This is a genomic window from Streptomyces sp. NPDC015532 (genome assembly GCF_043078065.1).
Taxonomy (GTDB): domain Bacteria; phylum Actinomycetota; class Actinomycetes; order Streptomycetales; family Streptomycetaceae; genus Streptomyces.
This window is the reverse complement of record NZ_JBIBSY010000005.1, coordinates 466,292-581,634: the sequence shown is the minus strand read 5'-3', so window position 1 is coordinate 581,634 and position 115,343 is coordinate 466,292. Positions and strand designations below refer to the sequence as shown.

Sequence of the window (115,343 nt, the reverse complement as noted above, 5' to 3'; positions counted from 1 at the left end):
CCTTGGCGATGTCCTGCCGGATCTCGTCCGCGGTGAGCGCGTAACCGGTCTCGGCGTCGTCGAGCGACTTCGCGAAGACCACGCCGTACACCTTGCCCTCGGGTGTCAGCAGCGGTCCCCCGGAGTTGCCCTGACGGACCGTCGCGTAGAGCGAGTAGACGTCGCGGCGCACCGTCTTGCGGTGGTAGATGTCCGGGCCGGTGGCCGTGATGCGGCCCCGCACGCGCGCGGGCTGGACGTTGTACGAGCCGTTCTGCGGGAACCCGGCGACGATCGCGCTGTCGCCGCTGGTCGCGTCCTGGGTGCTGAACCGCAGCGCGGGCGCCTTCAGATTCGGTACGTCCAGTACGGCGATGTCGCGCTCCCAGTCGTACAGGACGACCGTGGCGTCGTACTTCTTGCCCTGGCCGCCTATCTGGACGGTGGGTTCGTCGACTCCGCCGACCACGTGCGCGTTGGTCATCACGCGGCGGTCGCCGAAGACGAAACCGGTGCCTTCGAGGACCTTGCCGCAACTCTGGGCGGTGCCCATGACCTTGACGATGGAGTTCTGCGAGCGGATGGCGACGGGGCCGGCGGCGAGCTGGGGGTCGGGCGGCCGGACCTCGGTGATGGGTTCGTTGGCGAACGGGCTGAAGACCTGCGGGAAGCCGTTCTGCGCGAGGACCGAGGAGAAGTCGGCGAACCAGGTGTTGGCCTGGGCGGGCAGCGCGCGGGAGACCCCGAGCAGCACCTTGGAGCTGCGGACCTCCTTGCCGAGCGTCGGCAGCGTCGTGCCGGCGAGCGCGGAGCCGATCAGCCAGGCGACGAGCAGCATCGCCACGACGTTCACCAGGGCGCCGCCGGTCGCGTCCAGGGCTCTGGCGGGGGACCAGGTGATGTGCCGGCGGAGCTTGTTGCCGAGGTGGGTGGTGAGGGCCTGGCCGACGGAGGCACAGACGATCACGACGACCACGGCGACGACGGCGGCGGTCGTACTCACCTTGCTGTCGTCGGTCGTCCAGCTCCAGACGACCGGGAGCAGGTAGACGGCGACGAGACCGCCGCCCAGGAAGCCGATCACCGACAGGATGCCGACGACGAAGCCCTGGCGATAGCCCACGATCGCGAACCACACGGCAGCGACCAGCAACAGGATGTCCAGCACATTCACGAAGGTCACCTTGTCACGCGCGCCAGTCGAGCGGGACCTGCTTCTCGCGGTCCCACGGACGCTCCCAGCCCGCGAAGTGCAGGATCTTGTCGATCACTCCGGCGGTAAAACCCCAGACCAGTGCCGATTCGACCAGAAATGCCGGGCCCCGGTGACCACTGGGGTGGACGGTGGTCGCGCGATTGGCGGGATCCGTGAGATCCACCACGGGAACGGTGAAGACCCGGGCCGTCTCGCCCGGGTCGACGACGCCGACCGGCGTCGGGCGGTGCCACCAGCCGAGGACGGGAGCGACCACGAATCGGCTGACCGGGATGTACAGCTTGGGCAGGACCCCGAAGAGCTGGACGCCGCTCGGATCGAGGCCGGTCTCCTCCTCGGCCTCGCGCAGGGCGGCGTTCAGCGGCCCGTCGGTCCTCGGGTCGCCGTCCTCGGGATCGAGGGCGCCACCGGGGAAGGACGGCTGCCCGGCGTGCGACCTGAGGGTGCCCGCCCGTTCCATGAGCAACAGCTCGGGACCACGCGGGCCCTCGCCGAAGAGGATGAGCACCGCGGACTGGCGGCCCGCGCCGTTCGCCGGCGGCAGGAAACGGCTCAGCTGGAGCGGCTCCACGGTCTCCGCGACCCGCACGACCGGGTCCAGCCAGCCGGGCAGGCCGTCCTTGCTGAGCACCGGCCCGCCCTGCGCGTCGCTCGTGTTCCGCGTGTTGCCCGCGCGCTTCATCGCCACCCCCGTTCTGCTGTTCCCAACGCCCGCCGGGACCGTGTTCGTTCCGTCATCCGGCGCCCAGCGGGGGTGCGGGCCGGCCGCCCGCGTCCAAGTAGGCCTGCGGGGGGTTGAGCCGCTGTCCGGGGAAGCCGCCCTTCTCGTACTTCAGGAGCTTCTTCGCCTTCTCGGGGTCCGTCTCGCCCTCCCCGTACGCCGGGCAGAGGGGGGCGATGGGGCAGGCGCCACAGGCGGGCTTGCGGGCGTGGCAGATGCGGCGGCCGTGGAAGATCACGTGGTGCGACAGCATCGTCCACTCGCTCTTCGGGAAGAGCCCGCCGACGGCCTTCTCGATCTTGTCCGGGTCGGTCTCCTCGGTCCACCGCCAGCGCCGCACGAGTCGCTGGAAATGGGTGTCGACGGTGATCCCGGGCCGCCCGAAGGCGTTGCCGAGCACGACGAAGGCGGTCTTGCGGCCCACTCCGGGCAGTTTCACGAGGTCTTCGAGGCGTCCGGGCACCTCGCCCCCGAAGTCGTCCCTCAGGGCCCTGGAGAGCCCTATGACGGATTTGGTCTTGGCCCGGAAGAACCCGGTCGGGCGCAGGATCTCCTCGACCTCCTCCGGGTTGGCCTCGGCGAGGTCCTCGGGGGTGGGGTACCTGGCGAACAGCGCCGGCGTCGTCTGGTTCACCCGAAGGTCGGTGGTCTGAGCGGACAGGACCGTGGCGACGACGAGCTGGAAGGGGTTCTCGAAGTCCAGCTCCGGGTGGGCGTACGGGTACACCTCGGCGAGTTCGCGGTTGATACGGCGGGCCCGGCGGACGAGGGCGGTGCGCGACTCGTTCCGCGTCGGCACGGGGGCGGCAATCGCCGCCTTCTTGGACGCGGCCTCACTGGGCGACGCCTTCTTGGACACGCCCTCGCCGGGCGACGCCTTCTTGGAGACGGTCTCGCCGGACGACGTCTTCTTGGACGCGGCGCTCACCCGAACGGCCTTCTTCGAGGCAGCCCTCACCGGAACGGCCTTCTTCGAGGCGGATTTCCCGGGGGCCGTCCCTCCGGAGGCCGCCTCGGCCGGTGTCGCCTTCCTGTCGGGCGTTCTCGCGGCTGTCACCTTCTTGGCGGTCCGAGGCGCCGCCTTCTTCGCGCTCTTCCCGCCGGCGGTCGTTGATGCCGCCTTCGACGCCGCCCTCGGCACCGCCTTCACCGGCGCCGACTTTGTCGCTTTCGCCTGTTCTTCGGTTCCGTCGGGGCCCTGTTCGCCCACAGCGGAATCGCGACGTACACCCACCCGTCCAGCCCCCTTGGCCTGTGCTCTCACCGGCGATTTGGACACCCGGCCAGCCTAAAGCCCGGCACCGACATCCGCCCCGGACCTCGAAGATCGGCCCCCAATTGGCCCCCTGCCGCACTCGCCGGGACGCCGGTGCGGCAGACTTGTGACTGATCACACTGTTTGGACCGTCCGGCAAGATGGGGAACACGGTCCCCTGGTACCAAGGGGGAGCAAGGTTCCCCTGAGCAGGTCGACAAGGAGAGAACTCGTGGACGACGTTCTGCGGCGCGCCCCGCTCTTCGCGGCGCTCGATGACGAGCAGGCCGCGGAGCTCCGCGCCTCCATGAGTGAGGTGACCCTCGCGCGAGGCGACGCCCTCTTCCATGAAGGCGACCCCGGCGACCGCCTCTATGTGGTCACCGAGGGCAAGGTGAAGCTCCACCGCACCTCCCCCGACGGGCGCGAGAACATGCTCGCCGTCCTCGGCCCCGGGGAGCTGATCGGCGAACTGTCGCTGTTCGACCCGGGCCCGCGCACGGCGACCGCCACCGCGCTCACCGAGGTCAAGCTGCTCGGCCTCGGCCACGGCGACCTCCAGCCCTGGCTGAACGCCCGCCCCGAGGTGGCCGCCGCCCTGCTGCGCGCCGTCGCCCGGCGCCTGCGCAAGACCAACGACCAGATGTCCGACCTGGTCTTCTCCGACGTGCCCGGCCGTGTCGCGCGCGCCCTGCTCGACCTGTCGCGCCGCTTCGGTGTGCAGTCCGAAGAGGGCATCCACGTGGTGCACGACCTCACGCAGGAGGAACTGGCCCAGCTGGTCGGCGCCTCCCGCGAGACCGTCAACAAGGCGCTCGCGGACTTCGCGGGCCGCGGCTGGCTCCGCCTGGAGGCCCGCGCGGTGATCCTCCTGGACGTGGAGCGGCTCGCCAAGCGTTCACGCTGACGCTTTTGGCCGTACGTCGACGGGGTCCCGCCTTCTTCCGAGGCGGGACCCCGTCTTCGTCCTTCCGAGGCGGGACCCCGTCTTCGTCCCCCGTAAATGACCTGCGCCGCGGCAGCCCCTCCCCGCACAGTGGGCTCATGGCCGCACAAGAGCAGCGCAGAGGGCTCGACGCCCAGGGGTTCATCGAGCGCGAGGGATCACTCGCGCGCGTCCCGTACGCCTTCAGGGCCGTCGTCGCCGCGGCCCGTGACCGGATCCAGGACACCTTCGGGGCCCGGCTGGACAGCGCGTACCTCTACGGCTCGATCCCCCGCGGCACCGCGCGCGTGGGACGCTCCGATCTCGACCTGCTGCTGTCGCTGCGCGATGAGCCGGCCGACACCGACCACTCCGACGCCCGCGCTCTCGAAGGGGCGCTCGACAAGGAGTTCGCCGAGATCGACGGCGTGGGAACGCTGCTGTTCAGCCGTACACGGCTGCTGAGCGACCTGGAGACCCACGACCTCGGCTGGTTCGTCGCCTGCCTGTGCACCCCCCTCCTGGGCGAGGACCTGGCCGGGCACCTGCCGCGCTACCGCCCCGACACGCTGCTGGCCCGTGAGACGAACGGCGACCTCGCCCTGCTGCTGCCGCGCTGGCGCGAGCGGATCGCCGCGGCCGCGGACACCGACGACGCCAGGCGCCCGCTGGTCCGCTCGATGTCCCGGCACCTCGTGCGCACCGGCTTCACGCTCGTCATGCCGCGCTGGAACGGCTGGACCAGCGACCTCGGGGAGATGGCCGAGGCGTTCGGCGCGTACTACCCGGAGCGGGCCGCCGACATGCGCGACGCGGCCGTACGCGGATACGAGCCGACCGGCGGCCCTGCCGTGCTCCGCTCGTACGCGGACGATCTGGGGCCCTGGCTGGCCGCGGAGTACGCGCGCGTGCACGGCGTCAAGGCGCCCCGCCCCTGAAGGCTTCCCCAGAACCGCGGAAAACGGCTCCAGGGACACACAGGCCGCCAGGGACACACAGCGCCTAGATGAGCCCGTGCTCCCGCAGGTAGTCCATCTGGGCCCGCACCGACAGCTCGGCCGCGGGCCACAACGACCGGTCCACGTCCACGTAGACGTGGGCGACGACCTCCTCGGGCGACCGGAGGCCGTTCTCGACGGCGGTCTCGACCTGGGCGAGCCGGTGGGCGCGGTGGGCCAGATAGAACTCGACCGCGCCCTGCGCGTCGTCGAGGACCGGTCCGTGACCGGGCAGGACGGTGTGGACGCCGTCGTCGACCGTCAGCGAGCGGAGGCGGCGCAGGGAGTCGAGATAGTCGCCCAGACGGCCGTCCGGGTGGGCCACCACGGTCGTCCCGCGCCCCAGGACGGTGTCCCCGGTCAGGACGGCCCGATCGGCCGGGAGATGGAAGCACAGCGAGTCGGCGGTGTGCCCGGGGGTCGGCACGACACGCAGTTCGAGTCCGCCGAGGCTGATCACGTCTCCCGCGGCCAGCCCTTCGTCCCCGAGCCGCAGCGCGGGGTCCAGGGCGCGGACGGCGGTCCCCGACAGCGCGGCGAAGCGCGACGCTCCCTCCGCGTGGTCGGGATGCCCGTGCGTGAGCAGGGTCAGCGCGACGCGCTTTCCCGCCTTCTCGGCCGTGTCCAGCACCGTGCGCAGATGTACGTCGTCCAGAGGGCCCGGGTCGATGACGACCGCGAGCTCGGAGTCCGGCTCGGACACGATCCACGTGTTCGTGCCGTCCAGGGTCATCGCGGAGGCGTTGGGGGCGAGGACGTTCACCGCGCGCGCGGTGGCGGGGCCGGAGAGGACCGTTCCTCGTGGCTGGCCGGGGAGCGCCGCCGCGTCGGTCATGCGGACGCTCCGCCGGTCGAGATGTGCTTGGTGAACTCGTCGTGTCCGGGCCAGGAGAGGACGACCTCGCCGTCCTCCAGGCGCGCCTCGGCCAGGACCGGGGTCAGATCACGGGCGGCCGCGCCGGCGAGGGCGTCGGCGGACCTCTCGTACTCCACGATCCCGCGCAGGGTCGCGATGGTGGGCGGCATCATCAGCAGTTCGCCCTTGTCGTAGCCCGCCGCCGCGTCGGCGGGACGGATCCACACGGTGCGGTCGGCCTCGGTGGAGGCGTTCCGCGTGCGCTGGCCCTCCGGGAGGACGGCCACGAAGAACCACGTGTCGTAGCGGCGGGACTCGAACTCCGGAGTGATCCAGCGGGCCCAGGCCCCGAGCAGGTCCGAGCGGAGCACGAGCCCTCTGCGGTCGAGGAACTCCGCGAAGGACAGCTCCCTGGCGACCAGAGCCGCCCGGTCCGCCTCCCAGTCGTCCCCCGTGGTGTCACCGACCACGGTGTCCGGGCTTGGTCCGGCGAGCAGGACGCCCGCCTCCTCGTACGTCTCCCGTACGGCCGCGCACACGATGGCCTGGGCGGAGGTCTCGTCCACGCCGAGCCGCCGCGCCCACCACGCGCGCGTGGGACCCGCCCAGCGGATCTGCTGCTCGTCGTCGCGCGGGTCCACGCCGCCGCCCGGATACGCGTACGCGCCTCCGGCGAAGGCCATGGAGGCGCGTCGGCGCAGCATGTGGACCACGGGGCCGGCCTCACTGTCCTTGACCAGCATCACCGTGGCGGCGCGCCGCGGCGTGACCGGTGTCAGCGTGCCCTCGGCGAGCGCCCGAATCCGCTCCGGCCACTCCGCCGGAAACCATTGCCCATTCCCCATGGCCGGAGGCTATCCCGAGCCGGGCGGATGTTCGAGGCCTCACCGCCCCACAGGCGTTCTTTCGCCCCCTCCGCCCCTGCCCGACCCACCCTGGGGCTTCCGCCCCGAACCCCGCTCCTCAAACGCCGGAGGGGCTGGTTCTTGCCCCCGGGGCCAAAAAAGCGGCCCGGCCGGACCGGATCTCGCAGCCGCACCCGCACCCGCACCCGGGAACGCAGGAAGAGGAAGGGGCCGTGCCGGTACATCAGATGCCCGTCGCTCAGGTTCGGATCGAGCAGCGGTTCCCCAGGAAACCGGCGTCTGATCCAACGGCGACGGGCGGATGCACCGGCACGGCCCCGACCCACCCACCGGAGCGACACCGCACCCGGTGACACCCCGGAGGGCTACGCGTGTGTGAGCTCCACCTGGATCTCGACCTCGACCGGCGCGTCCAGCGGCAGGACGGCCACGCCGACCGCGCTCCGCGCGTGCACGCCCTTGTCGCCCAGTACGGCGCCCAGCAGCTCACTCGCGCCGTTCAGCACACCCGGCTGCCCGGTGAAGTCCGACGCCGAGGCCACGAATCCCACGACCTTGACGACACGCGCGATGCGATCGAGGTCGCCCACGACCGACTTCACGGCCGCCAGAGCGTTCAGCGCGCACGTACGGGCGAGTTCCTTGGCCTCCTCGGCCGTGACCTCCGCCCCCACCTTCCCGGTGACCGGAAGCTTCCCGTCCACCATCGGAAGCTGCCCCGCGGTGTACACGTACACGCCCGACTGCACCGCGGGCTGATACGCGGCCAGCGGCGGAACGACGCCCGGAAGGCTCAGTCCGAGTTCGGCGAGCTTCGCCTCGACAGCCCCGCTCACGCGGACTTCTCGCGCTTCAGGTAGGCCACGAGCTGCTCGGGGTTGTTGGGGCCGGGCACGACCTGGACCAGCTCCCAGCCGTCCTCGCCCCAGGTGTCCAGAATCTGCTTCGTGGCGTGGACGAGCAGCGGCACAGTGGAGTATTCCCATTTGGTCATGTGGCCGACTGTAGCCGTTGGCGACCACCCGTTCCCGCCCGAGCCACCCGCCGCCGGCACCACTTGTCCACAGCCTCCTGCTTACTCCGGCGGCGGACTGGTTAGGCTCGAATACGTGAGCAGGCTCCAGGTCGTCAGCGGCAAGGGCGGTACCGGCAAGACCACGGTGGCCGCGGCCCTCGCGCTCGCCCTCGCGACAGAGGGCAAGCGCGCCCTCCTCGTCGAGGTCGAGGGCAGACAGGGCATCGCGCAGCTCTTCGAGACAGAAGCGCTGCCCTACGAGGAGCGGAAGATCGCCGTCGCTCCAGGTGGCGGGGAGGTGTACGCCCTTGCCATCGACCCCGAACTGGCGCTGCTGGACTACCTCCAGATGTTCTACAAACTGGGCGGAGCCGGCCGGGCCCTCAAGAAACTGGGCGCGATCGACTTCGCGACCACCATCGCGCCCGGCCTGCGGGACGTCCTCCTGACCGGCAAGGCCTGCGAGGCGGTGCGGCGCAAGGAGAAGAGCGGCCGCTTCACGTACGACTATGTGGTGATGGACGCGCCGCCCACCGGCCGCATCACCCGCTTTCTGAACGTCAACGACGAGGTCGCCGGCCTCGCGAAGATCGGCCCGATACACAATCAGGCCCAGGCCGTCATGCGTGTCCTCAAGTCGCCGGAGACGGCGGTCCACTTGGTGACGCTGCTGGAGGAGATGCCCGTACAGGAGACCGCGGACGGGATCGCTGAGCTGCGCGCGGCGAAGCTTCCCGTGGGCCGGATCATCGTGACCATGGTGCGCCCGGCACTCCTCGACGGCGTCGACCTGGAGCTGGCGAAGGCGGCTCCCCGGTCGGCGATCGCCAAGTCGCTCTCCTCGGCCGGCCTCGGCGGCGCGCGTCGCGGCGGGCTCGCCGAGCGGCTGGTGGACCCGCTTCTCCAGCAGGCCGGGGAGTACGCGGAGCGGTACACGCTGGAGACCGAGCAGCGGAGCGTGCTGGTCGAGCAGGACCTGCCGTTGCACGAACTCCCGCTGCTCGCCGAGGGCCTGGACCTGGCGGGCCTGTACGAACTGGCCGCACTGCTGCGTAAGCAAGGGATGTCATGAGTCTGGACCCCGCCCGCGTCCTCGATCTCGACCCGCTGCTCGACGACCCGGAGACGCGCATCGTGGTGTGCTGCGGCTCCGGCGGCGTCGGCAAGACGACCACGGCGGCGGCTCTCGGGCTGCGGGCCGCGGAGCGCGGCCGCAAGGTGGTCGTGCTCACCATCGACCCCGCGCGCAGGCTGGCGCAGTCGATGGGCATCGACTCCCTGGACAACACTCCGCGCCGGGTGAAGGGCGTCGAGGGGAGCGGCGAGCTGCACGCCATGATGCTCGACATGAAGCGCACGTTCGACGAGATCGTCGAGGCGCACGCGGACGGAGACCGAGCGGCGGCCATCCTCGGCAACCCCTTCTACCAGTCGCTTTCGGCGGGCTTCGCGGGCACGCAGGAATACATGGCGATGGAGAAGCTGGGGCAGTTGCGGGCACGCGACGAGTGGGACCTGATCGTGGTCGACACGCCCCCGTCGCGCTCGGCGCTGGACTTCCTGGACGCCCCGAAGCGGCTCGGCTCGTTCCTCGACGGGCGGCTGATCCGGCTGCTGACGGCACCGGCGAAGCTGGGCGGCCGGGCGGGCATGAAGTTCCTGAACGTCGGGATGTCGATGATGACGGGCACCCTGGGCAAGCTGCTCGGGGGCCAGCTCCTCAAGGACGTGCAGACGTTCGTCGCGGCCATGGACACCACGTTCGGCGGTTTCCGTACCCGGGCCGACGCCACGTACAAGCTGCTCCAGGCGCCCGGCACCGCGTTCCTGGTGGTGGCGGCGCCCGAGCGGGACGCGCTGCGCGAGGCCGCGTACTTCGTGCAGCGGCTGGCCGCGGAGGAGATGCCGTTCGCCGGGCTGGTGCTCAACCGGGTGCACGGCAGCGGGGCCACCCAGCTGTCCGCCGAGCGGGCGCTCGCCGCCGCGGAGGATCTTGATTCCGGCGACGACCCCGCCGACGACTCCGCCGACTCCCCTGACCCGGAGAACCCGGAATCCACCGGGGAGCCCTCTGAGGCCGCTGCCGCGGAAAACCCTGAAGCCGGCACCGCGGAAAATCTTGCCGCGGCCCGCATTGTGGATCAGGCGGACGGGAAGGCTGGACTTCGTAACTCTCCCGGCACGTACGGCAGTTCAGAATCACCGGCTTCCGGCGCAGCAGCTCCCGACGAAGGCTCCCCCGCCATCACCGACAGGACGGCCGGCACGGACCACACCACCGCTACGGACAGGGCCGCTGCCACGGACCCCGAGCGATCCATCGACCAGCTCACCGCGGGCCTGTTGAGGCTGCACGCCGAGCGCATGCAGCTGCTCTCCCGCGAGCAGCGCACGCGTGACCGCTTCGCCTCGCGCCACCCGGAGGTGCCGGTGGCCGAAGTGGCCGCGCTGCCCGGCGACGTGCACGATCTCGCGGGGCTGCGGGACATCGGGAACCGGCTCGCGGCCCACCGGCCGGAGCTCCCCGAAAGCTGAGCGCGGCCCACCGGCCGAAACTCCCCCCGAAAGCCGAGTACGGAGACGCCGTAGGGGGCGTTTCAGCCCCTGCCCGGCCCCCACGACCACCGAGCGGGCCCGGGAAGGGCCCGCGCGGGCCTGAGGGGCCCGTGAGCGGCGTCCCGGCCGTGCCGGGCGGCTCCCCTCACCCCACCGCCGCGTAGCGCTCGTACACCTCTTCCTCGTCGAGAGGCAGCAGGCCCGCTCCGCGCTCGTACTCCGTACGCGCGGTCTCGAGCAGGCGACGCCACGAGGTGACGGTCGGCCGGCGGCGCAGCAATGCGCGGCGCTCACGCTCGGTCATGCCACCCCACACGCCGAATTCGACGCGGTTGTCGAGCGCGTCGGCGAGGCACTCCGTGCGAACCGGACATCCGGTACACACTGCCTTGGCCCTGTTCTGCGCTGCTCCTTGAACGAACAGTTCATCTGGATCGGTAGTGCGGCAGGCCGCCTGCGCACTCCAGTCGGTTACCCAGCCCATACCGGCGCCGTCCTCTCCCGAATCGAGGCTCCCCCACGGCGGCAGCGGCATATTCACCGCCGCCAGTTGAGGACGTTACGGAAGGTGGGCACAGCGCAACACCCCCTTCGGGCCCAATCTTGAATGGCCCGAACGGACTATGCGTAAGCGGCAGATCACCCGGGGGAGTGAGCCGAGGACATGCGCGACCATCCCGGCAAACCGGGACAGTTGGGTCGAGTCACAACGGACGCCACGTGACACACAAGGTTGATTCGGACACGCGCTCCACAAGAACGCGGAACCTCCGGAACGATTCGGGGTCGCCGGACGTATTGATACGTGGCCGCACTGCTGTGACAGTTGAGAGCAGCTTAGGCCAAGGCATATACGCGTGTCCGGCGAATGAGAACGTAGGCGCCTCACGTTGCCATGCCGTCAAGCCGACCGCTCTGGAGCGGTCAGCCGGCAGCGAAGGCGGACAACAGGGTGTCGGCCCGCAGCCTGAGTTCAGGGGCCTCCGCTCCCGCGACGCGGATGGACATCTCCTCGCCGCCGACGGCTCGGGCGAGACTCACCTCCAGCGTGGCGTCGGCGCCGACCAGGGGATACGCGTACCAGAGGTCGGGGTTCTCGTCGTCGGTGTCCTGGACCGCGGCTTCGACGGTGCGCCAGTCGGTGTCGTCGAACTCGTACCCGGCGAAGTGTGACAACACCTCCAAGAAAGCGCGCAGGTTGCGGCCCCAGATCCACCCGTCGATCGACTCGCTCATGTCTCCCCCATCCGTGACGTGGCCAGGATGGCAGGCCGTGATCGAGTCAGGCGGCGGCCGCGAAGACTCCGGCCGGGAAGGCGACTCGCTCGTCGAAGGGGTCGCGCTTCCGGAGGCAGGGGCGGGAGACGGCCACCCAGAGGTGGCCGACGCGGTTGGGCCGGTCGTTCTTCACCCAGCGTCTGTCGATGGCGGACTCCTTGCCGGAGGCACGGGTGACGGGTGGCGCCTGGGTCCGACTTCTCGCGCGAGACGGAGTGCCGGTCGCGACAGCGGGCGGCGGCCATCGGCTTGATCGCGAACACCTTGCGCGTGCCGCCCGCAGCACGACGGAGGCGGCCACGGAGGCGGCCGACGGCGCATCGTCCAGCGTCCGCTCGACGCCCGCGTGACCGCCGTCACTCACACCAGGCCGTGCACGATCTACGGTGAGGCCTCCACGGCCCGGCTGCGCTCGGATGTCACGGTCTGGTACTCGAACGCTCCGAGAAGCACCCGCTCCTGCGGATCGCTCATAACTACGGATTAGGCTGCCCTCATGCCAAAGAAGCGCTCGGGCGGTGGTCTGTCCCCTACGCAGCAGGCCGCCAAGTTCCTCGGTGTCAGCGTGCTCGCGGGCGCCGTCATGGCCGGAATCGCGCTGCCCGCCGCGGGCGCGCTCGGTCTGGCGGCCAAGGGCTCGGTCCAGGGGTTCGATGACATTCCGGACAATCTGAAGAGTCCGTCGCTGAGTCAGCGGACCACGATCCTGGACAGCAAGGGCGGGCAGATCGCGACGGTCTACTCGCGCGACCGCACCGTGCTCGACCTCAAGAACATCTCGCCCTACATGCAGAAGGCGATCGTCGCGATCGAGGACTCGCGCTTCTACCAGCACGGCGCGATCGACCTGAAGGGCATCCTGCGCGCGGTCAACCAGAACGCGCAGAACGGCGGGGTGTCCCAGGGCGCCTCCACCCTGACCCAGCAGCTGGTGAAGAACTACTTCGTCGAAGAGGCCGGCGACGACCCGACGAAGGTCGCCGAGGCCACCCAGCAGACCATCGGCCGCAAGATCCGCGAGCTCAAGTACGCGATCCAGCTGGAAGAGAAGCTGGGCAAGAAGAAGATCCTCGAGAACTACCTGAACATCACGTTCTTCGGGGAGCAGGCGTACGGCGTCGAGGCCGCCTCCCAGCGCTACTTCTCCAAGCCCGCCAAGAAACTGAACCTCCAGGAGTCCGCGCTGCTCGCGGGCATCGTCCAGTCGCCGAGCCGGTACGACCCGGTCAACGACGAGGAGGAGGCCGTCAAGCGCCGCAACACCGTGCTGCAGCGCATGGCCGAGGTGCACGACATCTCCCAGGAGCAGGCCGACGCCGCCAAGGCGACGAAGCTCGGGCTGCACGTCAGCCGGCCGAAGAACGGCTGCATCACGGCCATCAAGGGCGCCGGCTTCTTCTGCAAGTACGTGGAGAAGGTCTTCCTGAGCGACCCGGTCTTCGGCAAGACCAGGGAGGACCGGGCGAAGGTCTGGAACCAGGGCGGCCTGACGATCCGTACGACGCTCGACCCGCAGTCCCAGGCGGCGATCCGGGCGTCGCTGAAGGACCACGTCTACAAGTCCGACAAGGTCGCGGCGGCGGCCACCCTGGTCGAGCCCGGCACCGGGAAGATCCTCGGGATGGGCCAGTCGAAGCCGTTCGGCACCGGAAAGAACGAGACCGAGTACAACTACTCGGTCAACTACGACATGGGCGGCTCGAACTACGGCTTCCCGACCGGTTCGACGTTCAAGCCGTTCGTGGCCGCGGCCGCGCTGGAACAGGGCCGGCCGGCGACGCAGGAGTACTCCTCGCCGAACTCGATGCCCTACCCCAGCCCGGTGCAGACCTGCGGCAGCAAGCCGTGGACGAACCAGGCGAACGAGAAGGTCCCGAACGAGAGCGAGTCCGAGCAGGGCCCGTATCAGCTGAAGGAGGCGATGGCGAAGTCGGTCAACACCTACTTCGTGCAGATGATCTCCGACATCGGCCTGTGCCCGGTCATGAACCAGATCGGCAAGCTCGGCGTGGTCCAGGGCAACGGCGACAAGCTCCCCCAGGTGCCCTCCATCGCCCTGGGCGCCAAGGGCATCTCGCCGCTCACCATGGCCACGGCCTACGCCGCCTTCGCCTCGCGCGGCATGTACTGCACCCCCGTCGCCATCGAGTCGATCAGCCAGCAGATCGGCGGCCGTGAGAAGTCCCTGGACGTGCCCAAGTCGACCTGCTCGCGGGCCATGTCCGAGACGACCGCGGACACCGTGAACAGCCTGCTGAGCGGCGTGATCGACTCCGGTACGGGCCAGCAGGCCGGTCTCACCGACCGCGCCAACGCCGGCAAGACCGGTACCACCGACGAGCGCAAGAACGCCTGGTTCGTCGGCTACACGCCGAACCTGTCCGGCGCCGTCTGGGTCGGCAGCGCCACCCAGCAGGTCCAGATGAGGAGCATCACGATCGGCGGCGTCTGGCACGACAAGGTGTACGGCGGTCAGGTCCCCGGCCCGATCTGGCGGGACCTGATGACGGGCGCCCTCACGGGCAAGGAAGCCCCGTCCTTCAACCTGATCAACATTCCGGATCCGGACAGGCACAAGGACAAGGGCCAGGACGACGACAACCGCGGCCGCGGCCGGCACGGGGGCAACGGCAACGGCAACACCACCCTCGGCAACACCGTCAACGGCCAGAGCGACGGCGGAGTGGTGTTCCCGACGCCTTCCTTCTCCCTCCCCGACGGATGGATCCAGGGCAACACGAACAGCGGCAACGGAACCGACGGCGGCCAACGCTGACCCGTAGGCCGTAAGACGCGTGAACGCCCCGTGGGCCAGGAGTCGATCCTGGCCCACGGGGCGTTCGGCGTAAGGCGTGTTCGGCGTGACGCGTGTTCGGCGTGACGCGTGCTGGGTGTCGCGTGGCGGGCGCGACCGGACCCGCACAGGCCCCGGTCCGGCGAAGGGCGTCAGCCCGCGAGCAGCTGCTTCACGACGGCGGCGACGCGGCCGCCCTCGGCCTGCCCGGCCACCTTCGGGTTCACGATCTTCATGACGGCGCCCATCGCGCGCGGACCCTCGGCACCGGCCGCCTTGGCCTCTTCGACGGCCTGGGCGACGATCCGCTGAAGCTCCTCGTCGGAAAGCTGCTTGGGCAGATACACGGCGAGGATCTCGCCCTCCGCGCGCTCCCGCTCGGCCGACTCGGGGCGCCCGCCCTGCGTGAAGGCCTCGGCGGCCTCACGACGCTTCTTCGCCTCGCGGGCGATCACCTTCTGCACCTCGTCGTCGGAGAGTTCGCGCTTGGTCTTGCCCGCGACCTCCTCATTGGTGATCGCGGAGAGGGTCAGCCGGATCGTCGAGGAGCGGAGCTCGTCGCGCCCCTTGATCGCGGCGTTGAGGTCTTCCTGCAACTTCGACTTGAGCGTGGTCATGCCGTCAAGTGTCGCAGGTGCGGTGACGCGGACGCCTGTTGATTTCGCGGCGCCGTCCGGCCGAGGTCCGGCGGCCGTCCACAACCGCCTTCCCCCGCCGTCCCGGACGGGGTTGCCGGCTGTCCACAGGCGGTCAGGAGCTCGCGCCGGAGTCTGACACGATGGGAGTATGCGCGCGCGATACGGAGTACCCCTGGGAATCACGGCGGTGGGCGCCGCCGGACTGCTGTACTCGGCGGGGTTCGAGGCCCGTTCCTTCCGCCTGCGACGGGTGACCGTCCCGGTTTTGCCGCCGGGCATGCGGCCGCTGCGCGTTCTTCAGGTCTCGGACATCCACATGGTCAGCGGACAGCGCAAGAAGCAGCGCTGGCTGCGCTCCCTGGCCGGGCTGCGCCCCGACTTCGTGATCAACACCGGGGACAACCTCTCGGACCCGGAGGGCGTGCCCGAGGTGCTGGACGCGCTCGGCCCCCTGATGGAGCTCCCCGGCGCCTACGTCTTCGGTTCGAACGACTACTACGGCCCCACACTCCGCAACCCCGCCCGCTACTTGTTCGAGAAGACGGCGGGCCGTCACGGGCTGAACGGCAACAAGCCGGTCGTGGGCGCCGTCCACAACCCGTGGGAGGACCTGCGCGACGGTTTCGACACCGCGGGCTGGCTGAACCTGACGAACACGCGGGGGACGCTGAAGACGGAGGGCGCGGAGATCGAGCTGACGGGCCTCGACGACCCGCACATCAAGCGCGACCGCTACGCGCGTGTGGCCGGCGGTCCGTCCGCGTCCGCCGACTTCTCGATGGGCATCGTGCACGCCCCGTACCTGCGCAGCCTGGACGCCTTCACGGCCGACGGCTACCCCCTGATCCTGGCCGGCCACACCCACGGCGGCCAGATCTGCCTCCCCTTCTACGGCGCCTTCGTCACCAACTGCGACCTGGACACGGACCGCGTCAAGGGGCTCTCCAGGCACACGGCGGAGGGCCGGACCTCGTACATGCACGTCTCGGCGGGCTGCGGAGCGAGCCGCTACACCCCGGTCCGCTTCGCCTGCCCACCGGAGGCATCACTGCTGACGCTGGTGGAGCGGGCGTAGCGGGCTCGACCGCCACGGACCGAGGACGCCGCAGAGCCCCGTCGACACGAACCGTCACCGCGGGACGTCACCGAACGAGGCCACCACATGAGGCCGCTGGACGAGGCCGCCGGGTGTCCCACACGACCGGCCGCCCGGACGCCGCGTGCTGCTCCTCGGCGGTCGCAGGACGTCACCGAACGACGCCCCCGGACGACATCACCACTGGACGACACCTCAAGGCCGCGTAACCCGCCCGGTCGACCCATATCGCCCAAATGCCACGATCCGCTTAGCGTGAGGGCATGATCACCCCTATGCCCAGGGACATACCCGATCTCCCCGCGATACCGGGCATGCTCCCGTCGACCCACTCCTTCGTCCCCGCGACAGCGGTCGTGGCTCCCTCCCACCGCCCGGCCACGGCGGCCTACCGCGCCCTGGTGGCCCTCGCGGCGGCGACAGGCGTGGCCATCGAGATGAAGCTGGGCACCCCGGCCCGGGTGCTGAGCTACTTCACGATCCAGACCAATCTGCTCGTCGCCGTGGTCTTCGCGGCATCCGCCCGCCGGGCCTGGTCGGCGTGCAGGCCCCTGCCCGGGGTACTGACCGGCGGCACATTGATCTACATCTCGATCACGGGCCTGGTCTACCACCTGATCCTGGCGAACCAGTCGGCCCCGTTCTCCATGACCGGAGGCAACGACACGCTCTCCGGCTGGCAGGCGGTCGCCAATCAGCTCCTCCACACGGTCACGCCGATCGCCGTGGCCCTCGACTGGCTGCTGCTGACCCGCCCGACCCCGCTGGCGCTGCGCAACGCGGCGACGTGGCTGGTCTACCCCCTCGCCTACCTGGCCTTCTGCCTCGCCCGCGGCGCGATGCTGACGCCGGGAACCCCGGCGCGCTACCTCTACCCGTTCGTCGACGTGGACCGACACGGCTACGGAGGCGTCCTCGGCAACGCCGCCATCCTCGGCGTCGCCTTCTACGCCCTGGCCCTCCTCATCGTCGTCCTCGACCACGTGCGCCCCGACCCGGTCCGACGCCGCCTCCGACGCCCAGAAAACCGGATTTCGTCTCAGGCCAGCCGTGGGCTAAAGTAAACGACGTCGCCGCGAGAGCAGCGACAATCGGGGTGTAGCGCAGCTTGGCAGCGCGCTTCGTTCGGGACGAAGAGGTCGTGGGTTCAAATCCCGCCACCCCGACAGCTGGATAGCAGTTCAGAGGGCCCTTACCGGATCGGTAAGGGCCCTCTGGCGTTGCTGCGTGTCTAACTGCGTGACTATCGATTCCCGAGTGCCTACGAGCCGCGTCAGTCGGAGCCGAAGATGCCGTCCATGGCCACGGCACCGGTCTGGATCACGGGCCTGATCTGCTTCCGGTAGACCTCCTCCGTCACGGCCGTACCGGAGTGCCCGACGAGCCGGGAGATCTCCTCCAGCGGGACGCCCCGGTCGGAGAGCAGGGACACGAAGCTGTGCCGGAGCTCCCGGGGCGTCCACTCCGCTGCGTCGATTCCGTCGATGCCCTTGAGCGCCTGGCGGAAGGCACGGCGAACGTTGGCAGCGTCGAGCGGCTTGCCGACGGCCGAGGAGAAGACGAGCCCGTGTTCCTCCCATTCCTCGTCGGCGGCGAGCCGATCCCAGCCCTGATCTTCGAATTGCCGCCAGAGGGCTTCGACGCAGCGCGCCGGCAGGGCGAGCGTGCGCCGGGACTTGCGGGTCTTGGTGTCCCCGCTCCGCCGGACCGAACGCCACACAGCGATGTGCGGAGGCTGCGGCGGTTCGAAGTCCGGTCGCCCCTTGAGGAAGACGTGGTCCCAGGTGAGGGCCCGCAGTTCCTCGGTCCGGGCACCGGTCAACGGGGCTAGGACGATGTACGCGTACATCGAGGTCCCTTCGGCCCCCTTCAGCACTGCCTCAGCCTGAGCGAAGGTGAGCGCCTTGGACGGCCGCCCCGTCTGCCCCTGCGGCACCGAGCACAGCTCGACGACGTTCCGCTTCACCTTGTCCCGCGCCATGGCCCGCTTGACGGCGCGGTTCAGACACGAGTGAAGCGACTGGAGAGTGCGGGTGCTGAGGGTCTTGGCTTTGGTGGAGAGCCAGCGATCCACATCCTCCGCGCTGAGGTCGCGAAGCTTCCGAGCGCCGAGCGACGGGATGACGTGCTTGTCGCTCAGGAACGTCACGGTCTCAACCGTGCTGGGGTCGAGGCCCGCCAGGCCATACGTCAGCCAGTCCGTCACCGCGTCCTTGACCGTGTAGTTGGTCGGCGCGATGGCGAGGCCGTCTTCGTGGTCCCGCAACACCTCCTTGAGCTTCTGCTTCGCCTCGGTCTTGGTCTTGCCACTCCCCCGCTTGACGATCCGCTTCCCGCTCGGGTCGAACCCAAGGTTGGCCGTGGCGATCCAACGCTGCCTCTTCTCGTCCCAGTGCAGGCCACCGTCACCACGGCTGCGACGCATAGCCATCAGGCGGCACGCTCCATCTCTTCCGCGATGAAGTGGCCCAGGGCGGAAGCCGGAATGCGCCGACACCGGCCGATCGTGACCGAGGGCAGCCGCCGCGTACGGATCAGGTCATAGACGGTGGACCGGCCGAGCCGAAGACGTGTCATCACCTCGGCGACAGTGAGCAGTTCGTCATCACGCATTGTCGTTCTCTCCTTCTACGTCGACTGAGGCCGGTTGTCGTGATGCGGCGAACAAGGCTTCTGCGGCGGTCAGGCCGGTGCCGGCGAACCGCCAGTGGGAGAGGACGAGGACGGTGTCCGGGTCGGGCAGCGGGTGTCCCGCCTCGGCGGCGCGTTCGCGGGTGCGTGCTTCGTTGTGGTCGGCGCGTTCCTGGCGGAGGGCGCCGAGGGTGACGGAGTAGGCGCGGGACTTGGTGGAGAAGTGGCCGCGGAAGCCGAGCATGTGAGCCCACTTGCGAAGGCGCAGTTCCTCGAGCTCGGGGAGGCCACCGAGGCGCCAGCAGGTGAGGATCATCTGCCGTGCGTGGTCGGTGACTTCGGCGCCGATGAGGTCGGTGACGGGGTTGCGGATCGGGCGGTCGAGCGTGCCTGTCGCGCTTTCGGCACCCTTGGTCGCGTACTTGGCGATGTAGGCGGCGACGGCACGGCTGCTCAGGTTGGTGGGGCCGGTGAAGTCGGCGGACTGGATGGGGCGGACGTCGAGCTGTTCACCGAAGCGGAAGGCGTAGGCCCGGCCGTCGAGGACCGGGCCGGGAGTCTCGGCGAGCGCGGTGGCCGAGCGGATGGCGTCGGTGAGGAGTTCGGTGGTGGCCCAGGCCGGCGGGGTGTCCTCGGCTCCGTCCGGGCCGTCGAGACGGATCACGGCATGGAAGTGGACGGCGCCCCGTCGCTGGTACTCGGCGACCTTGGCGTACGACACCTTGAGGCAGTTGCGCAGCTCCGAACGGCCGATGCCCGCGCGAGACGCGAGCTGCTGGCGGAGGTACGTGACGAAGCGGGCCCATAAGGCACCGGCGTGGGCGTTCCACAGGACGGCGGCGCTGTAGTCGTAGCGGTCCGCATCCAGCGGGGTGCCGAGAACGGCGTCTCCATCCGCGTGCAGGCGCCCACAGCGGCAGCGACCGCCACCGGGCCGGTTGTGGACAGGGCCGAAGGACGGTGCGGTGAAGGTGGCGAAGACGCGAGGGTGTTCGGCGACCGCGGGACCAATGCCCTTGCCACCGCTCAGGCCCGCTGTGACGAGGTGGAAGGTGTCCCGGCGATAGACCTCGGCACAGGCGGCACAGCGGGTTGCGCGGCGGTTATTGCAGCGGATGAGGAGTTGCCCGGCGGGAAGGTCGCGGTCGGCGATCTCTCGGACGATTTCGCCGGTGGCGGCGAGGACGTCTAGGCGGCGGCCCTCCATCCGTACAGGCCGCTCGCAGCCACCGAGTCGTTGGATCTGGTGCGCGTAGGTGCTGAGGTCGCCGTACTGGGCGAGGGTCGCCAGTTGGCGGACGGCTCCGGTCGGAGCCTCGGGGCGCATGTGCGGGTTCCTCCTTGAGGGAACGGGATTCGAGACGGACTGGCTTGTCCAGGGGGCTAGACACCATGGGCAAGCCAGTGCACGGAAGAAGTGAAGTCAGCGGCGGTCGCTCTTGAGGATCGAGCGGACGGTGACCGCGCAGACGGCCACGGAGGCGGCGGTGATCGCGACGGCGAGGAGCAGGGAGACCAGGACGGCGCCCACGACCAGGACGGCGGCGGAGCCGCCCACCACGAGGGTCAGCGCGCTCCCCGGGGTGAGCTGCACGGCAGGACGGTTCGAAGCCAGCCGCGCTGTGGGAGCAGGGGCCGAAGCACTCTGGAAGGGAACCGGACTGTGGACGGTCGAGGGCGGCGCTGCGGGTACCGGGGCGGTGTCCTGTGGCGGGTACTTGGGCTTGAACATGGGGTGGATTCCCTTCTGTGCAGTTGCGTTACTTGAGGACGGGGTCAACGGCGGGGGCGAGGAAGCTCCCGGCGGCGAGGTAGCCGCCGAGGAGGAGCACGATGACGAGCCACCACGGCGGGCGGGCGAGTCGGACTCCGAGGGCCCCAACGGCGAGGAGGGCGAGCCAGAGCGGGACGTGCACGTCTGTCGTCTCCTGTCAGGCGCGGCAGCGGTGGATGCGGGCAGCGAGTTCGGCGGCGGCGCGGCTGTCGTACTCCGCGGAGAAGTCGCAGTGCGGGGCGGTGCAGGCGGCCACGTGTCGGTTACGGCCTCGGGAGAGGTACGAGGCAACCTGGACGGGGCCGATACGGCGGACGTCGCGGAAGCGCGGGGTCATGGCGGGCGTCTCCCTGGTCAGAGGTGTGCGGCGACGGCCGGCGTCATGGACGCGGGCAGTCCGAGCCGAGCGCGGATGGTGTCGGGGTCGGCGGGTTCACCGGTCCTGGAGTGGAGCTCTCGGGCGAGCGCTTGGGCACGATCGACGAGGGCGGGCGGAAGGTGGACGGCCGAGGTGGACACCGGCGCCGGGCCCGGGTCGGCCACGGGCTCCAAGGCCGGAATGGGTTCCGGGTCGGCCGTGCCGCTTGCTGTCGGTTCGGAGAGTGCGGGAGTCGGGGCCGACACCACCGCTCCGCCCGCCTCGGATACAGCCGACGCGCCACGGTCGGCGGAATCCGAGGTACGGGGTGTGTGGGCCAGCAGGGTGCCGCCGAAGAAGGCGACGGCTGGCCAACCCGCGACGACCACACGGAGCAGCGCGGGAACGTGGGCCAGGTCAAGGAGTCCGGCGGTGGCGATGTTGGCGCCGAGGGATGCGGCGAGGGCGACGAGGAACCACAGCCGCGACCCGCCGGATGGGAGCCCCGAACACTGCTGTTCGCGCATTCGACGCCAGGCAGCGACGAGGAGCAGGTCGACGGAGACCGGATAGGCCCACGCCTTCCAGCCGCCCTGTCCAGCCGCTTCGGCCAGGTCGTGCAGGTGCGAGAAGGACAGGGCGCCCGCGATGACGGCTTGGATGATCACGGCGTCCACACGGGTCGGGAGGGCGCGCATCGGTACGGACTCCTTCCGGTTCGAGGCATGGGAGGGGTAGGGACACGGCGCGAGGCGGTCACGCCGACCGGGGTGGGAAGGGCTGCTACTCGGTCACCGGGTGCGCGGCCGACACGGCAGCGATCGAGGGCGACGGTTTGTCGGTGGCCAGGGCGGCGTGCGGCCGGAAGGTGGCGAGGCGGGGCAGGGCCGGGACCAGGTCGACGGTGGCGCGGCAGACGGCTGCGGCGTCGTCCAGGGTGAGGTGCGGTGAGCGGGCGCGGGACCAGCCGCCCGAGGAGTCACCGACGACGGCCACACCGGGGCGGTCAGCGGGAATGCCGGTCGCGGCGAGCGCGGCTTCCGGGGAGATGTCGGCGAGGGCCATGTTCGCGGAGGACTCGTCGTTGACGCGGTGGCAGACGCGGCCGGTGAGCTGGGCCCGCAGCATGGTGGCGCCCTTGCCGAGTTCGGAGCCGAAGCGCTGTCCGCACACCTCCAGGTAGATGCCCGCGGCGCGGCCGAGCTGGGCGATGCGGATCAGCTTGGTGACCATGGCGTCCCGGCGCTTCTCGTCATCGCGGCTCGCGGCGAGGAAGAGTTCCGCCACCTCGTCGACGACGACCACGATCGGTACGGGCCGCACCGCATCGGGCAGTCCCCAGACGTCAGACGTGAGCACGGCGTCCGGGCCCGCTCCAGAGGTGACACCGATCAATCGGAACCGCTCCTCCATCTCCTCCAGGAGGACGTCCAGGAGTTCGTTCGCACGGTCCGAAGTATCAGCGAGCGCGGACAACCGGGGCGCGAACGGCGCTAGTTCGACGCCCCACTTGCAGTCGATGCCGACGAGGACGACCCGTTGCCGGGCCAGGCCGCACAGCAGGTTGCGCAGGTAGACGGACTTGCCGGACTGGGTAGCACCGAGGATCAGTTCGTGCGGCACGGTGCGGAAGTCCCGTACGTGCCAGCTCCCGTCGTCCCGCAGGGCGAGAGGCAGGGTCAGCGGTCCGCCAGAGAGCCGGCGCCGGGCGGGACGCACGTTGGCAAGTACGTCCCAGCCGATGAGCCGCAGTTCGAGGCGCCCCGGCTTGGTCGGGCGGATATGGACGGCGTGCGCCGCCCAGGCGTGGCGCAGCCGGTCAGCGGAGGCCATGAAATCCTCCGGCGCCTGCCCGGTCGCCATCCGCAGCCGCATCACGAGCCCCGAGCCGGTGGGCAGAGGAAGCGACCGGCGCGGCGGAACGGGTGACGCCTCCCGCCCCATCATCCGGGCCGTTGCCCGCCGTACGGCCGAGGCCGGGACTGTCAGGCCGCACGCGTCCATGGTGGCGCGGTACGTGGTGAGCACGCGCAGCGCGACGACCGGATAGCCGATGAGCCACCAGAAGACGACCGGTAACCGGCGCCGCAGTACCTGCAAGATCACGGCCAGGGCCACTAGCGCCAGGAGCAGCGTCCACACGGAGTCGGTCATGGCGCTCAGCCCTGCACCGCAGCAGGGACGTTGGCCATAACGGCATCGGCCCGGTAGGCGATCCCGTGCCGGGCCCGGCCGCCGAACTCGCTCTCCCACGGCCGTGCAACCAGGCCGGAAAGGATCACCGGCGTACCCATGACCAGACCCTCGCCGACGCCCTTGGCGGGCACGGTCACCTTGACCATGTCCGAGCCGCCCTGGGCAATGAACACCACCTCCAGCACCATCAACCGGTCGTTGGTCACCGGGTCCACGGCGATCTCGCCCGTCTGGCGGTCCTTCACCTTCACCTCGGGCAGCTTGGTGACGAGCAGCGTCGCGGCCGAAGTGTCCACGGGGATGACACGCATTCTGTTGACCTCACTGAGTCTGTGACGCCGCTCCCGGCGTCATCTTGATTGGATACCCCCCTAGACAGCCCAGGGAGGGAGCCACCCCGACTGTCTAGGGGGGTTGACGTCAACAGTAAGCCGACGACTCATCAACTGTCTAGGGGGGTAAACAAAAAGCTTCGCGAGCCGGAGCGGCTACGGCAGCGTCCAATGCAGCACAGTGGCGTCGTCCCGAGCCTTGCCCCTCGGCCACCGCCGGCCGCCAGGGTCGTCAGCTTCAGCGTCGCGCACCCGGCGAATCACCTCAGCAGGACCGGACGCAGTCACGAGCGCGAACAGCTCATCCCAGGTAGCGAGTTCGAACCGGTCGACGAGGCGAGTGGCCCCGTCGCTCATCAGCACCAGGGACGCCAACGACTCCAGTGGGACGGAACCAGTGAGCGCATGTTGGGCCGCTTCCGGGTCAGGCCCCGCAATCCAGAAACCCTCGGGCCGGTTGCGCAGCCGAGTTAGGACACTCCTGTACTCAGCAAGAGCGGCGGCATGTTCGGGCGAACCCGTGGACAACGCGTCGACGGGCCCACGCAGTTGCTTGCCTACCACGTCCAACCGCCGGTCCGTGACGACGTCGAGCGTGCCGTCACTACCGGCCAGGAGTAGCGCCGAGTCTCCGAGGACCGCGTATTCCAGGGTGCCCGCCAAGGCCCTCGCGGCAACCACCGTGCTGGTTGGGCTGGCCGGATGGTGCAGGTCGCAGTCACCCTCATGCAGCGACCGGACGGTACGGATCGCATGACTCAGACACTCGGCCACCGGGAGGCCCGGCCGCCCGACGAGCGTGCCCAGCAGGACCCCGCCCAGCGTCGAGGAGAACCAGGCGACACCGTGCTCGCAGCCAGTCTCACCCCCGGCCACTCCCGCACCATCGAGGAGTACCGCGGCCCCGAATGAGGCAGCGGCGAAATCCTCGTTCGGCATGTCGGGCAACGCAGGGAGCGAGACCAGCGCGATCGTCACGCCGCCGGCTCCTCGTCGTGACGGTAGAGCGGGCAAAGCAGTTCGACGCTGCGGGGTTCGCCGGTCTCGGGGTCGTACTCGACTCCCACGAGAGTGGAGAAGCAGTGCTCACCGACCTGCCCCCACAAGGTGTTCAGGTCGGAGGAGAGCAACTGGACGACGCCGAGGGAGCCCTGCGTATGAATTCCGGCGATAGCCAACAGCGAGCCCGCCCCATCCGGCCGACGCAGTCTGCCGAGGTACCCGACGTCGTACGGACGGGAAGGGTCGCTGTCCTGACCGGACCGGTACGCAGCGCCCGTGCGCCTGTCGACAACCGTCCAGGGCCCGTCGTCCGCCTGCTCCCAGCTCAGCACCGGGTCTTGGCCATACGTGTCCCACATCTGCTGGGACATCCGGGGGCCGCAGACCACGACCAGGCCGTCACGGTTGAGGTCGATCTCGCCGCTCACCGACACGTGTTCCGAGAGGACGTCGAGCCCGTAAGACCGCGCCAGGTCCTCCAGCCGCTTCCCCGAACTGACGTCGCCTACGGCGACTACGGTGCGTCCACGCTCATCATCGCGGCGCAGAGGAGTGGCCACGGTGACGGCGCCTCGCCCGAGGAAGGCCCCTTCCGGAGCCGGACCGGTGTGCCGGATCTGATGGATGCGCCCGCGGCTCAGGCCGGCCTTTGCCGCGATCTGTGCGTACGACAGCCCCTGCGCATGCAGGTCCTGCACTACGCGCCGGCGCAGCCGGGCGAGTTCCGTAACTTCCTGCTGAGCGTCGGCCAACCTGGTCGTGACCTCACGCAGCAGCAAGTACGGATCATCGATGGCCGCGATCCGTTGCATCTCGTCCGACATACCCACACCTCCTAGACGCACCCAGGAGTCTAGGGCCCTAGACGATTCAGGCGGGAGACGGCGTCCCGTACGGACATCAACCACATAGAAGCCGGACCGATATCCAGGGACCCCGCGAGGGCTCACCCCCCGCCGCCGTCAGGGTATGCAACGCGGCCGGCCAGAACGGCGGGGATCATGCGCCAGCTCGCGCGAGCTCGGCCCAAACGGACCGGCCGTGCATCCGCTCCTTCACTCCCCAGTCCTTGGCGCAGGTCGCCATGAGCAACAGCCCGCGCCCACCCTCTTCCTCCCAGTCATTGGCGGCGAGCAGTTGCGGTCTGGCGTCGCCTCCCTCGTCGGTCACCTCGATACGCACCCGGTCATCGTCGAGTACGACGATCACGAGAAACCAGCCGCCCTTACGACCGCTCCGGGAGTGCCGGACAGCGTTGGAGGCCAGCTCACTGACGATGAGGACGGCGCTCTCCACCATGCGGGGCCCCTCGGCCTCCATCAGGGCGGCGACGAAGTATCGGGCTTCTGCGACCTGTTGCGGCAGGCCAGGGAACGGACGGCGCCACTTCGCAAGCAAGAGGAACACTCCTCGTCTAGAGGGCTAGACAGCACGCAGGCAGCGTATTCCTCGACACGCCAAGCTTCTAGGCATTCAGAGGAATTATTCCTCTATGGAGTGACGTCCTCAGGCAGGACTCGCAGATCACCCATGATCCGCATCAACAGTTCCCGCACCTCATCACCGAACACCGCCGCACGCTCGAACTGGGCGAACGACTCCTCGTACGACGCGAACACGTCCGGATCCTTCTCCGCCCGCTCATCCCGGAAGGTCTCCACGACCACCGTCTCTTGGTCGCACAAGGTGAAGCCGTGTCGCGGCATGACCGGCACCGGTCGATCCCACGGGAGCACCCCGAACCGAACAGTGGTCAGGCTCTCCACCGCGAGCAGTCGGTCGAGCTGAGCAAGCATGAGCGCCGGACTGCCGGGCCACGTCCGCAGCACGCCCTCCGTCACCACGAAGACCGACTCTCGCCCGGGTTCGTACAAGACGCTCTGACGATCCACCCGAGCCGCAACAGCCTCTCCGACCTCTGCCGCATCCGCGCCCGGCGTGCTCGCGAAGACGTGCCGCGCGTACTCCGCACTCTGAAGGATGGCCGGCAGGACCACGCACTGAAAGGAGCGAACGAGCCGGGCCCCACGCACCGCTAGGTCGACGACGGCATCCGCGGAGACACTCAAGCCCGGCAGAGTCTCGCCTGCACTCGCGGAAGGAGCTGACTCGACTTCGGCGAGAGCCACCCGCAACTCCGCGACGGCAGAAGCATCCAGGCCGAGAGCTCCGGACAGGCGATGGAGGACATCACGGCTGGGAACCATTCGCCCGTTCTCCACCTTGGAAACCGTCGGCTGACCCACTCCAGCCCGCTGCGCCAACACGGCACCCGTCAGGCCGACATCCACCCGCAGGGCCCGAAGAAGTGCCCCCAGCGCCCGCATTCGTTCCTGCCGCTCACTCCCCATACCCAGCGTTCTACACCAAGGCTCGGCAAGCACCCACCTCAGAAGTCACACGGCCCCGCGCGCACAGGCCTCAAGCGTGGGAGCACCATCCAGTTCACGCCGATCAACCGAGGCCCTACCAGCCCATGTCCTTGGCAACCTCCGCTTGCGCAGCAGAGATCTCCTCGGAGGTGGACTCCGTGACATCGACATCAGTCGCCCACTCAAGACGGCCTAGAAGGTCTGCCAACGCCTGCTTCTGTGCGGGGTGCGTGATCGGCACCGTGTCCAAATCGGTGCTCATCAGCCAGTCGTACAGAACGATGGCATCCGCGTGCCACAGGCGGACATTTACCGTGGGCACAGATTCCCACGAGTCATCGGCTTCCATGAAGGTCATCGTCCCAGGTCAAACGCTCGGCCCGAGCTGGTCAACCTGCGATAGCACCCTCTGCAGGACAGGCCCCGCGATCACGACGTGATTCAAACTTTCTCTACTGGTTCAAGTGCCCGCGCGAGCGCGGGCTGGCCCTTGGGCTTCGGCCCCTCTGCGCCTTCGGCGCCGGGGCCAAGCCCCGGGCCGCAGCGAGTGCGGGCCCGAGTCGAGAACGGTAACCGCTCTGTGGGCCGGTCGGCCGCAGGCCGGCGGGCACCGGTGACGAGTGGCCTCACCTGGGCGTATACGATCCCCGGCCATGAAGCGTTCGATGATCGCGCTGGTCAGCGCGGGAGCAATCACAGTCGCCCTGGGCGGCTATGCCGTCGGGGCGACGCAGCACGACGGCGCATCCGAGCAGTCGACCAGGTGCGAGCAGACGAGCCAGGACTTCGATGCGCGGGCCGGCCAGTTCCGAAAGCAGCAGCAGCGGATCGCCCGAGGGGGAGACACCCTAAGGCAGTACGAGATCGCCACGGCACGGTTGAAGATCCTCAGCATGATCGTGGGACAGAATCCGACCTGCTTCGACGCCGGGACCCGCGCGACAGCGGCGTATCTCCAGCAACACCCATCCCAGAGCCAGGAAGACGCGGCCGCATGTGACCTCGCTGGCATCCCTTCCAAAGACTGCACGATCTCCGTTGACTGACATGAGCGTCTGCCGTTCGAAGGCTCCTGGAGGCGCCCAATGAACACCCTCGTTTTCTTGCTGCGGAGCGCGCTGGACCTAGCCAGCAGCGTGAAGCGGCCGCGCATTTCGCTGCTGGTCGCGCTCGGCATCGTTGCCGTCTCCGTTACGGGGTGCGGCAGTTCCACCGATGAAGGACTGCCGGTGCGAGTAGTCAACGAGTCGGTCTGGGATGCCCACGTATTCGGTTGTCCGCAGTGCGGAAAGCTCGGCCTTGTGGTCGAAGGGGATCCAGACCGAGAGCCCGGCGAGGGCGGCGGTGCCTCCTTTGGGTGGACCGAGGGACGCCCGTGGCCTACGACCTACAAGGTCGTTGCCCACGGAGTGGAGTCCGTCTGCCCATTCATCGACCCCGAGCCCGGCAAGGTCGAGGGCGCAGTGGGGACCCGTGACGTCATCTACGTAGTGGACGAGAGCGGGAAATGCGTCGTCGGCCCAGCGAGCATGGACGAGATCTGACATCAGCGGCTGACACCAACAAGCGCGAACAGCGGCGGTCAGCACCAGATCTCAGCGAACTCTCGCCCGAAGCACCAGACTTGTCGACCGGGGCCGACGGCTACCTGTGATCGACCTGATAAGGATGAGGCCACAGGTTCAAATCCTGCCGTCGACCAGGGGCTCTCCTTGACGGAAGAGGGCCTCTGGATTGCCTCTGACTCCACCGACCTTCGCATCAGCGCGGCCGCGTGTCAGACTGCCGTTCATGACTCACATCCGAAAGGTCCATGCCGCGTAGGCGCCCCTCACGCTTGCGGGCGGACAACAGGCGCTTTGCTGCGCATCGCTGCTACTCGAAGCTCGGTCGGCTCTCTGGCCCGGCTCAGGCACAGATAATTCAGTTGGAGCGGACGCGTCTCCAACCCGGCCTGGTTGAGCAGGCTCTCACTCGATGGGCTGCCATCGCACGTGCACCGTGGGATCAGCTCGGTTCGCCGTACAGCGACTGGTGTGGAGTTCCGGACTGTTGCCCGGGACCGGCGGAGGAGCGAGATCTGCTGGAACTAGCGATCCGCGCTCTCCCCAAGAAGACCGCGCGGGAGCTCCGCAACATCGTGGAGCCTCTCGATCTAAAGATCCTCAAACGTCCCGACGCGGTGCCGTATGGCGACCCACCTCATTGTTGGTGGCGAGACGCCTTCTGACGACCGTGCCCCATCGCTGAACCGGTGCTGTACCGGTGCTGTACCGCAGCGAAGTACAGCAACCATCGCGACCGCAACCGACCACTACCAGCTCCAGACGACCAACTGACGTGCTCGGCAGACCTCAGCGTCCCTCACGCCCATAGTTCGCATCGAGGGGGCACGAGCTGGCGTGGTCGCCAAAGCGGCTCTAGGCCAAAGTCACTCCGCCGAGCTTGTGTTGCAGGTCTCCGGCCGTCTTGGGATAGAGCTCTTGACCCCCGGACCTCGGCGAACATAGGGTCTGAAAGTCTTGTGTTACCTGCATGCCGCGCGATGCTTCTCAGTTCGTGATCCGAATCGCTTGGGGTGATCGCGTGACCGGAAGATCACCAATGCTCGTACCTCCCGATCTCGCAGCTCATTACACGGGGCGTCCCGCCAGTACGTTGCGACGCTGGGCCCACGAGGGGCGCATCACTACCTATGGTTCCGGGCGGGGCCAAGTCCGGTACGACCTGTGGGAGTTGCACAGCCAGACCCGCGACGAGTGGACCGGCGAGACGACCCCTGGGGAAACCCCCGCCATGCCAGAACCCCCGCGAGGATCAGCCCCCGTACCGGAAACGTAGGACTCACCACATCGCGGGCCGATCATTCGCCACGCGGCCTGCGCTGCACGTGCCGCACCACCAGCTTGAGCCGTTCCGAGTCGTCGGAGCGGCTTTTTTCGTGCCGTGACAGCCGACGCCCCCTCAGAGCACCCGCACCACCAAGGACTTCTACAGGCAGCCCGAGCGACCAGCTCGGGCCTTTTTCATGCCCGGATCCACCCTCACCTACCACCTACCACCGGCCTCCGGCCACACAGCGCCACGCGTCAACGCGGGGTGCGAAAGGGAGCAAGCATGCGTTCTTCAGTCATCACTCCAGTTCTCGGCGCGACCAGCTCAGCCGCATCAGCACTTGGCGGAGCCCCCTGGTGGGCAGCCCTTTCCATGACTGCGTTCGCACTGCTCGCACCCTCCATCCTGACTGAGTGGCGAAGCTGGCGACAGGATCGCCACAGGACGATCGTTGATCAGTGGAATGAAGCGCGCAGCCTGCGCCTGGAATCCGACAAGCGTGAACTACATCACCTCATCAAGCAGGAGATTAGGGGCCTACCGGACCCCGCCTCAGCCAACCGAGTCCAGGCCTACCTAGAACTTGTCGACAGAACATCACCGCCCAGCCCGTCTGCGGATCCACCATCACCAGGAGAAGGCGCGGCAAACTCCCCGTGAGGAACGGGCGAGCAGAGACCTGCTGCGGACGCCGCCGGACAGCACATCATCGCCCCGTCAGGCACATTTGCTCGAACTGGAGCACACTGTATTCAAGGGATGACTACACGTTCGCTCGGCGAATTTATCTGTCTGCTCGATCGAAGCGGAAGCCGGGCCAGTGGGGAGCGGACTGCATCTAGGAGCAATCGTGACATGCGACGAAATCGCGCATACGCGTCCGAGCCTAACGCTCACAATCACCGGTCTAATTCTGTTGGCGATAGCCGCCTCGGCAAATTTCCTTAAGGAAAGCACCGGCTCAGTGGCCTTGTTTTTGTTCGGCGGCATTTGTGTCCTCCTCATGGCCTACTTTCACGCGAAACTGCAGAAAATTAAGCTTGGGCTTGGCGGGGTCGAGATGGAGACGCACCGATCGGAGCTTCCCACGCGAGACGTCGCGACGGGCATCGCCAACGCCGAGCACGACGCGGCGACCGGGGACGTGGTAAGTGACGAGGAATTGATGTCATGAGTAAGCCAAAGCTCATATTCTCAAACGCCGCAGCGATTAAGTTGCGCAATCTGCCAAAGGATAAGCGAGTCAAAATAATCGAAAACCTTTCGACCGAGCTGTCCGAATGGAAAAAAGGCATGGGCCTGCAAGACGCCATCGGACTCAAGGGAACAAAATACGTCGCAGTTCCCTCCGGTGCGGGCTTCGCAGTACTGCGCCCAATGACAAAGAATGAGTCGTCGAAGTACAGCCCCGACGCAAAAGAAGCCTTTTTTGTCGCCGAATTGGCAGACAGCGCAGACCGTGTTGTGCGACCGGTGGAAGAGCCCGGGTAGCACAACCCCAAAGTGCTATGACGCCGGGCGGTGGGCCTGCCTGGCGCCCCCGGTCGGCGACTTGATGGAAGCTCGGCCCTGGCGTGAGGGGGACGGGCAGAAGTCTGTGGTGCGGACATGGCCGGCGACGGATCAGCCTGCGCTGCGGGTGCGTTTGGAGGCAGGCGTCTGTGGCGGAACCCCGCGGCTGTGACCGACCGCTCCTGACCCCAGAACGACGACTGACCAGCCCGGCAGACCTCAGCAACCGTCGCGCCCATAGTTCGGGATGAAGAGGTCGTGCCAGACCCGTGCCAGATTGGGTGGGGAACCACGGGGAACCAGCCAACCGCCCGCTAGGCGCCTACATCACTCCACCACAGGTCAGCTAGACAGCGAACCCTAGATCACCTCAGCTTCCCAAGCTGAGAGCGCTGGCGCACGGCCGACTTGCGTCCTCACCTAAGCTAACGTGCAACTAGCCAGGGGCCGCGAATTCCCGCAAGTCGCCGTGCTCGTTGAGTCGCCACCGGATGCCAGCGTTGTCTTTGAAAAGAAGGGCAGGACGGTGGCGATTAATCTCGACAAGCAACGGATCAGACGTGAAGAGGTAGATGCGCCCAGCCCCGACTAGTGGGACGGGAACGTTCAGCCGCGGCCCGTCTGGGACGATGGTCAAGCCCCTGCGAAGCAACTCGGTCTCTACGGCTGCCGAGGCCTCCTGTGCTTCGTGCTCCCCGAATCGGACCGTGACCTCGTGAATCGGTTCGACGCTCAGATTGCGCACCTCGAGTCTGAAGGTATCGGGGATGGGCTCACCATTCGCGTCTGCCGGGGCTCCGCTCTGCAGCCATAGATTGACTGTCATCTCCACTTGGCGAGCTTGAGCAATCTTGCGGTTGTGAGCAGCAGCTCGAAGCTCGGCACGTTCAAGTGCCAGCGTGGCCGACTGCTCAGCAATGAAGTGACGCTGCTCGTCGATCTGGTCGCGCTGGCTCTTCAACGTCCAGATCGTGGCCCCAGCCGCTATGGCGGCGAAGGAGGAACCCACCCAAGTAGCGAGGTCGCCAGCATCCACGAAGCCTCCTCAGCCGTAGTTCCAAAGGATCATCCCTCACACTGAGCCTCAGATGTGACGACGGCCGTACAGCAGCGAAATACTGCAGCCTCAGCGACCTTCCGCGCCCGATAGTGCCCGTCCGGAGTCCTCGTGCGACCGGTATGACCGCCAGCGATCGATCCGCAAAGAGCTACGGATCAGAAGGTCTCTGACATCCACAGCTGACATCAACGACGCCGGACGGGGGCATACACCAGCGTCTCTGTCCGACCGTCGCACCAATCGACTACGGCAGCCGGCGCAGTCTCGGATCGAACTTACAAGGCGGTGCTCACCAAGCCTCGGGGGCGATGGGCCAAGTAGGGTCCCCCGGGTGACTGTTTCTCCTGAGCACGTCGACAGCAGAGAGGCCCTGGCCGCCTTCGTTCGCTCGTTGCAGCGCAGCCGCGCCGAGGACGGAAGCTCATGGGAGAACGCGGACCTCCCGAGCTTCTTGGAGGCTCTGGCGGCATGGGTCGATGACGCCGATGGCTGGTACGGCAATGCCGGCCGCGAGCTGCCGGTCAGTGGCGACTGGACCTTCTTCGCACGAGCTCTGCAGGCCGCGACCATCTACGAGTAGTCCGCGCTGTGGCGAACGAACCAGGGCGACGGCAAGCTCTCTTGCTACGCCGGCGGCCCCTCGACATCCCTGCGGCTGGACACGACATGCCGCGCGATCGTGGACAAGGCCAGCTCACGATCCTCGTCAACCACAAGCCAACCCTTGCCCAGGAGCGCTTGCAGCACTGGGCGAACCTCTTCACCCAGTTCCTTCGCCAAGTCGTCATCCGTGGGGGAGAGGCCATCCTGGACGAGGCTCGCCACGCGGAACACGACGGCTTCCTCCCCCGCGGTGATGTTGAAGTCCATGACGTGAAGGTATGCGAGCCCCTTGGCCGCGACACGCCGAGGGCCCTGTCGTCACGGGCCAGCCGTCACGGCTTGCTCTGGTCGACGGCAGCGACAGCGTGGCTGAGACTCGTGGGGGCGGAGCGAGGCATACGCGTGCGTGGTCGGTCGGCGCACCCGCCGTCGTGGCTGACTTTCGTCGGCTGAGGTTCAGACGGGGCGTGTCGAAGGTGCCGGCTGTCGGTCGAGGGGGCTGAAGCTGGGCCGTCTCTGGGCCGTACGACGTTGGTCAACAGCGGCCAATGATGACCAACGACGACCGCCAGGCGCCCGAGCCCACCGTCCCTGAGCAGCGAAAACCCAGGTCCCCGAGATCTCCGACAAGACCCAGGGCAAGAAGACAGGTTATTCCGCAGCCAGCGAGAGTCCACCGGCCTTCCAGGTCCAGCGCAGCCCGATCGCTAGGGTGAGAAGGATGCGAAGCAAGAGGCCAGGGAATCATTGCCCGGTTTGCGGGTTGGACGTCGGGTACCCGCCGTGGGGCGAAAGTGGAGACGTCGCGACTTTCGACATCTGTGGGTGCTGCGGCATCGAGTTTGGGTACGAGGATTCGACGGACCTGGGCGTGGCCAGGGCCCGAAACGACTGGATTGCCCAGGGCTACCCCTGGAAGGGGGATGCCAAGAACAGGCCGGCTGACTGGGACCCGGAGGCGCAGACCCGCGAGTCGCTGCCGGTCACGCTGCCCATGAGTGACGATGGCTCCAAACTCGCGCAGGACCCGAAGTCGTCTCACTGAGTTTCCAACTGTGCGACAACGGCCCCGTACCGAGGTGCGCAATCGGATGCCTGCGGACGGTCTGCTCAGGTCCCGCGGGTCGCAGAGTCGTTCTCGTTGCTTCGGGTGCGTGCCACAGTCGTGCCACATCGTGCGGTCAACCACGGTCAACGACGGTTCGCCACAGTCGAGATGCGCCGTTCACCTGGGCAGCGACTGCAGTCGGAGCGACCTGGGGAACTGCGCCGCCGAGCACGTCCGCCCTTACAAAGCGGCGGTGTTCGGTATGCGGCTAGGGTCCACGCAGTCATCCAGTAGCCTCCCATCAACGGCCGTTGCTGACCTTGGAGGCTCCGTGGCCCATGCCGCTCTCACCGAACCGGATCGGCTGTGGTCCGCGCAGGAGGTCCTGTTGCGTCCCCACCCGGTGCCGGCGGCAGTCGGAGTTACGGATGCCACTTCGAACAGACTCCCTGTGCAGACCTCGATGCCGGACACCTGCTCTACGTCGGCATAGCTCCGCGGTACATGGCGAACCGGACCAGCACGCAGAACCTGCGCAAGCGCGTGCGGTATCACTACCAGGGCAACGCGGCCAGATCGACGCTTCGCCTCACGCTCGGTTGTCTGCTCGGGATCGAGCTGCGGCGAGTGGGCCGCAGCGGGACGCGCATGACCTTCGGCAAGACCGGGGAAGCCGCACTCAGTCAGTGGATGGCGGAGAAGGCCCGCGTGTGCTGGATCGAGCACGACGAACCGTGGACCCTGGAGTCGGAACTCATCTCTCAACTCGACCTGCCGCTGAACCTCGACCAGAACCGCCACAACCCGTTCCACGGCCGTCTCAAGGAACTGAGATCCCAAGTACGGCAGCGTGCGCGAGAGTTGGCCGTCAGCGCCTAGACCGCCTGTCGGTCTGACATCACCAGCTGACATCAACGACTGCGAACCATGGCGCACGGCGGCGGCTGGAGTCGGATGCGCGAGCGACCAACAGGCCCTGTTCCGGCAGGCTGCACCGAGTTGTGAGCGAACTTACAAGGCCGCGGTCGGCCCTCCTCTGGTGCAGTCGTGCTCGGGTCGGTATCCGGCGAGGTGTTCGCGGAGCCGCTTCAGCTGATTCGGGCGTTTTGGCCTCACGGTCAGGGCCTTGTTTCTACGCTGAGTTCATGGTTACGGGGCTGGTTGTGGATGCCAACGGGTTTGAGCTGGTTGTTGATGGCCGGCGGGTCGGTCCCCGTCGGGTGTTGCAGACCTCTGACGTCGAGCTGCTCACTGCCGTTGCTGGCCAGTATGTGGATGCTGTGCGTAACGGTTCCAAGGATCAGGCGTTGCTCGCGGTGGGGCGCGAGTTGTATCGGTGGCTCGACGGTGACCTCGGTCAGTTGACAGGCCTGCTCGATGAGGCGTCGGCGCCGTTGGTGTTCGAGGTCCGGGCGCCGGTGAGACCGTCCGCAGCTGCGTGGGCGTTGCTGCGGGCCCCGTACGAGCTGCTGGCCGCTCCTGGGGGCGGGTTCCTCGCCGAGGCACCGAAGTTGTTCGCCGTGGTGCGTCGGCTCGGTCACCCGAGTCCGGCGCAGGTTCTGGACGGGTATCGGCTGGGGGTGGCGTTCATGGCTTCGGCACCCCGGGGTCAAAACGAGTTGGACTTCGAGGCCGAGGAGTTGGCCATCCTCAACGCTGTCGGGGAGACGAGTCTTGATCTCGTCGTCGAGGATTCCGGTAATCCCGAGCATCTTGGCCTGCGTCTGTCCGAGCTCGGCGGGATGCCGGTGGTTCATCTGTCGTGTCACGGGCTGCACAACTGGCGCCCGGAGCCTGACAAGCCCGCCACCCCCGTCCTGCTGATGGAAGACGATCTCGGGGACGGGGCTCCGACGAGTGCGGACGCGCTGGTGGGCCTGTTGACGCCTCGGCCGCGGTTGGCGTTCGTGTCGGCTTGCCTGACCGCCACCGGTGCCGATGTGGCCGGGCATGTTCCTGCCGGTGCCGGCCACCGTGGTGGTCAGATAGCCGAGCCCGGGGTGTCGGTGGCGCACTCGATGGCCACCGGGCTGGTGGCCGCCGGGATTCCCGCGGTCATCGGCTGGGACGGCTCGGTCAGCGACCAGGCCGCCACCCGTTTCGCCGAACGCCTGTACCGGCAGCTCGGCCGCCGTGTCGAGGTGGCCGTGGCCGTCGCCGAAGCCCGCCGCCACCTGCTGGCCTGTCCCGATGAGCGCCAGCGCGCCGAATGGCACCTGGCGCGGCTGTGGCTGGGGCCGGCCGGTGGCGGCCCGCTGGTCGCAGGAAACCGCAAACGCCAGATGGTGCCCCCGCACCATGTGACCAAGACGTTCCTGGACCGCAAGCACCAGCTGCCGGTCGCGGCCGCGGAAATGTTCGTCGGCCGCCGCCCCGAAATGCAACACACACTGCGGGCCCTGCGCGGCGGGCAGAAGGCCGGGGTCCTGCTCCACGGGCAGGGCCGGCTGGGCAAGTCGAGCCTGGCCGCCCGGATCGCCGACCGTCACCCCAACCGGGCCGTCGCGGTCGTGTTCGGCGACTACACCCCGACAGCGATCCTCGACGCCATCGCCGGCGCCGTCGACGCCAACCCCGACGCCCGCACCCTCATCGAAGCCAGACGCGCCGAGGTCCGCCAGCAGCCGGACCGCCTCAAACCGCTACTGGTCGACCTGCTGGCCGGACCATGCGCGCAGGAACTCGACAACGTCCGCAAACCTCTCCTGCTGATCATCGACGATCTCGAACAGATCCTGACCGCCAACCCCGATGGCCCGCACCGGCTCGACCCCGAGCACGCCACCGTGCTCGCCGACGTACTCTCCGCCTTCGACCCGGCCATCACCGACAGCCGACTCCTGGTCACCAGCCGCTACACGTTCACTCTCGGCGGACTGGAGAGCCGGCTGGAACCGGTCCAGTTGCAGCCCCTGTCGTCGGCGGCCCAACGCAAACTCCAACGCCGTCAGCAAGACCTCGCCCCGGCCGAGTACCGGACCGAGCGCGCCGACCTGGCCCAGCGGGCCCTGGACGTCAGTCGCGGCAACCCCGGACTGCAGGACCTCATCGGACTGCGCCTGGTCTACAGCGACCAGGTCGACCAGGCCCGCGCAGAGGCCGCCGTCGCCGGCATGGAGACCTACCTCCACCAGGGCGACCTCCCCGCCGACAACACCGACATCGGCGAGTTCCTGGAGAACCTGGCTCTCGACACCCTCCTCGACCAGGCCGGGCCCACCCACCGCGACCTGTTGCGGGCCTGCACCCTGTTCACCGTCCCGGTCCCGCACCCCGTCATCGACGTCCTCGCCGCCGCTGTCGGCGGATCGGCGTCCCGCCTGTGCGGCCTCGGGCTGCTTGACGCCTTTCCCGACCAGCACCGCCCCGACCTCCCGGCCTTGGCCGTCAACGCCCTCGCGGCCGGACGCCTGGCCCCCCTCACCCCCGACGAGCAGGCCGCCCTCGCCACCCTGGCCGCCGAACCGCTGTACGCCCAGTGGGGCGGTGCCACACCCCGACCCGCCCGCAGCCTCGACCTGGACCTGCAGCTGACCCAACTGGCCCTGGCCGCCGACAACCCGACCATCACCGCCGACTGCGCCGCCGAGGCCGTGTCCGCCCTGCGGCAAGGCCCGGCCTCCACCGCCGCCGAGCTCGGCCACCACGCGATCACCCTCCTCGACCGCCACAACCACGAGGTTCCCCTCACCCTGCTACGGGCCGTCGCCGACGCGGCCGTCACCAGCGGCGACGGCGACCGGGCCGACACCCTGTTGCACCGCGCCGTCCAGCAGACCCAGACCAGCGACCGGCAGGCCAACCCGGCCGGCCACGCCGCAGCCCTCTACGACCACGCCAACCGCCTGATCACCCGCGGCGAGGTCGGCCAAGCCGAGGACCTACTCCACCAGGCCCGCCAACTGTTCACCGACGCCGACGACACCCACTCGGTCGCGATCACCTGGGGCCAGATCGCCGACATCTTCGAGCAGCGGGGCGAGGTCGAGGAGGCCTTGCGGATCCACCGCGAGGTCGAACTACCGGTGTACGAGCGGATCGGTGACACCCGCTCGACCGCGATCACCTGGGGAAAGATTGCCGACATCCTCCAGCGGCGGGGCGAGGTCGACGAGGCGCTGCGGATCCGTCGCGAGGTCGAACTGCCGGTGTACGAGCGGATCGGTGACACCCGCTCGACCGCAGTCACCTGGAGCCAGATCGCCGACATCCTCCAGCAGCGGGGCGAGGTCGATGAAGCGCTGCGGATCCGCCGCGAGGTCGCCCTGCCGACGTTCGAACGGATCGGTGACACCAGCGCGGCCGCGGTCACCTGGGGCCAGATCGCCGACATCCTCCAGCGGCGGGGCGAGGTCGACGAGGCGCTGCGGATCCGCCGCGAGGTCACCCTGCCGGTGTACGAGCGGATCGGTGACACCCGCTCGGCCGCGGTCACCTGGGGAAAGGTTGCCGACATCCTCCAGCAGCAGGGCGAGGTCGACGAAGCGCTGCGGATCCGCCGCGAGGTCGAACTGCCGGTGTACGAGCGGATCGGTGACACCCGCGAGGCCGCGATCACCTGGAGCCAGATCGCCGACATCCTCCAGCAGCAGGGCGAGGTCGACGAAGCGCTGCGGATCCGCCGCGAGGTCACCCTGCCGACGTTCGAACGGATCGGTGAGATCCGCGCGGCCGCGGTCACCTGGGGCCAGATCGCCGACATCCTCCAGCAGCAGGGCGAGGTCGACGAAGCACTCGAACTGCAGCTCAAGCGCTTGGAAGTCAATGAGCAACTCGGCGACATGGACGGCATCGCGGCAGCCAACTGGGACCTTGCACAAATCGATCTGATTCGCCAGGATCTCGACGCGGCGGTGCCGAGGCTGGTCACCTCGTTTCAGCTCTTTCTGCAGCTCCAACGGCCGGATGGCATCGCGGTCGTCGGGAGTATCTTGGGACAACTTCTGCTGGCCGCAGGGGAACGCGGGCAGGCCCGGCAGGTGTTTCAGACGAGCCGAGCCGCTGCCGCCAAGATCGGTTTCGCGGGCGCTGTCGACCAGCTTGATGAGCTACTGAAGGCCACTGACGACGGAAACGAGGAATCATGATCATCGAGTTTGTCGGAGCGGACGTCGAAGCCGCCGGGAAGAGCATCGCCGCGTTGACCTCGAGCTGGGGCCACCAACCCGAACCAGCTCTGACAGCGGAACCGGCGAACGATCCGGACGTCAAGGGCGTCGATCCTGTCGCGGTGGCGTCCCTGGTCGTGTCCATTCCATCAGCCATGCTCGCGGTCGCGGACATCGCCGACCGTATCCACAAACGGCGCCGCGCCAGCGAGCTCATCGAACTCGCCCAACAGCTCAGGGCGCAGCAGGCGGCGGCACGACTCGTGCGCGAAGACCGCTCCGTCGACCTTGCCACTCTCACCCCCGACCAACTTCTGGACCTCATCGCCGACGAGCCTTCAACGACCTGACCCCAGAGAGCGCCGCCGACGGCCCGGACCCGCATCGAATCGCAATCGCCCGTGCCACTGTTCAGAGCTGACAGCAACGACGGCGCACAGAGACCGTCGATGAGGAGTTGGCGCATCAGATCCCTGGTGCAGTAACCGAGCCAGGAGGCGCGACGAGGTGAGTGTCTAACTGCGTGACAACGCCGACGGACAGCGGCGGACAAGCGTGGACGCCTGCGGACCATCGGAGCAGGTGGGAGACGCAGCGACCCAAGGCCAGGCAGTCACCCAACTTGCTTCGGGACGAAGAGGTCGTGGGTTCAAATCCCGCCACCCCGACACTGGTCAGAGGCCCATTCGCTTGATCGCGAATGGGCCTCTGTCGTGCTTGGGGGCCAAACGGGGGGCCAGACGAAGTTGATCAGGCTACGACGTCGCCTCCTCTCACCATCCGTAGGCGCACCCTGTACGCACTCAGGCCGCTCTAAGCAGTCAGGGCGAAATCGGCTGCTGGCCCCTTCGTCGTCCGGAGCCGGGGACGAGTGCCGGGGCCGGCGAAGCTCACGAGTCCGCATAGCGCGGGAGCACGGACCGCTACGAGGCCGGAAACAGGTGAAGAATCGGGGGCAGCACGGAGCGGGGTGCGCCGCCTCCCAGGATTAGCACCGCGTACGGACTGCCTTGGCTGACGCCGCCATGGTGGGAGCACGCCCCCTGCCTGCCGATCGACGGAGACCACCAGCCATCTGCGCATGTTGTGGGCGATGGCATGGAAACGGCCAGAGCCTCCGTAGGGAGCGCCTCGATGTCCTGCGCTCGGCGGACGACTTCGTAGGCGAAGCAGTCCCTGTGCCCCGCCACTACCCTCGCTGCCTTCCCTGCCTGGACCCGTTTGGCGGCGTAGGAATCCAGGACGTCCTGTTCGGTGTACGACCGGTCAGCGTCAGTAGGCGCAGAGCCGAGGATCAAGGGAATCTGAAGCTGTTCTGCTTTGGCTCGTTCCACTTCGTACGAGGCCACCGTCGGCCGGCACTCCTGGTCTTTGCTCTGCGCCGCCCAGTCGTTGACGGCGGGAACCCCGAACTTCACACCCACGGCAACGATGGCCAACATCACCAGACATCCCACCCGTTCCTGGATGGTCTGCTTGGTCGAATAGCGTCTGGCAGCTAGTCGATCTGGCGTGTGGCTGAGGCAATGCTCACCGATGACCGCTACCGACTTGCACGGAGTTGGTTTGGGTCCCCAGTCGTTGACTCCGGTGCAGACCGGCAAGGGTCTCCTCCTCTCGCGTATGCCCACTCCCCACCCTCCAGTGACCCTTCGATTCACCACCGATACAGCCGCACGGATCATATGGCTGAGGGGTCTGATGCAGGGTTGGGAGTCAGGCCAGATGCCGAACGACTTCTACCAACCGATCATCGCGGCCACGTTCGGCACCGTGACGCACGCACTCTTCCCAGCGCCCACGCGGCGCGACGGAGACCGAGAAATCTTGGCGGCGAGCGGCATGGAGACGCTGGAGATCGTGAGCCGTCTCAACCGGTCGGATGTCGACGACGCCACTCTCGATGCTCTACGGATCACGACCGACCGACTGTGCTCGGAATACCCATACATGCCGAGCGGGCAGCTCATCATCGAGGGGCGTCAGTGGCTGCGCTGCGTCGTCGAACTCCACACAAAGAGCCTCACGCTTGCCCAGCACCGCGAGGTACTCGCGCTGTCCGGCTGGCTTGCCCTCTTGGTCGGCTGCGTCGAGTACGACATGGGAGACCGTCACGCCGCCGAGTCGACACGGCGCGCGGCCCTCTCGATCGCGACCGAAGCCGACCATCCAGAGATTGCCGGGTGGGCGCACGAGATGCGCGCATGGTTCGCGCTCACTACCGGCGACTACCGCGGCGTGATCTCGGCAGCGCAGGCTGGAGGGGAGGCGGCGCCGCACCACAGCGTGGCCGTTCAACTCGCGGGCCAAGAAGCCAAGACATGGGCTCGGCTTGGAGACCGCCGACAGGTCGAGGTGGCCCTCGACAAGGGGCGGCGCCTACTTGAGGGGATGCCGCATCCCGATAATCTGGACAATCACTCCGTGGTGGACCCCGCCAAGTTCGACTTCTACTCGATGGACTGTTACCGCCTGGTCGGTGAGGACAAGCTTGCGCGCACGCTCGCGGAGGAAGTACTCCGGGCCGGAACGGATTTCGACGGACGTGAGCGCTCACCGATGCGCAACGCGGAAGCACGCGTCACGCTGGGCGTGACGGCAGCGCGTGAGGCCGACTTGGAGGAAGCACTCACGATGGGGGCCCGCGCACTAGAAGGCGACCGGCAATCAGTTCCCTCTCTGATTATGACCAGTCGGGAGCTTGCTGCCGAAATGAAACAGCGCTATCTCTCTGAGCCTGCCGCACAGGACTACCTTGCGCGACTGCAATCACTGGGCCAGGAGAAGCCTGGGTTTCTGCCACAGTGAACTGCCCCATTCTTCACGCACTAGCTATTCAACTGCTCGCGAAACAGCCGCCCTAGGATGAAGCTCTCGCGTCGAGAATAAGGGCCCAATACTCCGACGCCCTCAGGATCCTTTCATCATCAGCCAGCAAAAAAGCCTGGGCGGCAGCAGTCTTTCAGTCCTTATGACGCCCCCCGGTGGCTAGTTCTTGGCGAATAACGGTGAGACTGTAGTGGTATGCCCTGGTGTCGGGGTGATCATAGCCAAGAAATTCACAAGCTTGGGCTAGCGTCTTCTCGAGGAGCGCAACCGCCCGTTCCGACTGCCCTGCCGCACTGTAGCCCGTGGCAAGGTTATGTCGAGTCATAAGCGTATCCGGGTGATTCACCCCGTTTACTTGCTCGCGCTGCACAAGCACCGTCTCCATCATAGGGAGCGCATTATCCAAATCGCCAGACATTATGTAGGTGATGGCGAGATTATTGCGACTTTGCAGGGTGTCCGGATGGACATCACCGAGAAGTTTTTCACGTTGAGCGAGCGCGGTCTCTAGGATGGGCGTAGCGCGGTCTACATCCTTCATATTCGCGTAAGCTATTCCGAGATTATTGCGGACAGTCATGGTTTGCGGGTGAGTTTTACCAAGAGAATTCTCGGCTTGAGTAAGGACCTTCTCCAGCATGAGAGCGGCCCGCTCCACACGGCCAGCCGCTTGATATGCAGCAGCGAGGTTGCTGTAGCCATTTAGCGTACTAGCATGTGCATTTCCAAGCGATTGCTCTCGGTGAGATAGATTTGTCTCATACAGCCGAATGGCGCGGTTTAGGTTTCCTGAAACTCGGTAAGCGTAGGCGAGATTATTTCGCATCGTCAAGGTCTCAGGATCGGCCTCGCCAAGAATTTGCACCGACTGTTTATAAACCTTTTTATGCATGGCGAGCGAACGCCTAAAATCGCCTGCCGACTCGTAGGCCCCGGCGAGGTTTCCACGAGTGATCAGGGTAGTGCGATGCTGGTATCCAAGGGTTTCCTCGAAGTGCTTCAGAGCCTCTTGATACAGAGAGATGGCCTGGGCTGCATTACCGGCCGACTCGTATGCGTTGGCGAGGTGGCAGCGGGCAATCGTTGCGTCAAGGTGAGTTTCTCCATCAGAATTTTCGTGATGCCTAAGAACAGCTACTCTCAGCGGGATGGTGCTCGCTCTATGTCCCCGTGCATTGAGTTGGTGCGCAGCGATGGTGTATGCCGCGATGATCGCCTCGGCTTGGGGGCCTGGCGGCGAACTGGCGGCGAGGGCCACTAGGTGAGGCGTCAACGCCATCCACTCCGGTGGAAGTTCGGCGTCGGGGCCCGGAAAGGACGGGAGAGCTCGGAGAACTGCCTCTTCGGCATCACATCGACCTGCTGTTTGACTGCCTAGGCTTGATGCTTCGCCGCGACGGAGTACGGCTTGTACGAGCCGATGGATGCTGACGCTCGTTCGATCCGGAGAGAAACTGATCATGCTGTAGGCCCGGAGGATGCCGAGGGCCTCCGCGATCTCGTCTGGGTCGTTCGCAAGACCCTGGACAAGGTTGACAGGGATATTGTCGGGTGCGAGGCAGGCCAGCGTGTGCAGAATCCTGACAGCAAGCAAATTGCTCGAACTGATGGCTTGAAGAGTGTAGGTCCAGATGCGCGCGATCGTGCGCTCCGCATCGATGCCGTCGGCGACCTTATCGAGTTTGGTGGCCAAGCGCCGACGGTACGCGTCGATGCTGACGGTTGGATTCTGATGTAGGTAGGCACCGGCCTGTTCCAACGCCAGCGGAAGGCAGCCAAGGTCTGCGGCGAGCGCGCGGGCCTCCTGTCGGTGCTGCACTGTTGTCACCGCGCCATCCAAAACCCAAGCGCACAGTAGTTCCGCAGCCTCGTCAGGAGCCAGGGTGCTCAGAGAGCGCGTGGGGGTGGTTCGTGGCCATCCAGTGGCACGGCGGCTAGTGGCCAGGCTTCGCCCGCGGTTGAGGGAACCGGTGTAGGGCGCGAGGTCACTGGGATTCTCAACGTTGTCGAAGATCAGGAGCCAGCCCGGGTGCCACTGCAGCCAGCTCAGTGCCCACTGGAACCGTTCGTCATCAGTTGCTCTTCCGGCCCAGGCTGGGAACAGCCGGAGGGTCAGGCCAGCGAGAGACTGCTGAATGCGGGCGGGAGAGTCGGCAGTGACCCACCAGATGAGCGAATAGTCGGAACGGTGGCGGTGTGCGTAAGCCAAGGCGAGGGTGCTCTTGCCGATCCCGCCCAGACCATGTACCGCGGGCGTCTGCGTGATCGCGGTCTCGTTGCCATCCGTGAGTGTGTCCCGTAGCCAGACAAGGTCGTCTTTGCGTCCCAGACATAGGCCAAGAGGGGGAAGGTTGCCGCTACCGGGAGGCGCTTGGATATCACGAGCGGCGTTCAGCACCTCGGCCGGTAGGACAACATCCCCCGTGACGGCAGTGCCGATGATATTTGCAGCGATCGACTGAGGGCCCGAGGCTTCAATAGTTCCTGGAAATGGTCTTTCGGTCGTCACTTCCCGATCCGAGTGTTGTCACCAGTGACGGCAGTGCCGATGCTGTGGGCCGCGATAGCGCGGTCCCCCGATGCGGTGATTGTGATCGTCCCGGATGGCTCGGGCATCAGAGCGGCCAACTCCCGGCGCAATTCCTCGTCATCGCGCAGCGCACGCTTGAGCTGTTGCCGCAGCGCGGCCGCAGCGTCCGTGTCCTCAGCGTCCGCAGATGCGTCCTGCACAGCGTGTTCCAATGCAGTTTGCTCATCCTCGTTACGACGGGACCAAACCGCTTGCAGGATTCGGCGGCCCAGATTGGCAGTGGCGTCCACGGCCGCGTCCTCCGCCCGAGTCAGCACGGCGCCTCCGTAGGCTCCCAATGCCGCTGACATGTAGGGGCTGGCCTGTGCCACCAACTGCACTATCTCCGCACTCATTTTGCGACTCTCCTCTGGGCACGCCGCCGCTGGCGGCCGGTATGAGGCAGCGTATCGGCGCTACCGCAGACGAACCAGGCAATCGGGCACAGTCGTATCCGACGATCCGAGTGGGGTAGGCGTGGTATATCACATCAGCCGGGCCAGATGGCTGCACCCTGGTCGTCCGACTGCTGGGGGGAACTTGTAGGGCGAGGTTCATCGATGGACTCGCTGACTGATCCGGTCCCTATACGGGAATCGGTACGCCGAGGGACGGGACGCCGGGGGGGCTGATGATTGATCAAGTGCTGATCTGGTTACTGCTAGCGGTTGCGGGCGCTGCAGTCCAGCGACTCAGCGACGTCGTCTTTGGTGAGTCGATTGAGAAGCTCGTGTACTCGCTGCTCGTCAGGCGCCGCACCACCGAGGTGTCTCTCGCCGGCCAGTGGCACACTCCTTCGAGTGGATCTCCGATGACGACGGAAGAGCGCTCATCGACCGCCAGACTCTTCGTGCATCGCAGCCCGGCCGACGAGTAACGATGAAAGATCCGGGCGGTCCCGACCGATCACGCCTGCATCTCCAGGGGACAGTTACGGCTGGAGGCATCTTCTCTGGAGAGTGGGAGGAGTGGACTCTATCGGGACGTCACTATCACGGAGTCTTTCAGTTTCTCCTGGCCCGGACCGGGAGTGAGATGCGCGGCAGTGGGTCGCGTTCAATCGATACGACGCTGTACAGAACGGAAGTTGGGTCCTCAGCAAGGCCTGACAGCATGTCCACGGGAACTTCGGCAGGGGGCCAAACGCGGCAACCACGTCAGGATCATCCCGGACAGTGATGGACAGTGCCGGAGCCAAACAGCCAGGTCAGTGCCTCCGGGTCAAGGTCATGGGGACCTCAATCGCGTTCGGGACGAAGAGGTCGTGCCAGAGCCGTGCCAGATCGTGCGGGGAACACCGGGGAACCAGTCGGCCCACCCACCAAGCATCGTCATCACTCTGCCGCAGGTCAGTAGGGCTCCCGCCCCTAGATCACCTCAGCTTCCCAAGCTAAGCGTCAGACCCAGCGCTCACTCCCCTCCCGCGATGGGACTCTCTTCACCCCGTTAGCCATCTCGCATTCGCCGCGGAAGCCACTGCCAGTCGTCCATCGCACCCTGTACCAGTTGCTTTAGGCGCTCCTTGCCCTCAGCCCTGAGTACATCCCGCAGGCAGGCGCAGTCGGCCAGGTCCCGGTTGCCGACAATGCAGACGTAGATACCAGCGATCTGCAAGCCCCGCGCGGCTGCCGAGAGTTGTGCATCGACTGGCAACGGAATTCTCCGGGCCAACTCCTGCGCGAAGACCCGTTCGATCTTGGGGCGTCCCAACAACCCGAAGAGGCCGCCGGCAGCGCGGCCAACGACGTCATGCAACCGATCTTTGCCCGTGAGAATGCTCCGAGCCAGCTGAGCGAGATCGTCACAGCCCCCCTTACGGTGACGCTTCACGAGCGTCTTCCATGTCTCGTCCGAGACGTAGGCGGACGCACGCTCAGCAATGACGGCGGTGCCACCCCGTTCTATGACGTCCAGACATACCTTTGCGGCCTCCTCTGCGCTCAGACGCTCCCGGGTAGCTGGCGTCGGGAGCTGAGGACGCTGTGCAGGCCGGTTGGCGACCCTAGGCCTAGATGTCGCCGATTGCCGTGGTACTCGTCTTGGGGCTTGAGCACGCTTCGCGGGTTGCTTGCGAGGGGTGGGAACTCGTCCAGCGGGCCTGCCCTGATGGAGATGACACCGTACGTCCGGGCCGGTCACACGGTTCTTGCATAACGTCCTGTCGTCTGTCTGTGCACGGCACCGATACACCATGCTGGAAGTGTGAGGACGTGCATTGATGACGGACAAGGAAGCCTATTTAGCCAATAGGACCCGCGATCGCCTCGAATCGGTCGTGCACACCCTGCCCATGACGAGCGCACGAGATCATTCATGGAGACCTGTCGGACTTCCCGTGCTGGTGAGACTGGGCCCGAAGAGCGGACGCCCGTCTCAGTTTCCGTCTCATTCAGCCCCGTTCACGGCCGTTCAGCCGGGACTCAGAGACGTCCCCGCGCCAGCAGCCGGCCGCCCATGAACCCAGTGAACGCCCCTGCACACCGCCCCGCACCCCACCAACACAGTTGGAAAGCGTGTTGGTGCGGGAGTGCCCGATAAGACGACCTTTAGCAGCCGCGTCAGGCTCTGTGGAGTTGTCGCCAATGTCGGCAAAGAAGCTCACCACAGCCCGTTGCTGCGCTAGAAGTCTTCCGTGCGTAGTCTCCTGCAAAGGCTCGTCGAGAGCCGCGCGTGGCGGGTTGCTCGGGCGGTGGTCTACTCCCTGGCAGGCCTTATCGGCGTGGGGATCTTCGTCGTCCTCCCGGTCACAGCCCAACTCAGTGGGTGGAACGATGATGACGAGGATCCGCCCGTCGGTTCTGGTACACCATCCGCCACGTACACGCCAGTTCATTGGACGTCTCAGGGCTACGAGTGCGCAGACGGGTGGCCGTCAGACTCCATCGGCCAGCAAGGAGCTTGTAGTCATCACGGAGGCGTTGTCTCCGTATTTGAAGGAGACAACGGAACAGTCCTCAGGTGTGGAGACGACGAGCGCGCGCCTCGCCCAGACGAACAACAGCAGCAGATCGAAGACTATGGGCGCGTGGTCTGCGTGTTCAGGTGACACCAGGTTCTAACGCGGGTGCCCACGGCCGCACCTCAAGCGCACCAGATCGAGCGGGGAACAGCGGGGAACCACGGTGAAAGCAGCCGAGGCCGACAGGGCAGCGGCCAAGCTGTTCGCCCAGGCCAGCGCCCAAAAAAGGCCAAAATGCTCGCAGCTTCCCAAGCTGAGGGCTCAAAAGCCTTCGTCATGGCCTGGCCGTCGTGGCTTGCCTTTCGACGACGTCCCTGTTCAGGCGGTATGCCCTTACCAGCCCCAAGGCCGTATCCTCGCTCTGGCGCTGTGACTTGAGCCGCACACGCAGGGGGAGTATGGGGACGGCACTGGTGGGGCTCCTCGGACCCATAGTCGGCGGAATCGCCGTAGCACTTACCACCTATTGGTCAACGCGGCCCAAGGCGCGGGCAGAAGCTCGAAAGTTCGAGGCCGAAGCAGATAGGACCCGGGCCGAAACCACAAAAATCCTCGCCGAGATAGACATGCGCCGGCCATCCGTCGCTCCGCAGGACACCACACCGAAGGGTTGGGGCGTCTCGGGATCCGTCCCCGAAGACTACGAGGTCGGCTTGGACTTCGAGGTGTTCTCCGCGGGCAGGGCTAGCGCTTTCATCCGCTCCCGCCATGAGCACCCCGCTGGTTACGCGTCGCTATTACAGATGATTAGGGCAGACGACTATCGCGGGACGCGCCTACAAATGACGGCGATGGTGAAGGCGCGGGACGTAGTCGGTTGGGCCGGTATCTGGATGAGGGTGGACGATGCCCGCGATCACACTGTCGCATTCGACAACATGCAGGATCCCGAACGTCGGATCGCCGGGAGTGTGCGCTGGCGCAGATACAGCATCGCGCTGGACATCCCTGAGACCGGTGCCTACATCAACTTCGGGGCAGTCATGGAGCGAACAGGGCAGATCTGGCTTGATGACGTTCGGCTCAACGTCGTTGATGACTCTGTGTCAGCAACCGACATCGTCTCGAACCTCCCCCGCCATCCTGTCAATCTGGACTTCGAGGGCGGCACCTACTGATCCACCAACCTGAGCGCAGTCTCGTTCTCCTCGTCCAAGCCTTGCTGTACGCAGCCGAGCAACACTTGTGAGCTCGGTCGGGCAACCCGGTGCAGTACAGCAGCGTAGTACAGCAACCACCATGACCTCAGTTGACCGCCAACGGTCGTCGATGCCCGGCTGACCAGCCCAGCAGGCGTCAATGACCTCCCAGCCGAGAGTTCGGGACGAAGAGGTCGTGGGTTCAAATCCCGCCACCCCGACAGCTGGATAGCAGTTCAGAGGGCCCTTACCGGATCGGTAAGGGCCCTCTGGCGTTGCCGGGTGTCCGGCTGCGTGACGTGGGCGGAGAGCACCCGGTCGGCTCGGTGATCCTTCTCTATTTGGTTCAGCTCGCTGCATCGGCGCCTCGGCGGGCTCCTGAGCCCTTGCCTTGCGGCGGCGGAGCAGGGCGGACCGTGGCCCGGCGTCAATGTCCTGGGAGCTGTCCGCCCCGGTGTCTCGCTGAGGCGATCGCGGAGACGGCGGTGGTCACGACGAGGCTTCCCAGCATGACCAGCACCACGCCGACCATGTAGAGGCCGCTGGAGTCGTCCGACCAGTCGTAATAGGCCGCGACCGTGAGGCCGGCCGTGGTGCCGAGCACAGCGCCGGGGGTGTAGCGCCGGGATGCCGCCCAGTACACCGGTGCCAGCAGAATCAGCGCCAGCCCGATCACCTGCCACGCCTCGTAGGGACCGGTCGTCGAGCCGTCAGGTTGCACGTCACGATGCTGGTCCCAGCCCAGCCAGGCAGCCCACACCGCCAGCGACACGCCTGCCAGCAGGAGGATCGACACCAGCTGGGAAACAGGTTTCCGTGGTCCTTGATTCATGATCCAAGTTTTTCCGCTCGCTCCGTCACCGGCCAGAGCGCACGTACTCAGCTCCGCCCGAGTACTTCAGCCATGGTGTACACGATTCCTGTACGCCGTGGCCAGGCACTCGCGCTGTCGGTCGTCCGGGCCTTCGACCGGCGCGTGCGCTCCTGACATCACCGAGTGACGTCAACGGCGGCGGACTTGGACGGGTCCGCCGGGTCCGCGGTCGTCACCAGTCCGGGGAGTAGTAGGTCCTTCGGGCTCGGTGTTCAGTGGGCCGGGGATTCAGGAGTGCCTTGCGGGCCGTCTTCGTACGGACCGCTCGGTAGTAGAGCCCTTGCATGAAGCCGGAGTACCGCCACGGAAGGGCGTTGGTGAAGCCGTCGACCTGGCGGAACTGGTCCCTGGCCGCCTTGTACCGCCCCTGCCGGTACAGGAAGTACCCCAGCAGGTGCCGTACGTCCGGGAGCCTCGGATGGTTCGGGTCGGCGAGCGCCACGTCGGCGAGCGCCGCGTCGACCAGCGCGGTTGCCTGCGAGCTGCGGAATCCGGAATCGCCGAGCTCGGACGCGTGACTCTCGTACCAGGCGATCAACGGCATCACGGTCAGCAGTCTGCCCGGCGGCGCGTCGGCGGCCGCCTTCTCGGCGAACTCCCGCGCGAGCTCTTTCGAGCCTGCCATTTCGCGGTCCAGTACTGGAGGGCGCTGTGGTGCGCCTCGTAGTGATGCGGCGCCCGGGCCGTGATCTGGGACCACAGCCCGTGCATCTCCTCGTGGGAGTAGCCGAGTCCCAGCGCCCGCCAGATTTCCGCGACGAAGGGGCTGGGGTCGTCAGGGCAGAGTTCCGAGGCCCGCTGGATATCGTCCCGCGACGCCAGCAACTCCTGGTGGAATTGCCGGAACTGACTGCCCGACGTGTACTGGGCACGCGATCCGCCGCGCAGCTTCCACGCGTACTGGATCCGGGTGCGCGCCACCACGAGCGCGGCATCCGGGTCCGCGGGGCGGGCCTCCTGCCATGCCTTCAGCCAGCGGTCGCCCTTCTCGGCGGCGAGGTGTCCCAGCCGATCGGCGTACAGGGAGCGGCGCTCCCAGTCCTGACCGATGTCCTCGAAAAGACGGGCGGCGGGCTCCCAGCGCCCCCGGGCGGCGGCCCTGCGCGCGCGCCGCAACGCGGTATCGGGACCGGCCAGGCTGGAGTTCTGCCATCGCAGCGGCAGCAGGGTGTACCAGAGCCAGCAGCAGAGCAGCAGAGAGGGCGGAATCCAGGGTTCCGCCCCCGTGTGCCACCCCCGGCGTGACCCTCCTGGAGTTCGGGGGCACCGGTGCGAAGGCACCGGTCCGGCTGCTGGCGCAGGGGCCTCAGTGCGTGAAGGTGAAGTACTTCCAGGCGCCGTACGTCGTCGTGTTCACGCTGTCGCCCGAGCCGCTGACGTACGAGTCGCGGACGCGGAAGCGCTGGCCGGTGGGCGGGGTGCCTGTGAGGGTGACGACGGATTTGCCCGCGGAGTCGAGCTTGAAATACTCCTTGCCCGTGGTCTGCCAGACGCCACCGGAGTAGGCCTGGACCTGCAGCAGCTGCTTGCGGCCCTGGTACGGCGTCATCGTGGTCGTGACGACCGGGTCCTTGGACTGGCGGAAGTAGTAGTACGTGTGGCTCCACGTGTACTGCGTCTTGTAGGAGCCGCCGAGCGCCGTGGACACCTTCACCCTGGCGCCGACCGTACTGGTCGTCGTCTTCGGCGCGTAGCGCCCGTCGCCCGTGAACTTCGCCGTGAGCTCGGTCTTGCGCGTCAGGCCGAGGGTGACGGACAGGTTGCCGCTGGAATTGACCGTGCCGGACTTCACCAGCTTGCTGGGCTTGTCGGCGCCGTACGGGTTGGCCCAGATCTCGACCGTGCGGTTCTTGTACGTGGTGCCGAGGTGCGCGGTGAAGGTGACGGACTGCGCGTAGTCGTACGCCTTGCCGTTGTTGTTCAGCGTCAGCGTGGGCGTGGCGCGCGAGACGTCGACGGTGTCCGTGGCCGTCGCGGCGGTGTGTGTGGTGTCACCGGCGTACGTCACCGTGTACTTGACCGTGCCGCCCGCCGGCGGACTGTCCGTGAAGGAGTACGCGCCGCCCGTGCCCAGGGACTTGGTGCCGAGGGACTTGCCGTTCGGCGACTCCAGGTCGGTGCGGGTGACCTGGAGCGGGGTGCCCGCGGGCAGCGCCAGGTTCGCGGTCAGCTTGCCCTTGACGGTGAGGGAGGCGGCGCGGGTGGCCTTCGTCGGGGCGTCGACCGTCAGGGTGGAGGCGTACGCGCGGGGCGCGTCGACGGTCTGGAACTGCATGGCGTTGCTGTTCCCGGTCAGCACGTACAACTTCGAGCCGTCGGCCGACCAGTTGGTGGAGTGTCCGCCCCAGGGCATCCAGTCGCGCGACAGGTTGCGGACGCTGGCCGGCCGAGCGGGGTCGTTGCTGAAGACAAGGGTGTCGCCGACGTTGTCGGTGTCGAGGACGGTGGCCGCGACCGTGCCGTCCGGGGCGATGCTGACCGTCTCCGGTTCCGAGACGGTCGGGAACGTGCGCACCTCGGACAGGTCGGAGAGGCGGTACTCCGTGAGCGCCCGGGTCCCGGGGCCCGCGACGATGACGTTCTGGCCGTCGGGCGTGAGGGCCGCGTCGTTGTAGAAACCGCCCTTCTCGCCGGAGACGCGGATCGTCGGGGTGCCCGAGGAGATGTCGTAGACGACGATCGGCCCGGAACTGATCCCCGTGTCGAGGGCGAGCAGCGTCCCCGGGTTGTCGGGGTCGGCGTAGAGCGCCGGCGGGCTCGCGAAGTCGTGGCCGGCCGCCAGGTCGAGGGTCACCGTGGGCGTCTCGGCGGTCAGGTCGACCTCGCCGAGCCCCGATTCCCACTGGTCGCCGTAGCCGAACCACAGCTTGCCGTCGGCGTAGACGACTCCGGAGGGGGTCGTTCCGTCGCCCGTCGGGTACTCGGCGGTCTGCGTGAGCTGCCCGGCGTCGATGGCGACGATCTTGTCGGCGCCGTAGACCGCGGCGTACAGCGTGCCGGAATCCGGGCTCAGCTCCAGGCCGCGGACCTGGGACAGGCCGGCGAGGGTCTTGACGACCTTCCCGGTGAGGTCGGTGACGACGATCTGGTTGTTGTAGGCGTCGCTGATGAAGACCCGCTGGTGAACGCCGTCCACGACGGTGTCGTTCACTCCGAAGAGCGCTATGGACCGGCTGGAGTCGGCGGACGCCGGTACGGCGAGCACCACCGAGCCGAACAGGGCCGCCAGAGCTGCGGCGACCGGAAGAGTGCGCAGACGCACAGTGTCGAACCCCCGGGAATGAAGGTGAGCGCGAGAGGGTGCCACCCATGCGTCCGGTGCGTGCATACCGTGTACCGCGTGTGGCGAGTGAGCGAAGACTAGATCATGCCGCGGGAAACCGCAGCACACGGGTCCCCGCTTCTCCCTCGGGCGGGGAGCACTCGACCTGCAACGGGAAGTCGCCTTGCCGCGAACCCTGTTGCCGGGTCTCTCACTGGAACCACCCGTATCCGTGCGGCAGTCTTCTCCTTCGTGGGGAATCTTCCGTCTCAGAACGCGTCGAGCGACGCCGCCGAGCACATGGTGGTGGCCGGGGACGACGCCCTGGCCCAGCGACTGGCCGCCGAGTTGCGTGGGGTGTACGGCGAGCGGGTGACCCTCGTGGTGCCGCCCGCGCAGGGCGGGGTGCGACCGCCGGTCGTCGGGCGGCCGCGGGGCACCGCCCTGCTCGACCGGGTGTCCGCGGCGGTCAACCGGACCTCCGGGAACGGCAACGGCAACGCGGGAGGGACCGGCGCGGACGACGAGACGCCCGGATCCGAGCGGGTCGTGGAGGCCGCCGAGCTCACCGAGGTGGCGCTAGCCCACGCCGGTGTCGAGCGGGCCACCGCGCTCGCCCTCGTCTACGACGACGACGAGACCAACATCCGTGCCGCCCTCACCGCCCGGCGGCTCAACCCGCGGATCCGGCTGGTTCTGCGGCTCTACAACCGGCGTCTCGGACAGCACATCGAGGCCCTCCTCGACCAGGCCTCGGCCCTGGCCGCCGGGGGCACCCCGGGGGCGGGCGCCTCCCCGGCGGGCGGGGACACCGACGCCTACGACGCCTCCACCACCGTGCTGTCCGACGCCGACACGGCCGCGCCCGCTCTCGCCGCGACCGCCGTGGCCGGCACCAGCAAGGTCGTCCAGACCGACGGGCTGATGCTGCGCGCGGTGGAGCGGCCGCCGCCCGGTCCGGGCGAGGTCACCGATCCGGGGCTGTGCACACTGGCGTTGCTCTCCGCCACGACCAACGACCCCGCCGGCGCCGACGGTTCCGAGAGCAGTGGTGCGCAGGGGCCCCAACTCCTGCCCGACGAAAGGGCGGTGGCCGCCGCCACCGGGCGCGGCACCGTCGTCCTGGAGAACGTGTCGTACTCCGGTCCCGAACTGAACGCCGGACGAGGGGTCGTGCCGTGGTTCGGCTCGCTGCTGTCGCGGCGGCTGCGCTGGTCGTTCGTGGGGCTCGTCGCGTGTGTGGTCGGGCTCGCCGTGGCCTCGATGCTGGTCACCGGGGAGCATCCGCTCCAGGCCACGTATCTGACCCTGCTCGATCTCTTCGCCATCAACGACCCGGCAATCGGGCGGCCGATCGGGCGGCAGATCCTCCAACTCTGCTCGGGGCTGGTCGGGTTGCTGCTCCTTCCGGTGCTGCTCGCCGCCGTGCTGGAGGCGCTCGGCACCTTCCGCAGCGGGACCGCTCTGCGGAAGCCGCCCCGCGGGCTGTCCGGACATGTGGTGCTGCTCGGGGTAGGCAAGATCGGCACGCGGGTGCTGGCGCGGCTGCGTGAACTGCGTATCCCCGTGGTGTGCGTGGAGGCCGACCCGGAGGCCCGGGGGCTCGCGCTGGCACGGAGCCTGCGCGTGCCCGTGGTGCTGGGGGACGTCACGCAGGAAGGGGTGCTGGAGGCCGCCAAGATCCACCGTGCGCACGCGCTGCTCGCGCTGACCAGCGCGGACACCATGAACCTGGAGGCCGTGCTCTCCGCCCGCACGCTGAAGCCCGATCTGCGGGTCGTCCTGCGGCTGTACGACGACGACTTCGCGACCGCGGTCTACCGCACCCTCCGGGCCGCGCATCCCGGCGCGCTCACCCGGAGCCGCAGCGTGTCCCATCTGGCCGCGCCCGCGTTCGCGGGGGCGATGCTGGGGAGACAGATCCTCGGGTCGATTCCCGTCGAGCGGCGGGTCCTGCTGTTCGCCGCGGTGGACGTGGGCGGGCATCCGCAGCTGGAGGGGCGCACGGTGGGTGAGGCGTTCCGGGCGGGGGCCTGGCGCGTGCTCGCGCTGGACACGGCGACTCCCGAGGAGCGCCGGGCGGACCCGGCGTCCGGGGCGCGCGGTCCCCGGCTGGTGTGGGACCTGCCCTCCACCTATGTCCTGCGGCCCGAGGACCGCGTGGTCCTCGCCGCGACCCGGCGGGGACTGGCGGAACTGCTGGGCCGACGGCCCCGGCAGCGCGCAGAGGCATAGACGGGCCGGGGGCCTGGGGCGGGGTCAGGGCTTGGGCTAGAGCGGGGGCGGGGCAGGGCTGGGGCGGCCACACGGCCCCCGTCCCGGTCCCGGAACAGCCGGCACCATCCCCGGCCCAGGACAACCCGCACCAACCCGGTCCCGGGGCACCGCACCAAGTCTCTGGTGGAGCCCCGGGACCCCCGGTGAGCACTTCGGTGTCACCTGCCCAGGTGTCGTTCCGCGAAGTCGAGTTCCAGGCGGACCTGCTTGATGCGTTCGTCGACGACCAGGGAGCCGTGGCCCGCGTCGTAGCGGTAGACCTCGTGGACGGCTTCGCGGCCGGCGAGGCGGGTGACGTAGTTGTCGATCTGGCGGATGGGGCAGCGGGGGTCGTTGACACCGGCCGAGATGTACACGGGGACCTTGACCGCGTCGACGTAGGTCAGCGGGGAGGACGCCTCGAAGCGTTCGGGCACCTCTTCCGGGGTGCCGCCGAGGAGCGTGCGGTCCATCGCCTTCAGCGCCTCCATCTCGTCCTCGTACGCCGTGACGTAGTCGGCGACCGGGACGGCGGCGATGCCGAGGGCCCAGGCGTCGGGCTGCGTGCCCACGCCGAGGAGGGTGAGGTAGCCGCCCCAGGAACCGCCGGTGAGGATCAGCCGGTCGGGGTCGGCCAGGCCGGAGGCGACCGCCCAGGCACGGACCGCCGCGATGTCCTCCAGCTCGATGAGACCGACGCGATGCTTGAGCGCGTCGGTCCACGCGCGGCCGTAGCCGGTGGAGCCGCGGTAGTTGACCCGGACGACCGCGTAGCCGTGGTCGACCCAGGCCGCCGGGCCCGCCGCGAACGAGTCGCTGTCGTGCCAGGTCGGGCCGCCGTGGATCTCGAAGACGGTGGGCAGCGGGCCGGTGGTCCCGGCCGGCTTCTGGATCAGGGCGTGGATGCGGCCGCCGGGGCCCTCGACCCAGACGTCCTCCACGGGGACGGAGCCCGGGGACTTCTGGCCGGGCGGGTCCAGGACGACCTCGCCGGTCGTCGAACGGACGGCCGAGGGCTCGGCCGCCGACGACCACAGGTACTCCACCGTGCCGTCCGGGCGGGCCGTCGCCCCTGACACCGTGCCGGGCGGGGTCGGGACGCGGGTCAGCTCACCGGAGGCGAGGTCGTAGCGCCACAGGTCGCTGCGCGCCTCGAAGCTGTGGGCGATGAGCAGGGCGGAGCCGTCCGGATACCACTCCGCCGCCACGTCACCGGGCAGGTCGAGGCCCAGGTCGGTCTGTTCGCCGGTGGCCACGTCCCACACCAGGGGCTCCCAGCGGCCGCGCCTCTGGTGCCCGATGAGCAGCCGGCTGTCCCCGTCCACGGGGGCGAAGCCCAGCACCTCCAGGCCCAGCTCGACCGTGCCGCCCTCGGTGTCGTCGAGCTCGGCGACCGCCGAACCGTCCGGGCGCAGCACCCTGAGCGCCGAGTGCATCGCGTCGCCGTGCTCGGTGTGCTCGACGGCGATCAGCGAGCCGTCGTGCGAGAGGTCGCCGACCCCGGCCGACTCCCGGTGCCGGTAGATCTCCACCGTGGCCTCACCGGAGCGGGCCACATGGATGGTCGATCCGTCGTCGTCCGTCGAGCGGCCCACGACGGCCGTACGCCCGTCGCGGGCAAGGGCCAGGCCCGCCGGGTAAGAGGGGTCGAGGCCGGGAATCGCCGGCTCGTCGGCAGCGCCCACGACCAGGGCGGCGCCGAACGGGCGGCGGCGCCAGATGCCGAACTCGTCGCCGTCCTTGTCGTCGAACCACCAGATCCACTCGCCGTCGGGCGCGAGCACCCCGTCCGTCGTGCCGTTCGCCCGGTGGGTGACCTGGCGCTGCTCGCCTGTCGCGCGGTCCCATGCGTACAGCTCGTACGTCCCCGTCGCGTTCGAGACGAACAGGGAGCGGTGCGGGGCGTCCTCCGCCCAGTCCGGCAGCGACACCCGCGGTGCCCGGAAGCGCTTCTCCCAGTCGGGCATGTCTGCCTGCTGCGGCTCGGTGGACCTGGTGCTCTCAGTCATGGCCCCATAGTGCCTGGCCCGGCCCGCCTCGCGCCGGGGAGGTCCCCAGCCTGTGGAAAACCTCGCGGCCCCCGCGTACGCCACTGTCCGCCGAACGGCATGCGAAGCCACCCCGCGCCCCGCGAACGAGGTCGGGGGCGGTCGTTCCGCAGGGCCGTGTGCGCAGGTCAGGGGCGCTGTCGGGGGCGTTGTCAGTGGCGGGGTGCAGACTTTTCCGCATGACCGATCCACGCAAGGCCGTCGAGAGCTACTGGGCCGCCGCGGACGCCCGGGAATGGGAAGCGTTCGCGGAACTGCTCGCCGAGGACGTCGTCTACACCCTGCCGCAGACACGGGAGCGCGTCAGCGGCCGGGAGCGGTACGTCGAGTTCAACCGCGCGTACCCGGGCGACTGGCACGTCCGGATCGAGCGCGTCATAGCCGAACCCGGTCAGGCCGTCACCTGGACCCACGTCACGGTGGGCCTGGAGGAGATGCACGCGATCACGTTCTTCACGGTGGACGCGTCCGGCCGTATCGCCACGGTGACCGATTTCTGGCCCGAGCCGTACGAGCCCCCGGCGGGCCGGGACCATCTGGCCGAGCGGTACTGAGCGGGCCCCACGGGCGAGTCCGGCTCGGCCGCCCCGTACCGTGGACGGCGTGTACCGGTTCCTGCTGACGCCCCGCTGGTGGGGGATCAACGTCTTCGTGCTGTTGGCCATCCCCTTCTGCGTCTTCATGGGGTCGTGGCAGTTGGGGCGGTTCGAGGACCGGGTGCAGGACCACCGGACGGCGGACGCGGCGGCCTCGGCCGCCAGAACGGACCCGGCACGGCCACTGGCCTCGATGCTGCCCGTGACCATGCAGACCTCCGGCAGGCAGACCACCGCGACGGGCCGGTACGACAAGCAGTTGCTGGTGCCGGGCCGGGAACTGGACGGCAGGAGCGGGTTCTACGTCCTGACGATGCTGCGGGTCGACGGCGGCAAGGCGCTTCCCGTCGTCCGGGGCTGGCTGCCCGGTACGGCGGACGCGGCGAAGGCCCCGGCCGCGCCGACCGGCGAGGTCACGGTCACGGGCGCCCTCCAGGCCTCCGAGAGTCCCGGTTCGAACGGTGTCAGCGCTGTCGGCGGGCTTCCCCCGGGGCAGACGGCCGCGATCAGCGCCTCGTCGCTGGTCAACCTCGTGCCGTACACCCCGTACGAAGCCTGGATCACGCTCGACAAGGCCGACGCCGGAATGAAGGCGGTGCCTCCGTCCGCGCCGGCGAACTCCGGCCTCGACCTCAAGGCGTTCCAGAACCTCGGCTACACCGGCGAGTGGTTCGTCTTCGCGGGCTTCGTCGTCTTCATGTGGTTCCGGCTGCTGCGCCGCGAGGTCGAGTTCGTCCGCGACGCCGAACTGGGACTGCTCCCCGATGCCCAGGAGAACCCGGCCACCCCCGAAACTCCGGCCGGCCCGGAGAACGGGTCCGAGGAGACCGGCGTCACCGCGGTCGGGCCGTCCACGACGGCCTGACAGGGCGGCGTCGCCCACGCGCCGCCGCCCGATGCCGTGCTCGTCAGCTGTCCGTCAGGACGATGCCAGGATCCCCGTGCGGTACACCGTGCCCGCGCAGGCGTTGGCCACGGTGACCGATGACGTCGCGCCACCTGTCGCCGCCGTGCTGGAGACGACGACGCTGCCGTCCAGCGTGCCGTCCTCGACGAGAAGCTGGGGTGAGGTGCCGGCCACCGCGGAGTCGGTGGTCGTGCCGCCGGTCTCGCCGGTGCCCTGCGTCGGGGTCGGGGTCGGTGTGGGCTCCGGCGCGGTCGGGCACGTCGACGAGGGCACCCAGGCGAACTTCACCACGTACGAGGCACCCGGCTGGAGCACCAGGGAGGTGACCTCCGTGGAGGGGTCGGGCAGCCCTCCGGCCGCGTCGCCCCCCACATGCGTCGCCACACCGACGTTCGCGCCGTCCGCCGCGCCCTGGGGGAGCGCGCTGACCGTGCCGGCGCCGGTGACCGTGCAGGCGGAGGCGGAGACGTTCGAGACGGTGAAGGAGCCGTAGACCGCGCCGGTGGAGTCCGGCGCCCCGGCCGTGCCGGAAGCACCACCGAGCTGGTCCGCGGTGCACGTGAGGGCGGCCGAGGCGGAGGCCGAGGGATCGATGCCGCCCGCTCCGGCGCCGCCCGCGTCCTTGTCCTTGCCGCCCGGTGACTCCGTCTTGCCGCTGTCGCCGCCACCCGCGGACGTGCCGGACGAGCCGCCCGAGTCCTTTCCGGAACCGCCGCCCGAGCCCTTGCCCTGGCTCGCACCGCCCTGGGCCTGTGAGCTGTTGGCCGCGATGGACGGGTCGGGGTTGGACCCCGAGGAGTTGGAGACGTGGACGAACGCCGGGATCGCCGTGCCCATGAAGAGTGCCGCCGCCGCCATGCCGACCACGGCCTGACGCTTGCGGGCGCGCCGTGCCGGTACCGCCCGGCGCAGATGGTCCAGCGTGCCGTCGGTGGGTTCGATCTCCTGAACGGCCTGGTGCAGCAGCCGGCGCAGTGCCAGTTCGTCGCTGCCGAGTCCTTCGGATCCCAGTCCGTCCATGTCCGGTGTTCCGGGCTGTTCGTCGGGGCCGTGGTTCACATTTCCGTTCCCAGCGTGCGATTGCTTGTGCTCGTGGTCCGGGCGCCCCTCGTCCTCGGGGCGCCGCCGATCGTCGTGCTCGCTCATGCCGAAGCCCCCATGGCGACGCGGAGCGCGGCGATGCCCCGCGAGCCGTACGCCTTCACCGAACCCAGGGAGACACCGAGCGTCTCGGCGACCTGGGCCTCGGTCATGTCCGCGAAGTAACGCAGCACCAGGACCTCGCGCTGGCGCCGCTGGAGGCCCTTCATCGCCTTGATCAGGGCGTCGCGCTCCAACTGGTCGTACGCGCCTTCCTCGGCGCTCGCCATGTCGGGCATCGGCTTCGAGAGGAGCTTGAGGCCGAGGATGCGCCGGCGCAGGGCCGAACGCGACAGGTTGACGACGGTCTGACGCAGATAGGCGAGCGTCTTCTCCGGGTCCCGGACACGCTTGCGCGCCGAGTGCACCCGGATGAAGGCCTCCTGGACGACGTCCTCGCAGGAGGCCGTGTCGTCGAGGAGGAGCGCCGCGAGACCGAGGAGCGACCGGTAGTGCGCCCGGTAGGTCTCGGTCAGATGGTCGACGGTCGTGCCCGCCACCAGGTCTTCGGCGCCGTCACGCTGGTTCGGGATGCGGGCGGGCCGCGCTGAGGGCATGGGCGCGATCACCGGCATGCCGCCGGGAGCGCCCGGACCGCGGGGTCGGCGGGGTGGACGCAGGGCGATGCCCCTCGTCTGGACCGCGGTGAATTCGAGTACCTCTGCCACGCCAGTTGGACACACGTCCCCCCGTGAGGGTTGTACGCGAACGTCATCGCATTCGTGCCGTGTGCCACATCGGCCGGAGCCCCGCCCTTCGGAATACCCCCCGGACCCCCCGCCGTCACACGGACCCGCGCGCGCGGCAGTGCACCAGATGCCCTCATGTGTAACAGCTCTTCCCCTGTGCCCAATGCTCTGCCGCCCCCCGGACGCCCCTGAATGGCGACGGCGAAGACGCTCACGGCCCCACGCGCGGTTGCGCCGGGGCGGCAGCAAAATCTTCGGACGCCGACACGGGTTCATTCAAGGGTTCTGGACCATTAAGTTGATCACTGAACCGACAGGGATCCTACAAACGTACCCTCCGCGGGGCACCGGAATTACGGCCGGAGGGCGCCGCGAGCGCAGAACCTGCGGAGCCGGCCCCCCGGCGGAGAACCGGACCCACGGGGTCCTGATGACCGGATCCACGGCTCCTGATGATCCACGAGGCCCTGACGGTCCACCAGGTTCCGGCGGTCTACGAGGCCCTGCTGATCTCGGCCGCCACCAGCTCGGCGATCTGAGCGGTGTTCAGGGCGGCGCCCTTGCGCAGGTTGTCCCCGCACACGAAGAGTTCGAGGGCCGTCGGGTCGTCCAGTGCCCGGCGGACCCGGCCCACCCAGGTCGGGTCGGTGCCCACCACGTCCGCGGGCGTGGGGAATTCGCCGGCGGCCGGGTTGTCGAAGAGCACGACGCCGGGCGCGGTGTCCAGGATCTCCCGGGCCTTGCCGACGGTCACCTCGTCCTGGAAGCGGGCGTGCACCGTCAGGGAGTGCGTGGTGACGACGGGAACGCGGACGCAGGTCACGGCGACTTTCAGCCGGGGCAGCCCGAGGATCTTGCGGGTCTCGTCGCGTACCTTCATCTCCTCCGAGGACCAGCCGTCCTCGGCGAGCGACCCGGCCCACGGCACCACGTTCAGGGCGACCGGCTCCGGGAACGGACCGGTGGCGTCGCCCACCGCCCTGCGTACGTCACCGGGGCTGGTCCCCAGTTCCGTACCGGCGACGAGGGACATCTGCCGGCGCAGGGTGTCGACGCCCGCCCGGCCCGCGCCGCTGACCGCCTGGTACGAGGAGACGACGAGTTCGCGCAGCCCGAACTCGGCGTGCAGGGCGCCCAGCGCCACGATCATGGACAGCGTCGTGCAGTTCGGGTTGGAGACGATCCCGCGCGGGCGCACGCGCGCGGCGTGCGGGTTCACCTCGGGGACGACGAGGGGCACTTCCGGGTCCATCCGGAAGGCGCCGGAGTTGTCGACGACGACCGCGCCCTTGGCCACGGCGATCGGCGCCCACTGGGCGGCCACCTCGTCCGGGACGTCGAACATGGCGATGTCGACCCCGTCGAAGGCGTCCTCCGACAGGGCCGTCACCTCGACCTCCACACCGCGCACGGCCAGCTTGCGGCCGGCCGAGCGCTGCGAGGCGATCAGTCGGATCTCACCCCAGATGTCCGCGTGCTGGGACAGGATCTGGAGCATGACCGTGCCGACGGCCCCGGTCGCTCCCACGACCGCGAGCGTCGGTCGTCGGGTCATCGCCCGGTGCCTCCGTAGACGACGGCCTCGTCGCTGTCGGAGTCGAGTCCGAAGGCGCTGTGCACGGCGCGTACGGCCTCGTTGACGTCGTCGGCGCGGGTGACCACGGAGATACGGATCTCGGAGGTGGAGATCAGCTCGATGTTGACCCCGGCGTCGGTGAGCGCCTCGAAGAAGCCGGCCGTCACACCCGGGTTCGTCTTCATGCCGGCGCCGACGAGCGAGATCTTGCCGATCTGGTCGTCGTAGCGCAGCGACTCGAAGCCGATCACGCTCTTCGCCTTCTCCAGGGCGTCGATGGCCTTGCGGCCCTCGGTCTTCGGGAGGGTGAAGGAGATGTCCGTCAGGCCCGTCGTGGCCGCCGACACGTTCTGCACGATCATGTCGATGTTGATCTCGGCGTTGGCGATGGCGCGGAAGATCGCGGCGGCCTCGCCCGGCTTGTCCGGGACACCGACGACCGTGACCTTGGCCTCGGAGGTGTCGTGAGCGACACCGGAGATGAGAGCCTGCTCCACCTTCTGGTCCCCTTGCTGCTGTGTCTTGTGAACGAGCGGTGCGCTGCTGACCCAGGTGCCCTGAAGTCCGCTGAAGGACGAGCGCACATGGATCGGGATGTCGTAGCGGCGGGCGTATTCCACACAGCGGTGGAGCAGCACCTTGGAGCCGGAGGCGGCGAGCTCCAGCATGTCCTCGAAGGCGATCCAGTCGATCTTCTTCGCCTTCTTCACCACGCGCGGGTCTGCGGTGAACACGCCGTCCACGTCGGTGTAGATCTCGCACACCTCGGCCTCGAGCGCCGCGGCCAGCGCGACGGCCGTGGTGTCGGACCCGCCGCGGCCCAGCGTGGTGATGTCCTTCTTGTCCTGCGAGACGCCCTGGAAGCCGGCGACGATGGCGATGTTGCCCTCGTCGAGCGCCGTACGGATCCGGCCCGGGGTGACGTCGATGATCCGGGCTTTGTTGTGGACCGAGTCGGTGATGACGCCTGCCTGGCTGCCGGTGAAGCTCTGGGCGCTGTGGCCCAGGTTCTTGATCGCCATCGCCAGCAGGGCCATGGAGATCCGCTCTCCGGCGGTCAGCAGCATGTCGAACTCCCGGCCGCTGGGCATCGGAGATACCTGCTCGGCGAGATCGATCAGCTCGTCCGTCGTGTCGCCCATCGCGGAAACGACCACGACCACCTGGTGGCCGTTCTTCTTCGCTTCCACGATCCGCTTGGCGACGCGCTTGATGCCCTCGGCATCGGCTACGGAGGAACCTCCGTACTTCTGCACGACAAGGCCCACGTGCGCTCCTCGCTCAGTCCGTCTCTGCACCGCAATACCGCGGTCGGCTCAGTCTAACGAGCGGCCGGATTTCCCTTCCCGGGTACCGCATCGTGAGATGTCCCGCTCACGACGTGATCACTCCGGGCTGTCAGGTCGGTAAGGGAGGTCCGGCCGCTCCGAGACGGCACCTGCCCGTGCCGGAGCCCCGCCACTCCGAACGTGCCCCAGCTCACACCACGGACGGACGGGATGCGGCCGTCGGCACAGCGGCGACCTCGCCGGCGGCCGGCGGACCCGCACCGGAGCGCCGTCGGCACGGCGGGCCCTCGCCGGAACGCGGTCGGCACAGCGGGCCCTCGCCGGCGGTCGGTTACTTGACCGTGCGCAGGCCGAGCGGTCCCGCGATCTCCTCCGCCATCACCTTGCCGGCCTCTTCCGCGAGCGCCTCCTCGCCGATCTCCTGATCGGTGTCGAGGCCGTCGAGCTCCTCCAGGGGCTGGTTCAGCCGGACGTGGGCCACCACGGACTGCAGGGCGCGCAGCGTCGCGGAGGCGGTGGAGCCCCAGTTGGAGAAGTAGGAGAACTGCCACCACCACAGGGCTTCCGTGGTGCGGCCCGCGCGGTAGTGGGCCATGCCGTGGCGCAGGTCGGTCATGACATCGGCGAGGTCGTCGGAGATACGGGCCGGGACCGGGGCCTTGCGGGGCTCGTAGGGGTCGAAGACCTCGGAGTAGACGTCGATCGGCTCCAGCATTACGGCGAGACGCTCGCGGAGATCGTCCACGTCCCCCTCGGGGCCGAGGTCCGGCTCGTAGCGCTCGTCGGGAACGATGTCCTCGTGGGCGCCGAGGCGGCCGCCGGCCAGGAGGAGCTGGGAGACCTCCAGCAGAAGGAAGGGCACGGCCGAGTCCGGCTCGTCGCCCTTGGCCACCTCGTTGACGGCGACCAGGAAGCTCTCCACCTGGTCCGCGATCTGAACGACGAAGTCGTCGGGGTCCGGGCTGGTCGCGTGCAGCGTGGCGTCAGACATCTAGAAGTCGTCTCCCCTCGAAGGCGCGGCCGAGTGTGACCTCGTCCGCGTATTCCAGGTCGCCACCCACCGGGAGGCCGCTGGCCAGGCGGGTGACCTTGAGGCCCATGGGCTTGATCATGCGGGCGAGATACGTGGCCGTGGCCTCGCCCTCCAGGTTCGGGTCCGTGGCCAGGATGAGCTCGGTGACCGCGCCGTCGGCCAGGCGGGCCAGGAGTTCCCTGATGCGCAGGTCGTCCGGGCCGACGCCCTCGATCGGGCTGATCGCGCCGCCGAGCACGTGGTACTTGCCCCGGAACTCGCGTGTCCGCTCGACCGCGACGACGTCCTTCGGTTCCTCCACGACACAGATCACCGTGAGGTCGCGGCGCGGGTCGCGGCAGATGTTGCACAGCTCCTCCTGCGCCACGTTGCCGCAGGTCGCGCAGAAGCGGACCTTCGCCTTGACCTCCATCAGGCACTGCGCGAGCCGGCGGACGTCCGTCGGCTCGGCCTGCAGGATGTGGAAGGCGATCCGCTGCGCGCTCTTGGGACCGACGCCGGGGAGCCGCCCCAGTTCGTCGATGAGGTCCTGAACAACGCCTTCGTACAACGGACTGCCTTTCCGAGTGCTCCGGTACCGCCTGGTCCCGTCCCGCTGTTCTTCCTACTGCTCTTCCTGCTGTTTCTTCCTGATGCGTACGGTAGTTGGATGCCGCCGGTCTTAGAAAGGCAGACCGGGGATACCGCTGCCGCCGCCGAGCCCCTGGGTGAGCGGGCCGAGCGTCTGCTGCTGGAGCGCCTGCGCGTTCTCGTTCGCCGCCTGGACGGCCGCGACGATCAGGTCGGCGAGTGTCTCGGTGTCCTCGGGGTCGACCGCCTTCGGGTCGATGACCAGGGCGCGGAGCTCTCCGGAGCCCGTCACGGTCGCCTTCACCAGGCCGCCGCCCGCCTGGCCCCCGACCTCGGTCCGCGCCAGCTCCTCCTGCGCGTTCGCCAGGTCCTGCTGCATCTTCTGGGCCTGCTGCAGCAACTGCTGCATATTGGGCTGGCCACCACCGGGAATCACGATCAGCTCCTGGTTTCGAGTACGGCTGTCCGAGCGTTTTCTCCTGTCCAGCATGAGCCTACGTGGTCGACGGGCCCGTCGCCCAAGCACTCTTTCGAGTGACATCACAGCAGCGCCTATACCTGATCAAGGCCCACTTCCGGGCGGAAAAGCCGGTAAACCCGGTCCATCGCCACCCATTGAGCGGTAGGAAGGGGGCCGGCGCATTCGCACCACGCGTCACACGACGTCACGCGCTGTCGGTGCCGTCACGGTCGTCACCGTCGTCCCCATCGCCGTCGTCAACTAGGAGTGCCGGGTGAGTCAGCCGGAGATGCAGCCGGAGGGGCCGCTCCAGGACGGGCGGAGCGAGGGCGCGGCGGGGCTGCGGCCGGGCGACCTGACCGGTCGGCCGTTTCCGCTCGGCGACTGGGGGGAGCCCGCCGAGCGGCTCCACGAGCTCTACCGCTGGGTGGAGCAGGGGGCGCTCGACACGGCCGCCTGGTATCTCTCCGACCGCGTGTGGAAGCGATGGACGGCGCGGGTGCTGCGGTCCGGCGCGACGCTGGGGGCCGTCGCCGGGGCCGCGCTGCCGCTGCTCGACCTCACCGGACCGGTGCGGGGGGCGGCTCCGTGGGGATATCTGGCGCTGCTGCTCGCGGTCTCCTGCGTCGCCGTCGACCGGTTCTTCGGTGTGACCTCCGGGTGGATAAGGGATGTGGCCACCGCCCAGGCCGTGCAGCGACGGCTCCAGGCACTTCAGTTCGACTGGGCCTCCGAGAGCGTCCGGGAGGTCCTCGGGCCCGCCGACGGAACGGCCAGCGAGGCGGCCGACCGGTGCATCGGGGTGCTGCGGAGGTTCTCGGAGGACATCACGGAACTGGTGCGCACCGAGACGGCGGACTGGATGGTGGAGTTCCGCACGGCACCGGCGCCCCTGGGGATCCAGTCCTCGTCGGCGGGAGCGCCCCGGCCCGAGGGACCGTCGCTGAACGGGCGCACCCCGCTGCCCCCGGGCACCCGCCCGAACATGCCCCGCCAGCGCCCGCCCGAGCCCCGATAGGCAGGGCGCCACGGCGTCAGCCGGCTCCGCGGATCCTCGGCCCGACCGGCGCACGTTGCCGCCGTACGGCTCCGGCCGGAAACGGCCCACGCACGGGAAGTGAACGTCGGCGGGCGTGGACGGTACGGCGGCCGGAGCCGCGCCGGGGTCCCGGGCTAGGCCCGCGGCACCCCTGCGCGGTTCCGGGCTCAGCCGCTCTTCGTGTAGGTCAGCTCGGCCTCGGCCGCCGAGCCGGTCTTCGCCCGGCGCAGCCGGCCGTCCGTCAGGAGAGTGATCTCCGAGGCGTCGCCCGGCTTGCAGGACGGCGGTGCCCCGACGGTGACCTGGGAGGGGCCGATCTCCAGCGGCCCGCCGGCTCCCGGGGCCGAGGCGAGCGTGGCCTGGAAGACACAGTGGTAGTTGCCGCCGTCCGCCGTGACCGTCAGCACCGTGTCCCCGACCTCGCCCTGCTGGATGGTCATCCGGCGGGTGTGGTGTCCGCTCTCGTTGTCGATGACCGCGTCCCAGGTGCCGAGGAACGCCTGCGGGACGGTGCCCGCCTGTGTCGTCTGCTCGCTGGGCGTATCGGAGGTGGTGCCCGGCGGCTGCGACGCGCTCTGCCCCGGTGTCGTCGCGCCGGAGGCCGGGGTGGACGCCTTCGGGTCGTCCTGGCCGCCTCCGCCGCCGCGGCCGTTCAGCAGCGCGAACACGCTGCCGCCCGCGCCGAGCGCGACGACCAGGGCCACGACCACGAGCAGGGCCGTGGACCGGCCGCTGCGGTGCTGGGGCTCCGGGCCGAGGGGGGCGACGCCGGGACCGTACGGAGGGGTCGCGCCGTAGGGCGGGGTCGCGCCGCCGGGACCGTACGGATGGGCGGCCACACCCGGACCGTAGGGAGGCGTCGAGCCGTAGGCCGGCTGGGCCGCGCCCCAGCCGGCCTGCGGGTAGCCGTACGCGGGGTGGGCCGGACCCTGGCCGGGGGCGTGCGGGTGCTGCTGCGGATAGCCGTACGCGGGGTGCGGGCCGGCCGGCGCCGCCGGGGGAGGTGTCGTGCCCGAGCCCGCGATCATGGTCGGGAGGTGGTTCACGGGGCCGGGCTGCCCCGGAAGCGGCGGGGCGCCGCCCTCGGCGGGCGCGTGCTCCGGGGAGGCCTCGCTGGACGCGGCGGGCGCCGAGGAGGAGGCCGAGGGCGTCGAGGAGGCGGCGGAGGCCGAGGAGGAGGCGGGCGAACCGGTCGGCGGCTTGGAGAAGTCGGGGGCGGCGACGGGTGCCGGCGGGAGGGCGGGAGCGGAACCGGGCCCGGGCGGGAGCGCGGGAGCGAAACCGGGCGCGGGGGGCAGGGCGGGAGTGGAACCGGGCGCCGGAGCACCGGGCTGCGCCGGTCCCTGGTCCGGGTTCTCCGTGTCGAGCAGCCGTACGGCGTGCCGCCCGAGCTGGGCCACCAGCGAGCCGGGCAGCCAGGGGTCGAGGGTGCGTCCCTCCGCGACGGTCTCCTCCGCGCCCGTGCGCTCCAGGATCTCGTCGAGCCCGGGCCGGGCGCCGGGGTCCTTGCGCAGACAGTCCCGCACGACGTCGGCGAGCCCCTCGGGCACCCCCGTGAGGTCGGCCTCCTCCTGCGCGATGCGGAACATCATGGCGTGCACACCGCTGTTGGCCGCGCCGAACGGAAGGGCGCCGGTGGCCGCGTACGACAGGACCGAGCCGAGGCAGAAGATGTCGCACGCGGGTGTGACACGGTCGCCGCGCACCTGCTCGGGGGCCATGAACCCGGGTGAGCCGACGAGCGCCCCGGTGTGGGTGAGGCCGCCCTCGGTCAGCGTCTCCAGGGCGCGCGCGATGCCGAAGTCGATGACCCGGGGGCCGTCGATGGTGACGAGGACGTTCGAGGGCTTGAGGTCACGGTGGATGAGGCCCGCGGCGTGGATGTCCTTCAGCGCGTGCGCGAGGCCCGCGGCGAGGATGCGCACGGAACGCTCGGGCAGCGCGCCGTGGTCGCGTCCGACGACGGCCTGGAGCGAGGGCCCCGCGACGTAGCCGGTGGCCACCCACGGGATCGGGGCCTCGGTGTCCGCGTCCAGGACGGGCGCGGTCCACAGCCCGCCGACCCGGCGGGCGGCCTGCACCTCCTGGCGGAAGCGGGCCCGGAACTCCTCCTGCTCGGCGAGTTCCGGCCGGACGAGTTTGACGGCGACGGTACGTCCCCGGTCGGACCGTGCGAGATAGACGTGGCCCATCCCTCCCGCACCGAGTCGCGCCAGCAGTCGGTACGCCCCGATCTGCTGCGGATCCCCTGCCCCCAGCTTCTCCATGGCAGTGCCCACCCTCCCCCATATGTGTGCAACAGACCGAGGATAGTGCGCCGTACCGGGAGCCGGGCGGGGTGGTGTCTACGGTTCCGTCACGACTGATGCCGTTTTGGTAACGGGTCCCACCGTTGTCCTTGACGTCCCCCGCCGGGGACCGCCCCGCGCGGTCTCCCGGCCAAGCCCGACAGTCTGTCGCGGAAAGCCCCCGACCACAGACAGGACGCCGATATCGCGCCCGGTCGGCGGACATTTACGCTTCGCCGCATGACCCCTCAGCCCAACCCCCAGGCCGGCGCCGCCGTGAAGGCCGCGGACCGCGCGCACGTGTTCCACTCCTGGTCCGCGCAGGAGCTCATCGACCCGCTCGCCGTCGCAGGCGCCGAGGGATCGTACTTCTGGGACTACGAAGGCAAGCGGTACCTGGACTTCACCAGCGGGCTCGTCTTCACCAACATCGGCTACCAGCACCCGAAGGTCGTCGCCGCGATCCAGGAACAGGCCGCGACCCTGTCCACGTTCGCGCCCGCCTTCGCCGTCGAGGCGCGTTCGGAGGCGGCCCGGCTGATCGCCGAGCGGACCCCGGGCGACCTGGACAAGATCTTCTTCACCAACGGCGGCGCGGAGGCCGTCGAGAACGCCACGCGGATGGCCCGGCTGCACACCGGTCGTCCGAAGGTGCTCTCCGCCTACCGCTCGTACCACGGTGCCACCTCCACCGCGATCAACCTCACCGGTGACCCCCGGCGCTGGCCGAACGACAGCGGCGCGGCCGGTGTCGTCCACTTCTGGGCGCCCTTCCTGTACCGCAGCCCCTTCCACTCCGACAGCGAGCGGCAGGAGGGCGAGCGCGCGCTCCAGCACCTGGAGGACACGATCGTCTTCGAGGGGCCGGGGACCATAGCGGCCATCATCCTGGAGACGATCCCGGGCACCGCGGGGATCATGACGCCGCCGGCCGGCTACCTCGCCGGGGTGCGGGAGATCTGCGACCGCTACGGGATCGTCTTCGTCCTGGACGAGGTCATGGCCGGGTTCGGCCGCACCGGCAGGTGGTTCGCCGCGGACCACTACGAGGTGACGCCGGACCTGATGACCTTCGCCAAGGGCGTGAACTCCGGCTACGTGCCGCTGGGCGGCGTGGCGATCTCCGCCGAGATCGCCGAGACCTTCGCCAGGCGGCCCTACCCGGGCGGGCTCACCTACTCCGGGCACCCGCTGGCCTGCGCCGCCGCCGTCGCGACGATCAACGTCATGGAGGAGGAGGGGATCGTCGGCCAGGCGGCCGCCATCGGCGAGACCGTCCTCGGCCCGGGGCTGCGCGAGCTGGCCGAGCGGCACCCGAGTGTCGGCGAGGTGCGCGGCACGGGCGTCTTCTGGGCGCTGGAGCTGGTGAAGGACCGGGAGACCCGGGAGCCGCTGGTCCCGTACAACGCGTCGGGCGAGGCGAACGCGCCGATGGCGGCGTTCGGCGCCGCGGCCAAGGCCCGCGGTCTGTGGCCCTTCATCAACATGAACCGCACCCACGTCGTACCGCCGTGCAACATCACCGAGGCCGAGGCCAAGGAGGGTCTGGCGGCCCTGGACGCGGCGCTGTCCGTGGCGGACGAGCACACGGTGTGAGCCTGTAGGGGTTCCCACCCCGGTGGGGGTCGGCCTGCCGGTTCCCCGCGCCCCTTCGGGGGTGCCGGGGAGTCCGTGCGCCGGCCCCCACGGCGTATGGTGTCCTGCTCGTAGAGATACGCGAGTAGATACGCGCACCGACCCACGCGACGGGGAGTGAGACCACCACCATGGCCCGCACCGGCGGCAGTGGCGCCGTAACACGCAGCACCCTGCGGCAGCAGATCGCCGACGCGCTCCGTGACGAGGTGCTCGGGGGTCGCCTCCGGCCGGGCCAGGAGTTCACGGTGAAGGAGATCGCCGAGCAGTACGGCGTGTCCGCCACCCCGGTCCGCGAGGCCCTGGTCGACCTGTCGGCCCAGGGGCTTCTGGACGCCGACCAGCACCGCGGCTTCCGCGTGCACGAGTACTCGGGCGCCGACTACCGCGGCATGATCGAGGCGCGCAGCCTGATCACGGAGGGCATGTTCCAGAACCTCGTGGCCACCGGCATGCCCCAGGCCGACGACCCCCGCGCGCTCGCCGCCCTCGCGGCCGTCCGGCGCCGCGGCGAGGAGGCCCAGCGCGCGGCCACCGCCGGCGACCTGAAGATCCTCATCGGCTACGACCTCCGTTACTGGCGCGAGCTCAGCAACCTGTTCGGCAACGCCTATCTCGCCGACTTCCTGCACCGGATGCGGGTCCAGTCCTGGGTCTGCACGGTCCAGCATCTGCGCCACGTCTCCGACCTCAAGGGCCACCTGTGGTCCGGCCACACCGAGCTGGTGGACGCCCTCGCGCGCCGCGACGCCGACGGGGCGCGGGCGATCGTGACGGCGTACAACGAGCACGCGCTCACCCTCATCGAGCGCCTCGACGCCCCCTGAGCCGCGGTCCGGGCACGGATCGTCCCGTTCCCGTGTCTGAGGACACCCCTCGCGGGCGATCGGGGGGATGGGGAAGCGGCCCCGGGAGCGGCCAACCCCGGCCACCGGGAGCCCTACTTGTGCACCGGCCTCTTCACAGGACCGCCACGCGCATTACGCTGCCCTGACCACCCTGCACCCCAAGGAGCAAGAGGAGCCGTCTGTTGGCCTGTGACCTGTGGTTGGTCCCGCTCGTCGACGTGCTGTGCCACACCCCCGACAACCCCTTCGCCGAGGAACTGGCGCTCTACGACAAGGTGCTCGCCGAGGCCGGGCTTCCCCCGGTTCCGGTGTACGCGTACATGCCGGGCCTGTCGGGTGACGTGGCCCCGGTCGCCGGATTCGACTACGACGCGCTGCACTTCCTGCGCCGCGCCTACCTGCTCCAGATGTGCGGGCTCGCGGTGGCGCCGGTCGATGAACTCGGCGGCGACTACGAGCAGTTGCTGGAGATGTTCGAGACGAACGCCCAGCAGTCCCATCTCGTCTGGCACTACGACCACGCGGGCGCCTACGTTCCGGTGGAGTTCCCGCACCCGCTGGCCAACGACGAACTCCTCGCGGGCGGCGGGCCCCTGGGCTCGTCCCAGGCCCTCCTGCGCGAACTCGAGTTCGTGGCCCCCTCGATCGGCATCGACCCGGCGAATCCGCCGACGCCGCCGCAGCCCCCGAGCGCCCCGACGGAGCTGGAGGAACCTGCCGCTCCGGCCCCCTACGACTCCAGCCCCTTCGCCCGTGAGCGTCACGTCTGGCTGGGCCTGCACGCCGCCGCGACCCGGAGTCTCGCCCAGGGCTCCATGATCGTCTTCAGCTGATCCGGCCGTCTCACGGTGCGGGGCCCGGCCACGGGCCCGCGTGGCCCCGCACCGGCGGAGACGGAACGTGCCCGGCTGCCGGTCGTCAGCCCAGCTCGGACAGGCCCTTGTGGAGATCCTCGGCGTTCATGACGGGGGAGAGATCGATCCGGGCGCCGAGCTCCATGAAGAACGGCTCCGCGAACGCCGGAATCCGGCTGCTGTCCTGGAGGTCGAAGACCATGTAACAGGCGCGGCTGCCCTCGTGGGTCGTGAAGTAGGTCGCCTCCGGCTTGAGCCGCTCCATCGTCTCCCGCATCAGCTCCGGAAGCTTTCCGCTCCGGATCAGCTCGTTGGCCTTCTCCGTGTCCATGGTCGCCCTGAGCATCACGCGCATCGCACTCTCCTTGTCCGTCGGCAGACGCACGCAGAAGAACCCGAACGTGCGCTTTCAGGCTGTTCCCCCCGCCGACGGCGTTTTCACGGAGGCGGCCCGGACGTCACTCTCTCCATGGAATCCTCCCTCCCCGAACGGGAGGGGATTCCTGGCTCAGGCTGGCTGAGACCCCAGCCGCGCCGCTCGTGGAACGGGCGCTCGCTCAGGGGATGGCGCGAGGAGCGGACCGGACCGGAAGCCCGACCCGTCAGCTCGACTCGCGCACCACAAGCCGGCAGGGAACCGTGTGGACGCCCCCGTGCCCCGGTTCCGTGCCGTCCTCGGCGTCGGCGTCGGCGTCCGCCTCGGATCCGGCATCGGCGTCGATGGCCTCCAGGAGGCGCAGCGCGGCGATCCGGCCGATCTCGGCGAGGTCCATGTCGATGGTGGTCAGCGGCGGCCGGCAGGCCAGCGCCATGGTGTCCCAGTTGTCGTAGCCGACGACGGCGATGTCGCCGGGAACGTCCACACCCCGCTCGCGGAGCGCGTCGGCGACACCCCGGGCGATCTGGTCGTTGCCGCAGAAGAAGGCGTCGGTGTCCTGGGCCGTGCGCAGCACCGCGTCGGCGGCCCGGCGTCCCCACCCCTCGCTCCACTCGCCGAAGTGGACGCGTCCGGTGGCCAGTCGCAGCGAGGAACGCCCGAGGTGCTCGACCGCGTGCCGGGCGCGGTCGCGGGCGGCGGCGTGGTGCTCCGGGCCGGTGACATGCGCGATCCGGGTGCGGCCCGCCGCCAGCAGGTGTTCCACCGCGAGCCGGGCGCCGCCCCGGTCGTCGGAGACGACGGAGGTGTCGGCCGGGTCGGTGGACGGGGAGAGCGCGTAGACGATGGGGATCGGGTCGACGCCGGTGAGTGGCGGGCGCGGGTCCGTGCGGCGGCCCGTGACGATGATGCCGTCCACCCTGCGGTCCATCAGATTGCGCAGATGGTGCTGCTCACGGATCGAGTCGCCCCGGGTGTCGCACAGCAGCACGGAAATCTTCCCGGCGCCGAGCGCGTCCTCGGCGCCGAGCAGCACCGGGGTGGAGAAGCGGCCGATGCCGTCCGTCGTCATCAGTCCGACCGTCCAGCTCCGGCCGGTGTGCAGGTTCCGCGCGTGCTGGTTGGGCCGGAAGCCGAGCGAGTCGACGGCGTCGAGAACCCGCTGGCGGGTCTCGGGCCGCATCCGCCCGCCGCCGTTCAGCGCCTTCGACGCCGTGCCCACACTGACCCCCGCGAGGGCGGCGACGTCGGCGAGCTTGGCCCGGCCGGCAAAGGACGAGCGCGGGGCAGAGGTCACGGGCAATCCTTTTCCTTCGCGTCGACCAGAGCGGCAAGGGCCCTCGTCGACGACATTGGCTACCCCATCGTGCCAGCGGCCAGGTATCCGGGCCAGAGCCGGAGCAGCAGAGAAAATATTGCGCCGCGACCCTTGACCCCTTCCGCCGCCTCCCCTCTACTTTCCGGCAGGAAAACGGTTGCTCAAACGAGTTCCCGAGCAGCCGGCCGCACGCCTGTCCGAGCACCCCGCCGCCCGTGGTCGGGCAGCCGGCCGCACCCTGCCCGTACCCGGGCGCCCTGCCGTACCCGTCCTCGAACACGTCACGACCCGTCGAACGCGTTCCGACGAGAACCGGAGAACCATGCCCCGCACACGCTCCGCCGCCCGCCCCGGCACGGGACCCGTCCACCCCACTCCCGGTGCCCGTGGGGCGCTGCGCCCCGCGCCCGCCACCATCGGCGGCGGCTTCTGGCACACCCGCCGTGAGGTCAACGCGCGCACCTCCATCCCCCAGGGCCCGGACCTGCTGGAGTCGGCGGGCAACCTGCACAACCTGCGGCTGGCGGCGGGCACGGCCGAGGGCGTGTTCCGGGGCGTGTACCCGTTCCTCGACACCGACGTCTACAAGTGGCTGGAGGCCGCCGCCTGGCGGCTGGCCGAGGAACCCGCGGGCGCCCTCGCCGCCGAGGTGGACCGGATCATCGCCCTGGTCGCCGCGGCCCAGCAGCCCGACGGCTACCTCAACACGTGGTTCCAGCTGCGCGGGAACGGCGAGCGCTACCAGGATCTGCGCTGGGGCCACGAGCTGTACTGCGCGGGCCACCTCATCCAGGCGGCCGTGGCCCACCACCGCACCACCGGGCGCCCCGAACTCCTCGACGTGGCCCGCCGTTTCGCCGACCACATCGACACGGCGTTCGGCGTCCCGGACAGCGGAAAACCCCTGGACGGCATCGACGGCCACCCCGAGATCGAGACCGCGCTCGTCGAGCTCTACCGGGAGACCGGCGAGAACCGCTACCTCGCCCTGGCCGCGTACTTCGTCGACCGCCACGGCCACGGACTGCTCGGCGGCGAGGCCTACTGCCAGGACCGCGTTCCGCTGCGCGAGGCGACCACCGTCGAGGGCCACGCCGTACGGCAGTTGTACCTGCTGGCGGCGGCGGCCGACCTGGCGTCCGAACAGGCCGACACCGAACTCCGCGCGGCCACCGAGCGGTTGTGGCAGGCCATGGTGGCGACCAAGACCCACCTCACCGGCGGGCTCGGCGCCCACCACGACGAGGAGGACTTCGGCGACCCCTACGAACTCCCCAACGAGCGTGCCTACTGCGAGACCTGCGCCGCCATCGCCTCCGTCCAGTGGAGCTGGCGCATGGCCCTGCTCACCGGCGAGGCCCGCTACGCCGACCTGATCGAACGCACCCTCTACAACGGCTTCCTGGCCGGGGTCTCCCTGGACGGCGAGCGCTGGCTGTACGTCAACCCGCTCCAGGTCCGTGACGGCCACACCGACCCCGGCGGCGACCAGTCGGCCCGCCGCACCCACTGGTTCCGCTGCGCCTGCTGCCCGCCCAACGTCATGCGGCTGCTGGCCTCCCTGGAGCACTACCTCGCGTCCACCGGCCCGGACGGTCTCCAGATCCACCAGTACGTCACCGGCGAGTACCGCGCCGAGCAGGCCGGCGCCCCCGTCGTCGTACGCGCCGAGACCGACTACCCGTGGCACGGCACGATCGCCCTCACCGTCGAGCAGACGCCCGACGCCCCCTGGACCCTCTCCCTGCGTATCCCCCAGTGGTGCGGCTCCTTCCGCGTCCACGACGGCGAACGGACCTACGACGGCACGAACGCGCCCGTCCGGGACGGCTGGCTGCGCCTGGAGCGGACCTGGGCCCCGGGCGACCGGGTGATCCTCGAACTCGCCCTGGACGCCCGGCTCACCGCCGCCGACCCGCGCGTGGACGCCGTACGCGGCTGCGCGGCGATCGAACGCGGCCCGCTCGTGTACTGCCTGGAGCAGGCCGACCACCCCGGCGGCGGCCTGGACGGCATCGTCCTCGACACCGCCCGCCCGCTCGCCGTCAAGCAGCGCCCCGAACTGCTCGGCGGCGTCACCACCGTGCTGGCCGCCGGACACCGACGCGAGTTCCCCGACGACGGCTCCTGGTGGCCCTACCGCCCCGCCGGTCACACGGCGGCCCCGGCCGGCGACCCGGTCGAACTCACCGCGATCCCCTACTACGCCTGGGCCAACCGCGAGGACGGCGCGATGCGCGTCTGGCTGCCCACGTCCTGATCCGCACACCTCTCTGCCCGTCTCCCGACAACGAGGTCACCCCGTGAGAAGCACCCGCCGCACCCTGACCGCAGCCATAGCCACCGCCTGTGCCCTCGCCACCGTCACCGCGTGCGGCGGCGGCTCCGGCTCCTCCTCGTCCGGTACGTCCTCGACGTACACCTTCTGGGACCCGTACCCGCAGTTCGACGCCTCGTCCGACTGGGGCAAGCGCGTCACCGCCTGCGGCACCGAGGCCGGGGTCAAGATCAAGCGCACCGCGTACGACACCACGGACCTGGGCAACAAGGCGCTGCTCGCCGCCCAGCAGGGCAACGCTCCCGACGTGATGCTGGTCGACAACCCGGTCGTCTCCACCCTCGTCGAGGCGGGCATCCTCACCAGGACCAGCGACCTCGGCCTCGACACGTCCGCGATCCAGAAGAACATCATCGGCGCGGGCACGCTCGACAACGCTGCCTACGGCGTCCCCATCGGCGCCAACACCCTCGCCCTCTACTACAACAAGGACGTCCTCTCCGCCGCCCACGTGGACCCGTCCGGCATCAAGGACTGGGCGTCCCTGACGGCGGCCCTCAAGAAGATCAAGGCGGCGGGCAAGAAGGGCATCACCTTCTCGGCGATCAACACCGAGGAGGGCAGCTTCCAGTTCCTGCCCTGGTTCTGGGGCGCCGGCGCGGACCTCACCCGGCTCGACTCCGCCAAGGGCATGGCCGCCCTCACCCTGTGGAAACAGTGGGTCGACGAGGGCTACGCCCCCAAGGACGTCCTGAACAACACCCAGACCACCAGCTGGCAGGAGTTCGCCACCGGGGACTACGCCTTCGGCGAGAACGGCACCTGGCAGCTCGCCAACGCCGAGAAGGCCGGATTCCCGTACGGAATCGTCAGCATCCCCGCGCGGAACGGTGGTTCGGCGCCGGTCCCCACCGGCGGGGAGTTCGTCACCGTTCCCGTGCAGAAGGACACCGGCCGCTACGACACCACCAAGAAGATCGTCACCTGTCTGACCAGCGCCGAGAACCTCCTGGCGAGCGACACGACGCTGACCTATGTGGCGCCCACCGCGGCGGTCCAGGCCCAGCAGGTCAAGGCGAACGCGAAGCTCGGGCCGTGGGTGGACGCGGTGGCGTCGGCGCGGGGCCGCACGAGCGGCGGCCTGGGCACCAAGTACCCCACCATCTCGCAGCAGTTGTGGACCGCCGTCCAGGCCGCCCTCTCCGGCTCCAAGACCCCCGCCGCCGCCCTGTCCGACGCCCAGACCTCCGCGTCCAAGGGCTAGCAGCCCCGTCCCACCCCTGGGTCTCCGCCCCAGACCCCGCTCCTCAAACGCAGGAGGGGCTGAATTTTCCCCGGCCGGGGCTGATACGTCCCCGGCCGGGGCTGAAATCCGGACCGGCCACCACGACGCACCCGCACCCGGGATCCGACGCGAGGGGCCGCGCCGGTACATCGATGCCCGTCGCCACCGACGCCCACCCCTCACCCAACGGCGACGGGCTGATGCACCGGCACGGCCCCGCCCCACAACACACCCGCACGCACCGCACCGCACCGCACCCGGAAAACCGCAGAGGCCTCCGCATGCTCACCCACCACCACCGCCGGAGCCGGCTGACGGCGCTGGCCTTCCTCGCCCCGCTGGCCGCCTACCTCGCCGCGTTCTACGCCTATCCCCTCTACCGCAACCTCGACCTGAGCCTGCGCGACTACACGGTCAGGTCCTTCGTCGCGGGCGACGCCCCCTTCACCGGCTGGGACAACTTCCGCACGGTCCTGGACGACCCGTCCTTCGCCCCGGCGATGCGGCACACCATGATCTTCACCTTCGCCTCCATCGCCGTCCAGTACGCCGCCGGACTGGCCCTCGCCGTCTTCTTCAACCGCCGTTTCCCGCTGGCGCCCACCCTGCGGGCACTGTTCCTGATCCCCTGGCTGCTGCCGCTGATCGTGTCGGCGTCGACCTGGTCCTGGATGTTCAACAGCGAGTCCGGCGTGGTGAATTACGCCCTGCATCTGATCGGCGTCGACCCCGTCGGCTGGCTCACCTCACCGCACTGGGCGCTGACCTCGGTCATCGTCGCCAACATCTGGATCGGCATCCCCTTCAACCTGGTCATCCTGTACAGCGGCCTCCAGAACATCCCCGCCGAGCTCTACGAGGCCGCCGCCCTGGACGGAGCGGGCACCTGGCAGCAGTTCCGCCGCGTCACGTTCCCGCTGCTGCGCCCGGTCTCGGCGATCACGCTGCTACTCGGTCTCGTCTACACCCTCAAGGTCTTCGACCTGATATGGATCATGACCAAGGGCGGCCCCGGCGACTCCTCGTCCACCCTGGCGACCTGGTCCTACCAGCTCGGATTCGGCACCCTGCTGCCCAAGTTCGGCCCCGGCGCCGCCGTCGGCAACATCCTGATCGTCATCGCCCTCGCCTTCGGGCTGCTGCACATCCGCGTCCAGAGGAGGCAGGAGCCGTGAAGTCCCGTACGACCGGCCGCCGTCACACCGTGATCGGCGTCGCCCTCACCGCTCTCATGCTCTTCCCGGTGTACTGGATGCTGAACGTGTCCCTCACCCCGCAGCGGGACATGCGCAAGAGCCCGCCCGGCCTGTTCCCGCTGCACCCCACGTTCGAGGGCTACCGAGCCGTCCTGAACGACCAGTTGCCCTACCTGGGCACCAGCCTGCTCATCGGCCTCGGCACGGTCGCCCTCACGCTGGCACTCGCGGCACCGGCGGGCTACTCCCTCGCCCGGCTGCGCCCGCCCGGCGCGGGCCCGCTCAGACTCGCGCTCCTGGTCGCCCAGATGATCCCGGGGATCGTCATGGCGATGGGCTTCTACGGGTTCTTCCTCGACCTCGGACTGATCGACTCCTGGTGGGGCCTGATCGTCGCGGACTCCACCATCTCCGTGCCGTTCGGCGTCATGATCTTCGCCGCCTTCATGGCGGGCATCCCCGGCGAACTCATCTCCGCGGCCCGGATCGACGGCGCGGGCACCTGGCGGATCTTCCGCTCCGTCGTCCTTCCGGTGAGCCGCAACGCGATCGTCACGGTCTCGCTCTTCGCCTTCCTGTGGGCCTGGTCCGACTTCGTCTTCGCCAACACCCTCGACGGCGGCGGCGACATGCGCCCCATCACCCTCGGCATCTACCACTACATCGGCAACAACAACCAGGAATGGAACGCGATCATGGCCACCGCCGTCGTCGCGTCGGTCCCCGCCACTGTCCTGCTCGTCCTAGCACAACGTTATGTGGCCGCGGGTGTGACCGCGGGCGCCGTGAAGGACTGAGCAGGCGTTCCCCGCTCCCACCTCCAGGAGGCTCCACCATGAGCCGCACGAGCCGCTCAGGCCGCACGACCCGGACGTTACGCATCATCCCGACAGCCACCCCCACCGCCGTACCGCCCCCGACCGCTGGACACCGCCGCGCCCGCGCCTTGGCCACCCTGGGCGCCGTCGCCCTGGCCACCACCGCCCTGCTCGCCGCGCCCCCCGCCCAGGCCGCCCCCACCGCGGCCACGACCCTGATCGTCAACGCCGACCAGACCCTCCGCTCCGTGACCCACGCGGCGAGCGGCAGCCTGTACGGCCTCGCCGACGCGAGCACCCCGGCCGACAGCCTGGTCACCCCGCTCAAGCCGAACACCTTCGTGCAGATGGCGCCCGGTGGTTCCCAGCTCCCCAACGGCGAACCCGCTCCCGGGGGCGACGCTCTGAAGGTGGCCTCCAAGGCCGCGCGGGCCGGCGCCGGGGTCGTCGTCCGGATGCCCGACTGGTACCCGAACTTCCCCTACAAGTGGGTGAGCTGGAGCAACTGGCTGTCCGCCGTGGACACCCAGATCGCGTCGGTCAAGGCCTCCTCCGCCACGAACATCCGCGCCTACGAGCTGTGGAACGAACCCGACTGGACCTGGGACACCGCGAACGCCGGTACGTTCGAGGCCGGTTGGACGCGCACCTTCAAGGAGGTCCGCGCCAAGGACACCACCACGCCGATCCAGGGGCCCAGTCATTCGGCGTGGAACCAGAGCTGGATGAGCACGTTCCTCACCACCGCCAAGGCCGCCGGCACCGTCCCCGACATCATCGCCTGGCACGAACTCCAGGGCTCCCAGGACATCGCGGCGCACATCGCGGCGTACCGCGCCCTGGAGAGCGGCCTCGGCATCAGCCCGCGCCCGATCTCCATCGAGGAGTACGGCACGCCGGCCGAGATGGGCATACCGGGTTCACTCGTCGGCTATGTCGCCAAGTTCGAGCGGACGGGTGTCCGGGACGCCGAGCTCGCCTTCTGGAACCACTACGGCACCCTCGGCGACACCCTCACCGACACCGGGGGATCGCCCAACGGCTCGTACTGGCTCTACAGGTGGTACGGCGACATGTCGGGCAGCATGGTCCCCACGACACCCCCGGCCCAGACGGGCATCGACGGGGCCGCGTCCCGCACCGGGGACGGCCGGCAGATCAGTGTCGTCTTCGGCGGCGGCACGGGCTCGACGGCCGTGACGGTCAAGGGCCTGGGCTCGCTGTCCGCGTTCGGCTCCACGGTGCACGCCAAGCTGGAGTACACCCCGTCCAAGGGCCGCACCACGGCCGTGGCGGCCCCGTACACGATCTCGGAGGCCGACTACCCCGTCTCGAACGGGTCCGTCACCGTGCCCGTGGCCATGAACGCCGCGGACGGCTACCACCTGGTCATCACCCCCAGCGGCAGCTCCACCTCGCTCGCCGGGACCTACCAGATCACCAACAGGAACAGCTCCCTCGCCCTGGACACCCAGAGCGCGGGCACGGCCCAGGGCACGGCGGTCGTCCAGGCCACGTCCTCCACCGGGGCCGGGCAGTCGTGGACCCTCTCCTCGGCCGGATCCGGCCTCTACAAGATCACCAACAAGGCGAGCGGCCTGCTGCTCGGCATCACGAACGCGAGCACGGCGGCCGGCGGCACCGCCCTGATCTGGGCGGACAACGGCACGGCCGACCACCTCTGGCAGCTGATCCCGGCCGGTGACGGCTCCTACAAGATCGCCAACTACAACAGCGGTCTGCTGCTCGGCGTGAACGGCATGAGCACCTCCACCGGCGCCCAGGTCCTCCAGTGGGACGACAACGGCACCGCCGACCACCTGTGGAGACTGACCTCGCGCTGAGGCCGGCTCCCCAGGTACGGGTACGCCCCCGGATGTCGGCCGGGGGCGCACTCGTGGAACGAACCGTTCTCGCTCAGTGCCGGATCCTCCGCGCCGGAGGTTCCGTACTACCGGAGGTTCCGTACTACCGGATGCTCCGTACTACCGGATGCTCCGTACTAGATGAACGAGTTGATCTCGATCGTCTCGGTGCGGCCCGGTCCGACGCCGATCGCGGAGATCGGGGCGCCCGACATCTCCTCCAGCGCCTTCACGTAGTCCTGCGCGTTCTTCGGGAGATCCGCGAAGGTCTTCGCCTTGGTGATGTCCTCCGACCAGCCGGGGAGGGTCTCGTAGATCGGCTTCGCGTGGTGGAAGTCGGTCTGGGAGTACGGGAGTTCCTCGACGCGCTTGCCGTCGATCTCGTACGCCACGCAGACCGGGATCTCCTCCCAGCCGGTCAGGACGTCCAGCTTGGTGAGGAAGAAGTCGGTCAGACCGTTCACGCGGGTCGCGTAGCGGGCGATGACCGCGTCGAACCAGCCGCAGCGCCGGTCACGGCCGGTCGTCACACCGCGCTCGTGGCCGATGCGCCGCAGCGCCTCGCCGTCCGCGTCGAAGAGCTCGGTCGGGAACGGACCCGAGCCGACCCGGGTGGTGTACGCCTTGAGGATGCCGATGACCCGGCTGATCTTGGTCGGGCCGACACCGGCACCCGTGCAGGCGCCGCCCGCGGTCGGGTTCGACGACGTCACGAACGGATACGTGCCGTGGTCGATGTCCAGGAGCGTGCCCTGGCCACCCTCGAAGAGCACGACCTTGTCCTGCTCCAGCGCCTGGTTGAGGATCAGGACGGTGTCCGCGACGTACGGCTTGAGCCGGTCCGCGTAGCCCAGCAGCTCCTCGACGACCTGGCTAGCCTCGATGGCGCGGCGGTTGTAGAGCTTGGTGAGCAGCTGGTTCTTGACCTCCAGCGCCGCCTCGACCTTCTGGACGAGGATCGACTCGTCGTAGAGGTCCTGGACGCGGATGCCCACACGGTTGATCTTGTCCGCGTAGGTCGGGCCGATCCCGCGCCCGGTGGTGCCGATCTTCCGCTTTCCGAGGAAGCGTTCCGTCACCTTGTCGACAGTGACGTTGTAAGGCGTGATGATGTGAGCGTTTCCGCTGATCAGCAGCTTGGAGGTGTCGACGCCGCGCTCGTTCAGTCCGTTCAGCTCGGAGAACAGGACGGACGGGTCCACGACGACTCCGTTGCCGATCACCGGAGTGCACTCCGGCGTGAGGATTCCGGAAGGGAGGAGGTGGAGAGCGTATTTCTGGTCGCCCACGACTACCGTATGGCCGGCGTTGTTGCCGCCCTGATAGCGCACCACATAGTCCACGGATCCACCGAGCAGATCGGTGGCCTTTCCCTTGCCTTCGTCACCCCACTGAGCACCGAGCAGCACAAGTGCGGGCACAGGCGTACACCCCTTCCGGGCGGGGCATGTCCAAGGTCGGGGACGTACGTGGCCGGTTGTGGCTACGGCTGCGTACACCGGCGACCACCATTGGCCGCGACCGTCGGACCGGATGCCCCGGAATAGACGAAGCCCCTGGCGCAAAGGCGCAAGGGGCTCTTGCAGAAAGATGCTACCCGAGGAAGCGAGGCAGGACCGAGGTGGCGGCTTCCGACCAGCTCCTGGTGGTCATCGACCCGGTCGCCCGACGGACGGACGGCGAGTCCGTCCGGATCGCGAAAGACGTGCTCAGCGCGGGTGCGGCGACGAAGGTGTGCCTCCCGGAGGGGCCCGAGGAATTCGCTCGGGCGCTGATCCGCCGGGGTGCGCGCCGACCCGTCGTCATCGGCGACGACGGCGCCCTTCTGCGGGCGGTGTCCCTTTTGCACCGGCGGCGGGAACTCGCCGGGTGCGCGCTGTCCTTCGTGCCCGTGGGCGGTGCGCTGTCGCTGTCCCGTTCGCTCGGGGTGCCGATGGGGACGGTCGCGGCGGCCAGGGCGGTCCTCGACGGGGCCGAACGACGGCTCGACCTGCTCGTGGACGACAGTGACGGTGTGGTGCTCGGCGCGCTGCGCATCCCCTCGCTGCCCTCCCGGCCCACCGCTCCGGTGCCGGCGGGAGCGCCCGGGGAGGACGTCGGCGCGCATCCGTGGCTGCGCACCTGCCAGTCCTTGGTACGGACCCTCGCCTCCCGGCCGTCCCGGCTCGCCTCCGCGCCGGCGACGGGGCCCTCCCGGCTGCGGATCGAGGTCGACGGGGTGTGCGTGGTGGACCTGGACCAGCCCGTGGAAACCGTGTCCGTGACACCGGGGGGCTCGGGCACCGGTGCCGAGATCGAGGTCCGCGGGGTGTCCGTGGGGACCGGGTCCGCGCCCCTGCGGCTGCTGGGCCACAAGGTCACCGTCTCCGGCGCCGACTTCCGCTACGGCGCGGACTCGGTGGTGAGCGGCCCCGTGCGGACCCGGACGTGGACGGTACGGGAGTCCGCCTGGGGCCTGACCCTGCCGTCCACACCCGCCCCGATCCTGCCGGTCACCCCCTGACGGAACGGGGAGCGCCCGGTGGTCAGGCGTTGTCGCCGAACAGCGTCTCGCGGTGGGCGCGCCAGCGTTCCATCATCGCGGCGATCTCACCGTCGATGAACTCGAAGAACGCGAGGGTCTCGGAGAGCCGCCGCCCGGCGGGGGTCGTGGAACCGAGGGAGTCGACACCGGCCCGCAGGGCGAGTTCCCAGCGCTTGAGCACCGCGTCCCGGTTGGTCAGCGCCTCGTACCACTGGTTGCTGTGCACGCGGTACCGCTCGCGCCGTGAGCCCGGCTCACGCTCGCGCGAGACCATGTGCTGCTGCGCGAGATAGCGCACCGCGCCGGAGACGGCGGCCGGGCTGACCTGGAGCTGTTCGCCGAGTTCGGCGGAGCTCATGGCACCGGAGTCGGAGGCCAGCAGGGCGGCGAAGACGCGGGCGGGCATCCGCTGCATGCCGGCCTCGACGAGCTGGGCCGCGAAGCCCTCGACGAACTGCGAGACCGCCTCCGGATCCCGCCGCGCCGCACTCGGTTCCGCCATCTGTCGATCATCTCCCCTGCTCACGCGTCGACGTCGAGTGTAGCCAGGATTTATACGTTTCCTTAACTTCACAAATTTCTGAAAGAAGCGTACGTTCGGGCCATGACGAAGGCAATCAGCGTCGCCGGACTGCACAAGTCGTTCGGCAGGACGCACGCACTGGACGGCCTGGACCTGGAGGCCGAGGCCGGTGAGGTGCACGGCTTCCTCGGCCCCAACGGCTCCGGGAAGTCCACCACCATCCGGGTCCTGCTCGGCCTGCTGCGCGCCGACTCCGGGACGGCCCGGATGCTGGACATGGACCCGTGGGCGGACGCCGTCGAACTGCACCGCCGGGTCGCCTACGTCCCCGGAGACGTCACCCTGTGGCGCAACCTCTCGGGCGGTGAGGTCATCGATCTCTACGGGCGGCTGCACGACGGGGGCCGCTCCCGGCGCGGCGGACCGGGCGGCGGGCGGACCGGCGGCCTCGACCCGGCGCGGCGCGCCGAACTGATCGAGCGCTTCGAACTCGACCCCACCAAGAAGGGGCGCACCTACTCGAAGGGCAACCGCCAGAAGGTCGCCCTCGTCGCCGCCTTCGCCTCCGACGTCGACGTGCTCATCCTGGACGAGCCGACCTCCGGCCTCGACCCGCTGATGGAAGAGGTCTTCCAGAAGTGCGTCCGGGAGGAACGCGACCGGGGCCGCACGATCCTGCTGTCCTCGCACATCCTGAGCGAGGTCGAGGAACTCTGCGACCGCGTCAGCATCATCCGCAAGGGCCGGACCGTCGAGAGCGGCTCCCTCGCCGACCTGCGCCACCTCACCCGCACCAGCGTCACCGCCGAACTCACCGGACCGCCCGACGGACTGGCGTCCCTGCCCGGAGTCCACGAACTGGACGTCCAGGACACCGGGGTCCGGCAGGACGGCGTCCGCTGCCGGGTCAGGTTCCACGTCGACGGCGACAGACTCAACGCCGTCCTGCGGTCCCTGACCGACTCCGGCGTACGGTCCCTGACCTCGACCCCGCCGACCCTGGAGGAGCTGTTCCTGCGGCACTACCAGGACGACGTACCGGCCGACGGATCCGGGGAAGGGGCGATGGCCCGATGACCGCCACGACCGCCGGCACCTTCGCCGCACGCGTCGGCGGCTCCCGCCCCCTGGCCGGCACCGGAACCCTGCTGCGCTTCGCGCTGCGCCGCGACCGCGTGATGATGCCGCTGTGGATCGGCGTGACCGCTCTGACGGTGCTCTCCCTGCCGGCCTCGCTGAAGACCGTCTACAGCACCCCCGCCGAACGCGCCTCCCTGGCCGGGCAGATGCTCACCAACAGCTCCCTGCGCGCCATGTACGGGCCGGTGTTCAGCGACTCGCTCGGCGGACTCACCGCCTGGCGCATCGGCGCCTACGCCGGCGTCCTCGCCGCCGTCATGAGCCTGGTCGTCGTCGTCCGGCACACCCGGGAGGAGGAGGAGAGCGGACGCCAGGAACTCGTCTCCGCCGCGATGGTCGGGCGGCGGGCACCGCTGACCGCCGCCCTGCTCGCGGCGCTCGTCGCCAACGGCGTCCTCGCCCTCCTCATCACGGTCGGCCTCGCCGGACAGGGCGGTGCCGGGGCCCTGGCACTGGGGCTCGCGATCGGCGCGACCGGGATGGTCTTCGCGACCATGGCCGCGATCGTCGCCCAGGTGACGGAGAGCGCGCGGCTGGCCAAGGGACTGACGGGCGGGCTGATCGGCGCCGCCTTCGTCCTCAGGGCGGCGGGCGACTCCGCGACCGACGACGGCTCGTCGGCGCTGACCTGGATCTCACCGGTGGGCTGGCTGGAGAACGTCCGCGCCTTCGCGGACGAACGCTGGTGGGTCCTGCCGCTGTTCGCCGCCGCCGTCGCCGTCCAGGGCGCCGCGGCCTACGCGCTCGCCGGGCGGCGCGACGTGGGCATGAGCTTCCTGCCCACCCGGCCGGGACCCGCGACCGGACGCCTCGGCACGGCCGGGGCGCTGGCCTGGCGTCTCCAGCGCGGCGCGGTGCTCGGCTGGAGTCTCGGTTTCCTCGCGGCGGGCGCCGCGTTCGGCGGCATCACGAAGGGGGCCGCGGACCTGGTCGGCGAGAACGCCAAGACCCGCGAGATCATCGAGCGGATGGGCGGGCAGGCCGGGATCACCGACGCGTTCCTCGCCGCCATGGTGAACATGCTGGGCATGGTCGCCGCGCTCTACATCGTCGCCTCCGTACTGCGGCTGCACGGCGAGGAGACCTCGCAGCGCGCCGAACCCCTGCTCGCCGCCGCCGTCGGGCGGCTGCGCTGGGCCGGCGGACACCTCGTCCTCGCCTTCGGCGGCACGGTCCTCATCATGCTGCTCGGCGGGCTCGGCCTCGCTCTCGGCTACGGCGCCGGGCTCGGCGCCATCCTCGGCGCCTGCCTGGTCCAGGTCCCGGCGGTCTGGACCCTGGGCGGCCTCGCCGTCCTGCTGTACGGCCTCTCCCCCCGGATCGCCCCCGGTGCCTGGGCCGCGGCGGGCCTCGCCCTCCTCCTCGGCTGGATCGGCCCCGCCCTGAAGATCCCGCAGGCCGTCATGGACCTCTCGCCGTTCGGCCACCTGCCGAAACTGCCGGGCGGGGACATGGCCTGGACACCGGTCCTCGCCCTCACCGCGATCGCGGCGACCCTGACCGCGGCGGGACTGGTGTCCCTGCGCCGCCGCGACCTGGCGGCCTGAGAGGTCCGGCGGCGCGACCTGCCGGGGCGGGTCGCGCCGCCGGACGGGAGCGGTGAGGGAGGTCAGACCTCCACCGGCAGGCTCTCCAGTCCGCGGATCACGAAGTTCGGCTTGCGGACCGGCTCCTGGGCGAGCCGGAGACCGGGGGCCTTGGTCAGGAGCGCGCTCATGGACGCGGCCAGTTCGAGCCGGGCGAGCGGCGCGCCGATGCAGTAGTGGATACCCGCGCTGAAGGAGATGTGCGGGTTCTCCGCCCGGGACAGGTCCAGCGTCTCCGGGTCCGCGAACACCTCGGCGTCACGGTTCGCGGAACCGAAGAGCATCGCGATCTCCGCACCGCGCGGAACCGTCGTACCGTCGATCTCGATGTCGTCCAGCACCCACCGCTCGAACAGCTGGAGCGGCGTGTCGTAGCGCATCAGCTCCTCCACCGCCGTCGGGATCAGCGAGTGGTCCGCCCGCAGCGTCTCCAACTGCCCGGGATGCCGGAACAGGGTCCACCAGCCGGTCACCGTCGAGTTGACCGTCGCCTCGTGCCCGGCGTTCAGCAGCAGCACACAGGTGGAGATCATCTCCTGCTCGGTGAGCCGGTCACCCTCGTCGTACGCCGCGATGAGCCCCGAGATCAGATCGTCCCCGGGCTCCTTGCGGCGGGCCTCGATCAGCCCCCGCAGGTACTCGGTGAACTCCACCGACGCCCGCACCGCCCTCCGCGCCACCTCCTCGGACGGGTTCAGTTCGTACATCCCGCAGATGTCCGCCGACCAGGGCCGCAACGGCGCCCGTTCGGACTCCGGGACACCCAGCATCTCCGCGATCACCGACACCGGCAGCGGCTCCGCCACATCGGTCAGCAGGTCCCCGCCGCCCGCCTGAACCAGCCGGTCCACCAGCTCAGCCGCCAGCCCCTCCACGTACGGCTTCAGCCGCTCGACCGTGCGGGGCGTGAACGCCTTCGACACCAGCCGCCGGATCCGCGTGTGGTCCGGAGGCTCCAGGTCGAGCATCCCGTGGTCGTTGAGCACATGGAACGGCTCGTGCTCCGGCGGCGGTGCCGTCCGCCCGAAGTCCTCATGCGTGAAACGGTGCTGATACGTCCGGCCCAGCCGGCGGTCCCGCAGCAGGGCCGACACGTCCGCGTGGTGCGGCACCAGCCACTGGTTCGTCGGCTCGTAGTAGTGCACCCGGCCCCGCGCACGCAGTTCCTCGTACGCCGGGTAGGGGTCCGCCACGAAGGCCGGATCCCACGGGTCGAAGGCCCGCGAACTCTCCAAAGCTGCCATGAACGGACGCTAGCCCGCCCCACCCCCCGCTGACCAGGGCCGACCCCGCTCCGCGGACGCCGGCCGCCGTCATCTGGGGGTGACCAGGCGGGCCTCGTAGGCGAACACCGCGGCCTGTGTCCGGTCCCGCAGGCCCAGTTTCACCAGGATGCGGCTCACATGGGTCTTGATCGTCGACTCCGCGACGACGAGCCGCTCGGCGATCTCCGCGTTCGACAGCCCCTGCGCGATCAGCACCAGCACCTCCGTCTCCCGGTCGGTGAGATCCCCGTACGCCCCGGGTGCCGTCGCCGACAGCCGGGGCTCCTCCGCGAGCTTGGAGAACTCCGTGATCAGCCGCTTGGTGACCGAGGGGGCGAGCAGCGCCTCCCCCGCCGACACGACCCTCACCCCGTCGGCGAGCTGGCGGGCCGAGGCGTCCTTGAGCAGGAAACCGGACGCCCCCGCGCGCAACGCCTGGTACACGTACTCGTCGAGATCGAACGTCGTCAGCACCAGCACCTTCGCGGCACCGTCCGCGGCGACGATCTCCCGGGTCGCGTCGATGCCGTTCATCTCCGGCATGCGGATGTCCATCAGCACGACGTCGGGCTGGAGTTCACGGACCCGCTCGACCGCCTCCCGGCCGTTGACCGCCTCCCCGACCACCTCGATGTCCGGCATCGCGCCGAGCAGCACGGAGAAGCCCTCGCGGACCATCATCTGGTCGTCGGCGATCAGCACGCGGATCGCGCGACCCGTACCGCCCGTCATCCGCTCTCCTCCCCCGACGGCACCGGCAGGAACACCGCCACCTCGTACCCTCCGTCGTCCATGGCGCCCGTCGTCATCTCTCCGTCCAGCATCGTGACCCGCTCGCGCATGCCCGTGATGCCGTGCCCCGCGCCGTGTGTGGACTTCTCCAGGTTCGTCACCGGCGCGGGGCCGTTGACTATGCGCAGGCCGAGGCCGCCGAGGACATAACCGATCTCGACGCGGGCCGACGCTCCCGGCGCGTGCCGCAGGGTGTTGCTGAGGGCCTCCTGGACTATCCGGTACGCCGACAGTTCGACGCCCTGCGGAAGTTCGCGCACCGCGCCGGTGACCGTCTTCTCCACGGTCAGACCCGCTTCCCGCACGTTGGCGAGGAGCCCGTCCAGATCGGCGAGGGTGGGCTGCGGCGCGTCCGGCGCCTCGTAGTCCTCGGCCCTGACCACGCCCAGCACCCGGCGCAGTTCGGTGAGCGCCGCCACCGCGTTCTCCCGGATCGTGACGAACGCCTGCTCCAGCTCCGGGGGCGGGTTCTCCACCCGGTAGGGCGCCGCCTCCGCCTGGATGGCGACGACCGACATGTGGTGCGCGACCACGTCGTGCAGTTCGCGGGCGATCGTCGTGCGCTCTTCGAGCAGTGTGCGCCGGGACCGCTCCTGGGCCGTCTCCGACTGGTGGGCCGTCACCTCCTGCTCGGCCTCCCTGCGGATGTTCAGGACCGTGACGATCAGCAGGGCGAGGGCCGAGACGAAGAGGAGGGGGAACGTGTCGGTGCTGTAGCCCCCGCCGAAGAACGTCTCGGCCATGAGGCCGTAAGCCGCCGTCAGCAGCCACATCCAGGCCGCGACGCGAGGGCGCGACCGCAGGGCGACGACCGTCAGTACGGTGACATGCGCCAGGAAACTGCCGGGCGCCCACGGCCAGTCGCCCCATGCGCCGTCGAACACGGCGACGACCGGGACCGCCGCGATCGAGAACCAGAAGGCGCCGATCGGACGGACGAGGGTCGCCAGGACCGGGAGCAGGGCGAGGAGCCCGCACAGCAGGGACACGACCGAGCCGTCGCCGGGGCCGCCGGCGCTGGTGGAGCCCGCGGCCATGGCCAGCAGGCCCGCCGCGGCCACCGTCGCGTGCGGGGTCCAGGCCGCGTACGCGCGCAGGTTTCCCGGGAGGCGGCGGGTGATGGGGCCGTCCGTGCGCATGCGGCGAAGCGGGCGGTAGGCGAAGGCGTCGTGGAACATGTCCTGCCGCAGGCCGCGCACGGCGTCCGCGGCGAGGCGGTACTCCGGGCTGCGGGGCTTGGCCCCGGCACCACCGGAGGGCGGGGACGCGGTCTGCGTCTGGGTCGTCTCGGTCACGTTCGAAACGGTAGGGCCCGGTGGGGGGCGGGGTCGTCACCTGCGAGGAGGGTCCTTGGGAGTCCGTCTCAGGTACTACGGGTAGGGCCGGGTTCGCTCGCGCTCACGTGGCCGGCGGCCGGTTTCCTTGTGGGACGGGGCCCTGGACGGGGTTCGGGGCGGGATCCGCGACCGGGTCCGGTCGGAGTCCCACAGGAGCGGACGGGCAGGACGGAGGGGGCGGGAGGAGGCTGGGGGGCCGGTCTTCGGCCGGGCGGGGGTGAAGGTCAGTAGCCGGTGGGGCGGACCAGCCCCGACTCGTAGGCGAACACCGCCGCCTGGGTGCGGTCGCGCAGGCCCAGCTTGACGAGGATGCGGCCGACGTGGGTCTTCACCGTCTGCTCGGCCACCACCAGACGCTGGGCGATCTCTGCGTTGGAGAGGCCCTGGGCGATATGGGCCAGGACCTCGGTCTCGCGTTCGGTGAGGTCACCCACGCGTTGCTTGAGGGGAGCGCGCGGGGCGGTGTCGAGACGGGAGAACTCGGCGATGAGGCGGCGGGTGATGCCGGGAGCGAGGAGGGCGTCGCCGGCGGCGACCACACGGACCGCCTCGGCGAGTTGATCGGCCGAGGCGTCCTTGAGGAGGAAGCCGGAGGCGCCGGCACGGAGAGCTTCGTAGACGTACTCGTCGAGGTCGAACGTGGTGAGCACCAGGACCTTGATGTGCGGGGTGTCCGTCGTGATGCGGCGGGTCGCCTCGATGCCGCCGAGTTCGGGCATGCGGATGTCCATCAGGACGACGTCCGGCGCGAGTTCGGCGACCTGGCGGACCGCGTCGAGACCGTCGACCGCCTGGCCGATCACCTCGATGCCCGGGTTCGCGTTGAGCAGCACGGTGAATCCCTGGCGGACCATCTGCTGGTCGTCGGCGATCAGAACGCGGATGGTGCCGCTCACAGTCGTCATGGCGTCTCTTCTCCTGGGAGTCCGGTCACGGTGTCGTCGTCCGGGCGACGTCGTCGGTGGGCGCGCCGCCGTTGCCCGGGAGGAAGGCCGCCACCGCGAAGCCTCCGCAGGACGTCTCCGAGGTCACGAGAGTGCCACCCAGCATCGCGACGCGCTCACGCATACCGAGCAGTCCGTGCCCCGCGCCCGGGGACGGCGGGGCGGGAAACGCGGGCCGTGAGTTGACGACTCTCACCTGAAGGCCCCGCGGGAAGTGCCAGAGCTCCACCTTGACCGCCGAACCCGGCGCGTGGCGCAGGGCGTTGCTCAGCGCCTCCTGGATGATCCGGTACGCCGACAGCTCCACGCCCGGGGCCAGGGGGAGCTGCTCCCCGGCGATCTCCGTGGTCACGTCCAGTCCCGCGGCGCGCGTGTTCTCGACCAGGTCGTCGAGCCGGTCCAGCGTCGGCTGCGGGGCGTCCGGCGCCACGCCCGCGCTCGCACCGAGGCCGTACGGGTCCTCCGGATTCTCCGAACGCAGCACTCCGAGCACCCGGCGCAGCTCGGTCAGCGCCTCCAGGGCGTTCTGCCGGATGCCTTCGAGGTTCTCCCTCAGCTCGTCCGTCGGATTCTCCACCAGGTGCGGGGCGACCTGCGCCTGAATGGAGATCACCGACATGTGGTGGGCGACCACGTCGTGGAGCTCGCGCGCGATACGGCTGCGCTCCTCCAGAACCGTGCGGCGGGCGCGCTCCTCCTCGGTCAGCGAGGCCTGCTCGACCAGTTGGCTGCGCGCCTCGCGGCGGCCGCGCAGTGCGGTGCCGAGCAGGACGACGACGGCGAAGACGATCACCGCCATCGTTCCCGTCGGGTGGTACGACGGGCCCACGGGCATGCCCGTCGGGTCGTACGACGGGCCGACGAGCATGCCCGTCCGCGGGTACGACGGACCGCCGGCCAGGCCCTGCAGCCCATAGGTGGCCAGGCAGGTCAGCGACAGCGCGCCGACCGCGACGCGGGTGGGCGTCCGCAGGGCCAGCAGGAAGAGCACGACGGCCTGCGCCGTGATCGCGGGCCCGCTCCAGGGCCAGTCCGGTCCCGGGCCCGCTCCCGGGAAGCCCGACGCCAGGTCCGCACGGGCCGCTCCGGCGGCGACCACGGCCGCGCCCAGCGACAGCCACCAGGCCGGAACAGGGCGCCACAGCGCGAGCGCGACCGCCGCACCCAGCGCGAACCCGCACACCGTGCCCAGCGGGAAACCCAGTCGGTAACCGCCGCTCAGCTCGTCCATGGCCGCCAGCCCGAGCCCGAAGGCGATCAGGCACACCACGACATGCGGCAGTCGGCGCAGCCGACGGGGCCGGGACAACGGCGGCAGCGGCGCGGCCGCCGGCACCGCCAGTTCGGCCAGGATCCCGTGCAGGAAGGGGAGAGAGGTCTGAGCGACGGTCCGCGCGAGGGTCCGGACCCGGAGGGCGCGGATCGCGTGGACGGCGCGCGTCCGGCGGGAGGTCCGGGGAGCGCGGAGGGCGGGGTCGACGGGCGGGGCCGGCGAGGTGGCGAGCCCGGGGGGCGCGGGCGCGGGCTCGGGCGCGGATGAGAGTGAGGGCGTGGGTGAGAGTGAGGGCGTGGGTGAGAGTGAGGGCGTGGGTGAGAGTGAGGGCAAGGGCAAGGGCAAGGGCAAGGGTGAGGGTGAGGGCATGTCAGAACGCCCTGTGGACTCGTGGTCCCGGGGGCTGTGCTCCTCGCTGGTCACGCCGTCAACCCTAGGCATGAGGTGCCGCCTTGGGCGTGGCCGGGCCGGGACCGCGGCGCACGCGGTGGACCCGGACGACCCTGGAAGGACCGCCGGTGGGGCGGCGGGGTCCACGCTCGTGGGCGCCGAAGGCGAACCAGCACAGGGTGAGGGCACCGACGAAGACGGGCAGCCAGGCGACTCTCGCGGCCACCCAGACCAGGGAATCGGGGGTGGTGTGCAGGCCGGGGAGCCGGCCCGCGAGCAGGCCCAGGGCGGTCACCACCATCAGGGACGTCTGGTGCCAGAGGAATATCGTCATCGCGGAGAGGTTGGCCAGAGCCGTGCCGGCCCAGAGCAGCGGGCGCCGCATCACCCGGCGCAGCGGCTCGCGCAGCAGCAGGGCGAGTCCGCACTGGGCCAGCCCGAACGTGACCGCGGCCAGTGTCGGCGGGTCCAGATTGGAGACGGCGGCCCCCGGTATGCCGACCATGGACGCCGGATAGCCGGCCCACGTCACCAGCACCACCGTCGCCGACGCGCCCCCGCCGAGCAGCACCCATCCCGCGCGCCGTCCCTCCAGCTCACCACGGGTCCAGGCCGCGCCCAGGGTGTACGGCACCAGCCAGCCCGCCGCGAGGTTCACCCAGCCGAGCCATGCCGGGCCGCCGAGACCGAAACGGATGACGTCGACATGGAGGACGACGGCCAGCGGCCACAGCGGGCTGAGACGGGTCAACAGCGGTGTCGCCGCCGTCAGCCCGGCGAACACGACCAGGAACCAGAGCGGGGACAGGGCCAGCTTCACCAGCGTGCGCACCGTGCCGAAGTCCGCGCCGGAGACGAGCAGACAGGCGGTCGCCACCGTCCAGAGCGTCAGCACCGCCGCCACCGGCCTCAGCAGGCGGACCGCACGGGCGCGCAGCCACGGCCCGTACGTCGTGCCGCGCGCCCGCGCCGACGCGTAGCTCCTCGTCGCCACATGACCGCCCACCAGGAAGAACACGGCGAGCGTCTGGAAGACCCAGGAGACCGGGGTCAGCCACGGCATGTGCTGTAAGGGACTCGCGGTCCGCAGCGCGCCGCCGTCCGCGACGAGCGCCGTCACCAGCCAGTGGCCCAGGACCACGCCCAGGATCGCGAGGGCGCGCAGGGCGTCCACGGAACGGTCCCGTTCGGAGGGGGTGGCCAGGTCGATGCGGCGGATCGCGGTCCGCACACCGGTCAGGGTGCTCCTGCCGGTCGCGGCGGTGCCGCCCCTCAGGGTGTCGCTGCCCGTCAGGGCGTTCGTGCCGGTCAGGTCACGCACGGGGCACCTCCGAGGTGTCGCCGAGGACGATGCGGGTGAGGTTGGCCAGGGAGACCGAGCCCGGCGCGAAGTAGTCGCTGTGGCCGGCGCTGCCCGCCCGGAAGACCCGTGCGCCGAAGGACGGGGACACCGGATCGGGGCCGAAGCCGACGGTCGTGCCGAAAAGGCCGACGCTCGTGTGCGGGACGCCGGAGATCCAGTCGGCGGAGCCGCGGGCCGCCCAGACGCGGGCGGGGGTGCGCAGCGCGGCGGCCGAGGACGCGCCGGTGCCCGGACTGCCGATGACGACGATGTCGCTCACGTCCAGGCCCGGGGCGGTCCGGCCGCACACCACCGTGCCGTACGAGTGGCAGAGCAGAGAGAGGTGCGCCGACCGGCCGACCACACCGCGCAGCCGGTGCAGGAACCCTCTCAGCAGCGGGGCCGCCTGCTCGGCGCGGTCAGGCGTCATGACCGTGGTGCTCACCGTGCCCGGCGTCTCGTACCCGAGCCAGGCGACGACGGCACCGCGCGGGCCGAGCCGGTCGTGCAGGGCGAGGGCGCCGGCGCGGAAACGGCCGTACGTCTCCAGCGTGGTGTCCGAGCCCGGGACCAGGACGGCCACGCGGTCGGCGTGGGCGAGGTCGCCGAAGACCTCGACGGCCCGGCCGGAACCCCGGCCGTCGAAGGAGAGGAAGCGGCGGGAGGGCGCGGCCATCCCACGGTCGGCGGCGGCCCGGGCGCGGTCGCCGTGGTCCGCGGCCATCCGGGCCGCCTCCGCGGCGTCCGCCCGGTTCGCCGCGTACACCTGGTCCAGGGTCGACGCCGTCAGCGCCGGGAGGACCGCGGGTGGCGGCGCGGGGATCTCCGGGCGGGCGGCGCCGGACAAGGGGACGACGACCGCGGCCGTGACGAGCGCGGCGAGCAGCGTGCGGCGCAGCCGCCGACTCGGCCGCCTGCCCGGGCTCCGCGGCCGTCGCCGCCGCCCGGCGAGCCGGCCTCCGGGCCGGGGGCGAGGGCCCTCGGGACCGGTCCGGACTTCGGCCGGCGAGAGCGGGACCTCCACGGGCGGAGCCGAGAACGGGGCCTCGACAAGCACCCGCGTGGCCCCGACAAGCGGAGCCGAGGGCGGGCGCCCGGCGTGTGGGTGCGCGACCTCGGCCGCCGTGAGCGGAACGTCGACTCGGGGGCGACGGGCCTCGGTGGGCGGCTGTGGGGGCTCCGGCCGTGCGGGAGGTGACGGTGGTCGTGAGGGGGCAGCGTCCCCCCTGACGATCGGCCTCGTCCGGAAATCCATCGTGTCCGTCCCTCCCCGTGCGCCCGTTCGTCGGGCGCCACTGGAAGGAAAATTACGGACCGTCACCCGTCGCCCGCGTCCCGCTGTGGGCCCCATCCGGGAGGTAGCTCTCAGGTACTACGGGTATGACCAGGGCTCGATGAGGGCGAGTCAACCTCCCTCATCCGCCGACCTCTTGGGAGGGGGGAGGATCGTTCGGCGGCGACCTCGGGGGCGGGGCCGGGCGCCGGAAGCCCGGACCCGGACCCGGACCCCGGCTACCAGGCCAGTTGGGCGATCTCCTCCGCCACCACCGCACAGGCGTCGGCGGCCGGGTCGATCAGGGGGAAGTGGCCGACATCCTCCAGCAGGGTCAGACCCACCACCTCGCCCGCCTTCGCCGCCGCGTCCGCGTACGACTCGGCGACCGCCTGCGGGACGACGATGTCGGAGCGGCCCTGGACGATGGTGGTGGCGATGCCGGTGGGCAGCAGGCGCACCGGGTCGGCGTAGGGCAGGCGTTCCGCGAACGTGGCTTCCCCGCCGAGGAGTTGTCGGGAGGCCCCGCCGCACACCCCGAGTTTCTCGGCGACCTCGAAGTCGGCGATCGGAGCGAGGGCGACGACGCCGCGCAGCGGTGCGGGGCGTTCGGTGTGCCAGGGCGCGTCGGCCGGCAGGAGGTGGCGCGCCGCGGCCCACAGCGCCAGATGCCCGCCCGCGGAGTGGCCGGTGATCACCATGCGCCGGGCGTCCGCCTGCGGAAGCGCCCGCCGTACGAGGGCGGGCAGCGCGTCGAGGGCGGCCGCCACGTCGTCGAAGGTGTCGGGCCAACGGCCGGCGACCGGACCGCCTGGGGCGGTGCCCCCGGCCTCGGAAGCGGTCGTGCCGTCCCGCCCGGGATCCACGGGGCCGCCCTGCGCGGGGATCGCGGGCCCGTCCGGAGCGGGTGACGCCGCCTCACCCCGGCGGTACTCGACGTTCGCCACGGCGAACCCGCGGCGGGTCAGGAAGTCGGCGAACGGCGTGATGTGGCGGCGGTCGTACGGAGCGCGCCAGGCGCCGCCGTGCAGGACGACCACCACCGGGGCGGGGACCGCCGGGTCGGGATCGCGCGGAGCGTAGAAGTCGATCACCTGGTCCGGGTGGTCGCCGTACGCCATGGTGACGTCGGGGTCCACGGGCGGGTGCGAGAAGGCGGACGCCTCTTCGGCTGCGTCGCGCGCGTCGGCGGCGTCGTCCCGGGGTGCGGCGTCGTCCTGCATGCTCCAACCTCTCAGCGGTGAAACGGATTTGGCGGGCGAGGGAACAATTCGGCCGTTTGCGGGGACGCTATCAGGCCGATGACATGGGTCGACAGCGGGCTGTCACTCTCCGTCAAGGGGAACGGTTCTCCTTTTCCGTGCCCCCGGGGCGGGCCAGGTACCCGGAGTACGGGCAGGGGCGGAGGGAATATCGCCCCCTCCGCCCCTGCCCGTCCCATACTCGGGGGCTCCGCCCCCGGACCCCCGCTCCTCAAACGCCGGAGGGGCTGAATTTCTCGCCATCGGGGCTGAATCCCGGTGCTGGAATCTCTCAGACCAATATCTCCGCCAGGACCCTCGCCGCCCGTTCCGCGTCCGCGAAGCCGACGTACAGGGGAGTGAAACCGAAGCGGAGAATGTCCGGGTGACGGAAGTCGCCGACGACGCCGCCGTCGATCAGGCGCTTCATCACGGCACCCGCGTCCGCGCAGCGCAGGGCCACCTGGCTGCCCCGCTCCGCGTGGGCGGACGGGGTCACGGACTCGACCCGGCCCTCGGGGACGTACGCCGCGACGCACTCCAGGAAGAAGTCGGTCAGGGCGAGCGACTTGGCGCGGACGCTGTCGATCGAGACGCCGTCCCACACCTCCAGCGCCGCTTCCAGGGCCAGCATCGAGAGGATGTCCGGCGTGCCGACCCGTCCGCGCAGCGCGCCCGGCGCGGGTGCGTACGACGAACTCATGGCGAAGGGTTCCGCGTGCGAGTTCCAGCCGGGCAGCGGGGAGTCGAAGCGGTCCTGGAGCCCGGCGCGGACGTAGAGGTACGCGGGCGAACCCGGGCCGCCGTTCAGGTACTTGTAGGTGCAGCCGACCGCCAGGTCCACCCCGTGCTCGTCCAGCCCGACGGGCAGGGCGCCCGCGCTGTGGCACAGGTCCCAGACGGCGAGCGCGCCCGCCGCGTGGATCGCGGAGGTCAGGGACGGGAGGTCGAAGCGCCGGCCCGTGCGGTAGTCGACGTGGTTGAGCAGCACCGCCGCCGTGCGGGGGCCGAGCGCCGCGGGCACCTCGTCGGGGTCCACCGGACGCAGCTCACAGCCCGTCATACGGGCCGCCGACGACGCGATGTACCCGTCCGTCGGGAACGTCGTCGCGTCGACGAGGATCTCGTCGCGCCCCTCGCCCGCCAGCCGTACGGCGCCGACCAGGGCCTTGAAGACGTTCACGCTCGTCGAGTCGCCGACGACGATCTGCCCGGCCGCCGCGCCGACCAGCGGGGCGATGCGGTCGCCGATCCGCTCGGGCGCGGTCCACCAGCCGCTCTCCTCCCAGGAGCGGATGCGCAGTTCGCCCCACTGCCTGCGGACGACGTCCTCGACCCGGCCGGGGACCTCGGCCGGCAGCGCGCCGAGCGAGTTCCCGTCCAGGTACACCACGTCGTCGAGCACGAACCGCTTGCGCAGACCGGCGAGTCCGTCGGCCGCGTCCAGTTCCGCCGCCCGCGCGCCCAGCGCGGACACGGACGCTCGCTCAGACATAGGACCTCGCCGTCCACAGCTCGGGGAACACGTTCTTCTGCGCGCGCTTCTCCAGCCAGGCCACCCCGGCGCTGCCGCCGGTGCCGGTCTTCGAGCCCATCGCCCGCCGGGTGGCGACGAGGTGGTCGTTGCGCCAGCGCCACACCAGCTCGGCGACGTCGGTCAGCGCCTCGCCGAGACGGGCGAGCTCGTCGGTGTCGTCACCGGCGTACAGGGCCGTCCACGCGGCCTCCACCTCGGGGACGGGCTCGTAGCGCTTCGACACGTCCCGCCCCAGCACCGCGGCCGGGATCGCGTGCCCGCGCCGGGCGAGCAGCCGCAGCACCTCGTCGTACAGGCTCGGCTCGTGCAGGGCCTTCTCCAGCTCGGCGTACACGCGCGACGCGCCCCGGTGCGGGACGAGCATGGAGGCGGACTTCTCGCCCAGCAGGAACTCCATGCGCCGGTACATCGCCGACTGGAATCCGGAACCCTCGCCGAGGGCCGAACGGTAGGAGTTGAACTGCGCGGGGGTGAGCTGTCCGAGGGGGCGCCAGGACGCGTTCAGCGCGTCGAGCTCCCGTACGGACCGCTTCAGCGCGGCCACCGCGACGGGGACGTCGTCGGCGCGCAGCGCCTTGGCCGCGGTCTCCCACTCGTGGACGATGACCGTGAACCACAGCTCCATGACCTGGGTCGTCACCAGGAAGACCATCTCTCCGGGGTCGTCGGAGAGGGTGTGCTGGAGGTGGGTGAGCACGTCGGCCTGTACGTAGTCCTCGTACGGCGTCGTGCCCTGGAAGTCGAGATGCGGGGTCTCGGGCTCCTGAGCCTGCGCGGGCTGAGCCTGGTGGGACATCGCTGTCTCCTGATTGTGCTCCGGGTAGCGGTCCGCCCCTGCCGTTACCGACACGGGGGCCCCGGTCCCCACCGGGCATCCTCCACAATCGTCCCCCGAAACCGCAAGGTCCGCCTGGTCACACCAGGCGGACCCGCGTCAAAGCCTCCGAAGAGGCCTCATATCGAACGTCCGCCCTAGCCCAGGGTCTGGGCCGCCGTCGGCGAGGAGTCCTTCAGGAACTGGCTGCAGCGCTCGTACTCCTCCTGCTCGCCGATCGACTGCGCGGCGCGGGCGAGGGCGTGCAGGGCACGCAGGAAGCCGCGGTTCGGCTCGTGGTCCCAGGGCACCGGGCCGTGCCCCTTCCAGCCGTTGCGGCGCAGCGCGTCCAGGCCGCGGTGGTAGCCGGTACGGGCGTAGGCGTACGACTCGACGACGCCGCCCCGCTCGAACGCGTCGTCGGCGAGCTGCGCCCAGGCGAGCGAGGAGGTGGGGTACTTCGCGGCGACATCGGCGGGGGCCGTGCCGTTGGCGAGGAGCTCGCGCGGCTCCGGGTCGTCGGGGAGACGGGTCGGGGGCGGTCCCCCGAGGAGGTTCTCGTGAATCGTCATGGGTTCCAGTCTGCTGCATGCCGGTGATCGGCAACGGCCGCCCATGGCCGGACGTACGTCGCCCGCCGGATCGGCGGCACCGGCACGATCACGAAGCCGGGCCGGCGCCGGAAGGCTTGGCGCCCGGGGAACCCGGGGCCCCGAGGACGCCCCGGGAACGCTCCGGCTCCAGCGGGGGTGCCGTCAGCGAGCCGTGCGTGTGGCACTCGGGACGCAGGCAGCCCGGCGGCGGGCGGCGCACGGTCGTGAAAGCCAGCACCGCGCCGACCAGCAGCACACCCGCGCACAGCGGCATCGCCCGGCGGAAGGCGGCGTCGAAGGCCTCGGCCGAGCGGTACGCCTCCGGCCCCATCCCCGTCAGCAGCGGCAGCGCGGCCACCGCGACGAGCCCGGCCGCGCGGGCCGCCGCGTTGTTGATCCCGCTGGCCAGACCCGCCCGCCCGGTGTCCACGGAGGCCAGGACGGTCGCGGTCAGCGGCGCGACCAGGGTCACCATGCCCAGGCCCATCACCAGCAGCGCGGGCAGCACGTCGGTCACGTACGACGCGTCCTCACCGACCCGCAGCATCAGCAGCATGCCCGCCGCGCACAGCAGCGGCCCGACCGTCAGCGGGATGCGCGGGCCGATGCGCTGGGAGAGCTCGCCGGAGCGGGCGGAGAAGAGCAGCATCAAGGCGGTGGTCGGCAGGAGTGCCGTGCCGGCTTGGAGCGCGGAGTAGCCCGCCACGACCTGGAGCTGGAGCGCGGTCAGGAAGAAGAAACCGCCGAAAGCCGCGTACACACACAGGGTCACCAGGTTGACGGCGGTGAACTGACGCGAGGCGAAGATGTCCGGCGGCATCATCGGATCGGGCCGCCGCCGCTCGACGTACACGAACGCCACCCCCGCCGCCACGCCCGCGACCGCGGCCACCCACACGAGCGGAGAACCGCCCGGGGCCTCGATCAGGGCGTACGTCACCAGGGCGAGCGAGAGCGCGCCGAGGACGGCTCCGAGGACGTCGAAGCCGCGGTGCGACCCGCCGCCCTCGCCTCCCCCGGCTTCCGCCGGGCGGGAGGTTCCGCCGGCCGACTCCGGAACGTGCAGCAGGGCGACCGGGGCGCAGACCAGCGCGACAGGGATGTTCAGCAGGAAGACCCAGCGCCAGCCGGGCCCGTCCACCAGCCAGCCGCCGAGGAACGGCCCGACGGCGGCCCCGACGCCCCCGAAGCCCGACCACAGGCCGATGGCACGGGCCCGGTCGTCCGGATGGAAGGAGGCCTGGATGATCGCCAGGGAACCGGGGGTGAGCAGCGCCCCGCCGACGCCCTGGAGGACACGGGCGGCGATGAGCACGCCCACGTTCGGCGCGAGCCCGCACAGCAGCGAGGCGGCCGCGAACCACACCACGCCGATGACGAAGATCTTCCGGCGCCCGAAACGGTCCCCGAGCGAGCCGCCCAGCAGGATCAGCCCGGCCAGCGACAGCATGTAGCCGTTCACGGTCCACTGGAGGGCGGCGAGGCTCGCGTCCAGGTCACGGCCGATGGTCGGCAGGGCGACATTGACGACGGTCGAGTCCAGCAGGGCCATGCTGGAGCCGAGGACGGTCGTCAGCAGGATCCACTTCCCCGCGGGGGAGGCGATCCGCACCGCGGGTCTGCCGTCCGAGAGGTCCGATGCGTCCCGCGCGGGCACAGCCATACCTCGGAGCATACGGAAGGGCCCGGCACCTTGGCAGGTGCCGGGCCCTTCCGCGGGTGCCGGCTACTTGAGCCGCGTGCCCGTGGAACGCAGGGCGGCGCAGGCCTCGGTCACACGCTGGGCCATGCCGGCCTCGGCGAGCTTGCCCCAGGTGCGCGGGTCGTACTTCGACTTGGTGCCGACCTCGCCGTCGACCTTCAGAACACCGTCGTAGTTGCGGAACATGTGGTCCACGACCGGACGGGTGAAGGCGTACTGGGTGTCGGTGTCGAGGTTCATCTTCACGACGCCGTTCTCCAGCGCGGTGGCGATCTCCTCGGCGGTGGAGCCGGAGCCTCCGTGGAAGACGAAGTCGAAGGGGCTCGCCTTGCCGTACTTGGCGGAAACACCCTCCTGGAGGTCCTTCAGCAGCTCGGGGCGCAGGACGACGTTGCCCGGCTTGTACACACCGTGCACGTTGCCGAACGAGGCGGCGAGCAGGTAGCGGCCCTTGTCGCCCAGGCCGAGGGCCTCGGCGGTGCGCAGCGCGTCGTCGACGGTCGTGTACAGCTCGTCGTTGATCTCGTGGCTGACGCCGTCCTCCTCGCCACCGGTCGGGGTGATCTCGACCTCGAGGATGATCTTCGCGGCGACGGCCTTGGCCAGCAGCTCCTGGCCGATGGCCAGGTTGTCGGCGAGGGTCTCGGCGGAGCCGTCCCACATGTGGGACTGGAACAGCGGGTTCTCACCGCGGGCGACGCGCTCGGCGGAGATGTCGATCAGCGGACGTACGTAGCCGTCCAGCTTGTCCTTCGGGCAGTGGTCCGTGTGCAGCGCGACCGTGATGTCGTACTTCGCGGCGACGATGTGCGCGAACTCGGCGAGCGCGACGGCGCCCGTCACCATGTCCTTCTTGTGCTGACCGCCCAGGAACTCCGCACCACCGGTGGAGATCTGGATGATGCCGTCGCTCTCGGCCTCCGCGAAGCCGCGCAGCGCAGCGTGCAGGGTCTGGGACGAGGTCACGTTGATGGCCGGGTAGGCGAACTTGCCTGCCTTCGCCCGGTCGAGCATCTCGTTGTAGACCTCGGGGGTTGCGATGGGCATCTGTCCGCTCCTTGTATGTGCGGGTCTGCGTACTGCTGCTGCGGTACGACGGGACTGGTGCTTATGGCCCTGACCTAGGGGGGCGACGTCATCGTCGGCCCCATCTTTCCAGACATCGCCGGATGCTCCAGACCCCCATCCGACATGCGGGACCCGGCCGCCGGCGGGGCCCCGCGGGAGCTTTCGTCAGTCGAGTCCCAACTCGCCCTTGGAGAAGGCGAAGAGGTACGGAACACCGGCACCGGCCTCGATCTTCTCGGCGGCACCGGTCGCGCGGTCGACGATCGTGGCGACGCCGACGACCTCGGCCCCGGCCTCACGGACGGCCTGGACGGCCTCCAGCGGGGAGCCGCCCGTGGTCGAGGTGTCCTCGACCACGAGGACGCGCCGGCCCTTGATCTCGGGACCCTCGACACGGCGCTGCAGACCGTGCGCCTTGGCTGCCTTGCGGACGACGAAGGCGTCCAGCCGGCGCCCGTTAGCCGCGGCGGCGTGCAGCATCGCCCCGGCGACCGGGTCGGCGCCCATGGTCAGCCCGCCGACCGCGTCGAAGTCTAGGCCAGCGGTGAGGTCGAGGAGGACCTGCCCGACGAGCGGGGCCGCCTCGCCGTCCAGCGTGATCCGGCGCAGGTCCACGTAGTAGTCGGCCTCAAGACCCGAGGAGAGGGTCACCTTGCCGTGCACCACGGCCTTGTCCTTGATCTGCTGCAGCAGCTCGCCGCGTGTGCCTGACGGCATTACTGCGTTGACGTCACTCATGGACGCCAGCTTAGAGCCGCCGCCAGCTCCAGGTGGTGGTGGCTTCGAGGGGGTCGATGGGTGTGACCAGCCGGGGGTGGGTGTTGAGCCCGTTCGGCGGACCGGTCTGCGGCTCCACGCAGACGGCCGCCTCCTGCTCGTCGTAGACGACGACCCACCGCTCGCGACTGCCGACCTTGAGTTCGAGCCGCCCCGGCCAGGTGAGCGTGACGTCGACTCCCTCCGGCATGCCGAAGCAGTCGTCCCAGGGGCCGGGCTTCGGGTCGAGGCGGCGGCCGGTGGGCAGGTGGTCCTCGCCCCGCTCCTCCTGCCAGGCGGGCAGGAAGTCGACGCGGACGTCCTCGCCGCCGTCTCCCAGGCTCCTGTTGAACCAGGGATGCCAGCCGATCTGGGCCGGGAACGACTCCCCGTACGTCTCCACCGCCATCGTGATCGTCAGGGTGTCCTCGGTGAGGGTGAACGCCTGGGTGACACGGGCGGGGTGCGGCCAGGGCTCGACCAGGTCGTACGTGATCACGGCGTCGTCCGCGGTGACACGGGCCGTCCTCCAGGCACCGTCGCGGGCGGTGCCGTGGATGGCGTGCGGCGGGGAGTTGAGCGGCATCTGCCGGACGGCGGCGCCGTCGAGGAACCTGCCGTCGCGGATCCGTCCGCACCACGGGACCATCGGGAAGCACCCGAACTTCGCGCCCTGCCGCAGCAGTTCGACGCCGCCGACCCGCAGACTGCCGATCCGGCCGCCGTTCCCCGGCGACACGGTCACCTCCGCGTCACCCGCGGTCAGCGTGATGTCTTCGTTACTCACGGAGCCGACCCTACTGGGGCGGGAGCGCTGTGCGCCTTCCCACCCTCGGCACCGCCTCAACGACGCTTGCGCAGCGCCCGGGTCAGGGCGATCGCCGAGGCCAGCGCCAGGGCCGCCGCGGGAGCCGCCCAGCGGAGGGTGGCGCGTGCGGCGGTGGCCTCCGGGGGCGGGACGGGGGCGTAGCGGCCGCGCGGAGGGGAGTGGTCGACCTCCTCCGCGCTCCGCCCGATCATCGTCCGCCGCGCGTGCGCCGCCTCGGCCATGGCATCGGCCCGCGCCGGTCGCCCGGCCTCCGTCTCCGCCTCCGCCACGAGGTCCTCCTCGCCGAACTCGTCGTCCTCGCCCGAGGGGCCGGGCGAGGAGGACGTCACGTCCGCCTCGAATCCGGGAACCACCTCGGATTCGGCTTCGGCTTCGGCTTCGTGGCCGGCTTCCTCGGGATCGAGTTCGCGGTCCGGTGCGGCCTCCGCCTCGGCCCGGGGAGCCGCCTCAGCCGCGGGTCCGTTTCCGGCCGGCGGACCGGTTTCGGCTGCGGCCCGGTGTCCGGGCCCGGCGGCTCCGCGGCCGGACCCTGCTCCGGTTCCCGGCTCGGAGGCGGGCCGTGACGCGAGGTCCGTGGTCAGGGCGTCGCCGAACCGGGTCAGCAGACGCGCGCCCGTCGACGTCACCGCGTCGTGCGGGAGTTCCGCCAGGCGGCCGTCGCCGGAGGCCGTGCCGCCGAACGCGAGGGTGGTACCGCCCTCGGCGGGGAGAAGCCGCAGGGTCAGCGCCAGTTTCACGGCGCCCGTGCCGCGCACCTCCGTGGCGTCGCCCTCGACGGCGTACGAGCCGTCGGTCCGGGCCGTGACACGGAACGCGCCGCGATAGGTGATCGTGTGACCGGCGACGCGGACCTTCAGCCGCCCGGCGACCCGCGCGACGCCCGCGTCCCGCCCGGCGGACGCGGACCCGTCGGCGGACGCGGACCCGTCGGCGGACGCGGACCCGTCGGCGGTGTCCTGCCCGGCGCCGGAGAGGGGCCGCGCGCCCCCGGCCGCCTCCGCCGCGCTGTCGGCGACGGCCGACGCGTCCTGCTGGAGGCCGGGGATCGCGCGGGCGACCCGGACGGGATCGGCCAGCGCCTCTCGCAGCCGCCCGGCCGGAAACGGAACGAACACCTCATGCTCCATGTCAGCCGAGCCTACCCAGCACGAACCGGACCGCACCCGCGTATCACGGGATTCCCGGCCCTCCCCCTCAGTCGGTGTACCGCGGATGCACCAGCGTGGAGGGCGGCAGCGGAGGGTGGACGCGGCTGCGGGAGGCGGCGCGCGCGTCCGCCGCCAGGGCCGCCTGGGTGAGGGTGCGCAGCCGCGGACAGGAGGAGTCCAGCCGCAGGGGCGCGGGCGTACGGGAGGCGAGGAGGAAACCCCAGTCGCCCCCCGATCCCTTGGCGTCTCCCGGCCCCGGGGCTCCGCCGGGGTGGCGGCCGGACCGGGCCGCGAAGCCGGAGTCCCGGCCGCCGACGCGGTAGGGCCTGGTGAACAGGCCCGCCGCGCGGATGGTCGCGTCGACCGTCCAGAAGGCCCGGTGCCGGCCGGCCAGCGGACCCGCGTGGACCACGAGACGTCCGCCGGGGGAGAGCACGCGGCGCGCGAGGCCGTAGAACTCCCGCGAGTACAGCTTGGTGGCGGCGGTGACGCACGGGTCGGGCAGGTCCGAGATGACGACGTCGTACGTCGACCGGGCGTGGCGCAGCCGGCTGAAGGCGTCCGCCGTCACCTCGTGGACCCGGGGATCGTCGTACGCGTGGTGGTTGAGGACGGACAGGGCCGCGTCGTGGCGGGCGAGCCGGACCACGACCGCGTCGGGTTCGACGATGTCGACGCGGCGCACGCCGGGGTGGCGCAGCACCTCGCGGGCGGCGAGGCCGTCACCGCCGCCGAGGATGAGCACCCGCGCGTGCGGCCCGTTCATCGCGGGGTGGACGAGCGCCTCGTGGTAGCGGCGTTCGTCGCGGCCGCTGAAGCGCAGGCGGCCGTCGAGGAAGAAGCGGAGCGGACGGCCGTGGGCGCCTCCGGTGAGGACGGCCTCCTGGACGCCGGAGCGGAGCGCGACGCGGGCGTCCGCCCCGTACAGGGCGTGCCGCGCGGCCCGTTCGAAGTCGTCGACCAGCATCGCGGCGGAGGCGAGGAGGCCGAGCACGACGACGTTGGCGACGACCAGGGTCCAGCGTGCGCGGCGGCTCAGGTCGTTCCGGAACAGCCCGAGGACGAGGGCGCCGCCGGCGATCACGTTCACCGTTCCGGTCAGCAGCGCGCCCGTCAGCTGGCCGAGCTGGGGCAGCAGCAGGAACGGGAAGGCGAGACCGCCGAAGAGGGCGCCGACGTAGTCCGCGGCGAACAGGTCCGCGACCGCGCCGCCGGGGTCCTGGCGGCGGATGCGTTGTATCAGCTCCATGAGCAGCGGGACCTCGGCGCCGATGAGCAGGCCGATGGTGAGCGAGAAGATCACCAGCAGGCAGCGGGGCCCGTCCGCCCACAGGCCGCCCCATCCGCCCGTCCAGGCGAACACCGCGTACAGCGCCATCGCGCTGCATCCGCCGACCAGGGCGAGCGTCGCCTCGACGGCGCCGAACCCGGCCGCGGCGCACGGGCGCAGCCGCTTCGCCGCGAGGGAACCGACACCCATGGCGAACACCATGACGGACAGGACGACGGATGCCTGGGTGACCGAGTCACCGATCAAGTACGAGGCGAGGGCGACCAGTTCGAGCTCGTACACGAGTCCGCAGGCGGCGCAGACGAACACTCCCGCCAGGACGAGGAACCTGCCGATGCCCGGCCGGACGGGCAGCCGCGCCTGGCCCTGGACGCCCCAGGGCGGCGGCGCGCCGGGTGGGGCTGGCGCGTGCGGTTCGATCACGTCGTGAACGCTACGTCACGCCGCCACCACGTCACGTCACCCACACGTGTGGAAACCCTTGCTCTTCCTGGTGTACGGAGTTGACCTGGGCATCTTCCCGGCCCACCGCCCCCGAACCCCCCGGTCCGCGCCGCACATGCCGCCCGCTCCCGGACCCCGGTCCACCCCGGACACGCCCCCGCTCCCGGACCCCGGTTCCGCGCCGGGCCGCCCTGCGCCTGCCTCGCCCGCGCGCCGGGCACCTCCGCGTGTCCGTTCGCGCGCCGCGCCGTCAGACGCCGGAGGCGCTGAGGGCTCCCGTCCGTACGCCGACTCGCGTACGTGTCGCCACCAACTGGCCGTCCTGGGGGTACGCGTGCCACGTACGCCAGTGGACCTGGCCCTCATGCCGCTGGGCGAGCATCGCCGTGAACGCGTGCGGGCTGCCGGGAAAGACACCGGCGAGACCCTGGGGGTGGTCGGAGACGAGGGCCAGCAGCTCCTGGGCGCGGCCCGCGAAGGAGCCGGGCGACATGATCTCGACGCGGGCCGCGAACTCGTACTCCCAGTCGTCGAACCTCTTCGCGACGCCGAGCGGCAGCGGCGTGCTGCTGCCGGCGATACAGGCGACGGTCTCCGAACAACTGCCCCGCTCCTCCTCCAGAAGGACCTGGTGGGACGCGCCGAGAAGTCTCAACTGGAGTTTCGCCCCGCCGAGTTCGAGATCGAGGGTGGCGAGGGCCGGCAGCGGTTCGCGGCCCAGAGCCCAGGCGAGATCGGCCGCGCGCGTGTCGGTGTACGAGGTTTTCAGGGTCGTGAGCATGGGTCGGCTCCGCTAGCACGCAAAGGTGAGGTGGGGTTCCTGCGCACCCGGTCAGCACCGGGGGAACGGCCCGGCCGGCCCGGCCGGAAGGACATCCGGCGGACGCGTCCGATAGGACCATCCGATGAACTTCCGAGGCCTGTCGGCCCAGGGCTGCTTGGTGATGCACCAGGGCCGCTTTGGTGGTTTAGAGGGAATCATGAACTGTGCTGCCGCCACAGCGTTTTTACCCAACTTCGTGGGGTTTCCATCCCCCCGAGGGCTCCACAGCTCAACTGTTCAACACCGACGTGCGCCCGGCGCGCGAAGGTGCCCGCCGGCCGACACCGGCCGGCGGGCACCTTCGTGGTCGGTTGCGGTCCCGCCGCGAGCCCGGCCGCCCCCTGTCAGCCGCCCCCGCCGCATCCGCCGCCACCGCCGCACGAGGACCCGCCTCCGCACGACGAGCCTCCGCACGACGAGTTACCCCCGCAGGAGTGCCCCCCGTGGCCGCCCGAGGAACCGCCGGACGAACAGGAGGACGCGGCACCGCCCGCGCCGCCGGCCCACCAGCTGCTGTCGCTGCCGCTGCCGCCGGAGCCCCGCGAGGAGCGCCGTCCCGTCCTGAACCCGGCCGCGCCCCTGGAAGAGCGCCCCCGCCTCCTGCTCCCGCCGACGGTCCCCATGATCACAACGAGCAGGACGACCGCCAGGATGATGCCGATGAACATGGCGTCACCCACCTTTCGTTCCCCCGAAACAGCCCCCCGTGGGCCGTGCTTCTCGGTTCCGGCCTTGCGTGACAGGGGGATGCCCCCACGCCTCACGGCGCAAAGCAGAGTTGAGGAACTCCAGAGCATGTAAGGAGAATGGCCCGGCAACCGCGTCGGCTGACGACGGCCGTGGACCTCGGCGCCGCCCCTGCTCACGGGCGGCGCACACCGCGTTCGCGCGGGTGCGCGTCGGCGGAGGTGAGTTGAGGAACTCCGGACCTTGGGCGCAGGATGGCCGGCATGACCTCCAGCGCGCGCCCCTTTCTGAACCGCCGGCTCGCCGAGTTCGGGACGACGATCTTCGCCGAGATGTCCGCCCTGGCGATGAGCACCGGCTCGATCAACCTCGGACAGGGCTTCCCGGACACGGACGGTCCCGAGGAGATCCGGGAGGCGGCCGTCCGCGCGCTGCGGGACGGCCGCGGCAACCAGTACCCGCCGGGTCCGGGCGTCCCCGAGCTGCGCACCGCGATCGCCGCGCACCAGAAACGTCACTACGGCCTGTCGTACGACCCCGACACCGAGGTCCTGGTGACGGCGGGCGCGACCGAGGCCATCGCCGCCGCGCTGCTCGCGCTCCTGGAGCCCGGCGACGAGGTGATCGCCCTGGAGCCGTACTACGACTCGTACGCGGCCTCGATCGCCATGGCGGGCGGGACGCGCGTGCCCGTGACACTGCGGCCCGACGAGGCCGACGGAGACGGCCACCGGCGTTTCCGGCTCGATCTCGACGAGCTGCGCGACGCGGTCACCGAGCGGACCCGGCTGCTGCTGATCAACACCCCGCACAACCCGACCGGCACCGTCCTCACGCGCGCCGAGCTGACGGAGATCGCGCGGATCGCCGTCGAGCGGGACCTGCTCGTGGTGACGGACGAGGTCTACGAACACCTCGTCTTCGACGACGCCGAGCACGTACCGCTGGCCACTCTGCCGGGCATGCGCGAGCGGACGGTCACCATCGGCAGCGCGGGCAAGACCTTCTCGTTCACCGGCTGGAAGGTGGGCTGGGTGACCGCGCCGCCGGCCCTGGTCGGCGCCGTACGGTCGGCGAAGCAGTTCCTGACGTACGTGGCGTCGGGGCCCTTCCAGTACGCCGTCGCCGAGGCGCTCGCGCTGCCGGACGCGTACTTCGAGGGTTTCCGCGCGGACATGCTGCGCAAGCGCGACGTGCTGGCGGCGGGCCTCGCCGACGCGGGCTTCGCCGTCTACCGGCCGCGGGGGACGTACTTCATCACCACCGACATCCGGCCGCTCGGCGAGAGCGACGGGTTCGCCTTCTGCCGTGCCCTGCCCGAACGCGCCGGTGTCGTGGCCATCCCGAACGCCGTCTTCTACGACCACCGCGAGGCGGGCGCGCCCTTCGTACGGTTCGCGTTCTGCAAGCGGGACGAGGTGCTCCACGAGGCCGCGGGACGGCTGCGTCGCCTCTCGTCCTGACGGAGGGCGGCCCAGGTTCGCCCCGTCGCGACGCCCGGCACGCCCTCTCGCCGCACCGGACGCCGCTCCTCGAAGGACAGACCTCGACCGACACGGCACTAGCACCGGCCGGACCCCGGGTGCGGGCGGCGCGCCGGAGACCGCGCGACGGAACCCGCACGGACGAGCAACGCTCGCGACCGCCCCGTGGGGAACGCAATGTTCGGGGTGTGACCCACCCGAGTACCCTCGCTCGCCCCGCTCTCCCGGAGCCCGGCGACCGTGCCGTCCGCCCGTCCCGCGCCGTACGCAGCCTGCCGACCGCCGCGATCACGGCGCTCGGGCTGTTCGCCGCCGCGCGCCTGGCCGGCCTCCTCGTGGTCGCCGGGACGGCCTGGGCCACCGGAAGACACCCGGTCGCCCTGCTCGCACGGTCCTGGGACTCGGCCTGGTACCTGGGGATCGCCGCGCACGGATACGGCAGGACGCTCCACTTCCGTCCCACGGTCGTGCACAGCGACCTCGCGTTCTTCCCGCTCTACCCCGCCCTCGTACGGGCCGTCACCGCTCTGACACCGCTGACCGGGGGCTCGGCGGGGCTGCTGGTCTCCTGGACGGCGGCGGCCGCCGCCGCATGCGGGGTGTACGCGGTCGGAGCCCGGCTGCACGGCCCGGCGGTCGGTACGGCGCTGGTGGTGCTGTGGGGTCTGCTGCCGCACTCGGTGGTGCTGTCGATGGCGTACACCGAGCCCGTACTGACCGCGTTCGCCGCCTGGTCGCTGTACGCGGTGCTCGACGGGCGCTGGCTGTGGGCCGGCTCGCTGGCCGCGCTCGCGGGGCTGGCCAGGCCGAACGGCTTCGCGGTGGCCGCGGCGGTCCTCGTGGCGGCGGCACACGAGATCTGGCGGAGCCGCGGAAAAGTTTCCCACAGGGTGTGGACGGGCGCCGCGCTCGCGCCGGCCGGCTGGACCGGCTATGTGCTGTGGGTGGGACACCGCGAGGGCGACTGGCTCGGCGGCTACTTCCAGGTGCAGCGGCTGTGGGGCTCACGCTTCGACCTCGGCGAGGGATCGCTCCGTTTCGCCAAGCACCTGCTGCTCCACGGGGACCGGTTCGTGTTCCCCATGACGATGGTGATCGTCGCCGCGGCCATGCTCCTGTACACCCTGCTGATCGCGGACCGGGCGCCCCTGCCCCTGCTCGCCTACAGCGGCATCCTGCTGCTCATCGCGGTCGGCGGCTCGGGGTTCTTCGAGTCGAAGCCGCGGTTCCTGATCCCGGCGTTCCCGCTGCTGCTGCCACTGGCCCGCGCCGTGGTGCGAACGGCGAGAGCCCGCCCCTGGCACGCGACCCTGGTGGTCGGTGCCCTGGCCGGGCTCTCGTTCGCCTACGGCGCGTATCTGGTCGTCATCGCGCACACCCCGCTCTAGGACCTGTCCCGGAGGGGACCTGTCCCAGGGGCCGGTGCGCGCGGGAGGAGCGCCGCCGCGAGGACGGACCTACTCGTCTTCGGCTTCGCCGTCGTCCCCGGGCTTCTCCGCCTCGTTGATCTCCTGCTCCAGGCCGAGCTGCTCGACGAGCCACTTGTCGAACTCGATGGCGGCGCGCACCCAGCTGACCGTGGAGGACACGAAGTGCTCCAGGCTGACGCCGGTGCCGATCAGCATCTGCGCCTCGCCGATCAGGCGGACGGTGCCGTCGTCGTGGGTGTGGCTGTACACCTTCGGCCACAGCGTGCGACGGTTCCAGTCGTCGATCGACTCCAGGAGAGCGGGCTTCTCCTCGAGCTGGTGCGGCCGGTCGTAGAACGTCCGCACCGAGAAGACCTGCTGGTCACCCTCGCCGCGGAACATGAAGTACGTACGGAACTCCTCCCACGGCGCCGCGAGGTCACCCTCGTCGTCGACGACGTACTTCAGCTCCATCTGCTCCAGGAGCTGCTTCACGAGGTCCTGATCCGGGACCACGGGGCCGGCGGGGCCGCCGGGCTGCGGCTCGGGCTGGCCCCCGAAATTCGGAATCGAGGACGGGTCGATGCTCACCGTGTATTTCCCTTCGTACGGATGCTGCCATCCTCTCTCATGCGGGGCGGGGAGTGGCAACCTCTGGCGTGCCCTGTCCGCCGGGGGCTGACAAGATCCGGTCACGTACGGACCTCGGACCGGCAAAGGGGGAGGGCCAGCGGCGAGTGCGCCGCGGGCCCTCCCCCGCCGGGTTCGGGAGCCGGCTACAGCGTCTTGCCCGTGGCCGGTCCCACGATCAGGCCGTCGCCGAAAGCGTCCACACGGACCGTGTCACCGTCCGTGACCTCACCCGCCAGGATCTCCTTGGCCAGCCGGTCCCCGATGGCGGTCTGGACGAGGCGCCGCAGCGGGCGCGCTCCGTACGCGGGGTCGTTGCCCTCCTCGGCGAGCCAGGCCAGCGCCGCGTCGGTGACCTCCAGGGTGAGCCGGCGCTCCGCGAGCCGCTTGGCCAGGCGGTCGATCTGGAGCCGGGCGATGCGCTCCAGCTCCCGCTGGTCGAGCGCGGAGAAGACCACGAGGTCGTCCAGCCGGTTCAGGAACTCCGGCTTGAAGGAGGCGCGGACCACGTCCAGAACCTGCCGCTTCCTGTCCTCCTCGGAGGACAGCGGATCGGCGAGGCTCTGCCCGCCGAGGAACTGGCTGCCCAGGTTCGAGGTGAGGATCAGGATGGTGTTGCGGAAGTCGACCGTCCGCCCCTGCCCGTCCGTCAGCCGGCCGTCGTCCAGCACCTGGAGCAGGATGTCGAAGACCTCGGGGTGCGCCTTCTCCACCTCGTCGAGCAGGATCACGCTGTACGGGCGGCGGCGCACGGCCTCGGTGAGCTGGCCGCCCTCCTCGTAGCCGATGTACCCGGGCGGCGCGCCGACCAGCCGGGCCACGCTGTGCTTCTCGCCGTACTCCGACATGTCGATGCGGATCATCGCCCGCTCGTCGTCGAAGAGGAAGTCGGCGAGGGCCTTGGCGAGTTCGGTCTTGCCGACACCGGTCGGGCCGAGGAAGAGGAAGGAACCGGTGGGCCGGTCCGGGTCGGCGATCCCGGCGCGGGTGCGGCGCACGGCGTCGGACACCGCTCCCACGGCCTCGGTCTGGCCGATCAGACGGCGGCCCAGCTCCGCCTCCATGCGCAGCAGCTTCTGCGTCTCGCCCTCCAGGAGGCGGCCGGCGGGGATGCCGGTCCAGGCGCCGACGACGTCCGCGATGTCGTCCGGTCCGACCTCGTCCTTGACCATGGTGTCCTTGGCGACCTCCTCCTCGGCCTGCGAGGCTTCCTCCAAGTCCCTTTCCAGGGTGGGGATCTCGCCGTAGAGCAGCTTGGAGGCGGTGTCGAAGTCGCCGTCGCGCTGCGCGCGTTCGGCCTGGCCGCGCAGCTCGTCGAGCTTCTCCTTCAGCTCACCGACCCGGTTGAGGGACTGCTTCTCCTTCTCCCAGCGGGCGTTGAGCCCGCGCAGCTCCTCCTCCTTGTCGGCGAGGTCACGGCGCAGCCGGTCCAGGCGCTCCCTGCTGGCGGCGTCCGTCTCCTTGCCGATCGCGAGCTCCTCCATCTTCAGCCGGTCGACGACCCGCTGGAGCTCGTCGATCTCGACCGGGGAGGAGTCGATCTCCATGCGCAGCCGTGAGGCCGCCTCGTCCACGAGGTCGATGGCCTTGTCGGGAAGGAAGCGGGAGGTGATGTAGCGGTCGGACAGGGTGGCCGCGGCGACCAGCGCGCTGTCGGCGATCTGGACCTTGTGGTGGGCCTCGTAGCGTCCCTTGAGTCCGCGCAGGATGGCGATGGTGTCCTCGACCGTCGGCTCGGCGACCAGCACCTGCTGGAAGCGCCGCTCCAGCGCCGGGTCCTTCTCGATCCGCTCGCGGTACTCGTCCAGGGTGGTGGCGCCGACCATGCGCAGCTCACCGCGGGCGAGCATGGGCTTGAGCATGTTGCCGGCGTCCATCGCGGAGTCGCCGCCCGCGCCGGCGCCCACGACGGTGTGCAGCTCGTCGATGAAGGTGATGATCTGCCCGTCGGAGTCCTTGATCTCCGCGAGCACGGTCTTCAGGCGCTCCTCGAACTCGCCCCGGTACTTCGCGCCGGCCACCATCGCGCCCAGGTCGAGCGAGACGAGCCGCTTGTTCTTCAGGGACTCGGGGACGTCGCCCTTCACGATCCGCTGGGCGAGGCCCTCGACGACGGCGGTCTTGCCGACGCCGGGCTCGCCGATGAGGACGGGGTTGTTCTTCGTGCGGCGGGACAGGACCTGCACCACCCGGCGGATCTCGTGGTCCCGGCCGATGACGGGGTCGAGCCTGCCCTCACGCGCCGCGGCGGTGAAGTCCGTGCCGAACTTTTCGAGCGCCTTGTACTGGCCCTCGGGATCCGCGGTCGTCACCCGGCGCCCTCCCCGTGTCTTCTGGAACGCGTCCAGCAGCTTCTTCGCAGTGGCGCCCTGCTGGGAGAGTACGTCGGCGACCACTCCGCCCTTCGCGGCGATACCGATGAGCAGGTGCTCGGTGGAGATGAACTCGTCGCCCAGCTCCTTGGCGCGCTCGACGGCGTCCGCGATGACCGCGAGCGCCTCGCGGTTCGGCTGCGGGGGCGCGACGGTGGAGCCGGTCACGCTGGGCAGTGCCGTGAGCACGCGCTCGGCGCCGGAGCGGACCGAGGCCTGATCGGCGTCCACGGCCGCCAGCAGATCGATGATGTTCTCGTTGTCCTGCCCCTCGAGCAGAGCGAGCAGCAGGTGGGCGGGGGTGAGGTCCGGGTGCCCCTCCCGCACGGCCCGGTTACTGGCCGCGTTGATCGCGTCCCGGCTCCTGTTGGTCAGCTCGGCGTCCACGTTCGCGTTCTCCTCCTCCTGGCGTCCTGGCGGTTCCCTGACTCATCCAGCGTACACAAAGTTGAGTCTATTCCACTCAAGGCTGGAAGGACGGGAAAAGGGACGCCCATCAGGCGTAGATTCAAGCCTCATGGCTTCCTATCCGGTGGACCCGCGGCAGCCCGGCACCGCCTATCTGAGCTTCTGGCGCGAGCGCCATCTGTGCACGCTCACCACCCTGAGGCCCGACGGCAGCCCGCACGTGGTCCCCGTCGGCGTTACATACGACCCCGAGGCCGGTCTCGCTCGGGTCATCACGAACAAGTCCAGCCGGAAGGTGGCCCACGTGCTGGCGGCCGGGCCGGACGGAGCCCGCGTCGCGGTCTGCCAGGTGGACGGCGGGCGCTGGGCGACGCTGGAGGGGCGGGCCCGGGTCTCCACGGACCCGGAGCGCGTCGCGGAGGCGGTGCGGCGCTACGCGGAGCGCTACGAGCGCATGCCGTCGCCGAACCCGTCCCGGGTGGCGATCGAGATCGAGCTCACGGCGGCGATGGGCCGCGGATGAGACCACCGGCGGACATCCCGCGGCCACTGCCGGCCCCGGCGAGGACGGGCCGAAACCCGGAGATTTCCCCGGAAACTGCAGCGGGGGGGACCCGGGGGTGGTTCCCCGGAGCCGCGGGCGGGGGGGGGAACAGCGCCGCCAAACAAACACCCGGGCGAGCCGGCAGGCCCCCCGG

At 70.0% G+C, this 115,343-nt stretch carries 103 protein-coding genes and 1 tRNA gene (1 of these 104 cut by a window edge); 37 read left to right on the top strand and 67 right to left on the bottom strand.

What is annotated here, in order from left to right; all coding sequences use genetic code 11:
- The 3 genes in view from ACF07B_RS20190 to nth are tightly spaced (at most 52 nt apart) and all read right to left on the bottom strand, a layout consistent with a single transcriptional unit that may run on beyond the window.
- Positions 1–1,153: the 5' portion of a MarP family serine protease gene (locus tag ACF07B_RS20190; protein ID WP_392179873.1), read on the bottom strand. 47 nt of this gene lie to the left of the window's left edge; the window shows 1,153 of its 1,200 coding nt (coding positions 1–1,153); it begins with the start codon at positions 1,151–1,153; its stop codon lies off the left edge, out of view.
- Positions 1,154–1,166: 13 nt separating this feature from the next.
- A complete protein-coding gene (locus ACF07B_RS20185) occupies positions 1,167–1,877 on the bottom strand; it encodes an NUDIX hydrolase (protein WP_392179891.1) in 711 nt (236 codons plus the stop codon).
- Between the two features lie 52 nt (positions 1,878–1,929).
- Positions 1,930–2,844: an endonuclease III gene (nth, locus tag ACF07B_RS20180; RefSeq protein ID WP_392179872.1), complete on the bottom strand. Its 915-nt coding sequence runs from the start codon at positions 2,842–2,844 to the stop codon at positions 1,930–1,932.
- Here nth and ACF07B_RS20175 point away from each other — a divergent pair.
- From ACF07B_RS20175 to ACF07B_RS20165, 3 genes are all read left to right on the top strand, one after another.
- A complete protein-coding gene (locus tag ACF07B_RS20175) occupies positions 2,828–3,208 on the top strand; it encodes a hypothetical protein (RefSeq protein ID WP_392179871.1) in 381 nt (126 codons plus the stop codon). The two genes, nth and ACF07B_RS20175, sit on opposite strands and share 17 nt — an antisense overlap.
- Before the next feature lie 195 nt (positions 3,209–3,403).
- Positions 3,404–4,078, top strand: a complete 675-nt coding sequence (locus ACF07B_RS20170; protein ID WP_006382668.1) for a Crp/Fnr family transcriptional regulator — start codon at positions 3,404–3,406, stop codon at positions 4,076–4,078.
- A 137-nt stretch (positions 4,079–4,215) separates the two neighbouring features.
- Positions 4,216–5,034 (top strand): nucleotidyltransferase, encoded by an 819-nt coding sequence (locus ACF07B_RS20165; protein ID WP_392179870.1) that lies wholly within the window; start codon positions 4,216–4,218, stop codon positions 5,032–5,034.
- Between the two features lie 64 nt (positions 5,035–5,098).
- On the opposite strand, the gene ACF07B_RS20160 is transcribed toward ACF07B_RS20165, so the two are convergent.
- The 4 genes from ACF07B_RS20160 to ACF07B_RS20145 form a co-directional block, all read right to left on the bottom strand.
- Complete coding sequence (locus tag ACF07B_RS20160) at positions 5,099–5,929, bottom strand: MBL fold metallo-hydrolase (RefSeq protein WP_369480991.1); 831 nt, start codon at positions 5,927–5,929, stop codon at positions 5,099–5,101.
- Positions 5,926–6,795, bottom strand: a complete 870-nt coding sequence (locus ACF07B_RS20155; protein ID WP_392179869.1) for an NUDIX hydrolase — start codon at positions 6,793–6,795, stop codon at positions 5,926–5,928. Before ACF07B_RS20155 ends, ACF07B_RS20160 begins: the two co-directional genes overlap by 4 nt.
- 386 nt (positions 6,796–7,181) lie before the next feature.
- The gene (locus tag ACF07B_RS20150; RefSeq protein WP_326786491.1) at positions 7,182–7,652 is read right to left on the bottom strand and encodes a RidA family protein; all 471 of its coding nucleotides are present in this window, start codon (positions 7,650–7,652) and stop codon (positions 7,182–7,184) included.
- Complete coding sequence (locus ACF07B_RS20145; protein ID WP_261704751.1) at positions 7,649–7,810, bottom strand: DUF4177 domain-containing protein; 162 nt, start codon at positions 7,808–7,810, stop codon at positions 7,649–7,651. The genes ACF07B_RS20150 and ACF07B_RS20145 overlap by 4 nt, the downstream gene beginning before the upstream one ends.
- Before the next feature lie 115 nt (positions 7,811–7,925).
- On the opposite strand from ACF07B_RS20145, the gene ACF07B_RS20140 reads away from it, so the two are divergent.
- Positions 7,926–8,903, top strand: coding sequence for an ArsA-related P-loop ATPase (locus ACF07B_RS20140; protein WP_392179868.1), 978 nt, complete (start codon positions 7,926–7,928; stop codon positions 8,901–8,903).
- The gene (locus ACF07B_RS20135) at positions 8,900–10,366 is read left to right on the top strand and encodes an ArsA family ATPase (RefSeq protein ID WP_392179867.1); all 1,467 of its coding nucleotides are present in this window, start codon (positions 8,900–8,902) and stop codon (positions 10,364–10,366) included. Before ACF07B_RS20140 ends, ACF07B_RS20135 begins: the two co-directional genes overlap by 4 nt.
- 166 nt (positions 10,367–10,532) lie before the next feature.
- On the opposite strand, the gene wblA is transcribed toward ACF07B_RS20135, so the two are convergent.
- The 3 genes from wblA to ACF07B_RS20120 form a co-directional block, all read right to left on the bottom strand.
- Positions 10,533–10,871, bottom strand: a complete 339-nt coding sequence (gene wblA / locus ACF07B_RS20130; RefSeq protein WP_028799159.1) for a transcriptional regulator WblA — start codon at positions 10,869–10,871, stop codon at positions 10,533–10,535.
- A 440-nt stretch (positions 10,872–11,311) separates the two neighbouring features.
- Entirely contained in the window at positions 11,312–11,623 is a 312-nt protein-coding gene (locus ACF07B_RS20125; protein WP_392179866.1) for a hypothetical protein, read from the bottom strand.
- Positions 11,624–11,669: 46 nt separating this feature from the next.
- Complete coding sequence (locus ACF07B_RS20120; protein WP_392179865.1) at positions 11,670–11,798, bottom strand: hypothetical protein; 129 nt, start codon at positions 11,796–11,798, stop codon at positions 11,670–11,672.
- A gap of 363 nt (positions 11,799–12,161) precedes the next feature.
- Between ACF07B_RS20120 and ACF07B_RS20115 the strand changes: the two genes are divergently transcribed.
- Positions 12,162–14,441, top strand: coding sequence for a transglycosylase domain-containing protein (locus tag ACF07B_RS20115; RefSeq protein ID WP_392179864.1), 2,280 nt, complete (start codon positions 12,162–12,164; stop codon positions 14,439–14,441).
- A 170-nt stretch (positions 14,442–14,611) separates the two neighbouring features.
- Here ACF07B_RS20115 and ACF07B_RS20110 read toward each other — a convergent pair whose 3' ends face one another.
- Positions 14,612–15,076, bottom strand: coding sequence for a GatB/YqeY domain-containing protein (locus ACF07B_RS20110; protein ID WP_362395626.1), 465 nt, complete (start codon positions 15,074–15,076; stop codon positions 14,612–14,614).
- A 169-nt stretch (positions 15,077–15,245) separates the two neighbouring features.
- On the opposite strand from ACF07B_RS20110, the gene ACF07B_RS20105 reads away from it, so the two are divergent.
- From ACF07B_RS20105 to ACF07B_RS20095, 3 genes are all read left to right on the top strand, one after another.
- Positions 15,246–16,172 (top strand): metallophosphoesterase, encoded by a 927-nt coding sequence (locus ACF07B_RS20105; protein ID WP_369480997.1) that lies wholly within the window; start codon positions 15,246–15,248, stop codon positions 16,170–16,172.
- Between the two features lie 296 nt (positions 16,173–16,468).
- Positions 16,469–17,257 (top strand): Pr6Pr family membrane protein, encoded by a 789-nt coding sequence (locus ACF07B_RS20100; protein WP_392179863.1) that lies wholly within the window; start codon positions 16,469–16,471, stop codon positions 17,255–17,257.
- 28 nt (positions 17,258–17,285) lie between these two features.
- Positions 17,286–17,359, top strand: a tRNA-Pro gene (locus ACF07B_RS20095).
- A 107-nt stretch (positions 17,360–17,466) separates the two neighbouring features.
- On the opposite strand, the gene xerC is transcribed toward ACF07B_RS20095, so the two are convergent.
- From xerC to ACF07B_RS20025, 14 genes are all read right to left on the bottom strand, one after another.
- Positions 17,467–18,624, bottom strand: a complete 1,158-nt coding sequence (xerC, locus tag ACF07B_RS20090; protein WP_392179862.1) for a tyrosine recombinase XerC — start codon at positions 18,622–18,624, stop codon at positions 17,467–17,469.
- Entirely contained in the window at positions 18,624–18,806 is a 183-nt protein-coding gene (locus ACF07B_RS20085) for a helix-turn-helix domain-containing protein (RefSeq protein ID WP_261704757.1), read from the bottom strand. The genes xerC and ACF07B_RS20085 overlap by 1 nt, the downstream gene beginning before the upstream one ends.
- Entirely contained in the window at positions 18,799–20,151 is a 1,353-nt protein-coding gene (locus ACF07B_RS20080) for a replication initiator (protein ID WP_392179861.1), read from the bottom strand. Before ACF07B_RS20080 ends, ACF07B_RS20085 begins: the two co-directional genes overlap by 8 nt.
- Positions 20,152–20,247: 96 nt before the next feature.
- Positions 20,248–20,556, bottom strand: coding sequence for a SpdD protein (locus ACF07B_RS20075; RefSeq protein WP_392179860.1), 309 nt, complete (start codon positions 20,554–20,556; stop codon positions 20,248–20,250).
- Positions 20,557–20,584: 28 nt separating this feature from the next.
- Entirely contained in the window at positions 20,585–20,740 is a 156-nt protein-coding gene (locus tag ACF07B_RS20070; RefSeq protein WP_389089161.1) for a hypothetical protein, read from the bottom strand.
- A 15-nt stretch (positions 20,741–20,755) separates the two neighbouring features.
- Positions 20,756–20,935: a mobile element transfer protein gene (locus ACF07B_RS20065; RefSeq protein ID WP_356753204.1), complete on the bottom strand. Its 180-nt coding sequence runs from the start codon at positions 20,933–20,935 to the stop codon at positions 20,756–20,758.
- A gap of 17 nt (positions 20,936–20,952) precedes the next feature.
- On the bottom strand, positions 20,953–21,654 hold the full coding sequence (locus tag ACF07B_RS20060; protein WP_392179859.1) for a DUF2637 domain-containing protein: 702 nt from the start codon (positions 21,652–21,654) through the stop codon (positions 20,953–20,955).
- Positions 21,655–21,739: 85 nt separating this feature from the next.
- Positions 21,740–23,110: an FtsK/SpoIIIE domain-containing protein gene (locus tag ACF07B_RS20055; RefSeq protein ID WP_392179858.1), complete on the bottom strand. Its 1,371-nt coding sequence runs from the start codon at positions 23,108–23,110 to the stop codon at positions 21,740–21,742.
- Positions 23,111–23,115: 5 nt separating this feature from the next.
- The gene (locus tag ACF07B_RS20050; protein ID WP_392179857.1) at positions 23,116–23,463 is read right to left on the bottom strand and encodes a hypothetical protein; all 348 of its coding nucleotides are present in this window, start codon (positions 23,461–23,463) and stop codon (positions 23,116–23,118) included.
- A gap of 177 nt (positions 23,464–23,640) precedes the next feature.
- Positions 23,641–24,462 (bottom strand): protein phosphatase 2C domain-containing protein, encoded by an 822-nt coding sequence (locus ACF07B_RS20045; protein WP_392179856.1) that lies wholly within the window; start codon positions 24,460–24,462, stop codon positions 23,641–23,643.
- Complete coding sequence (locus tag ACF07B_RS20040; protein WP_392179855.1) at positions 24,459–25,310, bottom strand: sigma-70 family RNA polymerase sigma factor; 852 nt, start codon at positions 25,308–25,310, stop codon at positions 24,459–24,461. Before ACF07B_RS20040 ends, ACF07B_RS20045 begins: the two co-directional genes overlap by 4 nt.
- A gap of 175 nt (positions 25,311–25,485) precedes the next feature.
- Positions 25,486–25,884, bottom strand: coding sequence for an ATP-binding protein (locus tag ACF07B_RS20035; RefSeq protein WP_392179854.1), 399 nt, complete (start codon positions 25,882–25,884; stop codon positions 25,486–25,488).
- 92 nt (positions 25,885–25,976) lie between these two features.
- Complete coding sequence (locus tag ACF07B_RS20030) at positions 25,977–26,813, bottom strand: helix-turn-helix domain-containing protein (protein ID WP_392179890.1); 837 nt, start codon at positions 26,811–26,813, stop codon at positions 25,977–25,979.
- 139 nt (positions 26,814–26,952) lie between these two features.
- Entirely contained in the window at positions 26,953–27,207 is a 255-nt protein-coding gene (locus ACF07B_RS20025) for a hypothetical protein (RefSeq protein WP_392179853.1), read from the bottom strand.
- A 304-nt stretch (positions 27,208–27,511) separates the two neighbouring features.
- Between ACF07B_RS20025 and ACF07B_RS20020 the strand changes: the two genes are divergently transcribed.
- The 4 genes from ACF07B_RS20020 (at position 27,512) to ACF07B_RS20005 (ending at position 31,184) form a co-directional block, all read left to right on the top strand.
- Entirely contained in the window at positions 27,512–27,904 is a 393-nt protein-coding gene (locus ACF07B_RS20020; RefSeq protein WP_392179852.1) for a hypothetical protein, read from the top strand.
- 39 nt (positions 27,905–27,943) lie between these two features.
- Complete coding sequence (locus ACF07B_RS20015; protein WP_392179851.1) at positions 27,944–28,402, top strand: hypothetical protein; 459 nt, start codon at positions 27,944–27,946, stop codon at positions 28,400–28,402.
- A gap of 2,141 nt (positions 28,403–30,543) precedes the next feature.
- Complete coding sequence (locus ACF07B_RS20010; protein WP_392179850.1) at positions 30,544–30,867, top strand: hypothetical protein; 324 nt, start codon at positions 30,544–30,546, stop codon at positions 30,865–30,867.
- Positions 30,864–31,184: a hypothetical protein gene (locus ACF07B_RS20005; protein ID WP_392179849.1), complete on the top strand. Its 321-nt coding sequence runs from the start codon at positions 30,864–30,866 to the stop codon at positions 31,182–31,184. The genes ACF07B_RS20010 and ACF07B_RS20005 overlap by 4 nt, the downstream gene beginning before the upstream one ends.
- A gap of 457 nt (positions 31,185–31,641) precedes the next feature.
- On the opposite strand, the gene ACF07B_RS20000 is transcribed toward ACF07B_RS20005, so the two are convergent.
- Entirely contained in the window at positions 31,642–32,241 is a 600-nt protein-coding gene (locus ACF07B_RS20000) for a hypothetical protein (protein WP_392179848.1), read from the bottom strand.
- A 355-nt stretch (positions 32,242–32,596) separates the two neighbouring features.
- Here ACF07B_RS20000 and ACF07B_RS19995 point away from each other — a divergent pair, with 355 nt between their 5' ends.
- On the top strand, positions 32,597–32,845 hold the full coding sequence (locus tag ACF07B_RS19995; RefSeq protein WP_392179847.1) for a hypothetical protein: 249 nt from the start codon (positions 32,597–32,599) through the stop codon (positions 32,843–32,845).
- Positions 32,846–32,889: 44 nt separating this feature from the next.
- On the opposite strand, the gene ACF07B_RS19990 is transcribed toward ACF07B_RS19995, so the two are convergent.
- Positions 32,890–33,135: a hypothetical protein gene (locus ACF07B_RS19990; RefSeq protein WP_392179846.1), complete on the bottom strand. Its 246-nt coding sequence runs from the start codon at positions 33,133–33,135 to the stop codon at positions 32,890–32,892.
- Between the two features lie 1,285 nt (positions 33,136–34,420).
- On the opposite strand from ACF07B_RS19990, the gene ACF07B_RS19985 reads away from it, so the two are divergent.
- From ACF07B_RS19985 to ACF07B_RS19970, 4 genes are all read left to right on the top strand, one after another.
- Entirely contained in the window at positions 34,421–34,795 is a 375-nt protein-coding gene (locus ACF07B_RS19985) for a GIY-YIG nuclease family protein (protein WP_392179845.1), read from the top strand.
- Between the two features lie 401 nt (positions 34,796–35,196).
- Positions 35,197–39,003 (top strand): CHAT domain-containing protein, encoded by a 3,807-nt coding sequence (locus ACF07B_RS19980; RefSeq protein ID WP_392179844.1) that lies wholly within the window; start codon positions 35,197–35,199, stop codon positions 39,001–39,003.
- Positions 39,000–39,374, top strand: coding sequence for a hypothetical protein (locus tag ACF07B_RS19975; RefSeq protein WP_392179843.1), 375 nt, complete (start codon positions 39,000–39,002; stop codon positions 39,372–39,374). Before ACF07B_RS19980 ends, ACF07B_RS19975 begins: the two co-directional genes overlap by 4 nt.
- A gap of 1,375 nt (positions 39,375–40,749) precedes the next feature.
- Complete coding sequence (locus tag ACF07B_RS19970; RefSeq protein WP_392179842.1) at positions 40,750–41,832, top strand: XRE family transcriptional regulator; 1,083 nt, start codon at positions 40,750–40,752, stop codon at positions 41,830–41,832.
- Between the two features lie 154 nt (positions 41,833–41,986).
- Here the strand turns inward: ACF07B_RS19970 and fxsT are convergent, their stop codons facing one another.
- The 3 genes from fxsT to ACF07B_RS19955 form a co-directional block, all read right to left on the bottom strand.
- On the bottom strand, positions 41,987–44,362 hold the full coding sequence (fxsT, locus tag ACF07B_RS19965) for an FxSxx-COOH system tetratricopeptide repeat protein (protein ID WP_392179841.1): 2,376 nt from the start codon (positions 44,360–44,362) through the stop codon (positions 41,987–41,989).
- Complete coding sequence (locus ACF07B_RS19960; RefSeq protein ID WP_392179840.1) at positions 44,359–44,778, bottom strand: hypothetical protein; 420 nt, start codon at positions 44,776–44,778, stop codon at positions 44,359–44,361. Before ACF07B_RS19960 ends, fxsT begins: the two co-directional genes overlap by 4 nt.
- A gap of 1,090 nt (positions 44,779–45,868) precedes the next feature.
- On the bottom strand, positions 45,869–46,252 hold the full coding sequence (locus ACF07B_RS19955; RefSeq protein WP_392179839.1) for a hypothetical protein: 384 nt from the start codon (positions 46,250–46,252) through the stop codon (positions 45,869–45,871).
- A 1,527-nt stretch (positions 46,253–47,779) separates the two neighbouring features.
- Here ACF07B_RS19955 and ACF07B_RS19950 point away from each other — a divergent pair.
- On the top strand, positions 47,780–48,499 hold the full coding sequence (locus ACF07B_RS19950) for a hypothetical protein (RefSeq protein ID WP_392179838.1): 720 nt from the start codon (positions 47,780–47,782) through the stop codon (positions 48,497–48,499).
- A gap of 448 nt (positions 48,500–48,947) precedes the next feature.
- Here ACF07B_RS19950 and ACF07B_RS19945 read toward each other — a convergent pair whose 3' ends face one another.
- From ACF07B_RS19945 to ACF07B_RS19930, 4 genes are all read right to left on the bottom strand, one after another.
- Complete coding sequence (locus ACF07B_RS19945) at positions 48,948–49,352, bottom strand: hypothetical protein (RefSeq protein WP_392179837.1); 405 nt, start codon at positions 49,350–49,352, stop codon at positions 48,948–48,950.
- Positions 49,353–49,566: 214 nt separating this feature from the next.
- A complete protein-coding gene (locus ACF07B_RS19940; RefSeq protein ID WP_392179836.1) occupies positions 49,567–50,019 on the bottom strand; it encodes a hypothetical protein in 453 nt (150 codons plus the stop codon).
- Positions 49,944–50,675 carry a hypothetical protein gene (locus ACF07B_RS19935; RefSeq protein WP_392179835.1) on the bottom strand — a complete coding sequence of 244 codons (732 nt, stop codon included), beginning with the start codon at positions 50,673–50,675 and terminating at the stop codon, positions 49,944–49,946. Before ACF07B_RS19935 ends, ACF07B_RS19940 begins: the two co-directional genes overlap by 76 nt.
- Before the next feature lie 25 nt (positions 50,676–50,700).
- Positions 50,701–52,656: an Ig-like domain repeat protein gene (locus tag ACF07B_RS19930; RefSeq protein ID WP_392179834.1), complete on the bottom strand. Its 1,956-nt coding sequence runs from the start codon at positions 52,654–52,656 to the stop codon at positions 50,701–50,703.
- 300 nt (positions 52,657–52,956) lie between these two features.
- On the opposite strand from ACF07B_RS19930, the gene ACF07B_RS19925 reads away from it, so the two are divergent.
- On the top strand, positions 52,957–54,891 hold the full coding sequence (locus ACF07B_RS19925) for an NAD-binding protein (RefSeq protein ID WP_392179889.1): 1,935 nt from the start codon (positions 52,957–52,959) through the stop codon (positions 54,889–54,891).
- 200 nt (positions 54,892–55,091) lie between these two features.
- Here ACF07B_RS19925 and ACF07B_RS19920 read toward each other — a convergent pair whose 3' ends face one another.
- Complete coding sequence (locus tag ACF07B_RS19920) at positions 55,092–56,921, bottom strand: S9 family peptidase (protein WP_392179833.1); 1,830 nt, start codon at positions 56,919–56,921, stop codon at positions 55,092–55,094.
- 218 nt (positions 56,922–57,139) lie between these two features.
- On the opposite strand from ACF07B_RS19920, the gene ACF07B_RS19915 reads away from it, so the two are divergent.
- Both ACF07B_RS19915 and ACF07B_RS19910 read left to right on the top strand, forming a co-directional pair.
- The gene (locus tag ACF07B_RS19915; protein WP_392179832.1) at positions 57,140–57,514 is read left to right on the top strand and encodes a nuclear transport factor 2 family protein; all 375 of its coding nucleotides are present in this window, start codon (positions 57,140–57,142) and stop codon (positions 57,512–57,514) included.
- Positions 57,515–57,563: 49 nt separating this feature from the next.
- Positions 57,564–58,421 carry an SURF1 family protein gene (locus ACF07B_RS19910; RefSeq protein ID WP_392179831.1) on the top strand — a complete coding sequence of 286 codons (858 nt, stop codon included), beginning with the start codon at positions 57,564–57,566 and terminating at the stop codon, positions 58,419–58,421.
- Between the two features lie 54 nt (positions 58,422–58,475).
- Here ACF07B_RS19910 and ACF07B_RS19905 read toward each other — a convergent pair whose 3' ends face one another.
- The 7 genes from ACF07B_RS19905 to ACF07B_RS19875 form a co-directional block, all read right to left on the bottom strand.
- Positions 58,476–59,609 carry a hypothetical protein gene (locus tag ACF07B_RS19905; protein WP_392179830.1) on the bottom strand — a complete coding sequence of 378 codons (1,134 nt, stop codon included), beginning with the start codon at positions 59,607–59,609 and terminating at the stop codon, positions 58,476–58,478.
- A complete protein-coding gene (locus ACF07B_RS19900; RefSeq protein WP_369481027.1) occupies positions 59,606–60,271 on the bottom strand; it encodes a SigE family RNA polymerase sigma factor in 666 nt (221 codons plus the stop codon). The genes ACF07B_RS19905 and ACF07B_RS19900 overlap by 4 nt, the downstream gene beginning before the upstream one ends.
- 514 nt (positions 60,272–60,785) lie before the next feature.
- Positions 60,786–61,847 carry an aspartate-semialdehyde dehydrogenase gene (locus ACF07B_RS19895; protein WP_369481028.1) on the bottom strand — a complete coding sequence of 354 codons (1,062 nt, stop codon included), beginning with the start codon at positions 61,845–61,847 and terminating at the stop codon, positions 60,786–60,788.
- Complete coding sequence (locus ACF07B_RS19890; RefSeq protein ID WP_392179829.1) at positions 61,844–63,136, bottom strand: aspartate kinase; 1,293 nt, start codon at positions 63,134–63,136, stop codon at positions 61,844–61,846. The genes ACF07B_RS19895 and ACF07B_RS19890 overlap by 4 nt, the downstream gene beginning before the upstream one ends.
- Before the next feature lie 352 nt (positions 63,137–63,488).
- Entirely contained in the window at positions 63,489–64,148 is a 660-nt protein-coding gene (locus ACF07B_RS19885; RefSeq protein WP_369481029.1) for a DUF5063 domain-containing protein, read from the bottom strand.
- Positions 64,141–64,740: a recombination mediator RecR gene (gene recR / locus ACF07B_RS19880; RefSeq protein WP_362395560.1), complete on the bottom strand. Its 600-nt coding sequence runs from the start codon at positions 64,738–64,740 to the stop codon at positions 64,141–64,143. The genes ACF07B_RS19885 and recR overlap by 8 nt, the downstream gene beginning before the upstream one ends.
- A gap of 111 nt (positions 64,741–64,851) precedes the next feature.
- Positions 64,852–65,196: a YbaB/EbfC family nucleoid-associated protein gene (locus ACF07B_RS19875; RefSeq protein ID WP_326786519.1), complete on the bottom strand. Its 345-nt coding sequence runs from the start codon at positions 65,194–65,196 to the stop codon at positions 64,852–64,854.
- Between the two features lie 298 nt (positions 65,197–65,494).
- On the opposite strand from ACF07B_RS19875, the gene ACF07B_RS19870 reads away from it, so the two are divergent.
- A complete protein-coding gene (locus ACF07B_RS19870) occupies positions 65,495–66,238 on the top strand; it encodes an SLATT domain-containing protein (protein WP_392179828.1) in 744 nt (247 codons plus the stop codon).
- 188 nt (positions 66,239–66,426) lie between these two features.
- On the opposite strand, the gene ACF07B_RS19865 is transcribed toward ACF07B_RS19870, so the two are convergent.
- Positions 66,427–68,526, bottom strand: a complete 2,100-nt coding sequence (locus ACF07B_RS19865) for a protein kinase (RefSeq protein ID WP_392179827.1) — start codon at positions 68,524–68,526, stop codon at positions 66,427–66,429.
- A gap of 261 nt (positions 68,527–68,787) precedes the next feature.
- Between ACF07B_RS19865 and ACF07B_RS19860 the strand changes: the two genes are divergently transcribed.
- The 3 genes from ACF07B_RS19860 (at position 68,788) to ACF07B_RS19850 (ending at position 71,863) form a co-directional block, all read left to right on the top strand.
- Positions 68,788–70,143, top strand: coding sequence for an aspartate aminotransferase family protein (locus tag ACF07B_RS19860; protein WP_369481032.1), 1,356 nt, complete (start codon positions 68,788–68,790; stop codon positions 70,141–70,143).
- A 170-nt stretch (positions 70,144–70,313) separates the two neighbouring features.
- Positions 70,314–71,009 (top strand): GntR family transcriptional regulator, encoded by a 696-nt coding sequence (locus tag ACF07B_RS19855; RefSeq protein WP_362395546.1) that lies wholly within the window; start codon positions 70,314–70,316, stop codon positions 71,007–71,009.
- A gap of 203 nt (positions 71,010–71,212) precedes the next feature.
- Positions 71,213–71,863: a hypothetical protein gene (locus ACF07B_RS19850; protein ID WP_362395543.1), complete on the top strand. Its 651-nt coding sequence runs from the start codon at positions 71,213–71,215 to the stop codon at positions 71,861–71,863.
- 85 nt (positions 71,864–71,948) lie between these two features.
- Here ACF07B_RS19850 and ACF07B_RS19845 read toward each other — a convergent pair whose 3' ends face one another.
- Together ACF07B_RS19845 and ACF07B_RS19840 are read right to left on the bottom strand one after the other, a co-directional pair.
- Complete coding sequence (locus ACF07B_RS19845; RefSeq protein ID WP_392179826.1) at positions 71,949–72,239, bottom strand: DUF3303 family protein; 291 nt, start codon at positions 72,237–72,239, stop codon at positions 71,949–71,951.
- A 247-nt stretch (positions 72,240–72,486) separates the two neighbouring features.
- Complete coding sequence (locus tag ACF07B_RS19840) at positions 72,487–73,557, bottom strand: LacI family DNA-binding transcriptional regulator (protein WP_392179825.1); 1,071 nt, start codon at positions 73,555–73,557, stop codon at positions 72,487–72,489.
- Positions 73,558–73,900: 343 nt separating this feature from the next.
- Here ACF07B_RS19840 and ACF07B_RS19835 point away from each other — a divergent pair, with 343 nt between their 5' ends.
- The 5 genes from ACF07B_RS19835 to ACF07B_RS19815 all read left to right on the top strand — a co-directional run bounded on the left by ACF07B_RS19835 (position 73,901) and on the right by ACF07B_RS19815 (position 80,999).
- The gene (locus ACF07B_RS19835) at positions 73,901–75,838 is read left to right on the top strand and encodes a glycoside hydrolase family 127 protein (RefSeq protein WP_392179824.1); all 1,938 of its coding nucleotides are present in this window, start codon (positions 73,901–73,903) and stop codon (positions 75,836–75,838) included.
- A gap of 43 nt (positions 75,839–75,881) precedes the next feature.
- On the top strand, positions 75,882–77,120 hold the full coding sequence (locus tag ACF07B_RS19830) for an extracellular solute-binding protein (protein ID WP_392179823.1): 1,239 nt from the start codon (positions 75,882–75,884) through the stop codon (positions 77,118–77,120).
- 173 nt (positions 77,121–77,293) lie between these two features.
- Positions 77,294–78,316, top strand: a complete 1,023-nt coding sequence (locus ACF07B_RS19825; protein ID WP_392179822.1) for a carbohydrate ABC transporter permease — start codon at positions 77,294–77,296, stop codon at positions 78,314–78,316.
- On the top strand, positions 78,313–79,134 hold the full coding sequence (locus tag ACF07B_RS19820) for a carbohydrate ABC transporter permease (protein ID WP_392179821.1): 822 nt from the start codon (positions 78,313–78,315) through the stop codon (positions 79,132–79,134). Before ACF07B_RS19825 ends, ACF07B_RS19820 begins: the two co-directional genes overlap by 4 nt.
- A gap of 38 nt (positions 79,135–79,172) precedes the next feature.
- The gene (locus ACF07B_RS19815; protein WP_392179820.1) at positions 79,173–80,999 is read left to right on the top strand and encodes an RICIN domain-containing protein; all 1,827 of its coding nucleotides are present in this window, start codon (positions 79,173–79,175) and stop codon (positions 80,997–80,999) included.
- Between the two features lie 158 nt (positions 81,000–81,157).
- Here the strand turns inward: ACF07B_RS19815 and ACF07B_RS19810 are convergent, their stop codons facing one another.
- On the bottom strand, positions 81,158–82,441 hold the full coding sequence (locus tag ACF07B_RS19810; protein WP_326786530.1) for an adenylosuccinate synthase: 1,284 nt from the start codon (positions 82,439–82,441) through the stop codon (positions 81,158–81,160).
- A 200-nt stretch (positions 82,442–82,641) separates the two neighbouring features.
- Between ACF07B_RS19810 and ACF07B_RS19805 the strand changes: the two genes are divergently transcribed.
- A complete protein-coding gene (locus ACF07B_RS19805; RefSeq protein ID WP_392179819.1) occupies positions 82,642–83,523 on the top strand; it encodes a diacylglycerol kinase family protein in 882 nt (293 codons plus the stop codon).
- Between the two features lie 22 nt (positions 83,524–83,545).
- Here ACF07B_RS19805 and ACF07B_RS19800 read toward each other — a convergent pair whose 3' ends face one another.
- Entirely contained in the window at positions 83,546–84,046 is a 501-nt protein-coding gene (locus tag ACF07B_RS19800) for a GbsR/MarR family transcriptional regulator (RefSeq protein WP_369481035.1), read from the bottom strand.
- Between the two features lie 102 nt (positions 84,047–84,148).
- Between ACF07B_RS19800 and ACF07B_RS19795 the strand changes: the two genes are divergently transcribed.
- Positions 84,149–85,144 (top strand): ATP-binding cassette domain-containing protein, encoded by a 996-nt coding sequence (locus ACF07B_RS19795; RefSeq protein ID WP_392179818.1) that lies wholly within the window; start codon positions 84,149–84,151, stop codon positions 85,142–85,144.
- On the top strand, positions 85,141–86,754 hold the full coding sequence (locus ACF07B_RS19790) for an ABC transporter permease (RefSeq protein WP_392179817.1): 1,614 nt from the start codon (positions 85,141–85,143) through the stop codon (positions 86,752–86,754). The genes ACF07B_RS19795 and ACF07B_RS19790 overlap by 4 nt, the downstream gene beginning before the upstream one ends.
- Positions 86,755–86,816: 62 nt before the next feature.
- Here ACF07B_RS19790 and ACF07B_RS19785 read toward each other — a convergent pair whose 3' ends face one another.
- From ACF07B_RS19785 to ACF07B_RS19700, 18 genes are all read right to left on the bottom strand, one after another.
- Positions 86,817–88,037 (bottom strand): cytochrome P450, encoded by a 1,221-nt coding sequence (locus ACF07B_RS19785; protein ID WP_392179816.1) that lies wholly within the window; start codon positions 88,035–88,037, stop codon positions 86,817–86,819.
- 69 nt (positions 88,038–88,106) lie between these two features.
- On the bottom strand, positions 88,107–88,790 hold the full coding sequence (locus ACF07B_RS19780; RefSeq protein WP_392179815.1) for a response regulator: 684 nt from the start codon (positions 88,788–88,790) through the stop codon (positions 88,107–88,109).
- Positions 88,787–90,145, bottom strand: coding sequence for a sensor histidine kinase (locus ACF07B_RS19775; RefSeq protein WP_392179814.1), 1,359 nt, complete (start codon positions 90,143–90,145; stop codon positions 88,787–88,789). The genes ACF07B_RS19780 and ACF07B_RS19775 overlap by 4 nt, the downstream gene beginning before the upstream one ends.
- 266 nt (positions 90,146–90,411) lie before the next feature.
- A complete protein-coding gene (locus tag ACF07B_RS19770) occupies positions 90,412–91,092 on the bottom strand; it encodes a response regulator (protein ID WP_392179813.1) in 681 nt (226 codons plus the stop codon).
- A gap of 25 nt (positions 91,093–91,117) precedes the next feature.
- A complete protein-coding gene (locus ACF07B_RS19765) occupies positions 91,118–92,467 on the bottom strand; it encodes a sensor histidine kinase (protein ID WP_392179812.1) in 1,350 nt (449 codons plus the stop codon).
- Positions 92,468–92,837: 370 nt separating this feature from the next.
- Positions 92,838–94,115 carry an acyltransferase gene (locus tag ACF07B_RS19760; RefSeq protein WP_392179811.1) on the bottom strand — a complete coding sequence of 426 codons (1,278 nt, stop codon included), beginning with the start codon at positions 94,113–94,115 and terminating at the stop codon, positions 92,838–92,840.
- The gene (locus ACF07B_RS19755) at positions 94,108–95,160 is read right to left on the bottom strand and encodes an alpha/beta hydrolase (RefSeq protein ID WP_392179810.1); all 1,053 of its coding nucleotides are present in this window, start codon (positions 95,158–95,160) and stop codon (positions 94,108–94,110) included. Before ACF07B_RS19755 ends, ACF07B_RS19760 begins: the two co-directional genes overlap by 8 nt.
- A 488-nt stretch (positions 95,161–95,648) precedes the next feature.
- Positions 95,649–96,632: an alpha/beta hydrolase family protein gene (locus ACF07B_RS19750; RefSeq protein ID WP_392179809.1), complete on the bottom strand. Its 984-nt coding sequence runs from the start codon at positions 96,630–96,632 to the stop codon at positions 95,649–95,651.
- Between the two features lie 310 nt (positions 96,633–96,942).
- Positions 96,943–98,145: a kynureninase gene (gene kynU / locus ACF07B_RS19745; RefSeq protein WP_392179808.1), complete on the bottom strand. Its 1,203-nt coding sequence runs from the start codon at positions 98,143–98,145 to the stop codon at positions 96,943–96,945.
- Entirely contained in the window at positions 98,138–98,983 is an 846-nt protein-coding gene (locus tag ACF07B_RS19740; protein WP_392179807.1) for a tryptophan 2,3-dioxygenase family protein, read from the bottom strand. The genes kynU and ACF07B_RS19740 overlap by 8 nt, the downstream gene beginning before the upstream one ends.
- 176 nt (positions 98,984–99,159) lie before the next feature.
- Entirely contained in the window at positions 99,160–99,573 is a 414-nt protein-coding gene (locus tag ACF07B_RS19735) for a DUF3151 domain-containing protein (RefSeq protein ID WP_369481044.1), read from the bottom strand.
- A gap of 88 nt (positions 99,574–99,661) precedes the next feature.
- The gene (locus ACF07B_RS19730; protein WP_392179806.1) at positions 99,662–101,257 is read right to left on the bottom strand and encodes an MFS transporter; all 1,596 of its coding nucleotides are present in this window, start codon (positions 101,255–101,257) and stop codon (positions 99,662–99,664) included.
- Between the two features lie 63 nt (positions 101,258–101,320).
- Positions 101,321–102,343 (bottom strand): class II fructose-bisphosphate aldolase, encoded by a 1,023-nt coding sequence (fbaA, locus tag ACF07B_RS19725; RefSeq protein WP_369481046.1) that lies wholly within the window; start codon positions 102,341–102,343, stop codon positions 101,321–101,323.
- A 186-nt stretch (positions 102,344–102,529) separates the two neighbouring features.
- Positions 102,530–103,102: an orotate phosphoribosyltransferase gene (gene pyrE / locus ACF07B_RS19720; RefSeq protein ID WP_369481047.1), complete on the bottom strand. Its 573-nt coding sequence runs from the start codon at positions 103,100–103,102 to the stop codon at positions 102,530–102,532.
- 10 nt (positions 103,103–103,112) lie between these two features.
- Entirely contained in the window at positions 103,113–103,907 is a 795-nt protein-coding gene (locus ACF07B_RS19715) for an aldose 1-epimerase (RefSeq protein WP_392179805.1), read from the bottom strand.
- Between the two features lie 56 nt (positions 103,908–103,963).
- A complete protein-coding gene (locus tag ACF07B_RS19710) occupies positions 103,964–105,076 on the bottom strand; it encodes a carbon monoxide dehydrogenase (RefSeq protein WP_392179804.1) in 1,113 nt (370 codons plus the stop codon).
- 67 nt (positions 105,077–105,143) lie between these two features.
- Positions 105,144–106,811, bottom strand: coding sequence for a polyamine aminopropyltransferase (locus tag ACF07B_RS19705; RefSeq protein WP_384237076.1), 1,668 nt, complete (start codon positions 106,809–106,811; stop codon positions 105,144–105,146).
- Between the two features lie 271 nt (positions 106,812–107,082).
- On the bottom strand, positions 107,083–107,613 hold the full coding sequence (locus ACF07B_RS19700; RefSeq protein ID WP_369481051.1) for a DUF2617 family protein: 531 nt from the start codon (positions 107,611–107,613) through the stop codon (positions 107,083–107,085).
- Positions 107,614–108,596: 983 nt separating this feature from the next.
- On the opposite strand from ACF07B_RS19700, the gene ACF07B_RS19695 reads away from it, so the two are divergent.
- Together ACF07B_RS19695 and ACF07B_RS19690 are read left to right on the top strand one after the other, a co-directional pair.
- Positions 108,597–109,805 carry a pyridoxal phosphate-dependent aminotransferase gene (locus ACF07B_RS19695; protein ID WP_392179803.1) on the top strand — a complete coding sequence of 403 codons (1,209 nt, stop codon included), beginning with the start codon at positions 108,597–108,599 and terminating at the stop codon, positions 109,803–109,805.
- Between the two features lie 209 nt (positions 109,806–110,014).
- The gene (locus ACF07B_RS19690) at positions 110,015–111,214 is read left to right on the top strand and encodes a hypothetical protein (protein WP_392179802.1); all 1,200 of its coding nucleotides are present in this window, start codon (positions 110,015–110,017) and stop codon (positions 111,212–111,214) included.
- Positions 111,215–111,283: 69 nt separating this feature from the next.
- Here ACF07B_RS19690 and ACF07B_RS19685 read toward each other — a convergent pair whose 3' ends face one another.
- The gene (locus ACF07B_RS19685; protein ID WP_362393347.1) at positions 111,284–111,826 is read right to left on the bottom strand and encodes a YbjN domain-containing protein; all 543 of its coding nucleotides are present in this window, start codon (positions 111,824–111,826) and stop codon (positions 111,284–111,286) included.
- A gap of 185 nt (positions 111,827–112,011) precedes the next feature.
- Positions 112,012–114,624 carry an ATP-dependent chaperone ClpB gene (clpB, locus tag ACF07B_RS19680; protein ID WP_392179801.1) on the bottom strand — a complete coding sequence of 871 codons (2,613 nt, stop codon included), beginning with the start codon at positions 114,622–114,624 and terminating at the stop codon, positions 112,012–112,014.
- 130 nt (positions 114,625–114,754) lie between these two features.
- Between clpB and ACF07B_RS19675 the strand changes: the two genes are divergently transcribed.
- Complete coding sequence (locus ACF07B_RS19675; protein ID WP_392179800.1) at positions 114,755–115,168, top strand: pyridoxamine 5'-phosphate oxidase family protein; 414 nt, start codon at positions 114,755–114,757, stop codon at positions 115,166–115,168.
- Positions 115,169–115,343: the final 175 nt, after the last annotated feature.

Bases quoted from the DNA above. Each gene is read 5' to 3' on its own strand.
- ACF07B_RS19905 (WP_392179830.1), bottom strand. From the start codon at position 59,609: ATGAGCGAGCACGACGATCGGCGGCGCCCCGAGGACGAGGGGCGCCCG.
- ACF07B_RS20050 (WP_392179857.1), bottom strand. From the start codon at position 23,463: ATGCGTGTCATCCCCGTGGACACTTCGGCCGCGACGCTGCTCGTCACC.
- ACF07B_RS20185 (WP_392179891.1), bottom strand. From the start codon at position 1,877: ATGAAGCGCGCGGGCAACACGCGGAACACGAGCGACGCGCAGGGCGGG.
- wblA (WP_028799159.1), bottom strand. From the start codon at position 10,871: ATGGGCTGGGTAACCGACTGGAGTGCGCAGGCGGCCTGCCGCACTACC.
- ACF07B_RS20040 (WP_392179855.1), bottom strand. From the start codon at position 25,310: ATGTCGGACGAGATGCAACGGATCGCGGCCATCGATGATCCGTACTTG.
- ACF07B_RS20100 (WP_392179863.1), top strand. From the start codon at position 16,469: ATGCCCAGGGACATACCCGATCTCCCCGCGATACCGGGCATGCTCCCG.
- ACF07B_RS19825 (WP_392179822.1), top strand. From the start codon at position 77,294: ATGCCCGTCGCCACCGACGCCCACCCCTCACCCAACGGCGACGGGCTG.
- ACF07B_RS19730 (WP_392179806.1), bottom strand. From the start codon at position 101,257: ATGGCTGTGCCCGCGCGGGACGCATCGGACCTCTCGGACGGCAGACCC.
- ACF07B_RS20030 (WP_392179890.1), bottom strand. From the start codon at position 26,813: ATGCGGGCGCTGGGGGCACTTCTTCGGGCCCTGCGGGTGGATGTCGGC.
- ACF07B_RS19915 (WP_392179832.1), top strand. From the start codon at position 57,140: ATGACCGATCCACGCAAGGCCGTCGAGAGCTACTGGGCCGCCGCGGAC.
- ACF07B_RS19815 (WP_392179820.1), top strand. From the start codon at position 79,173: ATGAGCCGCACGAGCCGCTCAGGCCGCACGACCCGGACGTTACGCATC.
- ACF07B_RS20085 (WP_261704757.1), bottom strand. From the start codon at position 18,806: ATGCGTGATGACGAACTGCTCACTGTCGCCGAGGTGATGACACGTCTT.
- ACF07B_RS20110 (WP_362395626.1), bottom strand. From the start codon at position 15,076: ATGACCACGCTCAAGTCGAAGTTGCAGGAAGACCTCAACGCCGCGATC.
- ACF07B_RS20055 (WP_392179858.1), bottom strand. From the start codon at position 23,110: ATGACCGACTCCGTGTGGACGCTGCTCCTGGCGCTAGTGGCCCTGGCC.
- ACF07B_RS19945 (WP_392179837.1), bottom strand. From the start codon at position 49,352: ATGAATCAAGGACCACGGAAACCTGTTTCCCAGCTGGTGTCGATCCTC.
- ACF07B_RS19885 (WP_369481029.1), bottom strand. From the start codon at position 64,148: ATGTCTGACGCCACGCTGCACGCGACCAGCCCGGACCCCGACGACTTC.
- ACF07B_RS19950 (WP_392179838.1), top strand. From the start codon at position 47,780: ATGGGGACGGCACTGGTGGGGCTCCTCGGACCCATAGTCGGCGGAATC.
- ACF07B_RS19800 (WP_369481035.1), bottom strand. From the start codon at position 84,046: ATGGCGGAACCGAGTGCGGCGCGGCGGGATCCGGAGGCGGTCTCGCAG.
- ACF07B_RS20115 (WP_392179864.1), top strand. From the start codon at position 12,162: ATGCCAAAGAAGCGCTCGGGCGGTGGTCTGTCCCCTACGCAGCAGGCC.
- ACF07B_RS19750 (WP_392179809.1), bottom strand. From the start codon at position 96,632: ATGCAGGACGACGCCGCACCCCGGGACGACGCCGCCGACGCGCGCGAC.
- ACF07B_RS20015 (WP_392179851.1), top strand. From the start codon at position 27,944: ATGAACACCCTCGTTTTCTTGCTGCGGAGCGCGCTGGACCTAGCCAGC.
- ACF07B_RS20060 (WP_392179859.1), bottom strand. From the start codon at position 21,654: ATGCGCGCCCTCCCGACCCGTGTGGACGCCGTGATCATCCAAGCCGTC.
- ACF07B_RS19710 (WP_392179804.1), bottom strand. From the start codon at position 105,076: ATGGAGCATGAGGTGTTCGTTCCGTTTCCGGCCGGGCGGCTGCGAGAG.
- ACF07B_RS20080 (WP_392179861.1), bottom strand. From the start codon at position 20,151: ATGCGCCCCGAGGCTCCGACCGGAGCCGTCCGCCAACTGGCGACCCTC.
- pyrE (WP_369481047.1), bottom strand. From the start codon at position 103,102: ATGAGTGACGTCAACGCAGTAATGCCGTCAGGCACACGCGGCGAGCTG.
- ACF07B_RS19860 (WP_369481032.1), top strand. From the start codon at position 68,788: ATGACCCCTCAGCCCAACCCCCAGGCCGGCGCCGCCGTGAAGGCCGCG.
- fbaA (WP_369481046.1), bottom strand. From the start codon at position 102,343: ATGCCCATCGCAACCCCCGAGGTCTACAACGAGATGCTCGACCGGGCG.
- ACF07B_RS19895 (WP_369481028.1), bottom strand. From the start codon at position 61,847: ATGACCCGACGACCGACGCTCGCGGTCGTGGGAGCGACCGGGGCCGTC.
- ACF07B_RS19795 (WP_392179818.1), top strand. From the start codon at position 84,149: ATGACGAAGGCAATCAGCGTCGCCGGACTGCACAAGTCGTTCGGCAGG.
- ACF07B_RS19855 (WP_362395546.1), top strand. From the start codon at position 70,314: ATGGCCCGCACCGGCGGCAGTGGCGCCGTAACACGCAGCACCCTGCGG.
- ACF07B_RS19735 (WP_369481044.1), bottom strand. From the start codon at position 99,573: ATGACGATTCACGAGAACCTCCTCGGGGGACCGCCCCCGACCCGTCTC.
- ACF07B_RS19700 (WP_369481051.1), bottom strand. From the start codon at position 107,613: ATGCTCACGACCCTGAAAACCTCGTACACCGACACGCGCGCGGCCGAT.
- ACF07B_RS19780 (WP_392179815.1), bottom strand. From the start codon at position 88,790: ATGACGGGCGGTACGGGTCGCGCGATCCGCGTGCTGATCGCCGACGAC.
- ACF07B_RS20025 (WP_392179853.1), bottom strand. From the start codon at position 27,207: ATGGAAGCCGATGACTCGTGGGAATCTGTGCCCACGGTAAATGTCCGC.
- ACF07B_RS19925 (WP_392179889.1), top strand. From the start codon at position 52,957: ATGGTGGTGGCCGGGGACGACGCCCTGGCCCAGCGACTGGCCGCCGAG.
- ACF07B_RS19985 (WP_392179845.1), top strand. From the start codon at position 34,421: ATGGCGAACCGGACCAGCACGCAGAACCTGCGCAAGCGCGTGCGGTAT.
- ACF07B_RS19970 (WP_392179842.1), top strand. From the start codon at position 40,750: ATGCCGAACGACTTCTACCAACCGATCATCGCGGCCACGTTCGGCACC.
- ACF07B_RS20155 (WP_392179869.1), bottom strand. From the start codon at position 6,795: ATGGGGAATGGGCAATGGTTTCCGGCGGAGTGGCCGGAGCGGATTCGG.
- kynU (WP_392179808.1), bottom strand. From the start codon at position 98,145: ATGTCTGAGCGAGCGTCCGTGTCCGCGCTGGGCGCGCGGGCGGCGGAA.
- ACF07B_RS19920 (WP_392179833.1), bottom strand. From the start codon at position 56,921: ATGACTGAGAGCACCAGGTCCACCGAGCCGCAGCAGGCAGACATGCCC.
- ACF07B_RS20020 (WP_392179852.1), top strand. From the start codon at position 27,512: ATGAAGCGTTCGATGATCGCGCTGGTCAGCGCGGGAGCAATCACAGTC.
- ACF07B_RS20165 (WP_392179870.1), top strand. From the start codon at position 4,216: ATGGCCGCACAAGAGCAGCGCAGAGGGCTCGACGCCCAGGGGTTCATC.
- ACF07B_RS20065 (WP_356753204.1), bottom strand. From the start codon at position 20,935: ATGACCCCGCGCTTCCGCGACGTCCGCCGTATCGGCCCCGTCCAGGTT.
- ACF07B_RS20105 (WP_369480997.1), top strand. From the start codon at position 15,246: ATGCGCGCGCGATACGGAGTACCCCTGGGAATCACGGCGGTGGGCGCC.
- ACF07B_RS19990 (WP_392179846.1), bottom strand. From the start codon at position 33,135: ATGGACTTCAACATCACCGCGGGGGAGGAAGCCGTCGTGTTCCGCGTG.
- ACF07B_RS19785 (WP_392179816.1), bottom strand. From the start codon at position 88,037: ATGGCAGCTTTGGAGAGTTCGCGGGCCTTCGACCCGTGGGATCCGGCC.
- xerC (WP_392179862.1), bottom strand. From the start codon at position 18,624: ATGGCTATGCGTCGCAGCCGTGGTGACGGTGGCCTGCACTGGGACGAG.
- ACF07B_RS20160 (WP_369480991.1), bottom strand. From the start codon at position 5,929: ATGACCGACGCGGCGGCGCTCCCCGGCCAGCCACGAGGAACGGTCCTC.
- ACF07B_RS19790 (WP_392179817.1), top strand. From the start codon at position 85,141: ATGACCGCCACGACCGCCGGCACCTTCGCCGCACGCGTCGGCGGCTCC.
- ACF07B_RS20145 (WP_261704751.1), bottom strand. From the start codon at position 7,810: ATGACCAAATGGGAATACTCCACTGTGCCGCTGCTCGTCCACGCCACG.
- ACF07B_RS19940 (WP_392179836.1), bottom strand. From the start codon at position 50,019: ATGGCAGGCTCGAAAGAGCTCGCGCGGGAGTTCGCCGAGAAGGCGGCC.
- ACF07B_RS19675 (WP_392179800.1), top strand. From the start codon at position 114,755: ATGGCTTCCTATCCGGTGGACCCGCGGCAGCCCGGCACCGCCTATCTG.
- ACF07B_RS19695 (WP_392179803.1), top strand. From the start codon at position 108,597: ATGGCCGGCATGACCTCCAGCGCGCGCCCCTTTCTGAACCGCCGGCTC.
- ACF07B_RS19845 (WP_392179826.1), bottom strand. From the start codon at position 72,239: ATGCGCGTGATGCTCAGGGCGACCATGGACACGGAGAAGGCCAACGAG.
- ACF07B_RS19835 (WP_392179824.1), top strand. From the start codon at position 73,901: ATGCCCCGCACACGCTCCGCCGCCCGCCCCGGCACGGGACCCGTCCAC.
- ACF07B_RS20075 (WP_392179860.1), bottom strand. From the start codon at position 20,556: ATGTTCAAGCCCAAGTACCCGCCACAGGACACCGCCCCGGTACCCGCA.
- ACF07B_RS20125 (WP_392179866.1), bottom strand. From the start codon at position 11,623: ATGAGCGAGTCGATCGACGGGTGGATCTGGGGCCGCAACCTGCGCGCT.
- ACF07B_RS20135 (WP_392179867.1), top strand. From the start codon at position 8,900: ATGAGTCTGGACCCCGCCCGCGTCCTCGATCTCGACCCGCTGCTCGAC.
- ACF07B_RS19960 (WP_392179840.1), bottom strand. From the start codon at position 44,778: ATGAGTGCGGAGATAGTGCAGTTGGTGGCACAGGCCAGCCCCTACATG.
- ACF07B_RS19740 (WP_392179807.1), bottom strand. From the start codon at position 98,983: ATGTCCCACCAGGCTCAGCCCGCGCAGGCTCAGGAGCCCGAGACCCCG.
- ACF07B_RS20005 (WP_392179849.1), top strand. From the start codon at position 30,864: ATGAGTAAGCCAAAGCTCATATTCTCAAACGCCGCAGCGATTAAGTTG.
- ACF07B_RS19975 (WP_392179843.1), top strand. From the start codon at position 39,000: ATGATCATCGAGTTTGTCGGAGCGGACGTCGAAGCCGCCGGGAAGAGC.
- ACF07B_RS19865 (WP_392179827.1), bottom strand. From the start codon at position 68,526: ATGGAGAAGCTGGGGGCAGGGGATCCGCAGCAGATCGGGGCGTACCGA.
- ACF07B_RS19770 (WP_392179813.1), bottom strand. From the start codon at position 91,092: ATGACGACTGTGAGCGGCACCATCCGCGTTCTGATCGCCGACGACCAG.